The sequence below is a fragment of the Roseisalinus antarcticus genome, assembly GCF_900172355.1.
Classification (GTDB): domain Bacteria; phylum Pseudomonadota; class Alphaproteobacteria; order Rhodobacterales; family Rhodobacteraceae; genus Oceanicola; species Oceanicola antarcticus_A.
In genome coordinates this window covers 54,031-166,943 of sequence record NZ_FWFZ01000004.1, presented here as the reverse complement: position 1 = coordinate 166,943, position 112,913 = coordinate 54,031, and the positions used below count along the sequence as shown (strand labels likewise).

The 112,913-nt window shown below is 66.9% G+C and carries 109 protein-coding genes and 1 pseudogene (2 of these 110 only partly in view); 40 read left to right on the top strand and 70 right to left on the bottom strand.

What is annotated here, in order from left to right; translation table 11 throughout:
* The 8 genes from purU to ROA7023_RS05820 all read left to right on the top strand — a co-directional run.
* On the top strand, positions 1-813 hold the 3' portion of the coding sequence (gene purU, locus ROA7023_RS05855) for a formyltetrahydrofolate deformylase (protein WP_085878078.1). The gene continues 72 nt to the left of window position 1, outside the view; 813 of the gene's 885 nt are visible here — the last part of the coding sequence; the start codon falls outside the window, past its left edge; its stop codon occupies positions 811-813.
* Between the two features lie 207 nt (positions 814-1,020).
* The gene (locus ROA7023_RS05850; RefSeq protein WP_085878077.1) at positions 1,021-1,632 is read left to right on the top strand and encodes a ribonuclease D; all 612 of its coding nucleotides are present in this window, start codon (positions 1,021-1,023) and stop codon (positions 1,630-1,632) included.
* Entirely contained in the window at positions 1,629-2,600 is a 972-nt protein-coding gene (locus tag ROA7023_RS05845) for a KpsF/GutQ family sugar-phosphate isomerase (RefSeq protein WP_143535454.1), read from the top strand. Before ROA7023_RS05850 ends, ROA7023_RS05845 begins: the two co-directional genes overlap by 4 nt.
* A gap of 10 nt (positions 2,601-2,610) precedes the next feature.
* The gene (locus ROA7023_RS05840; RefSeq protein ID WP_085878076.1) at positions 2,611-3,216 is read left to right on the top strand and encodes a hypothetical protein; all 606 of its coding nucleotides are present in this window, start codon (positions 2,611-2,613) and stop codon (positions 3,214-3,216) included.
* Positions 3,213-3,689: an LptA/OstA family protein gene (locus tag ROA7023_RS05835; RefSeq protein WP_370739200.1), complete on the top strand. Its 477-nt coding sequence runs from the start codon at positions 3,213-3,215 to the stop codon at positions 3,687-3,689. The genes ROA7023_RS05840 and ROA7023_RS05835 overlap by 4 nt, the downstream gene beginning before the upstream one ends.
* Positions 3,689-4,441 carry an LPS export ABC transporter ATP-binding protein gene (gene lptB / locus ROA7023_RS05830; RefSeq protein ID WP_085878075.1) on the top strand — a complete coding sequence of 251 codons (753 nt, stop codon included), beginning with the start codon at positions 3,689-3,691 and terminating at the stop codon, positions 4,439-4,441. The genes ROA7023_RS05835 and lptB overlap by 1 nt, the downstream gene beginning before the upstream one ends.
* A gap of 233 nt (positions 4,442-4,674) precedes the next feature.
* Positions 4,675-5,253: a ribosome hibernation-promoting factor, HPF/YfiA family gene (gene hpf / locus ROA7023_RS05825; RefSeq protein ID WP_085878074.1), complete on the top strand. Its 579-nt coding sequence runs from the start codon at positions 4,675-4,677 to the stop codon at positions 5,251-5,253.
* A 44-nt stretch (positions 5,254-5,297) separates the two neighbouring features.
* Complete coding sequence (locus tag ROA7023_RS05820) at positions 5,298-5,762, top strand: PTS sugar transporter subunit IIA (RefSeq protein WP_085878073.1); 465 nt, start codon at positions 5,298-5,300, stop codon at positions 5,760-5,762.
* 6 nt (positions 5,763-5,768) lie between these two features.
* Here the strand turns inward: ROA7023_RS05820 and ROA7023_RS05815 are convergent, their stop codons facing one another.
* The 9 genes from ROA7023_RS05815 to cysQ all read right to left on the bottom strand — a co-directional run bounded on the left by ROA7023_RS05815 (position 5,769) and on the right by cysQ (position 16,043).
* A complete protein-coding gene (locus tag ROA7023_RS05815; protein ID WP_085878072.1) occupies positions 5,769-7,190 on the bottom strand; it encodes a sulfotransferase family 2 domain-containing protein in 1,422 nt (473 codons plus the stop codon).
* Between the two features lie 3 nt (positions 7,191-7,193).
* On the bottom strand, positions 7,194-8,894 hold the full coding sequence (locus tag ROA7023_RS05810) for a DUF5927 domain-containing protein (RefSeq protein ID WP_085878071.1): 1,701 nt from the start codon (positions 8,892-8,894) through the stop codon (positions 7,194-7,196).
* On the bottom strand, positions 8,891-9,901 hold the full coding sequence (locus tag ROA7023_RS05805) for a glycosyltransferase family 2 protein (protein WP_085878070.1): 1,011 nt from the start codon (positions 9,899-9,901) through the stop codon (positions 8,891-8,893). Before ROA7023_RS05805 ends, ROA7023_RS05810 begins: the two co-directional genes overlap by 4 nt.
* A gap of 48 nt (positions 9,902-9,949) precedes the next feature.
* Entirely contained in the window at positions 9,950-11,149 is a 1,200-nt protein-coding gene (locus ROA7023_RS05800; RefSeq protein WP_085878069.1) for a glycosyltransferase family 4 protein, read from the bottom strand.
* Complete coding sequence (gene galE, locus ROA7023_RS05795; protein ID WP_085878068.1) at positions 11,127-12,116, bottom strand: UDP-glucose 4-epimerase GalE; 990 nt, start codon at positions 12,114-12,116, stop codon at positions 11,127-11,129. The genes ROA7023_RS05800 and galE overlap by 23 nt, the downstream gene beginning before the upstream one ends.
* 38 nt (positions 12,117-12,154) lie before the next feature.
* Positions 12,155-13,048, bottom strand: a complete 894-nt coding sequence (galU, locus tag ROA7023_RS05790; protein WP_085878067.1) for a UTP--glucose-1-phosphate uridylyltransferase GalU — start codon at positions 13,046-13,048, stop codon at positions 12,155-12,157.
* Between the two features lie 134 nt (positions 13,049-13,182).
* On the bottom strand, positions 13,183-14,442 hold the full coding sequence (locus tag ROA7023_RS05785) for a glycosyltransferase family 2 protein (RefSeq protein WP_085878066.1): 1,260 nt from the start codon (positions 14,440-14,442) through the stop codon (positions 13,183-13,185).
* Positions 14,439-15,239: a 3-deoxy-manno-octulosonate cytidylyltransferase family protein gene (locus ROA7023_RS05780; RefSeq protein WP_085878065.1), complete on the bottom strand. Its 801-nt coding sequence runs from the start codon at positions 15,237-15,239 to the stop codon at positions 14,439-14,441. Before ROA7023_RS05780 ends, ROA7023_RS05785 begins: the two co-directional genes overlap by 4 nt.
* Positions 15,240-15,242: 3 nt before the next feature.
* The gene (gene cysQ / locus ROA7023_RS05775; protein WP_085878064.1) at positions 15,243-16,043 is read right to left on the bottom strand and encodes a 3'(2'),5'-bisphosphate nucleotidase CysQ; all 801 of its coding nucleotides are present in this window, start codon (positions 16,041-16,043) and stop codon (positions 15,243-15,245) included.
* 123 nt (positions 16,044-16,166) lie between these two features.
* On the opposite strand from cysQ, the gene ROA7023_RS05770 reads away from it, so the two are divergent.
* Together ROA7023_RS05770 and ROA7023_RS05765 are read left to right on the top strand one after the other, a co-directional pair.
* Positions 16,167-16,988, top strand: a complete 822-nt coding sequence (locus tag ROA7023_RS05770; protein WP_085878063.1) for an ABC transporter permease — start codon at positions 16,167-16,169, stop codon at positions 16,986-16,988.
* Positions 16,985-17,635: an SH3 domain-containing protein gene (locus ROA7023_RS05765; RefSeq protein ID WP_085878062.1), complete on the top strand. Its 651-nt coding sequence runs from the start codon at positions 16,985-16,987 to the stop codon at positions 17,633-17,635. Before ROA7023_RS05770 ends, ROA7023_RS05765 begins: the two co-directional genes overlap by 4 nt.
* A gap of 96 nt (positions 17,636-17,731) precedes the next feature.
* Here ROA7023_RS05765 and ROA7023_RS05760 read toward each other — a convergent pair whose 3' ends face one another.
* Positions 17,732-18,352, bottom strand: a complete 621-nt coding sequence (locus tag ROA7023_RS05760; RefSeq protein WP_268807977.1) for an alpha-ketoglutarate-dependent dioxygenase AlkB — start codon at positions 18,350-18,352, stop codon at positions 17,732-17,734.
* Between the two features lie 192 nt (positions 18,353-18,544).
* Here ROA7023_RS05760 and dnaK point away from each other — a divergent pair, with 192 nt between their 5' ends.
* The 3 genes from dnaK to radC all read left to right on the top strand — a co-directional run bounded on the left by dnaK (position 18,545) and on the right by radC (position 22,492).
* Entirely contained in the window at positions 18,545-20,461 is a 1,917-nt protein-coding gene (gene dnaK, locus ROA7023_RS05755; RefSeq protein WP_085878060.1) for a molecular chaperone DnaK, read from the top strand.
* Between the two features lie 76 nt (positions 20,462-20,537).
* Positions 20,538-21,692, top strand: coding sequence for a molecular chaperone DnaJ (gene dnaJ, locus ROA7023_RS05750; protein WP_085878059.1), 1,155 nt, complete (start codon positions 20,538-20,540; stop codon positions 21,690-21,692).
* Between the two features lie 44 nt (positions 21,693-21,736).
* On the top strand, positions 21,737-22,492 hold the full coding sequence (gene radC, locus ROA7023_RS05745; protein WP_085878058.1) for a RadC family protein: 756 nt from the start codon (positions 21,737-21,739) through the stop codon (positions 22,490-22,492).
* 8 nt (positions 22,493-22,500) lie between these two features.
* Here the strand turns inward: radC and ROA7023_RS05740 are convergent, their stop codons facing one another.
* The 3 genes from ROA7023_RS05740 to secA form a co-directional block, all read right to left on the bottom strand.
* Positions 22,501-23,997 (bottom strand): phosphate ABC transporter substrate-binding/OmpA family protein, encoded by a 1,497-nt coding sequence (locus tag ROA7023_RS05740; RefSeq protein ID WP_234992047.1) that lies wholly within the window; start codon positions 23,995-23,997, stop codon positions 22,501-22,503.
* 110 nt (positions 23,998-24,107) lie between these two features.
* A complete protein-coding gene (locus tag ROA7023_RS05735) occupies positions 24,108-25,238 on the bottom strand; it encodes a hypothetical protein (RefSeq protein ID WP_085878057.1) in 1,131 nt (376 codons plus the stop codon).
* 196 nt (positions 25,239-25,434) lie between these two features.
* Complete coding sequence (gene secA, locus ROA7023_RS05730; protein WP_085878056.1) at positions 25,435-28,146, bottom strand: preprotein translocase subunit SecA; 2,712 nt, start codon at positions 28,144-28,146, stop codon at positions 25,435-25,437.
* 185 nt (positions 28,147-28,331) lie between these two features.
* On the opposite strand from secA, the gene ROA7023_RS05725 reads away from it, so the two are divergent.
* The 3 genes from ROA7023_RS05725 to ROA7023_RS05715 are packed head-to-tail and all read left to right on the top strand — an operon-like array spanning position 28,332 to position 30,843.
* Positions 28,332-29,171: a peptidylprolyl isomerase gene (locus tag ROA7023_RS05725; protein ID WP_085878055.1), complete on the top strand. Its 840-nt coding sequence runs from the start codon at positions 28,332-28,334 to the stop codon at positions 29,169-29,171.
* Positions 29,172-29,176: 5 nt separating this feature from the next.
* Positions 29,177-30,394, top strand: a complete 1,218-nt coding sequence (gene argJ / locus ROA7023_RS05720) for a bifunctional glutamate N-acetyltransferase/amino-acid acetyltransferase ArgJ (RefSeq protein ID WP_085878054.1) — start codon at positions 29,177-29,179, stop codon at positions 30,392-30,394.
* 50 nt (positions 30,395-30,444) lie between these two features.
* On the top strand, positions 30,445-30,843 hold the full coding sequence (locus tag ROA7023_RS05715) for a (deoxy)nucleoside triphosphate pyrophosphohydrolase (protein ID WP_085878053.1): 399 nt from the start codon (positions 30,445-30,447) through the stop codon (positions 30,841-30,843).
* Positions 30,844-31,330: 487 nt separating this feature from the next.
* Here the strand turns inward: ROA7023_RS05715 and infB are convergent, their stop codons facing one another.
* The 6 genes from infB to pip form a co-directional block, all read right to left on the bottom strand.
* The gene (gene infB / locus ROA7023_RS05710) at positions 31,331-33,826 is read right to left on the bottom strand and encodes a translation initiation factor IF-2 (protein WP_085878052.1); all 2,496 of its coding nucleotides are present in this window, start codon (positions 33,824-33,826) and stop codon (positions 31,331-31,333) included.
* An 8-nt stretch (positions 33,827-33,834) separates the two neighbouring features.
* Positions 33,835-34,452 (bottom strand): RNA-binding protein, encoded by a 618-nt coding sequence (locus tag ROA7023_RS05705; protein WP_085878051.1) that lies wholly within the window; start codon positions 34,450-34,452, stop codon positions 33,835-33,837.
* Between the two features lie 26 nt (positions 34,453-34,478).
* Positions 34,479-36,092: a transcription termination factor NusA gene (gene nusA / locus ROA7023_RS05700; RefSeq protein WP_085878050.1), complete on the bottom strand. Its 1,614-nt coding sequence runs from the start codon at positions 36,090-36,092 to the stop codon at positions 34,479-34,481.
* A gap of 3 nt (positions 36,093-36,095) precedes the next feature.
* Positions 36,096-36,686, bottom strand: coding sequence for a ribosome maturation factor RimP (gene rimP / locus ROA7023_RS05695; RefSeq protein ID WP_085878049.1), 591 nt, complete (start codon positions 36,684-36,686; stop codon positions 36,096-36,098).
* Positions 36,687-36,854: 168 nt separating this feature from the next.
* A complete protein-coding gene (locus ROA7023_RS05690) occupies positions 36,855-37,736 on the bottom strand; it encodes an ABC transporter substrate-binding protein (protein WP_085878048.1) in 882 nt (293 codons plus the stop codon).
* The gene (gene pip, locus ROA7023_RS05685; RefSeq protein WP_085878047.1) at positions 37,733-38,722 is read right to left on the bottom strand and encodes a prolyl aminopeptidase; all 990 of its coding nucleotides are present in this window, start codon (positions 38,720-38,722) and stop codon (positions 37,733-37,735) included. The genes ROA7023_RS05690 and pip overlap by 4 nt, the downstream gene beginning before the upstream one ends.
* Positions 38,723-38,787: 65 nt before the next feature.
* Between pip and ubiG the strand changes: the two genes are divergently transcribed.
* The 3 genes from ubiG (at position 38,788) to ROA7023_RS05670 (ending at position 41,157) form a co-directional block, all read left to right on the top strand.
* Entirely contained in the window at positions 38,788-39,522 is a 735-nt protein-coding gene (gene ubiG / locus ROA7023_RS05680) for a bifunctional 2-polyprenyl-6-hydroxyphenol methylase/3-demethylubiquinol 3-O-methyltransferase UbiG (protein WP_085878161.1), read from the top strand.
* Between the two features lie 73 nt (positions 39,523-39,595).
* A protein-coding gene (locus tag ROA7023_RS05675) for an IS5 family transposase (RefSeq protein ID WP_143535453.1) occupies positions 39,596-40,353 on the top strand; the annotation gives its coding sequence in 2 pieces (ribosomal slippage) (positions 39,596-39,914 and positions 39,914-40,353; 759 coding nt in all).
* An 81-nt stretch (positions 40,354-40,434) separates the two neighbouring features.
* A complete protein-coding gene (locus ROA7023_RS05670) occupies positions 40,435-41,157 on the top strand; it encodes an FkbM family methyltransferase (RefSeq protein WP_085878046.1) in 723 nt (240 codons plus the stop codon).
* 12 nt (positions 41,158-41,169) lie between these two features.
* Here ROA7023_RS05670 and ROA7023_RS05665 read toward each other — a convergent pair whose 3' ends face one another.
* Genes ROA7023_RS05665 through ROA7023_RS05650 form a run of 4 tightly spaced genes read right to left on the bottom strand, consistent with a single transcriptional unit; the run spans position 41,170 to position 43,435 of the window.
* Complete coding sequence (locus tag ROA7023_RS05665) at positions 41,170-41,613, bottom strand: MarR family winged helix-turn-helix transcriptional regulator (protein WP_085878045.1); 444 nt, start codon at positions 41,611-41,613, stop codon at positions 41,170-41,172.
* Positions 41,610-42,440, bottom strand: coding sequence for a carbon-nitrogen hydrolase family protein (locus tag ROA7023_RS05660; RefSeq protein ID WP_085878044.1), 831 nt, complete (start codon positions 42,438-42,440; stop codon positions 41,610-41,612). Before ROA7023_RS05660 ends, ROA7023_RS05665 begins: the two co-directional genes overlap by 4 nt.
* A complete protein-coding gene (gene grxC, locus ROA7023_RS05655) occupies positions 42,437-42,694 on the bottom strand; it encodes a glutaredoxin 3 (protein ID WP_085878043.1) in 258 nt (85 codons plus the stop codon). The genes ROA7023_RS05660 and grxC overlap by 4 nt, the downstream gene beginning before the upstream one ends.
* A gap of 27 nt (positions 42,695-42,721) precedes the next feature.
* Positions 42,722-43,435, bottom strand: coding sequence for a ComF family protein (locus tag ROA7023_RS05650; RefSeq protein ID WP_085878042.1), 714 nt, complete (start codon positions 43,433-43,435; stop codon positions 42,722-42,724).
* A gap of 29 nt (positions 43,436-43,464) precedes the next feature.
* Here ROA7023_RS05650 and ROA7023_RS05645 point away from each other — a divergent pair, with 29 nt between their 5' ends.
* Both ROA7023_RS05645 and hemH read left to right on the top strand, forming a co-directional pair.
* On the top strand, positions 43,465-44,295 hold the full coding sequence (locus ROA7023_RS05645) for a methyltransferase domain-containing protein (RefSeq protein ID WP_085878041.1): 831 nt from the start codon (positions 43,465-43,467) through the stop codon (positions 44,293-44,295).
* A gap of 63 nt (positions 44,296-44,358) precedes the next feature.
* Positions 44,359-45,429: a ferrochelatase gene (gene hemH / locus ROA7023_RS05640; protein WP_085878160.1), complete on the top strand. Its 1,071-nt coding sequence runs from the start codon at positions 44,359-44,361 to the stop codon at positions 45,427-45,429.
* A gap of 16 nt (positions 45,430-45,445) precedes the next feature.
* On the opposite strand, the gene ROA7023_RS05635 is transcribed toward hemH, so the two are convergent.
* Together ROA7023_RS05635 and ROA7023_RS05630 are read right to left on the bottom strand one after the other, a co-directional pair.
* Complete coding sequence (locus ROA7023_RS05635) at positions 45,446-45,643, bottom strand: hypothetical protein (protein WP_085878040.1); 198 nt, start codon at positions 45,641-45,643, stop codon at positions 45,446-45,448.
* A 75-nt stretch (positions 45,644-45,718) separates the two neighbouring features.
* Positions 45,719-46,297 (bottom strand): L,D-transpeptidase, encoded by a 579-nt coding sequence (locus ROA7023_RS05630; RefSeq protein WP_143535452.1) that lies wholly within the window; start codon positions 46,295-46,297, stop codon positions 45,719-45,721.
* 161 nt (positions 46,298-46,458) lie between these two features.
* Between ROA7023_RS05630 and dalA the strand changes: the two genes are divergently transcribed.
* Positions 46,459-47,034, top strand: a complete 576-nt coding sequence (gene dalA / locus ROA7023_RS05625) for a divisome-associated lipoprotein DalA (RefSeq protein WP_085878038.1) — start codon at positions 46,459-46,461, stop codon at positions 47,032-47,034.
* A gap of 16 nt (positions 47,035-47,050) precedes the next feature.
* Here the strand turns inward: dalA and ROA7023_RS05620 are convergent, their stop codons facing one another.
* The 8 genes and pseudogenes from ROA7023_RS05620 to hslO all read right to left on the bottom strand — a co-directional run bounded on the left by ROA7023_RS05620 (position 47,051) and on the right by hslO (position 55,861).
* The gene (locus ROA7023_RS05620; protein WP_085878037.1) at positions 47,051-47,542 is read right to left on the bottom strand and encodes a L,D-transpeptidase family protein; all 492 of its coding nucleotides are present in this window, start codon (positions 47,540-47,542) and stop codon (positions 47,051-47,053) included.
* Positions 47,543-47,623: 81 nt separating this feature from the next.
* Entirely contained in the window at positions 47,624-48,829 is a 1,206-nt protein-coding gene (locus tag ROA7023_RS05615) for a class I SAM-dependent RNA methyltransferase (RefSeq protein ID WP_085878036.1), read from the bottom strand.
* Positions 48,829-50,682 (bottom strand): ABC transporter ATP-binding protein, encoded by a 1,854-nt coding sequence (locus ROA7023_RS05610; RefSeq protein ID WP_085878035.1) that lies wholly within the window; start codon positions 50,680-50,682, stop codon positions 48,829-48,831. The genes ROA7023_RS05615 and ROA7023_RS05610 overlap by 1 nt, the downstream gene beginning before the upstream one ends.
* Positions 50,679-52,531: pseudogene (locus ROA7023_RS05605) on the bottom strand (ABC transporter ATP-binding protein). The gene ROA7023_RS05610 and the pseudogene ROA7023_RS05605 overlap by 4 nt, the downstream one beginning before the upstream one ends.
* Before the next feature lie 42 nt (positions 52,532-52,573).
* Complete coding sequence (locus tag ROA7023_RS05600) at positions 52,574-53,149, bottom strand: LysE family translocator (protein WP_085878034.1); 576 nt, start codon at positions 53,147-53,149, stop codon at positions 52,574-52,576.
* Complete coding sequence (locus ROA7023_RS05595; RefSeq protein ID WP_085878033.1) at positions 53,146-54,297, bottom strand: CCA tRNA nucleotidyltransferase; 1,152 nt, start codon at positions 54,295-54,297, stop codon at positions 53,146-53,148. Before ROA7023_RS05595 ends, ROA7023_RS05600 begins: the two co-directional genes overlap by 4 nt.
* Positions 54,294-54,878 (bottom strand): CoA pyrophosphatase, encoded by a 585-nt coding sequence (locus tag ROA7023_RS05590; RefSeq protein WP_085878032.1) that lies wholly within the window; start codon positions 54,876-54,878, stop codon positions 54,294-54,296. The genes ROA7023_RS05595 and ROA7023_RS05590 overlap by 4 nt, the downstream gene beginning before the upstream one ends.
* Positions 54,875-55,861 (bottom strand): Hsp33 family molecular chaperone HslO, encoded by a 987-nt coding sequence (hslO, locus tag ROA7023_RS05585; protein WP_085878031.1) that lies wholly within the window; start codon positions 55,859-55,861, stop codon positions 54,875-54,877. The genes ROA7023_RS05590 and hslO overlap by 4 nt, the downstream gene beginning before the upstream one ends.
* Before the next feature lie 71 nt (positions 55,862-55,932).
* Here hslO and ROA7023_RS05580 point away from each other — a divergent pair, with 71 nt between their 5' ends.
* Positions 55,933-56,400, top strand: coding sequence for an NUDIX domain-containing protein (locus ROA7023_RS05580; protein WP_085878030.1), 468 nt, complete (start codon positions 55,933-55,935; stop codon positions 56,398-56,400).
* Here ROA7023_RS05580 and ROA7023_RS05575 read toward each other — a convergent pair.
* Positions 56,361-57,173, bottom strand: a complete 813-nt coding sequence (locus ROA7023_RS05575) for a hypothetical protein (RefSeq protein ID WP_143535451.1) — start codon at positions 57,171-57,173, stop codon at positions 56,361-56,363. The two genes, ROA7023_RS05580 and ROA7023_RS05575, sit on opposite strands and share 40 nt — an antisense overlap.
* 121 nt (positions 57,174-57,294) lie before the next feature.
* Between ROA7023_RS05575 and ROA7023_RS05570 the strand changes: the two genes are divergently transcribed.
* The gene (locus ROA7023_RS05570; protein ID WP_085878028.1) at positions 57,295-58,515 is read left to right on the top strand and encodes an argininosuccinate synthase; all 1,221 of its coding nucleotides are present in this window, start codon (positions 57,295-57,297) and stop codon (positions 58,513-58,515) included.
* A gap of 146 nt (positions 58,516-58,661) precedes the next feature.
* Here ROA7023_RS05570 and ROA7023_RS05565 read toward each other — a convergent pair whose 3' ends face one another.
* From ROA7023_RS05565 to ROA7023_RS05555, 3 genes are all read right to left on the bottom strand, one after another.
* A complete protein-coding gene (locus ROA7023_RS05565; RefSeq protein WP_085878159.1) occupies positions 58,662-59,078 on the bottom strand; it encodes a DUF7282 domain-containing protein in 417 nt (138 codons plus the stop codon).
* Positions 59,079-59,168: 90 nt separating this feature from the next.
* Positions 59,169-60,044, bottom strand: coding sequence for a hypothetical protein (locus ROA7023_RS05560; protein WP_085878027.1), 876 nt, complete (start codon positions 60,042-60,044; stop codon positions 59,169-59,171).
* Positions 60,041-60,748 carry a sulfotransferase-like domain-containing protein gene (locus ROA7023_RS05555; RefSeq protein WP_085878026.1) on the bottom strand — a complete coding sequence of 236 codons (708 nt, stop codon included), beginning with the start codon at positions 60,746-60,748 and terminating at the stop codon, positions 60,041-60,043. The genes ROA7023_RS05560 and ROA7023_RS05555 overlap by 4 nt, the downstream gene beginning before the upstream one ends.
* 150 nt (positions 60,749-60,898) lie before the next feature.
* Between ROA7023_RS05555 and msrA the strand changes: the two genes are divergently transcribed.
* Together msrA and ROA7023_RS05545 are read left to right on the top strand one after the other, a co-directional pair.
* Positions 60,899-61,567, top strand: coding sequence for a peptide-methionine (S)-S-oxide reductase MsrA (gene msrA, locus ROA7023_RS05550; protein ID WP_085878025.1), 669 nt, complete (start codon positions 60,899-60,901; stop codon positions 61,565-61,567).
* Positions 61,568-61,646: 79 nt separating this feature from the next.
* Positions 61,647-62,495, top strand: coding sequence for an EamA family transporter (locus ROA7023_RS05545; protein WP_085878024.1), 849 nt, complete (start codon positions 61,647-61,649; stop codon positions 62,493-62,495).
* Between the two features lie 69 nt (positions 62,496-62,564).
* Here the strand turns inward: ROA7023_RS05545 and ROA7023_RS05540 are convergent, their stop codons facing one another.
* The 15 genes from ROA7023_RS05540 to bchF form a co-directional block, all read right to left on the bottom strand.
* Positions 62,565-63,038, bottom strand: a complete 474-nt coding sequence (locus ROA7023_RS05540) for a c-type cytochrome (RefSeq protein WP_085878023.1) — start codon at positions 63,036-63,038, stop codon at positions 62,565-62,567.
* Between the two features lie 86 nt (positions 63,039-63,124).
* Positions 63,125-64,339, bottom strand: coding sequence for a 5-aminolevulinate synthase (gene hemA, locus ROA7023_RS05535; RefSeq protein WP_085878022.1), 1,215 nt, complete (start codon positions 64,337-64,339; stop codon positions 63,125-63,127).
* Between the two features lie 17 nt (positions 64,340-64,356).
* Positions 64,357-65,139, bottom strand: coding sequence for a putative photosynthetic complex assembly protein PuhE (gene puhE, locus ROA7023_RS05530; RefSeq protein WP_085878021.1), 783 nt, complete (start codon positions 65,137-65,139; stop codon positions 64,357-64,359).
* 106 nt (positions 65,140-65,245) lie between these two features.
* Positions 65,246-66,376, bottom strand: a complete 1,131-nt coding sequence (gene acsF, locus ROA7023_RS05525; protein ID WP_085878020.1) for a magnesium-protoporphyrin IX monomethyl ester (oxidative) cyclase — start codon at positions 66,374-66,376, stop codon at positions 65,246-65,248.
* The gene (locus ROA7023_RS05520; RefSeq protein WP_200812461.1) at positions 66,373-66,669 is read right to left on the bottom strand and encodes an O2-dependent cyclase accessory protein; all 297 of its coding nucleotides are present in this window, start codon (positions 66,667-66,669) and stop codon (positions 66,373-66,375) included. Before ROA7023_RS05520 ends, acsF begins: the two co-directional genes overlap by 4 nt.
* 58 nt (positions 66,670-66,727) lie before the next feature.
* Positions 66,728-67,204 carry a photosynthetic complex assembly protein PuhC gene (gene puhC, locus ROA7023_RS05515; RefSeq protein WP_085878018.1) on the bottom strand — a complete coding sequence of 159 codons (477 nt, stop codon included), beginning with the start codon at positions 67,202-67,204 and terminating at the stop codon, positions 66,728-66,730.
* A 5-nt stretch (positions 67,205-67,209) separates the two neighbouring features.
* Positions 67,210-67,836, bottom strand: coding sequence for a photosynthetic complex putative assembly protein PuhB (gene puhB, locus ROA7023_RS05510; RefSeq protein ID WP_085878017.1), 627 nt, complete (start codon positions 67,834-67,836; stop codon positions 67,210-67,212).
* A 90-nt stretch (positions 67,837-67,926) separates the two neighbouring features.
* Positions 67,927-68,706, bottom strand: a complete 780-nt coding sequence (gene puhA / locus ROA7023_RS05505) for a photosynthetic reaction center subunit H (protein ID WP_085878016.1) — start codon at positions 68,704-68,706, stop codon at positions 67,927-67,929.
* Positions 68,707-68,724: 18 nt separating this feature from the next.
* On the bottom strand, positions 68,725-70,158 hold the full coding sequence (locus tag ROA7023_RS05500; protein WP_085878158.1) for a PucC family protein: 1,434 nt from the start codon (positions 70,156-70,158) through the stop codon (positions 68,725-68,727).
* The gene (gene bchM / locus ROA7023_RS05495) at positions 70,158-70,838 is read right to left on the bottom strand and encodes a magnesium protoporphyrin IX methyltransferase (RefSeq protein ID WP_085878015.1); all 681 of its coding nucleotides are present in this window, start codon (positions 70,836-70,838) and stop codon (positions 70,158-70,160) included. Before bchM ends, ROA7023_RS05500 begins: the two co-directional genes overlap by 1 nt.
* On the bottom strand, positions 70,838-71,734 hold the full coding sequence (gene bchL / locus ROA7023_RS05490; protein WP_085878014.1) for a ferredoxin:protochlorophyllide reductase (ATP-dependent) iron-sulfur ATP-binding protein: 897 nt from the start codon (positions 71,732-71,734) through the stop codon (positions 70,838-70,840). Before bchL ends, bchM begins: the two co-directional genes overlap by 1 nt.
* An 88-nt stretch (positions 71,735-71,822) precedes the next feature.
* Entirely contained in the window at positions 71,823-75,365 is a 3,543-nt protein-coding gene (locus ROA7023_RS05485; protein WP_085878013.1) for a magnesium chelatase subunit H, read from the bottom strand.
* Entirely contained in the window at positions 75,355-76,905 is a 1,551-nt protein-coding gene (gene bchB, locus ROA7023_RS05480) for a ferredoxin:protochlorophyllide reductase (ATP-dependent) subunit B (protein ID WP_085878012.1), read from the bottom strand. The genes ROA7023_RS05485 and bchB overlap by 11 nt, the downstream gene beginning before the upstream one ends.
* Positions 76,906-76,966: 61 nt before the next feature.
* Entirely contained in the window at positions 76,967-78,250 is a 1,284-nt protein-coding gene (locus ROA7023_RS05475; RefSeq protein ID WP_085878011.1) for a ferredoxin:protochlorophyllide reductase (ATP-dependent) subunit N, read from the bottom strand.
* Complete coding sequence (gene bchF / locus ROA7023_RS05470; RefSeq protein WP_085878010.1) at positions 78,247-78,750, bottom strand: 2-vinyl bacteriochlorophyllide hydratase; 504 nt, start codon at positions 78,748-78,750, stop codon at positions 78,247-78,249. The genes ROA7023_RS05475 and bchF overlap by 4 nt, the downstream gene beginning before the upstream one ends.
* Positions 78,751-79,140: 390 nt before the next feature.
* Between bchF and ROA7023_RS05465 the strand changes: the two genes are divergently transcribed.
* The 7 genes from ROA7023_RS05465 to idi are packed head-to-tail and all read left to right on the top strand — an operon-like array spanning position 79,141 to position 86,214.
* The gene (locus ROA7023_RS05465) at positions 79,141-79,833 is read left to right on the top strand and encodes a cobalamin B12-binding domain-containing protein (protein ID WP_159458447.1); all 693 of its coding nucleotides are present in this window, start codon (positions 79,141-79,143) and stop codon (positions 79,831-79,833) included.
* Positions 79,834-79,844: 11 nt separating this feature from the next.
* Entirely contained in the window at positions 79,845-81,293 is a 1,449-nt protein-coding gene (gene ppsR / locus ROA7023_RS05460) for a transcriptional regulator PpsR (RefSeq protein WP_234992045.1), read from the top strand.
* Positions 81,294-81,332: 39 nt separating this feature from the next.
* Positions 81,333-82,256 carry a cation diffusion facilitator family transporter gene (locus tag ROA7023_RS05455; protein WP_085878008.1) on the top strand — a complete coding sequence of 308 codons (924 nt, stop codon included), beginning with the start codon at positions 81,333-81,335 and terminating at the stop codon, positions 82,254-82,256.
* Between the two features lie 56 nt (positions 82,257-82,312).
* Entirely contained in the window at positions 82,313-83,227 is a 915-nt protein-coding gene (gene chlG, locus ROA7023_RS05450; RefSeq protein ID WP_085878007.1) for a chlorophyll synthase ChlG, read from the top strand.
* Between the two features lies 1 nt (position 83,228).
* Positions 83,229-84,506 (top strand): BCD family MFS transporter, encoded by a 1,278-nt coding sequence (locus ROA7023_RS05445; protein ID WP_085878006.1) that lies wholly within the window; start codon positions 83,229-83,231, stop codon positions 84,504-84,506.
* Between the two features lie 2 nt (positions 84,507-84,508).
* Positions 84,509-85,687: a geranylgeranyl diphosphate reductase gene (locus ROA7023_RS05440; RefSeq protein WP_085878005.1), complete on the top strand. Its 1,179-nt coding sequence runs from the start codon at positions 84,509-84,511 to the stop codon at positions 85,685-85,687.
* Positions 85,684-86,214, top strand: coding sequence for an isopentenyl-diphosphate Delta-isomerase (gene idi / locus ROA7023_RS05435; protein WP_085878004.1), 531 nt, complete (start codon positions 85,684-85,686; stop codon positions 86,212-86,214). The genes ROA7023_RS05440 and idi overlap by 4 nt, the downstream gene beginning before the upstream one ends.
* Positions 86,215-86,351: 137 nt before the next feature.
* Here idi and dxs read toward each other — a convergent pair whose 3' ends face one another.
* The 13 genes from dxs to ROA7023_RS05370 all read right to left on the bottom strand — a co-directional run bounded on the left by dxs (position 86,352) and on the right by ROA7023_RS05370 (position 98,497).
* Positions 86,352-88,274, bottom strand: coding sequence for a 1-deoxy-D-xylulose-5-phosphate synthase (dxs, locus tag ROA7023_RS05430; protein WP_085878003.1), 1,923 nt, complete (start codon positions 88,272-88,274; stop codon positions 86,352-86,354).
* Between the two features lie 194 nt (positions 88,275-88,468).
* Entirely contained in the window at positions 88,469-88,699 is a 231-nt protein-coding gene (pufX, locus tag ROA7023_RS05425; protein ID WP_085878002.1) for an RC-LH1 core complex protein PufX, read from the bottom strand.
* 12 nt (positions 88,700-88,711) lie between these two features.
* Positions 88,712-89,638 carry a photosynthetic reaction center subunit M gene (pufM, locus tag ROA7023_RS05420; protein WP_085878001.1) on the bottom strand — a complete coding sequence of 309 codons (927 nt, stop codon included), beginning with the start codon at positions 89,636-89,638 and terminating at the stop codon, positions 88,712-88,714.
* The gene (gene pufL, locus ROA7023_RS05415) at positions 89,631-90,479 is read right to left on the bottom strand and encodes a photosynthetic reaction center subunit L (RefSeq protein ID WP_085878000.1); all 849 of its coding nucleotides are present in this window, start codon (positions 90,477-90,479) and stop codon (positions 89,631-89,633) included. The genes pufM and pufL overlap by 8 nt, the downstream gene beginning before the upstream one ends.
* Before the next feature lie 127 nt (positions 90,480-90,606).
* The gene (gene pufA / locus ROA7023_RS05410) at positions 90,607-90,777 is read right to left on the bottom strand and encodes a light-harvesting antenna LH1, alpha subunit (RefSeq protein ID WP_085877999.1); all 171 of its coding nucleotides are present in this window, start codon (positions 90,775-90,777) and stop codon (positions 90,607-90,609) included.
* A 17-nt stretch (positions 90,778-90,794) separates the two neighbouring features.
* Positions 90,795-90,950, bottom strand: a complete 156-nt coding sequence (gene pufB, locus ROA7023_RS05405; protein ID WP_085877998.1) for a light-harvesting antenna LH1, beta subunit — start codon at positions 90,948-90,950, stop codon at positions 90,795-90,797.
* Between the two features lie 149 nt (positions 90,951-91,099).
* Complete coding sequence (pufQ, locus tag ROA7023_RS05400; RefSeq protein WP_085877997.1) at positions 91,100-91,327, bottom strand: cytochrome PufQ; 228 nt, start codon at positions 91,325-91,327, stop codon at positions 91,100-91,102.
* The gene (gene bchZ, locus ROA7023_RS05395) at positions 91,324-92,793 is read right to left on the bottom strand and encodes a chlorophyllide a reductase subunit Z (protein ID WP_085877996.1); all 1,470 of its coding nucleotides are present in this window, start codon (positions 92,791-92,793) and stop codon (positions 91,324-91,326) included. The genes pufQ and bchZ overlap by 4 nt, the downstream gene beginning before the upstream one ends.
* Before the next feature lie 88 nt (positions 92,794-92,881).
* A complete protein-coding gene (gene bchY / locus ROA7023_RS05390; RefSeq protein WP_085877995.1) occupies positions 92,882-94,453 on the bottom strand; it encodes a chlorophyllide a reductase subunit Y in 1,572 nt (523 codons plus the stop codon).
* Complete coding sequence (locus ROA7023_RS05385) at positions 94,443-95,444, bottom strand: chlorophyllide a reductase iron protein subunit X (protein ID WP_085877994.1); 1,002 nt, start codon at positions 95,442-95,444, stop codon at positions 94,443-94,445. Before ROA7023_RS05385 ends, bchY begins: the two co-directional genes overlap by 11 nt.
* Positions 95,441-96,382, bottom strand: coding sequence for a chlorophyll synthesis pathway protein BchC (bchC, locus tag ROA7023_RS05380; protein WP_085877993.1), 942 nt, complete (start codon positions 96,380-96,382; stop codon positions 95,441-95,443). The genes ROA7023_RS05385 and bchC overlap by 4 nt, the downstream gene beginning before the upstream one ends.
* Positions 96,383-96,486: 104 nt before the next feature.
* Positions 96,487-97,494, bottom strand: a complete 1,008-nt coding sequence (locus ROA7023_RS05375; RefSeq protein WP_234992043.1) for a methyltransferase — start codon at positions 97,492-97,494, stop codon at positions 96,487-96,489.
* Positions 97,495-97,624: 130 nt separating this feature from the next.
* Complete coding sequence (locus ROA7023_RS05370) at positions 97,625-98,497, bottom strand: polyprenyl synthetase family protein (RefSeq protein WP_085877991.1); 873 nt, start codon at positions 98,495-98,497, stop codon at positions 97,625-97,627.
* A gap of 105 nt (positions 98,498-98,602) precedes the next feature.
* Between ROA7023_RS05370 and crtD the strand changes: the two genes are divergently transcribed.
* Both crtD and crtC read left to right on the top strand, forming a co-directional pair.
* Entirely contained in the window at positions 98,603-100,240 is a 1,638-nt protein-coding gene (gene crtD, locus ROA7023_RS05365) for a 1-hydroxycarotenoid 3,4-desaturase CrtD (protein ID WP_085877990.1), read from the top strand.
* The gene (crtC, locus tag ROA7023_RS05360; RefSeq protein ID WP_085878156.1) at positions 100,159-100,989 is read left to right on the top strand and encodes a carotenoid 1,2-hydratase; all 831 of its coding nucleotides are present in this window, start codon (positions 100,159-100,161) and stop codon (positions 100,987-100,989) included. Before crtD ends, crtC begins: the two co-directional genes overlap by 82 nt.
* A gap of 1 nt (position 100,990) precedes the next feature.
* On the opposite strand, the gene tspO is transcribed toward crtC, so the two are convergent.
* Genes tspO through ROA7023_RS05345 form a run of 3 tightly spaced genes read right to left on the bottom strand, consistent with a single transcriptional unit; the run spans position 100,991 to position 104,025 of the window.
* Positions 100,991-101,470, bottom strand: coding sequence for a tryptophan-rich sensory protein TspO (tspO, locus tag ROA7023_RS05355; RefSeq protein ID WP_085877989.1), 480 nt, complete (start codon positions 101,468-101,470; stop codon positions 100,991-100,993).
* Between the two features lie 9 nt (positions 101,471-101,479).
* Positions 101,480-102,499 (bottom strand): 15-cis-phytoene synthase, encoded by a 1,020-nt coding sequence (gene crtB, locus ROA7023_RS05350; protein ID WP_085877988.1) that lies wholly within the window; start codon positions 102,497-102,499, stop codon positions 101,480-101,482.
* Positions 102,496-104,025 carry a phytoene desaturase gene (locus ROA7023_RS05345; protein ID WP_085877987.1) on the bottom strand — a complete coding sequence of 510 codons (1,530 nt, stop codon included), beginning with the start codon at positions 104,023-104,025 and terminating at the stop codon, positions 102,496-102,498. The genes crtB and ROA7023_RS05345 overlap by 4 nt, the downstream gene beginning before the upstream one ends.
* Positions 104,026-104,125: 100 nt before the next feature.
* Here ROA7023_RS05345 and crtA point away from each other — a divergent pair, with 100 nt between their 5' ends.
* From crtA to bchO, 4 genes are read left to right on the top strand one after another with little or no spacing between them, the layout of a single operon-like run.
* Positions 104,126-104,833 (top strand): spheroidene monooxygenase, encoded by a 708-nt coding sequence (gene crtA / locus ROA7023_RS05340; RefSeq protein ID WP_085877986.1) that lies wholly within the window; start codon positions 104,126-104,128, stop codon positions 104,831-104,833.
* Complete coding sequence (bchI, locus tag ROA7023_RS05335; protein WP_085877985.1) at positions 104,830-105,834, top strand: magnesium chelatase ATPase subunit I; 1,005 nt, start codon at positions 104,830-104,832, stop codon at positions 105,832-105,834. Before crtA ends, bchI begins: the two co-directional genes overlap by 4 nt.
* Positions 105,827-107,500 (top strand): magnesium chelatase subunit D, encoded by a 1,674-nt coding sequence (locus ROA7023_RS05330; protein ID WP_234992042.1) that lies wholly within the window; start codon positions 105,827-105,829, stop codon positions 107,498-107,500. The genes bchI and ROA7023_RS05330 overlap by 8 nt, the downstream gene beginning before the upstream one ends.
* Positions 107,501-107,502: 2 nt before the next feature.
* Positions 107,503-108,342, top strand: a complete 840-nt coding sequence (gene bchO, locus ROA7023_RS05325; protein WP_085877984.1) for an alpha/beta fold hydrolase BchO — start codon at positions 107,503-107,505, stop codon at positions 108,340-108,342.
* Between the two features lie 15 nt (positions 108,343-108,357).
* On the opposite strand, the gene ROA7023_RS05320 is transcribed toward bchO, so the two are convergent.
* Together ROA7023_RS05320 and ROA7023_RS05315 are read right to left on the bottom strand one after the other, a co-directional pair.
* A complete protein-coding gene (locus ROA7023_RS05320) occupies positions 108,358-109,224 on the bottom strand; it encodes a ribokinase (protein ID WP_085877983.1) in 867 nt (288 codons plus the stop codon).
* A gap of 4 nt (positions 109,225-109,228) precedes the next feature.
* The gene (locus ROA7023_RS05315; RefSeq protein WP_085877982.1) at positions 109,229-111,484 is read right to left on the bottom strand and encodes an NADP-dependent malic enzyme; all 2,256 of its coding nucleotides are present in this window, start codon (positions 111,482-111,484) and stop codon (positions 109,229-109,231) included.
* Between the two features lie 118 nt (positions 111,485-111,602).
* Between ROA7023_RS05315 and mutS the strand changes: the two genes are divergently transcribed.
* Positions 111,603-112,913 carry the 5' portion of a DNA mismatch repair protein MutS gene (gene mutS / locus ROA7023_RS05310; RefSeq protein WP_085877981.1) on the top strand. The gene runs 1,335 nt beyond the window's last position, so only the first 1,311 of its 2,646 coding nucleotides appear in the window; its start codon is at positions 111,603-111,605; the stop codon falls past the right edge of the window.

Below are 112,913 nucleotides of genomic sequence, written 5' to 3'. Positions count from 1 at the left end.
GCCGAGTCCGGATGCAACATCACCGATTCCAACCAGTTCGACGACCAGCTCACCGGCAAGTTCTTTACCCGGATCACGTTCCGGTCCGAAACCGGCAGCACGCTCGAAGCCCTGCGCGAGGGCTTCGCCGCGATCGGCGCCGAGTTCGAGATGGACTGGGCGATCCACGACAGCGCCCAGCGGATGAAGGTCCTGCTGATGGTGTCGAGCTTCGGCCATTGCCTGAACGATCTGCTCTATCGCTGGCGGATCGGTGCGCTGCCGATCGACATCGTCGGGGTCGTGTCGAACCACCTGACCTACCAGAAGGTCGTCGTTAACCACGATATCCCCTTCTACCACATCAAGGTCACCAAGCAGAACAAGGCCGAGGCCGAGGCCCAGCTGATATCCGTGGTCGAGGAGACGGGCACGGAGCTGGTCGTTCTCGCCCGCTACATGCAGATCCTGTCGGACTCGCTCTGCCAGAAAATGTCGGGCCGGATCATCAACATACACCATTCGTTCCTGCCCAGCTTCAAGGGGGCCAACCCCTACAAGCAGGCGTTCGAGCGGGGGGTCAAGCTGATCGGCGCGACCTCGCACTACGTCACCGCGGACCTCGACGAGGGCCCGATCATCGAGCAGGACACCGTCCGCATCACCCATTCGCAATCGGCCGAGGACTACGTCTCGCTCGGCCGCGACGTCGAGGCCCAGGTCCTTGCGCGGGCGATCCATGCCCATATCCACCACCGGGTATTCATCAGCGGCAACAAGACCGTGGTCTTCCCCGCGAGCCCCGGCAGCTACGCCTCCGAGCGCATGGGCTAGGACGCCCGGCCCGCCGCGCAGGACGAGTGGCGGGGGTCGCTGGTGTCCGCGGGGCCAGCTGGCTCATCGGCGGCTTGCGCCGGCGCGGACGCGACGCGCCCGTTGCAACGCCGCCCGCCTTGCACTATCTCCGCGCAAATTCCGCCGACCGCTGGGCGGACGACCACGGGCCGGGCCACGACGCACCGGACGACCAGAGAGGCGCGGATGGCAAATCATCTCTATCAGAACGACCTGCCCGACGGGCTGGACCTCGGGCCGGTGGTCGCCATCGACTGCGAGACGATGGGCCTGAACCCTCACCGGGACAGGCTCTGCGTCGTCCAGATGTCGGGCGGCGACGGCAATGCCCACCTGGTCCAGGTGGCCATCGGCCAGACCGATGCGCCCAACCTCAAGGCGATGCTGGAGAACCCCGAGGTCCTCAAGCTGTTCCACTTCGGCCGGTTCGACATCGCCGCGCTGATGAAGACCTTCGGCGCCGTGGCGGCGCCGGTCTATTGCACCAAGATCGCCTCGAAGCTGGTGCGCACCTTCACCGACCGGCACGGGCTGAAATACCTGCTGCAGGAGCTTCTGCAGGTCGATGTCTCCAAGCACCAGCAGCAAAGCGACTGGGGGGCCGAGAGCCTGACCACCGCGCAACTGGATTACGCCGCCTCGGACGTGCTCTACCTGCACCGGCTCAAGACGAAGCTGGACGAGATGCTCGCGCGCGAGGGCCGGACCCTGATGGCGCAGGCCTGCTTCGACTTCCTGCCCATGCGTGCCCAGCTCGACATCGCGGGCTGGCCGGAACAGGACATCTTCTCGCATTGAGCGCCCGGGCTGACACGGTGCTCGCCACCGCGCGGCGCACGATTCGCACCGAGGCGGAGGCGCTGGCCATCCTCGGGGACTCCCTCGGGGAGAGCTTCGTCGCCGCGGTCGACCTGATCCTGGAGGCCCGGGGGCGCATCATCGTGTCGGGCATGGGCAAGTCCGGGCACATCGCCCGCAAGCTCGCCGCCACGTTCGCCTCGACCGGCACGCCCGCGCATTATGTCCACCCCGCCGAGGCGAGCCACGGCGACCTGGGGATGATGACCCGCGGTGACGTGGTCCTGGTGCTGTCCAACTCTGGCGAGACGCCGGAGCTGGCCGACATCATCGCCCATTCCCGCCGGTTCCGGATCCCGCTGATCGGCGTCGCCAGCCGGCCGGACAGCGCGCTGATGCGCCAGGCGGACGTGGGCATCGTCCTGCCCGAGGCGGCCGAGGCCTGCACGACCGGCGTCGTGCCGACCTCGTCGACCACGATGATGCTGGCCCTGGGGGACGCGCTGGCCGTCGTGTTGATGGACCATCGCCAGTTCACCGCAGAGATGTTCCGCGACTTTCACCCCGGCGGCAAGCTGGGGGCGCGGCTGACGAAAGTGGGCGACCTGATGCACCGCGACGCCAAGTTGCCGACCGGAAGCCTCGCCACCCCGATGAGTGAGGTCCTGCTCACGATCAGTCAGAAGGGCTTCGGCGTCCTTGGCGTTCTGGACGAGAGCCACCATCTGACAGGAATCATCACCGACGGCGATCTGCGCCGTCACATGGACGGGCTGCTGGAGCGCACCGCGGGCGACGTCATGACAGCCGCGCCACAGACCATCGGGCCCGATGCCCTGGCCGAAGAGGCGGTCGCCATCATGAACGAACGCAAGATCACCTGTCTTTTCGTCGTCGACCCCGAGGGGTCGGGCCAGGTCGCGGGTCTGATCCACATCCACGATTGCCTCCGCGCCGGCGTCGTCTGAGGCGCGCGGGATGGCCGACAAGCACTCCACCTACGTGGCCTGGGCCAAGGTCCTGCTGCCGCTCGGAGCGTTGACGCTGCTGTCCACGACGTTTCTGTTCGCCCGGGCGCCGCAGATCGGCGACACCAGCATTCCCTATGCCGACATAGAACAGCTGGCGCGGGAACAGCAGATCTCGGCGCCATCCTTCTCGGGCGTCGCCGATGACGGCTCGATCATCGAGATCCTCGCCGAAAGCGCCCGCCCCGAGGATGCCGCGGCCCGGATCATCACGGTCACCCGGATCCACGCCTCGCTGTCCTCGCCGGGCGGAATGCACGTGGATGTGCGCGCCGGAGAGGGCCGGATCGACCGCGCCGCCGGCACCGCGCGGCTGGGCGGGCTGGCGCGGATCGTGACTTCCGACGGCTACGAGATCGAGACCGCCGCCGTCTCCGCCGATCTGGACAGCGGCCGGATCGAGACCGAGGGCGCGCTGGAGGCACATGCCCCCTTCGGAGAGCTGGCCGCCGGCAAGCTGGTGATCGAGACGCCGGAGGGCGGGGGGCAGCGTCTCCTTTTCAACGAGGGTGTCCGGCTGGTATACGATCCGGCACAAGCAGAGGCTCTCCCGTGAAACATATCCTGATCGTCGTCCTTCTCGCCGCTGCCGGCATGGCCACGGCCCAGACCAACATCGACCTCGGCGGCCTCAGCACCGACCCCGGCGCCCCGGTCGAGATCACGGCCGACAGCCTGACCGTCGATCGCGACACCGGCTCGGCTGTCTTTGCCGGCGGCGTCCTGATCGGACAGGGCGACCTTCGGCTCGCCGCCGAGCGGGTCGAGGTGATCTATGACGGCGAAACCGGCGACATCGCGCGACTGACCGCTTCGGGCGGTGTCACGCTGGTCACCGCGACCGAACAGGCAGAGGCGGGGGCGGCGGAATACGATCTGACCGCGGGCCAGCTTGTGCTGACCGGCGACGTGCTGCTGACGCAAGGGGCCAGCGCCTTGTCGGCCGAGCGGATGGTGGTCAACGTCAACACCGGCGCGGCCCGGATGGACGGGCGGGTGCGCACCGTCTTTCGCCAGGACGGTCAGTGATGCCCGACCTCAAGGTCACCGAGGGCGGCGCGGGCCTGCATGTTGTCAGCCTGCGCAAGAGCTATCGCAAGCGCATGGTGATCCGGGACGTCAGCCTCGATCTGGGCCGAGGCGAGGTCGTGGCGCTTCTGGGGCCGAACGGCTCGGGCAAGACGACCTGTTTCTATGCCATCGCGGGCCTGGTCCAGCCCGAGGGCGGGCAGGTGATCCTCGACGGCATCGACGTGACCGCCCTGCCGATGTATCGGCGGGCCAAGCTGGGGATCGGCTATCTGCCGCAGGAGATGTCGATCTTTCGCGGTCTGTCGGTCGAGGACAACATCCTCGCCATCCTCGAGATCACCGTCTCCGACCGGACCAGCCGCCGCGAGCGGCTGGAGGAATTGCTGACCGAATTCTCGATCGAACACCTGCGCCGGGCGCCCGCCCTGGCCCTGTCGGGCGGCGAACGCCGCCGGTGTGAGATCGCGCGCTGCCTGGCGGCGGGGCCGAAATACGTGCTTCTGGACGAGCCCTTCGCCGGGGTCGACCCGATCTCGGTCGAGGACATCCGGATGCTGGTGGTGGAGCTCAAGATGCGCGGCATCGGCGTGCTGATCACCGATCACAACGTTCGGGAAACGCTCGAAATCGTGGACCGGGCCTATATCCTGCATGACGGCCGCGTGCTGATGAGCGGCACCGCTGACGAGGTCGTCGAGGACGAGAACGTGCGCCGGGTCTATCTGGGAGAAGGCTTCCGGGTGAACTGAACGGCGCGTTTAGGCGTTAAGTCTTTGGTCGTTGACAGAAGGCCATCGGCTGTCGCCAAATGGGAGGGATGACAGCGCATGTTCCCTCAGCCGGTGATGTGCGGGCCAGGTGCCCGGCCGGATCGAACAAGCCTCGGACCCACCGAAGGTTCCGCGCGTCGTCGCCCCCGGACCGCCGAGAAGACAGGACTGACCGGTCCGCTGCGCGGTCCATTTTCGATGAAGGAGTCACCATGCGTTACCAAATCAGCGGCAAGCAGATCGATATCGGCACAGCCTTGCAGGAGCACGTTGAAACAGAGTTGGGTGAGACCGTGGCCAAGTATGCTGGCCGCCCCACGGACGCGACGGTCATCTTCTCGAAGTCCGGCAGCGCCTATAATTGCGAGGCCGTGGTGCACTTGTCGACCGGCCTGACGGCACAGGCCAAGGGGCAGGCGCATGAGATTTATGCCGCTTTTGACAGCGCCTGCGAAAAGATGGACAAACAATTGCGCCGCTACAAGCGCAGGTTGAAGGACCATCACAAGGAACGCTCACAACCGGTTGAACTCTCGATCGCCCCTTCGTATATCCTCGCGTCTAATGAATCGGAGGATACGGAGCAGGAAAGCGATGTGAATTCCATGATCATCGCCGAGATGGAGATGAAGATTCCGTCCCTGTCCGTCGGAGACGCGGTGATGCAGATGGAAATTTCGGCCGCTTCCGTGCTTGTCTTCCGCAATGAAGGCCACAGTGGGATCAACGTCGTGTATCGCCGTGATGACGGCAATATCGGATGGATCGACCCGCGAAACGCAGGCACCTGACCTTGCCCCGCACGGCGGGGCAAGCGGACCGGAATGGAAATTCAATGCAGCTCGAAGACATACTGAGCCTCGACGGGATCAAACTCCTGTCGTCGTCCAGCAGCAAGAAGCGGCTGTTCCACGACCTGGGCGAGATGGCGTCGGCGACGCTTGGCCTTTCCTCTTCCGCGGTGATCGAGGCGTTGACCGAGCGTGAAAACCTCGGGCCGACGGGCGTGGGCGGCGGTGTCGCCCTGCCCCACGCGCGGCTCGAGGGGCTCGACCGGGTGCGCGGCCTGTTCCTGCGGCTGGACAAGCCGCTGGACTTCGAATCGGTCGACCGGCAGCCCGTGGATCTGGTCTTCGCGCTGCTCGCGCCCGAGAATGCCGGGGTCCAGCACCTCAAGGCGCTGGCCATCGTGTCGCGCACCCTGCGCGATCCCGGCACCTGCGCCAAGCTGCGCGCCAACGACGACCCGTCCACGCTCCACACGATCCTGACCGAAAGCAACGCGTCGCAGGCGGCCTGACCGGGCCTAGGCCCAGGTGCCGAACCCGAAGCCCATGTAGTCGCGCTGATAGATGTCGCGCACCAGCGATTCGATCTCGCCGTCATAGATCTGTTCCAGCCGGGCGCGGTTCGGGTCGGTCTCGCCGGGGACGGGTGCATCGGACCGCCCTATCTGGGCGGCCAGCTGCGACAGCCCCTCGGCCAGCTGATCTTCGCGCAACACCATGTCGGGCAGGGCGAAATTCGCCATCCCGCGCAGCACTTCGGTCTGCGAGGACCACCAGGCATCGACCCTGACCGAGGTCTGGCCCCCGAGGTTGGCCTTCACGAAGGCGAGGTAGGTGGTAAAGGCCGCGCGGTGCGCGGTCGCATCATACTCCGGGCCGGGATTCTGCCCCGGCACCTGCAGCTTGAACACCTGCCGCAGGGTCTTGCGGATATCCATGTAGGCGGTCGGGCCGGTGAAAAGGATCTTTTCGCAGAACGTGGCATGGGCGCGGGCCACCGGGTGGCGGATCACGGCAAAGGACCGGTGACCGTTGTTCTTGCGTTTCCACTGTCGCAGGCTCTTCTGGTTGAAGCCGTCGATCAGCTTGCCCTCGCCCACCCCGTCCAGTTCGGCCATCCACCCGCGCACCGCATCCGTCGGCCCGCCGAGCACGGGCATGAACAGGATCGGGCTGGCAGGCGCGGCGACATAGGTCGGGACCACCGCCCCGCGTCGCGGCTCGAAATTCGGGGTCCGGGTGAGGTTGAACCGGTCGAGATGGACCAGCGCCTGCTCCATCTGGTCGAAATTGGTGACCTTGGACGACATCGGCTCGGGGTTCTGCTTCTTGAGCTTCGTATCCAGCCCCTCCAGCCGGCCCGAAGCGCCAAGCCACCGGGCCAGCCCGTTCATCACGTCCAGATCCTGAAGATCCTCGTAAGCGACATAGAACGCCGTCTGACCCGAGCGTTGCAGGGCGTTCAGCAACCGGATCTGGAAGGCCTGCAACGCGGCGAGATGGGCCTCGAACTCTGCCGCGTCAAAGGCGACCTGGCCCGATTTGACGTGTTTCACGTTGGTCAGCTTCCACTGCCCGGTCTCCTGCGCGATCTTCCAGCTGACGTAGCTTTCGACCGGGTTGCGGGTCAGGATGATCTTGGCGCAGCGGGGGTCGGGCAGAACCAGGTCAAGCGCCCGTGGGTCATGATCGTTGAAAAAGCGAAAGCCGCCGAGGCCCTCGCTCTGGTCCTTGATCCGGGTCAGCAGGGCGGCGGGGTCGGCCTCGCGCTCTTCCAGGGTCATGTCCAGCAGCGTGTCGCGCTTGGGGTAGCCGATGAAATGCGGGTTGAACGCCTCTCCGTGACACTGGATGCCGGGGATCGCGTTCAGGTTGGCCTCCAGGAAGTTGGAGCCGGTCCGCATCTCGGCGAAAATCACGAAACTGTCGAATGACGTCATGGCTTACCTGATCATGTAGCGCTTGCGCCGGAGTGGCGTCGCGGCGGGACGGGGGGCGCCTTCGACCGGGAAATCCCCCATGAGATAGGGGTCCATCCCCTGGTTCTTGAGGTTCTGCAGGAACCGCCCGAAACCTGTCAGATCGACCATGCGCGGCATCTCGGTCAGCTTGCGGCCGGTGCTGCCGGGAAACTCGTCGATCACTGTCTGCAGGGCCTCGGCCGGCGCCTCGAGGAACTCGGCCATGGTCCAGATCCTGATCCGGGCCTTGGCATGGGGCGAGCGCAGGGCATCGAGATGCTCGCTCTCGATCTTCTGGAGCGCGGCGGCCTCGGCCCGCAGCAGGGCGAAATCCTCGTTGGCCAGGAACAACGGCACGGCCCAGGCCCCGGAAATGACGCTGATCTGCGCGTTGGGATCCTTGGCCAGGTCCCAGGTGATGATCTGGCTGTCCGCCGGGCCGAACTGAAAGCACTGCCGCTCGCCCCGGGTGTTCCAGATCAGGCTGGTCAGGAAGCGGCGCGCATTGTAGTCCCGGATCTTGACGCCGTCGGTCAGGGCCCCGGCAAACGTGGCCTGCCGGCCCTCGAATTCCGCGCCGTCCTTGGCGAAGAGATGGCCGTGCACCCGGGTGCCGGTCTCTCGGGCCAGCCAGTCCTCGAACCCTTCGTAGAGGTCGGCGAACCCCTCGAACACCGAATAGGGCGCCGAGGAAAAGCCGTTCTCCCAGCCTTCGTGCGGCAGCCGCGACTGCATGTAGAGCCCGGTGCGCCCCCGGGTCCGACGCTCCACCGCCTTGGCGAAGATCCGGTCGATCTTGCCGGGGTTGGGCTCCGCCCCCTTCATTGCCTGTTCGGACGGGTCGAGGAACGCCTCGTAGAGCCGGTCCGCATGGGGCCAGATCTTGCGCGCCACGAAGCAATCCGACCGCCGCAGAAGCTGCAGGTGGTCGTCGTAGAAGATGTGCGGCTTGCCCTGGAAATCGAATTTGGACAGCGTCAGAGAGCGGCTTTCGATCTGCGGCGAATAGAGCCGGGCGAGGGTCTGGAAATAGCTTTCGTCCGGGATCCAGACCCTGCGGAAATAGGCATCGTATTCGCGCCGCAGCGGATCCTTGAGGATCGCGGTCAGGGTGTTCCGCGTCAGGCACCACCATTGCGAGCCCATGTGCGGCACGACGCCTTCGGGGATGCGTCGCTTCAGCCGCAGCTTGCGCTGGATCTCCACATAGGTGTCGAACAGGAACCGCTGCCGTTTCCACGAGAAGGGAAAGCGCAGCACGAAGCGTTCCGCGTCCAGCCCTCCGACCGTCCAGGGCACGTCGGCGGTGGTCGCGCTTTCGATGAAATCGGTCTGCGGGCGCGCGTCGAGATAGCTGCGCAGCTCGCGCACGGGGCGCAGCGGCAGGCAGGAGCCGGACGCGAGGTAGACATGCCGCACCTCCGCGAACCGGTCGAGCATCAGCGAGGCCCCCGATTGCGAGGCCGCGACGATCCCCCAGGTCCCCCATTCGCAGCGGTGCCGCTTGCAGAACAGCACAGTGTCGAGGTCCTTCAGCGCAAGGACGAACCGGTCGTATGTCTCGCGCGGGACCTTCTTGTCGACATGGATCACCACGGGACAGCCGCCCTTGACCCAGTGCCGCGCCACCTGCTCGGCCCGGCCGAAGGCGTTGTGCACCAGAAGGAGGATTCCGACGGTCATGCCCAGTTGCCCTTGGACATCAGGCCCAGAATCTCCAACTGACGCCAGTTGATGTATTTCTCGGACCATTTGCACCAGAGGTCGGGGTTCTCCGTCACCCCCTCGGCATAGGCGAGGTATTCGCGGCTGGCGGCGTAGTGCTGACCGCGCCCGATCTCTTCGCGGGCCTTGTCGCCGAAGGTGCTGAGGAACTTGGTGTGCAGCAGGATGCCCGACGCCTTCTCACCGCCCCATTCATCGTAGACCTGGTTCAGGCCGCGCGGCAGCAGCGTGTGGGTCGAGCTGACATAGGCATATTGCCGGTCCCACTTGACCAGCGGGATCTTGTTGAGCGCGGGCGCGCGGGCCGGATCGTCGGCAAAGAAGGCGCGCATTCGCGGCCCGCCCTGGATCCAGAGGTTGCCGTACTTGTGGTTGCGGTAGATCGAGTAATTGCCCGCGTCGAACCAGCTCGCGATCTCCAGCGGGTCCTGGCCGCGGCTGTAGGGCACGTCGGCGATGCCACCCTTGGGATACATGTCCAGCAGCATGGCCGAGAACGACTTGATCGACGAGGCATCGAGCCAGTCCGTCAGCGCCCGGATCGGACGGGTGTCGCAGAACGGATAGACGAAAAGCTCGTCGGGATCGACGACCAGCGCCCAGTGCCCGTGGGCATATTTGAGCTGCAGCCAGTTCAGCCAGTCCACCCCGAACCGCGCCCGCTTGTAGGAGGCATTCGTCCCCCAGAGCGAGACATCGGGCTGCTCGGCCAGGTATTCGCGCCCGCCATCGTCGCTGCCGTTGTCGACCATCAGGAAATGATTGACGCCCATATCCCTGTAATACTTCAGGAAATACGGAAGCCGGATGATCTCGTTGCGGAAGGTCGAAAAGACCAGGATGTCGCTGCCGCGGATCGAGCCCGTACGCTGCACCACCGGCGTGAGATCGCGACGCTTGCGGAACGCCCGTATCCGCCAGCGCTTGCGCTGCAATCTCAGCCGGTATGATTGTACCGCGCCCACCCTCGATCCTTTTTCTGCCAGAGCTGCCGTCCCGCGACGGACCGGCTATCACGTCACGCTTGAGACGACCTTGAAATGATCGGCCCAATCGGGCGGCGTGAACCCGGGGGCCGGGGCGGGAAAGGGCTGCTCTGACAACTGCCTTATTGTCTTTTCCCATGCATAGCTGTCGCTCACGTCCACGTAAACGGGCACGTCACCCAGCACTTCGCGGCAGATGGCCAAATCGCCACAAACCACCGGCGTGCCCAGGGCCGCGGCTTCCGCCGGGGGCAGGCCGAAGCCTTCGGCCAGCGACGGAAAGAGCAGGGCCCGCGCATCGGCGACAAGCGCCGAGACCGCGCCGTCCGACAGGCCCGGACATTCGCGCACCCCGGGCACGCCGGCATCCAGCCGGGCAAAGACCGCACGGTTCTTCCAGCCCCGGCTGCCGCACAGCAAGAGGGGCGGGGGATCCTCGCCCAGCGCCTCCCATGTGTCCAGAAGCAGGCCGATGTTCTTGCGCGGCTCGATCGTGCCGAGCGCCACGAAATAGGGCCGCGCGGGCGGCAGGCCCTTGGGCAGCGCCGCGGGGTCGGGCGCGGCCGGCGCCACGCCCAGCGGCGCATGCGCAATCGGCGGGCCCTCGGGCAGATGGCGGCGGATGTCGGCGGCCACGGCGGCCGATGAGGTCAGGATCACATCCGCCTCTCCCGCCCTCGCCAATAGGCCCGCGAAACGGTCGACGCTGCCCTCGCGCTGCATCTGCGGCAGGTCGAGCGGGATGGTATCATGGATGAACACCGCGATCCGCGCCCCGGGAACGGTCCGCACGGCCGCCACGACCCGCGCGGTCAAGTTGGTGTGCCCCAGGTTCAGATAGGCCGTCCCCGGCGGCAAACGGTTGCCCAGCATCCGCGCCAGCCGCCCACGCCGCACCCGCGCGATCGACAGCCGCCGCAGCGCCGCCTCGGCCGCGCGTTGCGCCGGGGTCTTGCCCCGCGCGAGGCGCGAGAGCATGTCGGGCGGCGCCCAGTCCCCCGCGTCGAGCCTGCGCAGGAACCCCTCCGCCCCCGCCCGGTCCAGCAGCAGATAGCCCAGAGCCGTCCGGGCCAGAGCAAAGAGCGGCGTCGGCTGCCCGAGAAGTTCGACGAGATAGGCCCGTTCGACCCGGTCCACCCCGGTCAGGGTTCGCCCGGCCCGTGACGCCAGCCGCGTGATGTCGATCAGGCGGGCCGGCGGGCCCTCACGCCTTGTAGTGGGCGACATTGTTCTGATGCCAGCGCCAGGCATCGGCCACCATCGTCTCCATCGTCGAGCGATGGGGCGTCCAGCCCAGTTCGGCCTCGGCCCGGCCGCTGCCCGAGACAAGCTTGACCGCATCGCCCGCGCGCCGCGGCCCCTCGACCACCGGCACCTCGCGGTTGGTGACCTTGCCGGACTGCCGGATGACCTCGCGCACGCTGAAGCCGGAGCCCGTGCCGAGGCAGAACACTCGGCTCTCCTTGCCGTCCTGCAGCCACTTCACCCCCAGAACATGGGCATCCACCAGGTCCATCACGTGGACGTAGTCGCGGATGCAGGTGCCGTCCGGCGTGTCGTAATCGGTGCCGTAGATCGTCAGCGCATCGCGCTTGCCGTCGATGGCGTCCAGCATCAGCGGGATCAGGTGCGTCTCGGGCTGATGGAATTCACCGATCTCGCCGTCCGGATCGGCGCCAGCCACGTTGAAATAGCGGAAGATCACCGCGCGCAGTCCGTGGCTCGCCCCGAAGTTCTCCAGCATGTCCTCGATCGCCCGCTTGGTCGCGCCATAGGAATTGAGCGGCGCCTGCGGGGTGTCCTCGTCAAGCACCACGCCGTCCTGGTCACCGTATGTCGCGCAGGTCGAGGAGAAGACGAAATCGAGGCACCCGGCCGCGACCGCCGCCTCGACCAGGTTCAGGGTCGCGCCCACGTTTCCGCGCCAGTATTTGCCCGGGTTCGACATGCTCTCGCCCACGAGGGAGAGGGCTGCGAAATGCATGACCGCGACCGGCTGCCACTTGGCAAAGACCTCGTCCAGCCGGGCCCGGTCCAGCAGGTCGCCCTGCTCGAAGGGCCCGAACTTGACCGAGTCGCGCCACCCGGTTTCCAGGTTGTCGAAGGTGATCGGGGTAAAGCCGGCCTGCGCCAGGGCCTTGCAGGCATGCGAGCCGATATAGCCCGCACCACCTGTCACAAGAATATTCGCCAAGGTCGGTCCACCCGTCGTCTGTTCAGATCAAGCCGGTATCACTGCGCGGCGGAACGGCTCGCCGACAATTCATCGAGATAGCCCTGCAATTCGTCGCGCAGGTCGTCCCGCGCCAGCCCGAAGGCCACCGTCGCCTGCAGGAACCCGACCTTGGAGCCGCAGTCGAACCGCTGTCCCCGGAACCGGAAGCCGTAGACACCGCGCTCGCTCGCGATCTCCTTGGCGATGGCATCGGTCAGCTGGATCTCTCCGCCGGCGCCTTCCTCGACCTTGTTGAGGTTGCGCATGACCTGCGGCGACAGGATGTAGCGGCCGATCACGGCCAGGTTCGACGGCGCGTCGTCCGGGTCCGGCTTCTCGACCATCCCCTTGACCGACACCAGCGATCCCATGTCGTCCTTGCAATCGAGGATGCCGTAGGACGAGGTCCGCTCGTGCGGCACCTCCATCGCGGCGACCATGCTGCCGCCGGTTTCCTCGTAGGCTTCCATCATCTGCTGCAGGCAGGGTTTTTCGGCGGCGATGACATCGTCGGGCAGGATGACGGCAAAGGGCTCGTTCATCACCAGGCGGCGGGCGCACCAGACCGCGTGGCCAAGGCCGAGCGCCTGGTTCTGGCGGATATAGGCGATGCCGCCCGATTCCATGTTGGTCGACTTGAGGATCTCGAGAAGCTCGGTCTTGCCCTTCTTGCGCAGCGTGTGCTCCAGCTCGGGGGCGCGGTCGAAGTAATCCTCCAGCGCGGATTTCCCGCGCGAGGTGACAAAGATGAATTCCTTGATGCCGGCGGCCCGGGCTTCGTCGATGGCGTATTGGATGAGCGGCCGGTCAACCAGCGTCATGATCTCTTTCGGGACCGACTTTGTCGCCGGAAGAAACCTCGTGCCCATGCCCGCGACCGGAAAAATCGCCTTTGTTACACGCTTCGCCATGTTGTCGTCCTTTGACTCAAATCGAATTGTTGCAAGCCGGAAAGAAACATTCGTCACCCGTCGCTCTTGTCGTTCGGTTCGGTCGAATGATCACCTTGACAGTCTCTTCCGCGATATGTGAATGGCACAGATCCTCAGTGATTGTCCATGTCTGCGGCCGGTCGTCCACGCAAATGCCGCAAGCGCACAATTTCGTTTCGGATCCGCGCATGAAAGCGCCAGAATTGAACCAATCGTCCACCGCGCCGCGACCGACCGAAGAGCCCGCCACGCTGAATCCAGTAGCCCTCGTCGTCGAACCAGGCGCGATGATACCGCGCGGTCGGCGACAACAGGAACAGGGTCGTGTGCCAGCCGGCCTCGACCAGGCGCAGGGCCTCGGCGCGGCGGGCCCGCCCTTGCCAGATGCGGCCGGCGACCACCGCGTGACCCCGGCGGGGCACGTCCGGGCGATAGCGCAGGAAGGCGGGGGGCGCGGGCTCCAGCGGGGGAAGGGGCAACAGGTCGGCCCCGGACCCCTCGGCCCAGCCCGCATCGAACGTGGCCAGGATCCGGCCGACATCGCGGGGCTCTATCCGGCCGGCCACCATATGCTCCAGCAGGGACCTGTGCCGCAGCCGGCGCTCCTTGCGGCCGACCGAGGCGATGTCGTCGAGGCTGCTGTGGCGGCGCAGGAACATCGCAAGGCTCGCGCCGACGTCGTGCAGGCTGCGCGGCACCCGGTCGGGACGCCGCCGGTCGCTGGCGGCGGACTGGTGGTGCACCTGGGCATGCGGGACCGCCGCCGTCAGCGTGCCGAGGGCCGCCAGCCGCATGTCTAGGTCGGTCTCGTCCAGGTAGAACCGGAAGGCCGGATCGAACCCCGACACCCGCAAGAGCACCTCTCGTCGGAACGCCATGTTGGTGCCCTCGGTCTTGACCGCCCGCCCCGGCGCCGCCGTCACAAGCCGTGGCTCTCCGCCCTGCAGACTGACGGGGCGGCTGTCGGCATCCGGGCCCACGTCGCGCAGCCTGTGCTGCAGGCTGATCCCGTTGCGCCCGATGACATAGCCCGTGGCCGCGCCGACCTGGCGGTCCTCGAAGACCGGCGCGAGATGCGCCAGCCACAACGGCTCCGGCACCGCGTCGTCGTCGATGAAGGCGATCACCTCGCCCGCCGCCTGCGCGATGCCAAGGTTCCGCGCGACAGAGATGTTGGGCTCGTCGCAGGCGACCACCTTGATCCGGCCGAACAGCTCCGGCCGGGTGTCGATGCGCCGCCGGCCGGGTCGGTCTGCCACTGCAACGACCTCGAACGGATCATAGACCAGCTGGGTCAGCCCCCGCAGGCAGCGGATCAGCGCATCTGGCCGCCCGTTGCTGACCACGACCACGCTGACATTCGGGCGTGTCACGGCATGCCCGCCTCGGCCAGCATCGCCTCCAGACGCGGCACGTCCTCGGGGTTGTTCAGCTCCCAGAAGGGGCGGCCCCGGGCCTCGACCTCGACGCAGGTCAGGTGGACGCCGCGTTCGAGAAAGCGCAGCTGTTCCAGCCCTTCGAGCGTCTCCAGCGGCCCCGGCGTCCAGCGCGGATAGGCTGCCATGGCCGAGGGCCGGTAGGCATAGACGCCAACGTGGTGAAACACCGGCGTCGGCGCGGCGTCGGCATAGTCGGCCCCGGTGTAGGGAATGACCTCCTTGGAGAAATAGAGCCCGGCGCGGTCGATCCCGAACACCGCCGTCGTCCCGCCCACGCGCCCGGCCCGCCTGTCCTCGCGAAAACCGCGCAGGGCCCGGCCGTCGCACCGTAGCACCGGCGTCGCCACCTCGGCCACGGGGTGATCCGAAAGCTCGGCAATCAGCGCCTCGATGAACCATGGCGGGGTCAGCGGCGCGTCGCCCTGCAGGTTGACGACGATGTCATGCCCGCCCCCCAGCCGGTCAAACGCCTCGGCGCAGCGTTCGGTCCCGTTGCGGCAGGTCTCCGAGGTCATCACGACCTCGGCCCCGAAGGCCTCGGCCGCGTCGCGAATGCGGTCGTCATCGGTCGCCACGACCACCCGGTCGACCCCCTGCACCTGCATCGCGGCTTCCCACGAGCGGCGGATCAGGCTGCGCGCCTCCCCCGTAGCTCCCCGCAGGTCCACCAACGGCTTGCCCGGATAACGCTGGGACGCATAGCGCGCCGGAATGACGATCAGGGTGGGCAACGGTCAGGCGCCCTTCAAATCCACGCCGGGCGCGTAGGCGATGAAGAACGGGTTCGCAAAGCTCTCCTTGCCGTAGACGAGCGGCAGTTGCGGATTGTCGAACCTCACCACAAGCCCGCCCGCGCCGGCCAGCACGGCGTGTCCGGCGGCCGTGTCCCATTCCATCGTGCGGCCGAGCCGCGGATAGAGGTCGGCCTCGCCCGTGGCCACCAGGCAGAACTTCAGCGAAGAGCCGGCGGAGGTCATGTCGCGCACCTCGTACTGGCCGATGTAATCGTCGGTGGCCTGGTCGCGGTGCGACTTGGACGCGACCACCATCAACCCGCCGTTGTCGGGGCTAGAGACCGAGATCGGCTTGGTCTCTCCGACGGCCTGCTTGTCCAGGGCGCCGGTCTCCTCGACGGTCTGGCCGTCGGCCTGGGTGTAGAACAGCCGCCCCTTCGCCGGCGCATAGACCACGCCCCGGGTCGGCTGCCCTTCCTCGACCAGCGCGATGTTGACGGTAAAGTCGCCGCGCCGGTTGATGAATTCCTTGGTGCCGTCCAGCGGGTCGACGATCAGGAAGGTCTTGGCGCGGATGTCATGGCTCGCCGATTGCTCTTCGGTCACCAGCGCCACGTCCGGGAACGCCGCCCGCAATCCGGCCGAAATCAGCGCGTCGGCGGCCTCGTCGGCGACGGTTACGGGGCTGTTGTCGCTCTTGACCATCACCTCGAATTCGGGGCCGTCGTAGATCTCCATGATCTTGTCCCCGGCCTCGAGCGCGAGCCGCCGCATTTCCACCACAAGTTTCCCGTAGTCCATCGAGATGACTCCCCGGCGCCCTCACGGGCCTTTATTGAATTGAAATCTAACGTCCCTTATGGTGTCAGCCAGTGAAATGGGCAAGACAAAGACCATAAGCGGTCCGCAAGGCAGATAGAATTCATGTTCCAGACGCGACAGCCGCGATCACGCCTCTCGTCCGCGTTCGGAATGATGGAGCTGATCTATCATTCCATCGTGCGCGACATCCGCAAATCCAGCCGCCACGCGGTGCTGGGGCTGATCCAGAACATCATGCAGACGCTCATCCTGGTGATCGCCTTCTACTTCATGTTCGCGGTGCTGGGCCTGCGCGGGTCGGCCGTGCGCGGCGATTTCCTGCTCTACGTGATGTCGGGCATCTTCATGTTCATCTGCCACACCAAGTCCATGCAGGCGGTCATGAGCGCGGAAGGCCCCACCTCGGCGATGATGAAACACGCGCCGATGAACACCATCGTCGCCGTGGTCTCCGCCGCGTTGTCGACCCTTTATATCCAGGTGCTGTCGGTCATCGTGATCCTGTTCCTCTACCACGCGATCATGACCCCGATCGAAATCTACGATCCGCTGGGCGCCTTCGGAATGATCCTGCTGGCCTGGTTCACCGGCTGTTCGGTCGGCATGGTGTTTCTGGCGCTCAAGCCCTGGTTCCCCGGCTTCACCGCCATCGTGGCCCAGGTCTGGGCCCGGGCCAACATGATCGCCTCGGGCAAGATGTTCCTGGCCAACACGCTGCCGGGCTTCATGCTCGCCTGGTTCGACTGGAACCCGCTGTTCCACGTGATCGACCAGGCCCGCGGTTTCACCTTCATCAACTACAACCCGCATTTCTCGAACACGACCTACCCGCTGGTGGTCAGCCTGATCCTGCTCATGATCGGGATGATCGGCGAAAGCTATACCCGCAAACACGCCTCGATTTCCTGGGGAGCCGCAAGATGATCCGCCTTTTCGCCCTGTTCCTGATGCTGGTCCCGCTCGCCGCCCCGGCGCAGGGCCTGCCGCCGCTCCTGGATGTCGGGGGCAACGGGCTGCCCGCCCTGTTCGATGTGGCCGGTGTCGCGGCGGATGATACGCTCAATGTCCGGTCCGGCCCAGGCACCGACAGCCCCGTGATCGGAGAGCTGGCGCCCGACCGTCAGGGGGTGGAGATCGTGAGTACCGATGCCAGCGGCAACTGGGGCCTGATGAACCTGGAGGAGCGGGCCGGTTGGGTCTCGCTCGCCTACATGGCGCGACAGGCGGGGGATTGGTTCGCAAGCGCCTCGACCGTTGCGGGCTGCTTCGGCACCGAACCGTTCTGGGGCCTCACGGTCAGCCCCGGTTCCTGGTCGTTCGACATCTTCGGAGAGCCCCGCTTCGTCGCCGAACCCTCGCCCTTCACCGGCCCGGGCGCGGCGGGGTTCGATCGCGCCGCCAGCGCAGAGCTGTCGGGTGACGACGGCTTCGCCGCGCTGGTCATTTCGCCGGGCATCTGCTCGGATGGCATGTCCGATCAACTCTACGGGCTCGAAGCGCGGCTCATCACAACCCTGTCCGGCATGGGCACCCAACTCTGGAGCGGGTGCTGCACGGTGACATCGCGCTGATCCGCCCGGGGCGGGGCGCCAACGGCCCGGATCACGCCGCAGGCGTGGCCGGGCGAAACCTGTGCGCCGCAAGGCGCTCCATTTTCCTGAAGCCGCTCAACCATCGACCACGCGCAACGTGACGTTGATGCGGCCCCCGTCCGGCAGCAGCGTCGAGCTCCCCGGCACCACCCTGTCGACGCCGTGATACAACAGCCGCGCCGCTCCGCCCAGGACGGCCACGTCGCCGGACCGCAGCCAGACACTCTCGGTCTTGCCGCCTCGCGTCCGGTTGCCGACCCGGAACAGCGCCTCGTCCCCGAGCGAGATCGACACCACCGGAAAGTCGAAATTCGCTTCGTCCCGGTCCTGGTGCATCCCCATCTTCGCCCCGTCCCCGTAGAAATTCACAAGGCAGCATTCCGGCGCCCGCGCCACCACGCTCACCGCAGCCCAGACCGCCAGCACAGTGGGCGGAACCGGCGGCCAGGCAACCCCCGAGGGATGCCGCGTCTCGTAGCGATAGCCCGACCGGTCCGACACCCAGCCATAGCGCCCCGCCGAGGTCATCCGCACCCGCATCGGCTTGCCATAGGGTGTCATCGGCGAGAACAGCGGCGCCCGGCGCACCACCTCGCGCAGCTCTGCCACCATCCGCGCCTGCGCCTCGGGTGGCAGAAGCCCTTCGTAGATCGACACGCCGCGCAGGGTCAGCGTGGGCTCGGCGGTCCCGGTCAAATCCCGATCCTCCGACCTTGCATTTTTGTCACGTCTCCCGGGGCCGAAACCGTTGCAGCCCCATGACCCCCTCCCTATATAGCCCACTGAACGGCAGCAACGCAGTGTTCTGCCCCAATCCATACGGTCGCGGGTGCCGACATCGGGCCCGAGCCGTTCAAACCGCCTGAATTGAAGAGGGATTTGACAGACATGGCCAAAGTCATCGGCATCGATCTCGGGACCACGAACTCCTGCGTCGCGATCATGGACGGCTCCCAGCCCCGCGTGATCGAAAACTCCGAAGGCGCCCGGACGACCCCGTCCATCGTCGCCTTCACGGACAACGAACGTCTCGTCGGCCAGCCCGCCAAGCGGCAGGCCGTCACCAACCCGGAGAACACCATCTTCGGCGTCAAGCGCCTGATCGGCCGTCGGTTCGACGACAGCGATCTGGCGAAGGACAAGAAGAACATGCCCTTCACCACCATCGACGGCGGCAACGGCGACGCATGGGTCCAGGCCAAGGGCGACAAGTATTCCCCCTCCCAGATTTCCGCCTTCATCCTGCAGAAGATGAAGGAAACCGCCGAAAGCTACCTCGGCGAAGAGGTGACGCAGGCCGTCATCACCGTCCCCGCCTATTTCAACGACGCCCAGCGTCAGGCGACGAAGGACGCCGGCAAGATCGCCGGGCTCGAGGTCCTGCGCATCATCAACGAGCCGACGGCCGCCGCCCTGGCCTATGGTCTCGACAAGAAGGAAAGCCGCACGATCGCCGTCTATGACCTCGGCGGCGGCACCTTCGACGTGACCATCCTCGAGATCGACGATGGCCTGTTCGAGGTGAAGTCCACCAACGGCGACACCTTCCTCGGGGGTGAGGATTTCGACATGCGTGTCGTCAACTACCTCGCCGGCGAGTTCAAGAAAGAGCATGGCGTCGACCTGACCAAGGACAAGATGGCGCTCCAGCGCCTGAAGGAAGCCGCCGAGAAGGCCAAGATCGAGCTGTCGTCCTCCAGCCAGACCGAGATCAACCAGCCGTTCATCTCGATGGACAGTGCCACCGGCACGCCGCTGCACATGGTCATGAAGCTGACCCGCGCCAAGCTGGAAAGCCTCGTGTCCGACCTGATCAAGGGCTCGCTGAAGCCGTGCCAGGCGGCCCTCAAGGACGCCGGCCTCGCCACCGGCGACATCGACGAAATCGTGCTGGTCGGCGGCATGACCCGGATGCCCCGCGTGGTCGAGGAAGTGACCAAGTTCTTCGGCAAGGAGCCGCACAAGGGGGTGAACCCCGACGAGGTCGTCGCCATGGGCGCCGCGATCCAGGCCGGCGTTCTGCAAGGTGACGTCAAGGACGTCGTGCTGCTCGACGTGACCCCGCTGTCGCTCGGCATCGAGACGCTGGGCGGTGTCTTCACCCGCCTGATCGACCGGAACACGACGATCCCGACGAAGAAGAGCCAGATCTTCTCGACCGCCGAGGATCACCAGAACGCCGTGACGATCCGCGTCTTCCAGGGTGAACGTGAGATGGCGTCCGACAACAAGATGCTCGGCCAGTTCAACCTCGAGGACATCCCGCCGGCGCCGCGCGGCATGCCGCAGATCGAGGTGACGTTCGACATCGACGCCAACGGCATCGTGTCGGTCTCCGCCAAGGACAAGGGCACCGGCAAGGAGCAGAACATCACGATCCAGGCGTCGGGCGGCCTGTCCGACGACGAGATCGACCAGATGGTCAAGGATGCCGAAGCGAATGCCGAGGCCGACAAGGACCGCCGCTCGCTGGTCGAGGCCAAGAACCAGGCCGAAAGCCTCATCCACTCGACCGAGAAATCGCTGGAGGAGCATGGCGACAAGGTCGACCCGACCACCGTCGAGGCGATCGAACTGGCCATCGCCGCGCTCAAGGACGAGCTTGAGAGCGAGAATGCCGAGAAGATCAAGTCCGGCATCCAGAACGTGACCGAATCGGCCATGAAGCTGGGTGAGGCGATCTACAAGGCGAGCCAGAGCGCCGAAGACGGCGAAGCGGCCGCGTCCGATCGTGATGCCGACGCAGGCGCGGACGACATCGTCGATGCGGATTTCGAGGATCTCGATGACGACAAGCGTTCCTGAGAACGCGTGACGTGAAATCGACCGGCCCGACGCCTCGGGCCGGTCTTTCTCGTTCCCAAGGGGGGACCGACGACGAATGGCGAAACGCGATTATTACGATGTGCTGGGTGTCTCGAAGGGCGCAAGCGCCGACGAGCTGAAAAAAGCCTATCGTGGCAAGGCCAAGGAGCTTCACCCGGACCGCAATGCCGACAACCCGAATGCCGAGGCCCAGTTCAAGGAAGTGAACGAGGCCTACGAGGCTCTAAAGGATCCGAACAAGAAAGCCGCTTATGACCGTTATGGCCACGCCGCATTCGAGAACGGCGGCGGCGGACGTCCTGGCGGTGGCTTCGGCGGCGGTGCCGGGCAGGGCGATTTCGCCTCGGCCTTCTCCGACGTGTTCGACGACCTCTTCGGCGATTTCATGGGCGGCCGCCAGGGCGGCGGTGGTCGCAGGCGCGCGTCGCGCGGCAACGACCTGCGCTATAACCTGCGCATCACCCTCGAAGAGGCCTATGCCGGGCTGCAAACGACCATCACCGTGCCCACCGCCGTGGCCTGCGGCACCTGCAACGGCACCGGCGCCGAGGGCGGCGCCGAACCCGTGACCTGCCCGACCTGCTCGGGCATGGGCAAGGTGCGCGCGCAGCAGGGCTTCTTCACGGTCGAGCGGACCTGCCCGACCTGCAACGGCGCGGGCCAGACGATCAAGAACCCCTGCAACACCTGCCATGGCGCCGGCCGTGTCGAAAAGGAACGCGCCCTGTCGGTCAACGTCCCCGCGGGCGTCGAGACCGGCACCAGGATCCGGCTGGCCGGCGAGGGCGAGGCCGGGCTGCGCGGCGGCCCTGCAGGCGATCTCTATATTTTCATCGAGGTGCGCGACCACGAGCTGTTCCAGCGCGACGCGCAGCACCTGTTTTGCCGGGTGCCCGTCAGCATCAGCAAGGCCGCCCTGGGCGGTGACATCGAGGTGCCCACGATCGACGGCGGCCGCAGCCGGGTCAAGATCCCCGAGGGCAGCCAGACCGGGCGCCAGATGCGCCTGCGCGGCAAGGGCATGCCCACCCTGCGGGGCGGGGCCAGCGGCGACATGTTCATCGAATTGGCCGTCGAGACGCCGGTGAACCTCACCGCGCGGCAGAAAGAGATCCTGCGCGAATTCGACAAGCAGTCCGAGGGCAACAACCCGCAAAGCTCGACCTTCTTTTCCGCGGTCAAAAGCTTCTGGGACGGGATGAAGGGCTGATCCTGTTAACCTTGTGCTAACCTTGCCTGCGCCATGGTGCCGCCATGGCGCAGCGACATCTCTCCGAAGCCCCCCTTCCGCTTTTCGGCACCGCCCCTGACGAGGTCGGGACCCCGCCCGTGCGGCTGCCCTCCTACATTCGCGACCACCGCAAGCGCCTGCGCGAACGCTTCATGGAAGGCGGGGCCGCCGCCCTGCCCGACTACGAGATGCTGGAGCTTGTGCTGTTCCGCGCCATTCCACGCCAGGACGTGAAACCCCTGGCCCGGGCCCTTCTGGACAAGTTCGGCGATTTCAACACTGTCCTCTCTGCTCCCCCGCGCCAGCTTGACGAGGTCAAGGGCGTGGGCGAGGCGGTGATCTGCGAGCTCAAGATCGTCGAGGCCGCGGCGCATCGCCTCTCTCGTGCCCGCATCCTGCAACGGCAGGTGATCTCGTCCTGGGATGCGCTTCTGGATTATTGCCACACGGTCATGGCCCACCAGCAGACCGAGCATTTCCGCGTCCTCTACCTCGACCGCAAGAACACCCTGATCGCCGACGAAGAGCAGGGGCGCGGCACCGTCGATCACGTCCCGGTCTATCCGCGCGAGGTGGTGAAACGGGCGCTGGAATGCAACGCCTCGGCGATGATCCTGGTGCACAATCACCCCTCAGGCGATCCGACGCCCAGCCAGTCCGACATCGACATGACCGCCCAGATCGCCCACGCCGCCGAGGCGTTGGGCCTTGTGCTGCACGATCACCTGGTGATCGGCAAATCGCGCGAGCTGAGCTTTCGGGCCGAAGGATTGATCTGAGCGCGGGTCTAGCGGGCAGCGCCGGTCGCATCGACCCAAAGCTCTACCCGCCGATTGGTTTGCCGGCCCCATTCGGTATCGTCGCAACCCATGGGCAGCGCCTCGCCGAAAGCCGCCGTGCGGACCCGCACCCGGGGCGGCAATGACCCGCCAAGCGCGGCGACAAGCTCTCGCAGCACGGATTCAGCCCGGGCGCCCGACAGGGCCCGGTTAGCGGCCGCGACGCCGACGCCGTCGGAAAAGCCGGCCAGCAGCAATGTCTGGCCTTCATAGGTCCCGTCCCGGATCGCCCGGGCCAGCTGATAGACGTTCGACCGCGACTGCGCATCCAGCCGGGTAGAGCCGACCTCGAACCGGAAGGTGGTCGACAGCCGGTCGCGCCGCCCCAGCACCCGGACCATCTGCTGCAGATCGGCCAGCGTGATTTCGGGACCCGCGACCTCGATGGCGCCGGCGAACCGCTGGCCCTGGGCGGCCACGGGGATCGGCTCTGCGCCCAGGTCGACAAAGCCCGCGCGGCGCACGATGAACTGGGCGCGCTCGGTCCGAAGCCAGCCCAGGAACTCGGCCGCGACAGGCGGCAGACGCCGGATGGGCAGGTAGAGGAACAGGGGCATGGTCAGCGGGTAGTCTTCGGTCTTCAGCGTCTCGAGCGTCGCGGCGCTCGACCGGCCGCAGGCCCCGGCCATCGCGAGCGGCCGCGCATCGCCATAGGCGCGGTAGGGCACGATCCCCAGCGCACCAGGGTCCGCGGACACCGCCGCCGCCAGAGCCGCGGCATCCACGTGATGGATCACCCGATCCGACAGCGACGCGCCGCCAACCGCCACCACCCGGTCGACGAAGCCCTGGGCGTGACCTTCGGTTTCGTCAACCAGGTGCAGGGTCATCTCTCGGTCGGGCCCGCCGATCTCGGACCAATTGTCGATCTCGCCGGCATAGGCGCGGGACAGCACGTCGATGTCGATGTCCTGACGGTCCTGCGCGGCCGAGACGATCGGCACCAGGCCGTCGAGCGCGATGATCCGGCTGCGCTCTGCCAGGGCCAGATCGCCGAGGCCCGCCGCGAGCCCCGCCTCCCGTTCCGCCGGGCGCAGTTCGCGCACCGACAGGGCCACATCGGCGGCGTCCGACAGCAGGTCGGCGAAGCCCTCATCCGTGGTCGTCAGCCGAAAGCTGAAGCGATGCAGGTCCTGCCCTGTCGCCCGGTCGCTGATGACGTAGGAGAACAGGATCGCGCTGTCCTCCTCCCGCCGGGCGGCATAGCCTTCGGCGAAGGCGAAACCCTCGATCAGCGCGGGCATCAGCACCTCGCCCATCCGGGCCGCGCCGGAGAGGCGCAGATCGGGCACATGGGTCGCGGGATCGGGGCAGGCCGCGCCATCGCAGGTCACGGCGGCGTAGTCGAGCGTCACCTCGCCTGCATCGGTCCGCAGCCGCAGGTAGAGCCCATCGAACCCGAGCACGTCCCCGCGCAGGGTCAGCCCGCCTTCGCGGGCGGTCACGGTCACCTCCTGTGCCGCCAAGCCATTGGCAAGCAAACAAAAGACAAGTGCGGCGAGAAACCTCGCCGCACGCTTGCCGTGTCGATGTATGGGTCGACCTGATCCGAGCGTCATCGTGCCGCGAGTGTCAGGTCCTCGAGCATGTTTTTCAACACCAGAAAGTCACCGACGGCCGAACATTCCGGCATCGCCATGGTCAGGTCCAGCGCATGTGCCGGAGAACCGGGCGAGATCTGGATCGACTGCGCGGAAACATCGCGCTCGCAGGTTTCGTCGGTGATCTCGGCCTCGACCGACAGGACCACGTCGCCGGACGTCCGGTTGACCGCCGAGGGGAACGTATAGACCTCCGCCCGCAGCGGCGCGACACCCTGGCCGTCGCCGAGGCTGGTCAGGAACCCGCCCTCGCCGGCGATGGCCATGGAGGGGGTGCGCGCGGAGGCGGCCCAGACATGGCCCTCGCTGCCGTAGTCGGCGCCGAACTCCAGCGCATGGATCTGCAACCCGCTGTCGCCCTGCCATTGCAGCACGGCGCGGTCGTAATTCGCGATCGCGGGCACCTCGGCAGTCGCCACGGCGCCGTCTCCGCCATCGAAGGAAGCGATGAAGACCGCGCGTTCGGCCAGCGCGGGCACGACCACACGGGCGGAGCCGGTCGCGTCCGTCACAAGCGTGAAGATCATGCCCTGGTGGTGGATCGTCGCCTGCGCGTCCGGCAGGCAGACCGCATCGAGCCGCAGGGTCACCAGCGCCGCCTGGCCCACCTCGGCCGACAGGCTCGTTTCGCAGGCCGGAGCCGCGGGCGCGGCGGGGGCGGCCACCGTGATGGCATCGGCCCCGTCGCCTGCGTCCTCGGCGGTGTCGGCCGAAGGCTGCGCGGGGGCGGCTGTCATCGCGACAGCGGCCGAGGTCGCCGGCGGGCCCTGGAACGCGATCGGGCCGAGGCTCGCCATGGAGACTGCCGCCTGGGTCAGCTCTTCGGGCGGCTCGGGCATTGTCGGTTCCGCCTCGGCGACCGGCACGGTGACATCGACGTCAGGATCCGCGATGGGGGCCGCGCCTATGGTCGGCGCCGCGACCTGCGCAAGACCCGCGGTTCCGCCGGGCGGCGCCAGCGGCGAGAGGGCCGCCGAGGCGAGCGGCTGATCGAAGGCGTCGCCCTCGACCAACGGAACCTCGGCGCCGTAGCGATCCGCCAGGGCGTCGCCGTTCTGCATGACAAAGCCGATAGACAGGGCCACCCCGAAGGTTCCGCCAGCTATCGCCAACTTCCGAATCCGAGACATGAGTGTTTCCCCTTCCCAACCAGGATTTGGAAACAATCAACCGCCCCAAGGTGTCCTGAGCGGGACCGCACCGCGGAAAAACGGCGTCGGAAATGCGGCGGAACATTGCAGGCCGCTGCCCGGCCCCATGGCCGGGCCCCACGTCAGCGGGTCAGGCGAGCCGCCCGTGGCAATGCTTGAACTTCTTGCCCGACCCGCAGGGGCAGGGGTCGTTGCGCCCCGGGTTGCCCCAGGTGGTCGGGTCGTCCTCGACGAAACCGGGGGCAGCGCCGTCAGGGGCGGCATCGGCGCCGGCGCCGACCGGCACGGGCGTCGGTTGTTTCGCGGCCTGCTGTAGTGACTTCTGCTGCGCCAGCAGGCGATCCATCATCTCTTTTTGCTCCTGCTCCGTCATCGGGCGGATCTGCGAGAGCTTCTGCGTCACCTCGGTGCGCAGACTGTCGAGCAGGCTCTCGAACAGCTGGAACGACTCGGTCTTGTACTCGTTGAGCGGATCGCGCTGGGCATAGCCCCGGAAGCCCACGACCGAGCGCAGGTGTTCGAGCGTCAGAAGATGCTCGCGCCACTTGGTGTCGATGGTCTGCAGCAGAATCTGCTTTTCGACATTGCGCATGGTCTCTTCGCCGAAGGACGCGGCCTTCTCGGCCATGAACTTGTCGCTCTCCTCCTCCAGCCATTCGCGCATGACCTCGTCGTCGACGCCATCCTCGTCGGCCTTGGCCATCACCGGCACATCGACCCCAAGATGCTGGATCACATCGGCATAAAGCGCCTCTGTCTCCCATTGGTCGGCGTAGGAGCGGGGCGGCATGTGCTCGGTCACAAGATCCTCGATCACCTGGTGGCGCATGTCCTGGGCGATCTCGCTCAGATCCTTGGCCTCCATGATCTCGCGGCGCTGTCCGAAGATCACCTTGCGCTGGTCGTTCATCACGTCGTCGAACTTCAGCAACTGCTTGCGGACGTCGAAGTTGCGCCCCTCGACCTTGGCCTGGGCGCGTTCCAGCGACTTGTTCACCCAGGGGTGGACGATCGCCTCGCCCTCTTTCATGCCCAGCGACGACAGCACCTTGTCGAGCCGCTCGGACCCGAAGATGCGCATCAGGTCATCCTCGAGCGACAGGAAGAACGACGATCGGCCCGGGTCGCCCTGCCGGCCGGAGCGGCCACGGAGTTGGTTGTCGATCCGGCGGCTTTCGTGCCGTTCCGTGGCCAGAACGAACAGACCGCCCGCCTCGAGCACCTTCTTCTTGTCGGCGGCGTGCTCGGATTCGATCTGCTTGCGGATCGCTTCGGGGTCGGCATCGGGATCGGCGGCAAGCGCCTCCATCACCTTGAGGTCGACATTGCCGCCCAGCTGGATGTCGGTGCCGCGGCCGGCCATGTTGGTCGCGATGGTCACGGCGCCGGGCTTGCCCGCGTCGGCGACGATCTGCGCTTCTTTCTCGTGTTGGCGCGCGTTCAGGACGTTGTGCGGGATCTCGGCCTTCTTCAGCAGCGCGGACAGGAACTCCGACTTCTCGATCGAGGTCGTGCCCACCAGGATCGGCTGGCCCTTGGCGTGGGCCTCCCGAATCTCGGAAACGATGCCGTCGAACTTCTCTTGGCCGGTGCGATAGACCTTGTCGTCCTCGTCGACCCGCGCGATCGGCCGGTTCGTCGGCACCTCGACCACGCCCAGCCCGTAGATCGACATGAATTCCTCGGCCTCGGTCAGCGCGGTGCCGGTCATGCCCGACAGCTTGTCATAGAGGCGGAAGTAGTTCTGGAACGTCACCGAGGCGAGCGTCACGTTCTCGGGCTGGATCTCGCAATCTTCCTTGGCCTCGATGGCCTGGTGCAGACCGTCGGACAGCCGTCGACCCGACATCATCCGCCCGGTGAACTCGTCGATCAGCACGACCTGGCCGTCGCGGACGATGTAATCCTTGTCCTTCTGGAACAGCTTGTGCGCCCGCAGGCCCTGGTTGACGTGGTGGACCAGCGACGTGCTCTCGGGGTCATAGAGCGTCTGCCCCTCGGGCAGCAGGCCGGCGGCGGTCAGGCGGCGCTCGAGGAACTCGTTGCCTTCATCGGTATAGGTGACGTTGCGGGTCTTCTCGTCCAGCTCGTAGTGATCGGGGGTCAGCTCGGGGATGACCGCGTCGATCGCCTTGTAGAGGGTGCTGCGGTCCTGCGCCGGGCCCGAGATGATGAGCGGGGTCCGCGCCTCGTCGATCAGGATCGAGTCGACCTCGTCCACGATCGCGAAGTTGTGCCCGCGCTGGGACATCTGGTTCAGCTCGGACTTCATGTTGTCGCGCAGGTAGTCGAAGCCCAGCTCGTTGTTCGTCGCATAGGTGATGTCGGCCTTGTAAGCCGTGCGCTTTTCATCGTCGGGCTGCTGCGGGACGACCACGCCGGTGGTCAGGCCGAGCGCTCCGTAGACCTTGCTCATCCACTCCGCGTCGCGGCGGGCGAGGTAGTCGTTGACGGTGACGATATGCACGCCCTTGCCGGTCAGTGCGTTGAGATAGGCGGGGAAGGTTGCGACAAGGGTCTTGCCCTCGCCCGTCTTCATCTCGGAGATATTGCCCTGGTGCATGAAGATGCCGCCCATGAGCTGCACGTCGAAGGCCCGCAGGCCAAGCGCCCGGCGCGCCGCCTCGCGGCAGTTGGCAAAGGCCTCGGGCAACAGGTCGTCGAGGCTCTCGCCGCCCATCGCCCGCTTGGCGAGGCTTTCGGTCCGGTTCTTGATATCCTCGTCGCTGAGCTTCTCGAACTCGGGCTCCAGCGCGTTGATCTTCTCGACCAGAGGGCGCGTTGCCTTGATCTTGCGGTCGTTCGATGTACCGAACACTTTCTTCGCAATACGTCCGAGCATTTTCTCTCCCGCGCCGCTGCTGGCGCCCAGGTGTCATTCTCGTGAGAGGAGGTTGGTTGCCCATTTCGGACGCGGCCCATAGAAGACTGGCCAAGAACCGGCCCCCTCGGAGCCTTTTGGCGATGTAAGCGGGCCTCAACTCACTGTCAACGCCGCGCCCTGTCGCGGCAGATCAAGGACGCTTCATGACCCGTCTTCGCATGTTCCTCGCGGCCACCACAATGGCGCTCGTTGCCCCCATGGCGCAGGCCCAGTCCGCCAGCGACGTGGTCGCCACCGTGAACGGCACCGACATCACCCTGGGCGAGATGATCATCGCGCGCGGCCGGCTGCCGGCACAGTATCAGCAGCTGCCCCCGGCGGTGCTGTTCGACGGGCTGGTCGAGCAGATGATCCAGCAGCAATTGCTCTCGGACGACCTGCTGGAGGTGCCGGACCGCATCGGCATCGCCCTGAAGAACGAAGAGCGCTCGCTGCGCGCCGGCGAGACCATCACCCAGCTGACCGAGAACTCGGTCACCGAAGAGGCGCTGCAGGCCGCCTACGAGGCCCGGTTCGCCGACACCGACCCGGTGACCGAGTACGACGCCTCCCACATCCTGGTCGACACCGAGGAAGAGGCGGCCGAGCTTGTCGAGGCGGCCCGCGCCGAGGGGGCCGATTTCGCCGCCCTCGCCGAGGAGCATTCCACCGGTCCCTCCGGCCCCTCGGGCGGAGAGCTGGGGTGGTTCGGCCCCGGCATGATGGTCGAGCCGTTCCAGGAGGCTGTCGAAGGTATGTCCGCCGGCGACGTGGCCGGCCCGGTCGAGACGCAATTCGGCTGGCACGTCATCAAGCTCAACGAGACCCGGATCGCCGAGGCGCCGCCGCTCGACTCCCTGCGCCAGGAGCTGACCGCCGAGCTGCAGCAGCAGGCGATCGAACAGCGGCTGATGGATCTCGAAGAAGCCGCCGAGATCGCCCGGCCCGAATCCGGCGCCTTCGACCCCTCGGTCCTGTCGAACCTCGACCTGATCGCCGACTGACGCCGATGGCAAAGGTCTCGCCCCTCGCGCCCGCCAGCTTTCCCGCGCTCCCCGTGATCGAGGGGGTGCGGTTCGCCTCCGCCGCGGCGGGTGTCCGCTATCCGGGGCGGGTCGATGTCATGCTGGCGGAGCTGGCCGCCGATTCGGTGATCGCCGGGGTCTTCACGACCTCGGCGACCCGCTCGGCGCCGGTGCTGGATTGCCAGGCGAAACTGGCTGGGCCCGCCTCCGGGCCTGCCGCAATCCTGGTGAATTCGGGCAATTCCAACGCCTTCACCGGGCGCAACGGCGAAGAGGCGGTGGATGCGCTGGTCGGGCAAGTGGCCGAAACGCTCGGCTGTTCGCCCTCGCGGGTGTTTACCGCGTCGACCGGCGTGATCGGAGAGCCCCTGCCCCACGCCCGCATCTCGGCCAAGCTCGAAGAGCTGAAGGCGGGCCTGGACCCTGCCGGGATCGGGAGCGCGGCGCGCGCGATCATGACGACCGACACGTTCGCCAAGGGATCGGCCGCCGAGATCGAGGTCGGCGGCGGGACCGTGCGCATCGCCGGTATCGCCAAGGGCTCGGGCATGATCGCGCCCGACATGGCGACGATGCTGGTCTACATCTTCACCGACGCGCTGATCGGACAGCCGGCCCTGCAGGCGCTGGTCAAGGCGCAATCCGACCTGACCTTCAACTGCATCACCGTGGACAGCGACACCTCGACCTCGGATTCGCTGATCATGGCGGCGACGGGCGCCTCTGGCATCGACGTGACCGACAGCGTGACCTTTAACGACGCGCTGCATGGGGTGATGCTGGATCTCGCGCACCAGGTTGTGCGCGACGGCGAGGGGGCGACGAAATTCGTCGAGGTCAGCGTGCACGGGGCGCGCACGAACGGGGACGCGCGCCGGGTGGCGAGCGCCATCGCGAACTCGCCCCTGGTCAAGACCGCCATCGCCGGAGAAGATCCGAACTGGGGCCGCATCGTCATGGCGGTCGGCAAATCGGGCGCGGAGGCGGACCGCGACCGGCTGACGATCCGGTTCGGCGACATCACCGTGGCCGAGAACGGCTGGGTCGCGCCCGGCTACTCCGAGAAGGCCGGGGCAGATTACATGAAGCGGCAGGAGCTGTTGATCGAGGTCGACCTCGGGCTGGCGGGCGGCATGGCCACCATGTGGACCTGCGACCTGACTCACGGCTACATCCAGATCAATGCGGACTACCGCTCGTAGGGTGGGTCAATGACCCACCCTACCTGCCGCCCGCTCACCGGAAGACGTCCATGAAGATCATCCTCGTCTCTGCAGTGGCCCTGATAGATGTCGACGGGCGGGTCCTTCTGGCGCAGCGCCCCGAGGGCAAGTCCATGGCCGGTCTCTGGGAGTTTCCCGGCGGCAAGGTTGAGCCCGGGGAGTCTCCGGAGGCCGCCCTGATCCGTGAGTTGCACGAGGAGCTGGGCATAGGCACCTGGAAAAGCTGCCTTGCGCCGCTGACCTTCGCCTCGCACGGCTATGACGACTTTCACCTGCTGATGCCACTCTTCGCCTGCCGCCGGTGGGAGGGCACGCCACAGTCGCGCGAGAACCAGGCGCTGAAATGGGTTCGGGCGGGAGATCTGCGGAAATATCCGATGCCCCCGGCCGACATTCCACTGATTCCCATCCTGCGCGACTGGCTCTGATCCGGCCGACCCTCGGGCCTGATCGCACGCGATATACGCCGTCATTTCCTATGGGAGCGATGCAACATTAATTCGTTGCCGAAATTATTGGCCGTTTTTCTTGCGGATTGTTTAACCTTTATGTCCTAATATGAACCAGTAGAGCTTTTTGGGGGAGGCAAGATAGATGCTGCGAACGATCGTGATTGGTACTTGTGTTTCGATCCAAGGTGTCCTCGAACAAACACTGGCGAATGGGATGCTGGTGGTTCGTGTCGGGGACAAGACCTATACTGGTCGCGCGGTATCCGCTGCCGCGAGGGCATGACGCCTCGCAATCCGCAATCATGGCGTCCTTTGGGGCGCTGTCCGTTTCCGATCTGACGTCGGCCCACAGGACGCCAGGCTCGCCGTCTCGATCAGACATGCAACATCGGCCCGAACCTGGCCACCAAAAAAGGCGCCCGTCGGGGCGCCTTTTTCCGTTTCATCCCGCGTTTTGGCCAGTTCAGAGCGAGCGCTCGACCTCTTCGCGGGTAAAGATCTCGATGACATCGCCGGGGCGCACGTCCTCGTAGTTTTCGAAAGCCATCCCGCATTCCTGCCCGGACTGGACCTCGGCCACTTCGTCCTTGAACCGCTTGAGCGTCTTGAGCGTGCCCTCGTGGATCACGACGTTGTCGCGCAGCAGACGCACACCGGCGGAGCGGCGCGCCACCCCTTCGGTCACGAGACACCCGGCGACCTTGCCGACGTTGGAGACCTTGAAGACCTCCTTGATCTGGGCATAGCCGATGAAGTTCTCGCGCACCTCGGCAGACAACAGACCCGAGGCCGCTGCCTTCACGTCGTCCACGAGGTCGTAGATCACGCTGTAATACCGGATCTCGACGCCCTTCTGGTTGGCCGTGTTCCGCGCACTGGCATTGGCCCGCACGTTGAACCCCATGATCGGCGCCCCGGAGGCCTCTGCCAGACCGACGTCGGTCTCGGTGATGGCGCCGACACCGTAGTGAAGCACGCGCACGCGGACCTCGTCGTTACCGATCTTCTCCATCGCCTGGACGATGGCCTCGGCAGAGCCTTGCACGTCGGCCTTCACCAGGATCGGAAGCTCGGCCACGTTCTCGTCGGCCTTCGCCTTCTGCATCAGCTGTTCGAGCGTCGTCGCAGCCCCGGCGGCGGCGCGCTTCTCCTTGGCGGCGCTCTCGCGATATTCCGCGATCTCGCGGGCCTGCGCCTCGGTGTCGACCACGTTCAGGACGTCACCCGCCTCTGGCGTGCCGTTGAGGCCAAGAACCTCCACGGGCACCGACGGGCCGGCTTCCTTGACGCGTTCGCCCTTGTCGTTGACCAGCGCCCGGACCTTGCCCCACTGCTCGCCGACGACGAAGATGTCGCCCTGCTTCAGCGTGCCGTTCTGAATCAGAACGGTGGCAACCGGACCGCGGCCCACGTCAAGCTGCGCCTCGATCACCGCACCTTGGGCGGCCCGGGTCGGGTTCGCCTTCAGTTCGAGGATCTCGGCCTGCAGCGCGATCGCATCGAGCAGCTGGTCGAGACCCTGACCCGTATGGGCCGAAACCTCGACATCCTGGACGTCGCCCGAAAGCTCCTCCACGATGACTTCGTGCTGAAGCAGATCGGTCCGCACCTTCTGTGCGTTCGCGGCCGGCTTGTCGATCTTGTTGATCGCCACGATCATCGGCACCTTCGCCGCTTTCGCGTGGTTGATGGCCTCGATCGTCTGCGGCATGACCGCATCATCCGCCGCCACCACCAGCACGACGATATCCGTCACCTGCGCCCCGCGGGACCGCATGGACGTGAAGGCCGCGTGACCTGGCGTGTCGAGGAAGCTGAGCACCGAGCCGTTGTTTGTCGTCACCTGGTAGGCGCCGATGTGCTGGGTGATGCCGCCAGCCTCGCCGTGCACGACACGGGCGTTGCGGATCGCATCCAGGATCGAGGTCTTGCCGTGGTCGACGTGGCCCATGATCGTGATGACGGGCGGACGCGACACGAGGTCCTCGGGCTTGTCGTCGACCGCGTCGATCACCTGCTCGACATCCGAATCGGATACGCGCACGACCTTGTGGCCGAATTCCTCGATGATCAGCTCGGCGGTATCGGCGTCAATCGTCTGGGTCTGGGTCGCCATGATGCCCGCTTGCATCAGCGCCTTGACCACGTCGGCCACGCGCTCTGCCATACGGTTGGCGAGTTCGGACACCACGATGGCCTCGGGCAGCTGCACGTCGCGCACGACCTTTTCGCGCTCGACCGGGCCGCCCATCGCCTTCTGACGCGCCCGCTCCTGCTTGCGCTTCATCGCGGCCATGGATTTCTGACGACCGCCTTCGCCGCCGCGCAGCGCCTGGTTGAGCGTCAGCTTGCCGGAGCGGCGGCCATCGTCGCGGGCCGCCTTGCCGCGCGGGCGATCGTCACGCTCGCGCTCGGGCTTCTTGCTGCCGCCGGGCCGGGCACCGGTGCCGCCCACGGGCTCTGTCGCGCCAGGGGGCGTGGTCGCGGCGGGCTGCTCGGGCGCGGCTTTCGCAGCTTCCTCGGCGGCCTTGGCTTCCTGAGCTTCGCGCTGCTTGCGCTCTTCCTCGTCGGCCTTGGCCTTGGCGCGCTCTTCGCGTTCCCGCTCTTCGCGCTCCTTCGCCTCGATCTCTTCGCGGCGGCGGGCGCGATCGTCCTCGCGGGCCTTCTCCTCGGCCTCGCGCTTGGCCTGGTCGTCGGCCTCGCGTGCCTTGGCCATGGCCAGCGCCTTCATCCGGCGCTCCATCTCTGCCTCGGAAATCCCCGCAGGACGCTTGGAGGGGTCACCGCCAACCTGGGACCCGCCTGCCTTGCCGGCAGCCCCGGGCTTCGGGACAACGACCCGCTTGCGTTTGGTTTCCACCACGACGTTCTTGGTCCGGCCATGGCTGAAGCTCTGCTTCACGTTCCCCGGCCGGGAACCGCGCAGACCAAGTGGTTTCTTGCCGTCGGTATCGCTCATCAAATTGTCTAGTCCTTCCGGGCAACCCCCTGGTCGCCTGTGTTTTCGCGCAAACCCTTAAGTCTCGCGGCTTCCTCTACAACACGGTCGCTGAGTCCACCAGTGGCGAGCGCGCCATGTATCACACTTTCCCGTCCGAACGCCATCCCCAGCTCCGACGAGGTGAGGCAATCGAAGTATCGCGCCCCTGTCGGAGTCCAGAGTTTGGCCTTGCCCCTGACGGAGCCGTCGCTGGCCTGGAACAGCACCCGAACGGGTTTGTCCGCAAGCCAGCCCTTCACCTTCTCGAACCCGGCCACGGCCCGCCCCGATTTTCGGGCAAGCGCCGTGAGGTCGATGACCCGGCGCACGAGCTGGCGCTCGATCTCGTCGACCATGCCGTCGGGCACCTGGACCTTGGCCTTCGCCGCCCGCGAGAATTGCGCGGAGGTCGCCTTGCTCAGGATCTCCCGATTCGAGGTGACCCACATGCCCCTTCCCGGAAGCTTTTCCAGAATGTCCGGGACGATCCCGTTATCTGGGGTCGCCACGAAACGGATCAACCCCTGGCGGGGTTGAACCTCTCCCGAGACGATACACCGCCGCTCGGCGATGTCCCGGTCCTTTGTGCGTCCACCGCGTGTCATCACGAACCCCCGGCCGGGGCCTGCCCTCAGGCCTCGGCCTCCTCTTCGACCGCGGCCTCTTCGTCCAAATCGGGCAGCAGGTCGTCCGGATCGACCCAGCCCAGCAGGACCCGCGCGGTCATCACCATGTCCTGGGCTTCCTCGAGGCTCACCTCGAAGGGCTCCAGCAGACCTTCGTCCTTCTTGCGCTCGCCGTTTTCGGTGGTCCAGCCGCCGGCCAGCTCCCAGTCGGCACAGGTCGCGAAATCCTCCAGCGTCTTGATGCCGTCGGTCGCCAGCGCCAGCACCATGACCGGCGTCAGCCCCTCGAAGTTCACCAGGCTGTCCTCGACCCCAAGCTCGCGGGCCTTGGCCAGCGCCTGCTTGTTCTGCTCGTCGAGGTAATCCCGGGCCCGCGCCTGAAGCTCGGAGGCGGTGCCGTCGTCGACCCCGTCGATCACCAGCAGCTCGTCGGCCTCGACATAGGCCACCTCCTCGAGGTTGGTGAAGCCTTCGGAGACCAGCAACTGGGCAAAGAACTCGTCCAGGTCCAGCGTGTCCATGAACAGCTTGGTGCGCTCTTCGAACTCGGCCTGACGGCGCTTGGATTCCTCTTCCTCGGTCATGATGTCGATGTCGAGCCCGGTCAGCTGCGACGCCAGCCGGACGTTCTGGCCGCGCCGGCCGATGGCCAGCGACAATTGCTCTTCCGGCACCACCACTTCGATCCGCTCGGCGTCCTCGTCGAGAACGACCTTGGAGACCTCGGCCGGCTGCAGCGCGTTCACCAGGAAGGTCGGCATGTCCTCGTTCCACGGGATGATGTCGATCTTCTCGCCCTGAAGCTCGTTCAAAACGGCCTGCACCCGGCTGCCCCGCATGCCGACGCAGGCGCCGACCGGGTCGATCGAGTTGTCGTAGGAGATTACGGCGATCTTCGCCCGGCTGCCCGGGTCACGGGCCACGGCCTTGATCTCGATGATGCCCTCATAGATTTCGGGCACCTCCATCTTGAACAGCTCGGCCATGAATTCCGGCGCCGTGCGCGACAGGAAAACCTGGGGGCCGCGCTGCTCGCGACGCACGTCCTTGACGTAGACCCGGATCCGGTCGTTCGGGCGATAGCTCTCGCGGCCGATCTTCTCGTTTCGACGCAGCACGCCCTCGCCCGGGTTCAGGTCGACGATGACGTTGCCGTATTCCTCGCGCTTGACCATGACGTTGAGGATGGTGCCGACGCGGTCCTTGAACTCCTCGAACTGCTTGTCGCGCTCGGCTTCGCGAACCTTCTGCAGAATCACCTGCTTGGCGGACTGGGCGGCGATCCGCCCCATCTCCACCGGCGGGATCTCCTCGACCAGCGTGTCGCCCACGGCCGGGGTCTCCATGTACTGCTTGGCCTGCTCGACGGTGAACTCGGCCTGGTAATTCTCCAGCTCCTCGTCCTCGACCACGGTGCGGACGCGGGTAAAGGTCGCGCGGCCGGTCTTGCGGTCGATGGACACGCGAATGTCCATTTCGGCGCCGTAGCGCGACTTGGCGGCGCGGGCGAGGCTCTCTTCCATCGCCTCGACGACAAGGCCGGGGTCGATCTGTTTCTCGCGCGCGACGGCCTCGGCGGTCTGCAACAATTCCAGCTGGTTTGCCGATGTAATCGCCATGGCTCAGGTCTCCTCTTCAGAACCGTCAAGCACGGTCTGCACTTCGTCAAATTGTGTCTCGTCGATCTGGCCCGCATCCTTGCGGCCCCGCAGCACGTCCCGGATCAGCTCGTCCGTGAGGACAAGCTTGGCATCCGACAGCCACTCGAACTCCAGCCCGATGGTGACGGGTGCGCCGGCCTCCTCGATCTCGATCAGGATCTCGCTGCCCTCGGTCCCCTCAAGCACCCCCTTGAAGCGCTTGCGCCCGTCGATCAGCTCGGTGGTCTCGATCTTGGCGACATGATCCTTCCAGCGGTCGAAATCCTTCAGCCGGGTCAGCGGCCTGTCGATCCCGGGCGACGAAACCTCAAGCGTGTAGGCATCCAGGATCGGGTCCTCGACATCCATCACCGCCGAAACGGCGGTCGAGACCTGGGCGCATTCGTCCACCTCGATCTGACCGTCGGGGCGCTGCACCATGATCTGCAGGATCGGCGCCTGCCCGCCCATCAGGCGCACACGCACGAGCTCGAACCCCATGTCCTCGATGACGGGCTGGATGATCTCGGCGATTCTGCGGTCCATCGCCGACTTGGCGAGAAGGTCCGACATAAGGGGTCTCCAGACACAAAAAAACGGGCCAGCGGCCCGTTACGGTTTCCGGTGGGGCGTCAGGTTTGGACCCTGACACACCGCTGTTGGAAGGCACATAGGCCCCGGCCCGGAAAATAGCAAGCCCGCCCTTCATCTTGGCCGGAAAACTCCCGCCGGAGGCACATCTCAGGCCGCCCACCACCGTTCGAGGAAACGCGCATCGTCCATCGGCCCTGGGCCGAGGACCGCCGGCAGGCCGACCCGGTCGGACACCGCCTGCACCCAGCCATCCACCTCGTCGACCCGGTGACCGCCGCCCGCCCGCAGCATTCCGACCGCATGAAGCCCCAGGCCCGCGGCCGCATCGACCCGCCCGGACCGCAGCGCCGCCAGCCGCACCTCGGCCGGATCCAGCGCCAGAACCTCGACCCGCTCGAACCACCCCGCACGGCCGTCTTTCCAGTGCTCCGCCACCCGGCGGCCGGTGAAGGATCGCCCCGGCTCGAATCCGGCAACCCGGTAGAGCCCGGTTCCGACCGGCCCCGGCACACCGCCGCGCGGCACGATCAGGCGCGGATCCGACAGGCGGTAGGGCAGATCCGGATCCGCCTCCGTCAGGACCAGGCGCAGCCGCAACCGGTCCAGCGCCGAAATCTCTGCGACCCCCGACAGCGGCCCGTCCGTGCCAAGCCGCCGGCTGTAGGTCTCGACCACATCCGCCGCGACAAGCGGCCCTCCGTCATGGAACCGGACACCGTCGCGCAGGGCGATCTCCCAGATCCGGGCGCCCTCGGTCGGCTCCCATTCCACGGCAAGCTCCCCGCGCAGGGTGCCGTCGGCGGCGACCTCGGTCAGCGTGTCGAAAACGGCGCCCGCGCCAACCGCCCGCATGAACAGCCCGTCATGCGACGCCCCGTCCCAGCCATCCGCCAGGGATGCCCCTCCAAGCCCGGCCCGCAGCGCCCCGCCGCGCACGCCCGAGGCACGCACCGGCACACCCGACGCGGCAAAGACCGCCGCCGCCAGACCCGACGCCAGCAGCGCCCGCCGGTTCGCGATCCCGCTCATACCAGGCCCATCCGGTCTCGCCGCGCGGCGAACATGTCCATGACCCGCACCAGCTCGGCCGAGATCCCGGGCTCTGACAGCGCATGACCCGCCTTGCCGATCATCTTCAGCTGCGAGGCCGGCCAGCCCTCGGACAGGGTCCAGGCCGAATAGGGCGGGCAGATCATGTCGTACCGCCCCTGAACGATCACGCCGGGAATCTGCGCGATGCGGTCCAGCCGGTCCAGGATCCGCTTGTCGCCAAGGAACCCGCCATGGGTGAAATAATGGTTCTCCAGCCGTGCGAAGGCGCGGGCGTAATCGGCGGGCGATTCGCCCCCGGCGCCCTCGTTGTGGATCGAGGCCAGCGCGTTCTCCCAGCTGGCCCAGGCCCGCGCGAATCGCGTCTCCTGCATCACGTCGCCGGAGAACAGCCGCCGGTGATAGGCCGCGATCAGATCGTCGCGCTCGTCGGCGGGAACCATGCCGGAAAACCTCTCCCACAGCTCGGGAAAGAACTTGCCCGCGCCGCCGCCATAGAACCAGTCAAGCTCCGGCTGGGTCATCAGGAACACGCCGCGCAACGCCAGCGCCATCGTTCGCTCGGGGTGTTCCTGCGCATAGACCAGCGCCAGGGTCGCCCCCCAAGAGCCGCCGAAAACGATCCAGCGCGAGATCCCCAGCACCTCGCGAATCCGCTCGATATCGGCCACCAGGTGCCAGGTGGTGTTGCTCTCGACGCTGGCATGGGGCCGCGACCGGCCACAGCCCCGCTGGTCGAACAGCACCACGCGATAGACCTCGGGGTCGAAATAGCGCCGCATCGCCGGCGAACAGCCGCCGCCCGGCCCGCCATGCAGCACGATCACCGGAATCCCCTCGGGGTTCCCGCATTGCTCCACGTAGATCCGGTGCGAATCGCCCACGTCCAGCATCCGCTGGTCGAACGGGTCGATCGGCGGGTAGAGATGCGTGGGCGCGCGTTTTTGACCAGAGACCTTGTCCATGCCCGTCCTATATAGGGGCGTAATCCGGGGTTCACCCCAAAACAGATGACATGACAGAGGTCGCCATGCAAACCACCGTCGATGACGCAGAAATCGCAAAGTTCGAAGCGATGGCCGCCGAGTGGTGGGACACCGAGGGCAAGTTCAAGCCGCTCCACATGCTCAACCCCTGCCGGCTGGATTACATCACCCGCCAGATCGCAGCGGAATTCGGCCGCGATCTGACCACGGCAGAGCCGTTCAAGGGCCTGCGCCTGCTTGATATCGGCTGCGGCGGAGGGCTGCTGTGCGAGCCCATGGCCCGCCTCGGCGCCACCGTCGTCGGCGCCGACGCCGCGCCGCGCAACATCCCCGTCGCCCAGATCCATGCCGAGCAATCCGGCCTGACCATCGACTATCGCCACACCACCGCCGAGGCGATGGCCGAAGCCGGAGCGCAATTCGACGTCGTGCTGAACATGGAGGTGGTCGAGCATGTGGCCGACCCCCTCGCCTACCTGACGGCCTGCCGCCAGCTTCTGCGGTCGGGCGGGCTGCACATCTGCTCGACCATCAACCGCAACCCGAAGAGCTTCGCGATGGCCATCGTCGGCGCCGAATACGTCATGCGCTGGCTGCCCAAGGGCACGCACGAATTCGCCAAGTTCATCACCCCGGCGGAGCTGTTTTCGCTGCTGGAGCAGGCCGGCCTCGACCCGGTCGACAAGAAGGGCTTTCAGTTCAACCCGATCACCTGGTCCTGGCGGATCTCGGACCGGGACCTGACCGTCAACTACGTCACCGCGGCCCTGAAACCCTAGGCTCAGGACCCATTAAACGGGTTGAGGCTGCGCGGTCTGCGTGATTCATCGTCCCCGAACCAAAGGGGGCATGATGAGCGATCTGTATTGGCTGAGCGAGGCTCAGATGGCGCGGCTGAGGCCCTATTTTCCGAAGAGCCATGGCGTGCCACGCGTTGATGGCCGGCGTGTCCTGAGCGGCATTATATTCATCAATCGCAACGGTTTGCGCTGGCGTGACGCGCCGCGGGAGTATGGGCCGCACAAGACCCTCTACAACCGATGGAAAAGGTGGAGCGATATGGGCGTGTTCGCCAGGATCATGACGGGCCTGGCGGCAGAAGCACCGGACAACAAGACGATCTCTATCGACGCGACCTACCTCAAAGCACACCGCACGGCTTCAAGCCTGGGGTCAAAAAAGGGGGGCGTGGACGTCTGATTGGGCGGACCAAGGGCGGCATGAACACCAAGCTGCATGCCGTCACCGATACGATTGGGCGGCCAATCCGGTTCTTCATGACGGCCGGTCAGGTCAGCGACTACACTGGGGCGAGAGCGTTGTTGAGCAGTCTTCCGGCCGCGGACTGGCTGTTGGGGGACCGGGGATATGACGCGGACTGGTTCCGCGAAGCCCTTGCCGACAAGGAGATAACGCCATGCATTCCGGGTCGAAAGTCACGCGACAAGCCTGTCAAATACGACAAGCGTCGCTATAGGAAACGCAACCGGATCGAGATCATGTTCGGACGCTTGAAAGACTGGAGGCGCGTCGCCACGCGCTATGACCGAAGTCCCAAGGTCTTCCTCTCGGCCATTGCTCTCGCCGCAACCGTGATCTTTTGGCTATGAGTCCTGAGCCTAGCGGCGGCCCTTGATGCCCTTGCCGATCTACGGCACCGTCACGCCCGCCGATGCCAAGGACAGGACCCGATGCCCGAAACCGACCTCAAGGACAGGTTCCGCTACTGGTCGGCCTGGCTTGGCAAATCCCTGCCCGGCAAGATCGGCGAGGACGCCGGCACGGAATATTTCCGCATCCGGCGCCTGCAGGAAGGCTCCGACCGGGCCGGTCGCGCATTCAAGGCCTGCGTCAAACGGCTGGGGCCGCAGCATACTGTGATCGACCTCGGCGCGAACATGGGCCGGTTCACGCGGATGCTGTCCAGAACCGGCGCAAGGGTTCATGCCTTCGAACCCGATCCCTGGACCTTTGATGAGCTCAAGTCCCGCGTCCCCGACCATGACAACGTGACCTTTCATCAGGCCGCCGCGGGCGCCGCCGACGGCGAGGCGACCTTTCGCCGCGATCCGGGCTTTCTCAAGAACCGGCAGGGACGGTCCGCGGGCAACGGCCTTTATGATTCGGTTCTCTGGGACGACGGAGACTCCGAGTCGTTCTCGGTGCGCGTCGTCGATTTCGCGGGTTTCATCGAAGGGCTTGGGGGCGACATCGAACTGGTCAAGATGGATATCGAGGGCGCCGAAGTCGACGTTCTCGACCGGCTGATCGAGACCGGGATGCTGGCGCGGATCCGGCACCTCTTCGTCGAGACCCGCGAATGGCAGATCCCGGCGGTGCGTCCGGGCCTTACCCGGCTGCGCAAGCGGCTCGCCCGGGTCGAAAGGCCAGAGATTCACCTGGACTGGCAGTGACCCGGGGCCTCGTCAGGCGTCGTTGAGCAGTTTCAGCCGAAGCTCCCGCAGGACCGGCAGCGCTGCGCGGACCCTGTCTGCGCCCACCTTGTCGACCACGTCCGAGATCAGCGGCGTGACCGCGTCGAGCGCGGCATTCCGCGCGAGCAACCCCGCGGGAGAGATCGACACGAGCTTGCGCCGCGCGTCGTCCCAGTCGGGGCGCACATGGACCCAGCCCGCCCATTCGAGCTTGCCCAGCGTGTTCGACATCGCCCCGCGCGTCAGGTGAAAGCTTTTGGCAAGCTGCGCGGGCGTCCGCTCTATCCCGGTATGGGCAAGGTGGTTGAGAACAAAGAACTGGCTCAGTTCCATGCCCTTGGGCAGGACCTTGGCGACACTCGTGCGGGCAAGCTGCTCGACGGTGATGATCTCGGAGAACAGGGACACCGCAAGGCTGTCGGAGGCGCTTCTCACGGGCCCGAAACCTCGCGATCATGGCTGAGCGAGGGCACGCGGGCACGGGCATCGGCCACGGCCTGCGGGTCGATCTGCAGATAGCCGATGCCCGGCGCCTCTCCCATGTCCAACATGACCTCTCCCCAGGGTCCCACTGCCATCGCGTGACCGTAGGTGCGCCTCGGCTTGCCCTCAACCGATTCATGCAGCCCGGTCTGCGCGGCGGCCAGCACATAGGCCCCGTTCTCGATCGCCCGGGCCCGCAGCAGCGGCTCCCAATGGGCGGCGCCGGTGACGGGCGAGAACGCGGACGGAACCAGCAGGATATCGGCCCCGGCCTGCGCAAGCCTCCGGTATTGTTCCGGAAAACGAAGGTCATAGCAGATGCTCAGCCCGATGGTGCCAAAGGGCGTGGGCACCAGCTCCAGCCGGTCGCCGGGACGGTAGCCCGCGCTTTCGCGATAGCTCTCGGTCTCGGATACGGTGACGTCGAACATGTGGATCTTGTCGTAGCGGGCGGCGATCCCACCGTCCGGACCGATCAGGAACGACCGATTGGCAAAGCGCCCGTCCGGGTCGTCGGTCCTGACCGCGATCGAGCCCAGCGACATCCAGGCGCCGGCCCGCGCCGCCTCCTCGCGCATCATGGCAAGGATCGGGTCCTCGGCCTCGGGGCGCAGAACCTTGCGTTGCCGGACCCTGCTCTGGCTGACGCAATTCGTGACCTCGGGTGTCAGGACAAGGCCCGCGCCCGCGCTCACGGCCTCGCGAAGCATCGTCCGGACGGTGCCGAGGTTGTCCTGCGGATCGTCCGAGCTCGTCAGTTGCAGCAGGGCCGCCTTCACGCCGACAGCAGGGCGTCGAGCTTGCCGGCGCGATCCAGCGCGTAGAGTTCGTCGCAGCCGCCCACGTGCAGGTCGCCGATGAAGATCTGCGGCACCGTGCGTCCGCCCTTGGCGCGCTGGGTCATCTCGGCCCGGCGGGCGGGATCGCGGGCGATGTCGATCTCGGCAAAGCTGACATCCTTTTGGGCCAGCAGTCGTTTTGCGGCATGGCAAAAGCCGCAGGTCTGGGTGGTGTAGATCTCGACAGGTTTCATGCGGGCTCCTTTCGGTTCCCCCATGATCTAGGTGTCTTTTGTCGCGCGGGCCAGTGTCAGCACCCGCACAGAACCCGCGCCCGCTGCGCACGCCGCCTCTGCCGCAGCACCCAGCGTCGCGCCCGAGGTCATCACATCGTCGATCAAGAGCACCGGCTGCCCGTCCAGCCTGCCGCGCCCGCGCGGCACGATGGCCTCTGTCAGCGTGGCGAAGCGTTCTTTCGAGGTCTTGCCGCCAAGGGACGCGGTGCGCACCCGCCTGGTCAGAAGATCGGGAATCACCTTGCGCCCGGTCTCCTTGCCGATGGCATGTGCCAGGAGCGCCGACTGGTTGTAGCGCCGCCCCAGCAGGCGGGTCCAATGCAGCGGGACCGGCACCAGCACGGTGTCGTCCTCCAGCAGCGGGCCGGCCACCCCCGCCATCCAGCGCCCCGCGGGCCCGGCAAGGTCGGTCCGGTCCCCGTGTTTCAGCGCGAGCACAAGCTGGCGGGCCTTTCCCTTGTATTCCAGCGCGGTGCGGCCCTGTTCCCAGGGCGGCGGCGCGGCGATGCAATCGTCGCAAAGGATGCGGCCGCCGTCCTCCTCCTCCCCCGGCAGGGGGGCGCCGCACTGGTCGCAGCAGGTTCCGGTCACGAAGGGCGTCTCTGCCCAGCAGCCCCCGCACAGGGCGAAGTCGGTCGCCGTGCGTTCGTCGCACAGCAGGCACTGGGACGGGTACAGAACCCGGAGCGCACTTTCCATTTCCGGACCATCCTCCTAGATGATCCCGTATGAACACACTGCCTCCGCTGACAGACAGACAGGCCCTGACACGCAACAGGGTGCGCGCCGCGGCCGCCCCGGCCCTCTTTCTGCACGAGGCCTTGGTCAGCGAAGTTCAAGATAGACTCGCCGAGGTTAACAGAGAGTTTACCGCGCCGGCCGTCGTGACCGGCTGGCCGGAGGTCTGGCGCGGGAATTTGCCGCAGGCCCGGATCGTGCCCGATGCCGAGACGCTCGACCTGGCGGTGCAGGGCCATGACCTGGCGATCCACGCCCTGGCGCTGCACTGGGCGGACGATCCCATTGGCCAGCTGGTGCAATGCCGCCGGGCGCTGCGGCCAGACGGGCTGCTGATCGCGGCCCTCTTCGGCGGCCAGACCCTCAACGAGCTGCGTAGCTGCCTCGCCCAGGCCGAGGCCGCGGCGACGGGCGGCCTCTCGCCCCGGGTCCTGCCGATGGGCGAGATCCGCGACCTTGGGGGCCTTCTGCACAGGGCCGGGCTCGCCCTTCCGGTGGCCGATTCGCTGCCCCTGACCGTCCGCTACGAGACGCCGCTGCACCTGATGCGCGACCTGCGGGCGATGGGCGAGCAGAACGCGCTTTACGCCCGGTTGCGGCATCCTTCACGGCGCACGGTGCTGCTCGAGGCCATGCGGCTCTATGCCGAGCGCCACACAGGCGCGGACGGCCGCATCACCGCGACCTTCGAGATCGTGACGCTGACGGGCTGGGCCCCGGACGACAGCCAGCCGGTTCCGCTGCGCCCGGGCTCTGCCACGCACAGTCTGGCCAAGGCGCTGGGCACCTCGGAAACGAGGCTTCCCCCGCGCGACGATTGACCCTAGGGTCTGATGCCTTATGTGCGTAGTGATCCAGACGACATGACAGACGAGGGCAGGCTGATGTTTGACGCGAAATCGGATGGCGCCGCCGTGGCAGAGCGCCCGCACCACGCCCCTGCCGATCATCCGGCGGTCAAGCCTGCGCGGGTCGGTGTCCTGCTGGCCAACCTCGGCACCCCGGACGCAACCGACTACTGGTCGATGCGCCGCTACTTGAACGAGTTCCTGTCGGACCGGCGCGTGATCGATTATTCGCCCTGGATCTGGCAACCGCTGCTGCAGCTGATCATCCTGTCGAAACGCCCCTTCAGCTCGGGCGAGGCCTATCGGTCGATCTGGAACACCGAGGCCGACGAAAGCCCGTTGATGACCATCACCAAGGATCAGACCAACGCCATCGCCGCCACCCTCAAGGCGCGTTACGGCGACGACGTCCGCGTCGATTTCTGCATGCGCTACGGCAACCCCTCGACCGAGAGCAAGGTCCGCGAGATGGTCGAGGCCGGGTGCCGCAAGATCCTGTTCTTTCCGCTTTATCCCCATTACGCCGGCGCCACCTCGGCGACCGCCAACGATCAGTTCTTTCGCGCCCTGATGAAGGAGAAGTGGCAGCCGGTCGCCCGCGTCGTGCCGCCCTATTACGACGAGCCCGCCTATATCGACGCGCTCGCCCAGTCGATCGAGCGGGCCTATGCGGCCAAGGAAAACCGGCCCGACATCCTGGTCTGTTCCTACCATGGCGTGCCGAAACGCTATCTGGAGGAGGGCGACCCCTACCATTGCCAGTGCCAGAAGACGACGCGCCTGCTGATGGAGCGGCTGGGCTGGGACAAGACCGAGATCAAGACGACGTTCCAGTCGCGCTTCGGACCCGAGGAATGGCTTCAGCCCTACACGGTCGAAGAGGTCGCGCGTCTCGCAGAGGCCGGAAAGAAGCGCATCGCGGTCTGTGCGCCCGCCTTTTCGGCCGATTGCATCGAGACGCTGGAAGAGATCAACGAAGAGATCCGCGAGAGCTTCGAAGAGGCGGGCGGCGAGGAATTCACCTACATTCCCTGCCTCAACGACGACACCGCGCATATCGAGGCGCTGAGCGGCGTCATCGGCGAGAACCTGAAGGGCTGGCTCTGACCCTGCCCGTCGGACGCTAGTTGCTGGTGTCGATCGCCGCGGCAATGATCCCGATTACCACGAGAGTGACCAGCGTGCTGGTCGGAAACGACCCGCCCATGGTCTGACGCTCGATGCTTTCCGTCGGGGCGGGCGCCGCGGTGTCCGGGCCGTCCGCGAGGCCGGCGGTTGCGGTGGTCGCGACGATACAGGCGGCAAGGATCAGGCGTTTCATGTGGTTCTCCGGACATGCAGGTGGCCCCCCGACGCACCGAGGGGCCCTTGGGCCGACCATCGCCCGGGGCGAGCCTCAGATCAAGAGCACGCGAGTCCCGACCTGAGTCAGGCTGAACAGCTCGGCGATATGCTCGTTGTAGAGACCGATACAGCCGTTGGAGCTGCGGCGGCCGATCTTGCGCGTGTCGTGGGTGCCGTGGATCCGGTAATACTGCCACGAAAGATAGAGCGCGTGGCTGCCCAGCGGATTGTCGGGACCGGGGCCGACATATTCGGGCCATTCCGGGTTCCGCTCCCGCATCGACGGGGTGGGCCGCCATTCCGGCCCCTCGACCTTGCGCACGACCTCGGTGTTGCCGCGGCGGGTCAGGTCCTCGGTCAGCGGGACGGATGTCGGGTAGAGCTTGTAGATGCTCTGGTCCGACGACCAGAAGTGCAGTGCGCGGCTGCGAATATCCACCAGGATCGCGCCACCCTCGGTGCTGTCGAAATAGGGGCGCCAGTCCAGCGACCGGAACGACGAGATGTTGCGCGGGGTCTGGGTGGAGATATCGCCCTCGATCTCTGTCGAGTTTTCCTGGGCCAACACGCCGGTTCCGACGGCGGCGGCGGACGTGGCGAGGAACCCGCGGCGGGTAAGGGATTGAGACATCATTGGCCTCCATGACTGCTCGAATGGCGCTGTGATATGGCGCGGGCGCCGCAGTCGCAAATCAAACCGGCGTCACTGCGGCAGCTTCACGCCGATGTGGGTTTGAAACGCCACTGCGGAAAGCGTAAGCGGGTCCAAACAAGAGCTGAGGGGCTTTGAAGATGCGGTTCGGTGCGTTTCTGGGACTCGCGTTTCTGACGCTGACCGCTTGTGGCGGATCGGGCAATCAGGTCGCGATCGGGCCTGATGGGCTGCCGCTGCCGCAGATCTACCGAATCGCGCCCGAGGACGCCGCCGAGATCCAGATCCGGATGCTCGACAGCGTCAATTCCCTGCGGCAGGCGGCCGCGCTGCCGCCGGTGGCCTACGATTCCCAGCTCAACGCCTCGGCCGCGACCCATGCCCGCGACATGGCGGTGCAGAACCGGCCCTGGCATTTCGGCTCGGACGGGTCTTCGCCGTTGGACCGGGCGCGGCGCGTGGGCTTTTCCGGCATGATCCTGGGCGAGAACATCTCGGAAAGCTACGAGACCGAGCTCGAGACCCTGGGCGCGTGGATGCAGCAGCCCGACACCCGCGAGGTCATCCTGGACCCCCGCGCCCGGCTGATCGGCTTTTCCTGGTACCAGGAGCCGGCGGGCAAGCTGTGGTGGGTGATGGACATTGGCACGACGGCGGGCGGCGCACCTGCGTCAGCCCCGGCCCCGGCAGCGCCGAGCATGGTCGCGCGCCAGTAGCCCTTGCGGGCGGTTCTCAGGGATAGATCGCGATCGGCGTGCCGTCGCGGACCATCGCATAGATCTGCTCGATCTCGCGGTTCGTCACGGCGATGCAGCCGGCGGTCCAGTCGTCGCGGCGGGCAAAGAGTTTCGGTGTGCCGTGGATGAATATCTCGCCGCCCGGATCGAGGCCAAGCTCCTCGGCGCGGGCGATATCCTCGGCATCGGGATACGAGATGCCGATGGACAGGTGGTAATCGCTGTTGGGGTTGCGCCGGTCGATCGTGTAATAGCCTTCGGGCGTGCGGCCGTCCCCCTCGAAGATCTTGTGGCCAGCCGGGGCGAAGCCAAGCTCAAAGTTATAGGCCTCTAGCACCTCGTCGTTATGCATCAGGAACAACGCGCGCTGTTCCTTGTAGAGGATGACCTGCGTGACGGCAGGGCCGTTGTAGGTCCGGAACTTGGTCGAACACGAAGCAAGTCCCATCAGGACCACAAACAGGATCAGGATCCTTCCGCCGCGCATGTGTCTGCCTCTCGCATTGGCGTTGACGCCGTTTCGCGTCTCATACACCACTTTTCGGACCCGTCATAGCTGGGCGGGACGTCACAGACGCGTGAAGGCGGCCACCAGCTCGATATGCGGGGACCAGCGGAACTGATCGACCAGCGTCACCGGCCCCATGGCGAAGCCGGCCAGGTGCAGCAGACGCGCATCGGCGGCGAAACTTGCCGGCTGGCAGGACACCATCGCCACGCGAGGCAGCTTCGAGCTCGCGATCTCGGCCACCTGTGCCCGGGCGCCCTTGCGCGGCGGGTCGACGACGGCGGCATCGAACCGGGCCAGATCCTCGGCCAGCAGCGGCTCTCGGAACAGGTCGCGGGTCTCGGTGGTCACCTTCTTGAGCCCCTTGGCATGGCGCCAGCCATGATCCAGCGCCCTCAGCATCGGGGCGCCGTATTCCACCGCGTGCACCTCCGCCCGCTCGGCCAGCGGCAGGGTGAAGGTGCCGCACCCGGCGAAAAGGTCGACGATGCGCTTGGCATCCCCCACAGCCGCGCGGACACCGGCGACGAGCGCGGCCTCCCCCTCGGCCGTGGCCTGCAGAAAGGCGCCGGGCGGCGGCGCGACGTCGGCCCGCCCCAGACGCTGCACCGGGGGCATCCGGGTGACGATGGGCTCGTCCTCCCAGGTCAGCCGGGCCAGCCCATGGGTGGCGGCAAAGCCCGACAGCGCAAGCCGCAGCGGGGCGGTCAGTTCCTTGCCACCCTCGATCAGGACATCGGCGCCATTGGCGGTCATGGTGACGGTGTAACCGACCTCGCCCTTGCGCGACCCGATCTGCCGGGTCAGCCCCTCCAGCGCGGGGACAAGAGCCGCGATCCCCGGTACCACCACCTGGCAATCCGGCACCGCCACCACGGTATGGGTGCGCCTTTGGTGAAACCCGACGAGGGCACCCTTCTTGGTGCGCCGGCCCGAGAGCTTTGCCCGTCGCCGCGTGCCCGGCGGCGAGGTGGCGACCTCGGCGACCTCGCCCTCGATCCCGTTGGCACGCAGTGTCTCCAGCACCCGCTGCGCCTTCCAGTCGGCGACGAAGCCGTTCGAGGCGTGCTGCATCGCGCAGCCGCCGCAAATGCCGTAGTGCCCACAGGGCGCGGCGACATGGGCCGGATTGTTCCGGGTCACCCGCCCGTCGTGATCCACCAGGTCCCCGGGCAGGGCGAAGGGCGCGGGCTCTCCCGCCTCGGTCCGGCCCAGACCGTCGGACCCGAGATCCACCACGCGAGCGGCACCGTCCAGAACGCTCATCACTCGGCCGCCTCGCGCGTGAAACCCCCAGACTGCCGGTTCCAGTACCGGGCATAGAGCCCGCGCCTGGACAGCAACTCGTCATGGGTGCCCTCTTCGACGATGCGCCCCTGGTCGAGCACGACGATCCGGTCCATGTCGGAAATCGTGGACAGGCGGTGCGCGATGGCGATGACGGTCTTGCCCTCCATCGCCCGCTCCAGCGCGGACTGGATCGCGGCCTCGACCTCGCTGTCGAGCGCGGATGTCGCCTCGTCCAGCACGAGAATTGGCGCGTCCTTGATCATCGCGCGGGCCAGCGCGATGCGCTGCCGCTGCCCGCCCGAAAGCTTGACGCCACGCTCGCCCAGGAACGCCTCATAGCCCTTGCGGCCCTTGTGGTCGGTCAGGTCCTGGATGAACGCATGCGCCTCGGCCTTCTCGGCGGCGGCGATCAGGTCGTCCTCGGTGGCGTCGGGCTGGCCGTAGATGATGTTGTCCCGCGCCGTCCGGTTGAACATCGCGGTTTCCTGCGTGACCATCCCGATGGCGCGGCGCAGGCTTTCCTGGGTGACCAGGCCGATGTTCTGCCCGTCGATCCGCACCTCGCCCTCTTCGGGATCGTAAAGCCGCAGCAGCAGCGCCAAAAGGGTGGACTTTCCGGCCCCCGAGGCGCCGACGATGCCCAGCTTTTCGCCCGGCTTGATCGTCAGGCTGATGTCGTCGACCCCCCCCACATCGCGGCCATAGCCAAAGCTCACACGGTCGAAGACGATCTCTCCGGTCGTGACCTCCAGCGACCCGGCATCCGGCGCGTCGACCAGCGTGTGCGGCGGGGTGAGGGTGTGCATGCCGTCCTCGACCTCGCCGATATGGCCGTAGATCGCCAGCAGCGTGAAGCTGATCCAGCCGGTCATCTGCGACAGGCGGATCGCCACCGCGCCGATCGCGGCGATGTCGCCGGGCGACACGCCCATGGTCGGGCCCAGCGCGATGCCGGTGCCGACCAGCGCCAGCGGCAGTATCCCCGCGAGAAACGTCAGCCCGATCCGGAACAGCGAGGACACGCTGCCGAAATTGGTCGCCGTCTCCTGGAACCGCTCCATCGCGCCGAGGGCGGCGCTGTCCTCATGCTCGGCCCGCGCGAACAGCTTGACCGTCTTGATGTTGGTGATCGTGTCCACAACCTGCCCGGTGACCATGGCCCGCGCGGCGGCCCGCGCCTCGGACCGCTCGCGGATGACCGGCAGGAAGAAATAGAGAAAGACCCCGTAGCTCGCGAACCAGACCGCGAGGATCGGCAGCAGCCACAGGTTCACCGCGCCAATCAGGATCGCGGCCCCGATGACCGAGGCGATGCCGAAGAGGATGGCGTTCACCGTCTCGACCACGGTTTCGGTCAGGGACCGGGCCACCTGCATCTGCTTCTGTGCCAACCGCCCGGCGAAATCGTTGTCAAAGAAGGTGACCGCATGGCCCAGCGTCCAGCGGTTCAGCCGCGACAGGATCAGCGTGAACACCGAGGGCGAGATCACCACCGCCTGGAAGGTCGCCGAGGCGCCGAAGAACAGCGGCCGCAGGATCAGCAGCGTCACCGCCGACAGCACCACCAGCCAGGCGTAGCTATCCCAGAACGCCGCGAACCCGCCGCCCGCCGCATCGACCGCCTGGCCCAGCAGCCACATGGTCAGCACTTCGGACGCGCCGGTGAAGGCCGAGATCAGCGTGGCCAGCAACAGCACCGGCCAGGAGCCCTTCAGGCACCAGCCGATGAACGGATAGAGCGTCCGCGGCGGCGGGCCGTCCGCCGGCTGCACGCTCGTGATCAGGCCCGCGGCCCAGTCGATCCAGCGACCATAGGTTTCCGAGATCATTCGGCGGCCTCCGTGTCGTCATCCCCAAGGAACCCGCCCGACTGGCGCGCCCAGAGTCGAGCATATAGCCCGTCCCGCGCCAAAAGCGCATCATGCGGCCCGTCTTCGATCACCCGGCCCGCCTCCATCACCACGATGCGGTCCATTTGCGCGATGGTCGACAGGCGGTGCGCGATGGCGATCACGGTCTTGCCCTGCATCATGCGGTAGAGCGTCTGCTGGATCGCGGCCTCGATCTCGCTGTCGAGCGCCGACGTCGCCTCGTCCAGCACCAGGATCGGGGCGTCCTTGAGCATCACGCGGGCCAGCGCGATCCGCTGCCGCTGCCCGCCGCTGAGCTTCACGCCACGCTCGCCCACCAGCGCGTCATAGCCCCGGCGCCCGCCGCTGTCCTCCAGGTCGAGGACGAAGTCTCATGGGCCTCCGCTTGCCGGGCGGCCTGTTCGACCCGGGCCTCGGTGGCATCGGGGTCGCCGTAGAGGATGTTCTCGCGCACCGAGCGGTGCAGCAGGGCGCTGTCCTGTTGCACCATGCCGATCGCGCGGCGCAGGGATTCCTGCCGGACCTGCGCGATGTCCTGCCCGTCGATGCGGATGACGCCGGTTTCGGCGTCGTAGAACCGCAGCAACAGCTTCACCAGCGTCGATTTCCCCGCCCCCGAGGGCCCCACGAGGCCGACCTTCTCGCCCGGCGCGACACTCAGCGTCACCCGGTCGAGGCCGCCCGCCGCCTTGCCATAATGGTGCGACAGGCCGTCAATCTCGATCCGGCCCTCGGTCACCTCCAGCGCGGGTGCGTCGGGCGCGTCGACCAGCGTCACCGGCTGGCTGATCGTCTGCATCCCTTCCGAGACGACGCCAAGCTGCTGAAAGAGGTTGGTCACCGCCCACATGATCCAGCCGGTCATCGCGTTCATCCGCAGCGTCAGCGCGGTGGCCGCGACCACGATCCCGACGCTCGCCTGCCCGTTGAAATAAAGCGCCATGGCCCAGCCAACGACGCCCACGATCAGCAGGCCGTTCTGCGCCGTCAGCACGCCACCCATGATGGAATAGACCCGCATTTCCCGCGCATAGGTCTGCCGCACGCCCTCGATCGCCTGCTTGCCATAGGCGATCTCGCGGTCATGATGCGCGAACATCTTGACCGAGTGGATGTTGGTGTAGCCATCCACGATCCGCCCGTTCAGCTCGGACCGCGCCGCGCTGGAGGCCCTGGACGCCGGCCCCACCCGCCGGACCGTCCAGACCATCAGCGCGGCATAGAGCGCGAACCAGGCGAACAGCGGCACCAGCAGCCGCACATCGGCCCCCGCCAGCAGGATCGCCGCGCCCAGCGCGTAGGCAAACGAATAGGCGACCGCGTCGAAGACCTGGAACACCACCTCGTTGCTGGCCGACGGCGTCTGCATGATCCGGTTGGCGATTCGCCCGGCGAAGTCGTTCTCGAACCAGCCGACGGACTGGCGCATGACATGCCGATGGGTGCGCCAGCGGATCAGCGTTGCCCAGGACGGCCCGATCCCGTTGTTCAGCAGGGCCACGTCCAGGAATTGCAGGATCGGCCGGACAACCAGGATGAACGCCGCGACGCCCAGGAACTCGGGCCAGTGCGCCTGCCAGATCTCGGCCGGGGCGCCCTCGGACAGCATGTCCGTCAGGTGGCCCAGGTACCAGATCAGCCAGATCTCGATCCCCGCCACGACGATGGCCATGAAGGCGGTCGCCGCGAACGCCTTGCGAAACGGGCCGGCGAACGACCACAAGAACGGCCAAAGCCGCGTCGGGGGGGCGTCGGTCTCCTGGTATTCGATATAGGGATCGACGAGGCCTTCGAAGAATCGAAACATGGCTGCCTCTCGGGATGCCACGGGCATATAGACCAGATGGGCCTAGAGGAAAACCAGCACAGAGAAGGCCGCCAGCGCACAGGCCATTATGCGCATGAAGATCCGCCAGCGCAGCGGGTCGGTCAGCAGATAGGCCAGAAGCGCCCCGGCGGAGGTCCAGAACAGGCAGACGCCCAGGTTCAGGGTCGAAAAGGTCACGCCCAGCATGGCCGCCTGCGCCGCCGGGCCCCGCTCCGCGACAAAGGCCGTCGCGGCCAAGGCCACCGCCCAGACCTTGGGGTTCACCCATTGGAACAGGACCGCCTGAACGAAGGTAAAGGGCCGCTCCGCCTGCCGCCTGCGGGCCAGGTCCGAGCACCAGAGCGCCCAGGCCATCCACAGGATCCATCCGCTCGCCGCGATCTTGAGCGCGAGCGCCAGCCCCGGGTGCGCCAGCAGCAGGGCGCCCACGCCCGCCCCCGTCACCCCGGCGGTGATCCCCACGCCCAGCGCCACGCCCAGGATATGCGGCACCGTCCGGCGAAAGCCGAAGCGCGCCCCCGAGGCCGTCAGCAGGATCACGTTCGGGCCGGGCGAGAACAGGCCGAGAAAGACGAACCCGGTCAGCGAGCCGATCATGACAGAAGCTGGTCGCGGGTCAGGACGAAGCCGCTGTCGATCCAGCGCCGCTCGGCCGCCTTGAGCGCGGCGCCAAGCGCCTTTCCGGAATGGGTCGCCTGAAGGTCCGTCGGCTTGATCGGCAGGGTCTGCACCGCCCCATGACGGGCACTTTCCGCCGACACAGGGTCTATTTCCGCGCCGACACAGGCCCCTCGCAAGGCAAGCACGTCCAACGCCTCGTCCGCGCCAAGACGATAGCCAAGCTCTCCGGCTCCGGCCGCGTCGCCCATCGCCTCGGAGAGCCGCGCCAGCCGTTTTTCATCCGCCCGGGACAGGCGCAGCCCCGCCTTGGCTCCCTCGCCGCCGAGCGCGGCGAGGCGCCGGATCGGATCGGGGCGCAGGCCGGCCGCGCCCTCGGCATGGACCAGAACGGTCAGTGCACCGGACGCGGCACCCGGCAAGACGCGCAGCAGGACGCCCGAGATCTCCATCGCGGCGACAGAGGGCGCGGGATCGGGCGCGGCGAGCAGTTTGAGCATTTCGTGACCGATACGCTCACGCGATAGGCCGTCGATCCCGTCCGCCAATTCGGCGCAGGCGGCGAGGCCATCGGGATCGAGCCCCCCGTCCGCATCGCCGTACCAGGCATGAAACCGGAAAAACCGCAGGATCCGCAGGTAATCCTCGCGGATGCGATCCTCGGCCGACCCGATGAACCGAACGTGACGCGCGGCAAGGTCGGGCAGGCCGCCAAGCGGGTCGACCACGGCGCCATCGGGCCCGGCATAGAGCGCGTTCATGGTGAAATCGCGCCGGGCCGCGTCCTCCTCCATGGTGTCGGCAAAGGCGACCACGGCGTGCCGTCCATCCGTCTCGACATCGCGGCGAAAGGTCGTGATCTCGAACGGCGCACCCTCGGCGATCACGGTGACCGTGCCGTGGTCGATGCCTGTGGGCACGGCCCGAAGACCGGCGGCCTCGGCCAGCGCCATGACGCGATCGGGCCACGCGTCGGTCGAGATGTCGAGGTCGGCCACCGGTGCGCCGATCAGCGCGTTGCGCACGCAACCGCCGACGAACCAGGCCTGGTGCCCGGCCCCGGTGAGCATCGCGCAGACCGCCTGCGCCGCCGCGCTCTCCAGCCAATCGGCCGCCAGCCGGGTCATGCCATCCGCCCCGCCAACCCGCGCAGGATGCGGGCGGTCGCGCCCCAGATGTAATAGGGGCCATAGGGCACGGCGTAATAGTGCCGCATCCGCCCCTGCCAGCGGCGCCCCTCGATGCGGAACCGAGCCGGATCAGTGACGAAATACAGCGGCACCTCGAAGATCTCGGCCACCTCGCCGACCTCGGCCCGGGGCTCGAAGGATCCGTGGATCAGGCCGATGAACGGGGTCACGTCGAAGCTGGTCACCGTCTCGTGCGGCGGCAGGGCCCCGAGGATCTCGACCTGACCGCGGGGCAGCCCGACCTCTTCCTCGGATTCGCGCAGGGCGGCGTCGGCGAGGGTGGCGTCGCCGGGCTCTTTCTTGCCCCCCGGCAAGGCGATCTGGCCAGGGTGGTGCTTGAGCCGCGAGGACCGCTTTGTCAGCACCACGCGGCCCTCTTCGGTGACGGCCAGCAGAACGGCCGCCGGGCGCAGCACGCGGCCCGGCGGCAGGCGAACATCGGGGTTCAGGTCGTAGTCGGTCGACCCCTCCCCCGTCCGCGCGATCGCCGCCGACAGCCTGTCGCGCAGGGCGCTCACGGTGACTTGGTCGCCTCGAACCCGAGCGTTTCGGGTTCGAACTCGTAATGCGCCCCACAGAACTGGCAATCCGCCGTCACGATCCCCTCGTCGGTCGTCATGTGGCCGATGTCCTTGGCCGAATAGATCGACAGGCTCTCGCGCACCTTGTCGGCCGAGCAGGAACAACCGAAATGCACCGGCTGCGCGTCGAACACCCGCGGGCCTTCCTCGTGGAACAGGCGCACCAACAGGTCGGTCGGCTGAATCGACGGGCCGATCAGCTCCAGCGCGTCGACGGTGTCGAGCAGGATGTTGGCGCGGGTCCAATCCTCTTCCTTGTCGTCGTCGAGGATGTCCGACGCCTCCAGCAGGCCACCGTCGCCCGACCCGCCGCCCGTCGCGAAGGGCGAGGCCTCGGGCATCACCTGCAGCATCACGCCGCCCGCGCGCCAGGTCTCGTCGACGCCGGGAGAGGAGGAGCGGCCATAGGACAGGGCGAACCGGGTCGGGATCTGCTCGGACTGCGCGAAATAGGTCTCGGCACAGGACGCAAGCGAATCGCCGGCGATAGGCGTGATCCCCTGGTAGGGCGTGGTGCCCTGGCCCTGGTCGATCAGGATCGCGAAATAGCCCTTGCCGATCTGGGTGAAGGGCTCCGCGCCCCGCTCCAGCCGGTCGGCGTCGTAGCTGGCATAGGCGCGGATCCGCCCGGGCTCACCCTCGGCGGTCGGGGCGTAGTAGTCGGTGGCGATCAGCCTGGCGGGCCCGTCGCCACGCACCTGCAGCGACAGTTTCCAGCGCAGCTTGACCGTCTGGCCGATCATTGCGGTCAGCAGGGACATTTCCGCCACCAGCGCCTCGATCTCGGGCGGGTAGTCGTGTTGCGACAGCACCTCTTCCAACGCACCATCGAGCCGGGCGACGCGGCCGCGGATGTCGGATCGGTCGAGCTGGAACGGCAGCACCGTGTCGTCCCAGGCAATCTGAGAGCCAAGGGTCATGGTCTTTCCCATCTTGTCGGGGGTTTGCTTATCGCGTCCATATAGGGGCGGCAACAAAAGGTGAAACCCCCATGATCCGACGCTACGGCGAACCCCACAGGTCAGATATTCGCTACACGCATCGGCCGGGAGCCTATGCGATCCTGCCCCGCGACGGCAAATTGCTGATGACCTACCAGGCGGAGCCCCACGACGAATATCAATGCCCCGGCGGCGGGATCGACCCCGGCGAGGGCCCCGTGCGCGCATTGCACCGCGAGGTCTGGGAGGAAACCGGATGGAGCATCGCGCGGCCCCGGCGCATCGGCGCCTACCGCCGGTTCGCCTATATGCCCGATTACGACATGTGGGCCGAGAAGGTCGCCCATCTCTATGTGGCGCACCCCGTGCGCCGGCTGTCGGCCCCGCCCGAAGAGGGGCACGCGGCGGTCTGGCTCGCCCCCGACGAGGCGATCGCCCTGGTGGCAAATGACGGCGAACGCGCCGCGCTCAAACGGCTTTATTCGGCGAGGGGCCGCTTTTCGACGACGTTTCCGTAAAGGGTGGTCAGGACGCTCATCCCGACCATGAGGGTGAACCAGTTGACGATCTGCGCCAGCAACAGCGCCACCAGCGAGGCGCCGAAAGGCAGGGTGATCAGGCCGAGGACGAAGTTCAGCAGGATCAGCAGGAAGGCGACCCCCCAGATCGTGCCGGACATGGGCTTGGTGGCCTGCCAGCTCTCCGAGACCGTCATCTGGCGTCCCACGGCCACGGCGGGCAGGATCAGCGACCAGCGCAGCCAGACGTAGCCGAAGATCAGCCCCAGCACCAAGGAGAAGGCCAGCGCCCCGAACTGGCCAAGAATCGCCAGCATCGGCCCCAGCGCCAGAGACAGCAGCAGAATGATCGGGATGAACACCAGGATGATCAGGATCGCGAGCCACAGCGACTTGCGTATGTAGGCCCAGATCGGGCGGTCGGCGATGGCCGGCAGGCTGCCGGGGTATTCCTCCAGCAGGATGAACCGGTGCCAGGTGACCGACACCCAGGAAAAGATGACCAGCGACCAGACCGCCGAAATCAGCGCGAGCAGGGCGAACTGCGGATAGCCCTGGGGCATCTGGCCCATGCCCGACGGATCCATCGCGCCCGGGTCCATCATCCCGAAATCCGGCGGCGCGAACAGCAGCATCGGGTTCACGTTCAGCACCGCCGCGATCGCCACCACGGCGACCACGCCGATCATGATCGGCCCCAGAGACGCCCGGAGCGCATCGGCAAGGTTGTTCAGCACCATCAGGATGGCATGTCGCATGATATTGACGGACATCCCGTCCTCCTCGGCTGATCCGATGCAAACCGTGACCGTGCCGCCCATCGCGGTCAACCCGCCAGCTTGCCCCTACCGCAAAATCCCGCTACCTCGCCCTCGTCCAATTGACGGAGTTCCCATGCCCGCGCCCAAGAAAGTTGTCCTCGCCTATTCAGGCGGCCTCGACACCTCGATCATCCTCAAGTGGCTGCAAACCGAATACGGCTGCGAGGTGGTGACCTTCACCGCCGACCTGGGCCAGGGCGAGGAGCTGGAACCGGCCCGCAAGAAGGCCGAGATGATGGGCGCCTCCGACATCTACATCGAGGATGTGCGCGAGGAATTCGTGCGCGATTTCGTGTTCCCGATGTTCCGGGCCAATGCGCTCTATGAAGGGCTCTACCTGCTGGGGACCTCCATCGCCCGGCCGCTCATTTCCAAGCGGCTGGTGGAGATCGCCGCCGAGACCGGCGCCGATGCCGTCGCCCACGGTGCGACCGGCAAGGGCAACGACCAGGTCCGGTTCGAACTGGCCGCCTATGCGCTCAACCCCGAGATCAAGGTGATCGCGCCGTGGCGGGAATGGGACCTCAGCTCGCGCACCAAGTTGCTGGAGTTCGCCGAAGCGCACCAGATCCCCATCGCCAAGGACAAGCGCGGCGAGGCGCCGTTTTCGGTCGATGCGAACCTTCTGCACACCTCGTCCGAGGGCAAGGTGCTGGAAAACCCCGGCGAAGAGGCGCCCGATTACGTGCTTCAGCGCACCGTCCGCGTCGAGGATGCGCCCGATACGCCCGAAATGGTCGAGATCGGCTTCGAGCGGGGCGACGCCGTGTCGATCAATGGCGAGGCCCTCTCGCCCGCCACGCTGCTCACCCGGCTGAACGAGTTGGGCGGCAAGCACGGCATCGGCGTCCTGGATCTGGTGGAAAACCGCTTCGTCGGCATGAAGTCCCGCGGCATCTACGAGACCCCCGGCGGCGCGATCCTGCTGGAGGCGCATAGGGGCATCGAGCAAATCACCCTCGACAGCGGCTCGGGCCACCTCAAGGACTGGCTGATGCCGCGGTATGCAGAGCTGATCTACAACGGCTTCTGGTTCTCGCCCGAGCGCGAGATGCTGCAAGCCGCCATCGACAAGAGCCAGGAGCATGTGACTGGCACGGTCCGGGTCAAGCTCTACAAGGGCTCCGCCCGCACGGTTGCGCGCTGGTCCGACCATTCGCTCTATTCCGAGGCCCACGTGACATTCGAGGACGACCTCGGCGCCTACGACCAGAAGGACGCGGCCGGCTTCATCCAGCTCAACGCCCTGCGTCTGAAACTGCTGGCGGGCCGGAACCGCAAGTTCAAGGACTGAGGTCCGGCGCCCCCGCGCGGGACAGGGGCGCCCCCCAGGGGTGCGATGTCATGGAAATGGCGTGCGTTTCGGGAGGGAAACGCACGCCATGACAGGGGCGGAGGCGCCGGGTCGGATGGCCCGGCGCCTCGATGGTCGGAAGACCGTTACTCGGCCGTCACGACGGTCATCACGAGGTCGCCGTCGACCCGGATCGGGCCGTCTTCGGTGGCGCCCAGCGTGTATTCGAAGACGCCGGTCGACATGCCGCCGTCCTCGCCGTGCACCATCAGCATCAGCATGTCGCCCGGGGCGACCTCTTCCTGCAGGATCGCGGTGACATCGCTGTTCTCGCCCATTTTCAGCGGCGCGTAGCCGACCACGGGGCCGGGGGCCATCTCGGCATCGGTGCGGTGCACCACGAGCCAGCCGTTGGCCGGGGCCATGATGCTCATGGCGCTGACCGTGCCGCCCGAGACGTCCTGGTCGGCGGCCTCGACGGCGGGGGCCATCTCATGGGCGGCGCCGAAAACGACGGTGGTGGATGCGGCAAAAATCATGGTGGTGAGGATCGTGCGAAACATTCTGGTCTCCATATTGGCAACACCTCCCGTTGATCGGGAATGCCTCAGACACGGAGCCCCGGTGGAAAGAGTTTCACCACCTGCGATTTTTTATTCGTCGGTCCCGGCCCAGACCAGCGCCACTGCCGGCGCCAGCCCCAGATCGCCGAGCGTCTGGTTGACCAGCGGCCCCAGGGTATCGCGCGAGGTAAAGACACCCCCCAGGCCATAGGGGTCCCGATCCATTTTCAAGGCGATCCGCGCAGTCCCGCCGGTTTGCCGGACCGCAAGCAGATGCACGTCCTTGGGCAGAACGCCCTGCAAGCGCTTCAGACGGTCCACGACGGGCTCGGGCTCAAGACCATCGGGTTGTGCGATGCACCGGTCCTGCCCGGCCATATCGAACACATGGCTTGTGATCGGCCCCCCGCCGAGGACCTCCGCCTTGATCGGCGGTGACTTTCCGACCGCCAACAGAAAATCCCCGTCGGGCGAGGCCGGAACCATCACGACGATCCCGCGAAAGAGCGGGGCAAGACGTTTGTCGCTCCCGGTTCTGACCTCGGTGAAGCTCGCGATCTCCATGGAGGTAAGCGGGATGCCCTCGTAGGTGCCGACCAGCCCGTCCTGCGGCGTGTAGACGGCACCAATCGGCGCCGGACAATCGTCAAGAAGGGGGCACTCCAGCGTCGGGTGACGCGTATAGCGAAGGTCGGGCGCGACCATGGGAAGCATATGAGGCAGCAGGCGCTCTGCCGCGCTGTCAGCGCCGGCGAGGTGCCGCCAATAAAGGAAAAAACCCGCGCCGAAAGCGCCGACGATTGCCGTGCTCCAGGCAAACGGATTCTCGTCCCCGAGAAGCGCAAATGCGGGAACGGCAAAGGCAGCCTGGATCGCGGCCGCGCCGATCAGTGCAATCAGCCGCTGGGGCCACCGGGCCGACTGGACGCGGGAAATGGCGTCGGCGAGGGTTTCGGGCGCGGTCATTGCGGTCTGATCCTCCGGTCGTAGAGCTGTTCGTAGACCGGCATCGCGCCATCGGCCAGTCGCGCGGCGTCGCCGTCAAGCTGCGGCAGCGGCCCCTCGGGCCCGGCAAAGCCGGTGCTGTCGTGGATCGCGCCGTACCAATGCGCGGCCCAGACCCCATCCGAAGCATGCCCGCCCCGGGGCCAGACGAGCATGGACGGATCGAACGGCAGGCCGATGGCGGCGCAGAGCGCGGCGAGCATCGCCGGCGGGTCGCGCCGGATCTCGGCGCTGTCGATCACCAAACCGCCGACCCGGTCGAAGATCTCGGCCTGCTGTCGAAACCCGATGTCATCGGCGGTGATGCCGTCACGCTTTGCCCCGTAGCTGGCCACCACCCGCGCCGGATGCCGCAGCAGGTGGACATGGACGCAACCCGTCGCCCAGCCCAGCGGATAGGCCGGCAGCATGTGAAGCGCCATGAGCTTGAGGTAGAGATGCGGCCTGCCCCCCGGGATCGGCCCGGAACAGAGCGCGGCAACGCGCTCCGGGTCGGCCTCGTGCCCTGCGACGATCTCCTCCCGCATCGGGTCCGGCCGACCGGTGTCGCGCAGGAACGGCGCATAGAACGGCTCGTCCATCACGGCGCAATCGGTGCGGGCACCAAAGGCATACATCATCGCGGTCGACAGGTTTCGCGGCCCCGACCAACAGGCAATCCGCATGGCCACTTCCTTGCTGCAAATGCGAAAATCCGGCGCAGGTTAGTCAGGCCCCGCAAATGTTCCAAGAGGTAAAGAGGCCGTGAGGTCACGTCCCGGTGAGTTGTCGGATCCGTGTCTGTAGCAGAGCGTTGTATAACAGGAGGATCCGAAATGCTGAATTTGAACACGTGGCTCAAGACCGTTCTGCTTGTCGCGGCGATCACCGTCGGGGCGATGCTGAACGCCGGCAAGGCCAATGCACAATCGGGCGAGACCCTGATTGTCGCGGGCGGCTGTTTCTGGTGCGTCGAGGCCGATTTCGAGAAGGTGACCGGCGTCGGCGACGTCGTCTCGGGCTTCACCGGCGGAACGGTTGCCAATCCGTCCTATCGCGAGGTGACACAGGGCGGCACCGGCCACTACGAGGCCGTGTCCATCCCCTTCGATCCTTCCATGGTCAGCCGCCGCCAGTTGCTGGACCTGTTCTTCCGCTCGATCGATCCGACCGACGGGGGCGGGCAGTTCTGCGACCGTGGTCCCAGCTACCGCACCGCGATCTTCGTCGCCAACAGCCAGGAACGCCAGATCGCCGAGGCCGCGAAGGCCGCCGCGCAATCCGAGCTCGGCCGGCCGATCGTCACCCCGATCCTCCAGGCCCAGCCGTTCTATCCTGCCGAAAGCTACCATCAGGATTACTACAAGCAGCAGGAGATCATCCTGACCCGCGCCGGCCCCCGCACGAAGGCCAGCGCCTATCGGTTCTACCGCAGCTCCTGCGGGCGGGACGACAGGATCCGCAACCTTTGGGGCAGCGACGCGCCTTTCCTGCCAAGCTCCTGACGCGCCGCCACACGGTCCGGGCAATTGAACTTGACCGGATCGCCGCCTATTCTGAGCGCCCAGACAGGCGCATCCTACCATGTCCACCGGCGTTTTCCTGGCCGTGCTCGGCGCGGCCTTTCTTCATGCGAGCTGGAATGCCCTGATCAAGGGCGGCCGCGACAAGACGCTGGGCATGGGTGCGCTGGTGCTTGGCCACGCGCCCTTCGCGCTGGCGATCCTGTTGGTCGTTCCGCTGCCCGACCCGGCCAGCCTGCCCCATATCGCAGCCGGGCTCGTGCTGCATGTGGGCTATCAGCTGTGTCTGCTGGAATCCTACAAGATCGGCGACCTGACTCAGGTCTATCCCATCGCCCGCGGCACGGCGCCCCTGCTGGTGGCGCTTGTCTCGGTGACCCTGCTGGGCGTGCACCTCGCCCCGCTGGAGCTGCTCGCGATCACGGTGATCGCGGCCGGAATCCTCAGCCTCGCCCTGGTGCGCCGGGCCGACGGACAGCGCAACCGCGCCGCGGCGCTGCTTGCGATCACGACCGGTGGGTTCATCGCCGGCTATTCTCTTGTCGACGGGCTGGGGGCGCGGGCGGCCGGGACGGCGCTGGGTTACTACGCCTGGCTTTCGGTCGGGAACGCGATCCTGACCGCCGGCTACCTCGCCTGGCGGGCACCCGGCACGTTGCGCCGGATTCCGACAGACGGGCGACGCGTCTTTCTGCTTGGTGGAGGGGCGTCCTACATTGCCTATGCCACCGTGATCTGGGCCTTTACCCAGGCCCCGATCGCGCTGGTCACCGCCCTGCGCGAGACGAGCATCGTTTTTGCCCTGCTGCTTGGCACCCTGTTCCTGCGGGAACGACTGGACCTCGGCAAGGTGCTGGCCACGACCCTCACCCTGCTCGGCGCGGTCCTCATGCGGCTGGGCCGCCTCTGACCCGGTCCCCGAACGCAAACAGCCCGGCCATCGCGGGCCGGGCTGTCTGATCAAACCGAACCTGTCAGATCAGCTGTCGGTCGCTTCCGCGTCCATCTCGGGCGGCGCGAGCGAGTGCAGATAGGCCCACACATTATGCGCGTCTTCTTCGCTGCGCAGCTGGAACGCCATCTTGCCGCGGGCACGGCGATCGTCGAGCACCTCACGGAGCCAGCCGGTCGGGTCCTGAACGTAGCCGGTGAACATCTCTTCGTTCCAGCTGTTCCCCATTTCGCCCAGTTCAGCCAGGCTGTCGGAATAGCGGAACCCTTCGATCGAGGCGATATCGCGCCCGACGACGCCATAGAGGTTCGGGCCGGTCTGAGCGTTGCGGCCGGCAAGCACTTCGCCGTCCGCATTTTCGACAACGTGGCAAGCCACGCAGTTGCGGGCAAACACTTCTTCGCCGGCTGCGGCGTCTCCGGTCGGTGCCATCGAATGGCTCTCCGCGAACACGGGCGCGGCCAGCAGGCCAAGCACGGCGGCAAGGGTCAGATGTTTCATGATCTTCCTTCCTTTGGATATTGTCGTAACGACTCCCCAGTCCGTGTAGAAACTAGACCTTGGAGCGGGGACGTAAAGCCCTGTTTTCAAGCGACTGCATGCGCGATTGCGCATTGCTTCCACAGGTGGGACAGCGCTGCGACAAGGTGGTCGATCTCGGCATCGGTATGCAGCGGAGACGGGGTGAAGCGCAGTCGCTCGGTTCCCTTGGGCACGGTCGGATAGTTGATCGGCTGCACATAGATGCCCCATTCGGCCATCAGGTAATCGGCCAGCATCCGGGTCTTGACCGGATCCTTGATCATCACCGGGACGATGTGGCTCTCGTTGCGCATGTGCGGGATGCCGGCGCGGTCAAGCTCGGCCCGCAGCCGGGCCACCTGCGCCTGGTGGCGCGTCCGCTCTTCGGTGCTGACCTTGAGATGCGCGATCGAGGTGCGCGCCGCGGCGGCCACGGCGGGCGGCAGCGCGGTGGTGAAGATGAAGCCACTGGCGAAGGAGCGGATGAAATCGCACAGCGCATGGCTGCCGGTGATATAGCCGCCCACGACGCCGTAGGCCTTGCCCAGCGTCCCCTCGATCAGGGTGATGCGGTCGGCCACGCCGTCCCGCTCGCTGATGCCGCCGCCGCGCGGGCCGTAGAGGCCCACCGCATGGACCTCGTCGAGATAGGTCATGGCGCCGTATTTCTCGGCCACCTCGACGATCTCGCGAATGGGGGCCACGTCCCCGTCCATCGAATAGACGGATTCGAAGGCGACGATCTTGGGCGCATTGGCGGGACAGGCGGCCAGCTTGGCCTCCAGGTCGGCGACGTCGTTGTGCTTCCAGATGACCTTGTTGGCGCGGGAATGGCGGATGCCTTCGATCATGCTGGCATGGTTGCCGGAATCGCTGAGGATGATGCAATCCTTCAGGCGGCTGCCCAGGGTCGAGAGCGCGGCCCAGTTCGACACGTAGCCCGAGGTGAACAGCAGCGCGGCCTCCTTGCGGTGCAGATCCGCAAGCTCACGTTCCAGCAGCAGGTGATCGTGGTTCGTCCCCGAGATGTTACGCGTGCCGCCGGCGCCGGTGCCGGTGCGGGTCACGGCCTCGCACATGGCCTCGATCACCTTGGGGTGCTGGCCCATGCCGAGGTAATCATTCGAACACCAGACGGTGACGTCCCGGATACCGTCCTCACCGTGATTGGCGGCCTTCGGAAACTTGCCGCACTTGCGCTCGAGCTCGGCGAAATAGCGGTAATTGCCTTCGGCCTTGAGCGCGTCGAGCTGGTTGGTGAAAAGGGCATCGAAGTCCATGGGTCGTCCTCTCGTCTTCAATCTTTTGTTGGGCGCGGAGCAGGCAGCATCCAGCGCCAGAGTCGGGCATCGGGCAGCGGCAGCACCATGAACCAGTGTTCAAGCAGCGCGAGGCCCGAGATGGCGGTCAGCAGGGCGAATTCGACGGTGCGGCCCGGCGTCTCCGCCGAAATCAGCCGCTCGGCAAAACATGCCGTGGCGAAGCTCAGAAGCGTCACGGCGATCGGGAAGGCCGCGGTGACGGGCCCCCGGCGCAGGTGGCTCTTGAGATGGTCGAGGGTCGAGGGCACAAATTCTAGGTTGATGCGCGGCACACCGAAGAACAGGTTCAACTTGGCCGAAATCCGCGCCACGAACAGGATCGCATAGGTCCAGAGCCCGGTATGGTTGGGCGCCCCGGCGGTGATCAGCACGACAAGGCCCAGCCCCGCAAGCAGCAGGATCTCGTGATGCGCCACGGTGCCCCATCCGGCAGAGAACCGGTCCGCCAGGGACAGACCCGGGCGGCAAGGCCTGGGCTCGGGGCCGGTGATGACCCCGGACAGGAACGACAGCTCGATCCAGCCCCAGATCGCCAAGGCCCCCAGGAAAGCCACATAGACCGCACTCACCGAGGTATCCTCGGCGGTGACGATCAGCGCCGCGGCCCCGAGGGCCAGAACCGGCACCGCCAGCAGCAGCGTCATCGCATGCGCATCCCGCCCCGTCCGATCGGCACGACGCACGACCAGCAGGATAAGCCCGGTGAAAAACCACCAGGCGAACAAGGCGACAAGGGCTGCGATCCAGGGCGAGGTCATTTGGCATTCTTCTGGTTAGAAATATCCCGGGGGGAGTCGGCCCCGGCGGGGCCGACGGGGGGCTGGCCCCCCGCGCAAGAATATTCGCGAATATTCTTGGTCGCGCTCAATAGGCCGGCTCCATCCTCGAAGACACCGGGACCTCGTTCTTGATCGCCGGGATCGTGAGCAGGGAGACGAAAGCAAGACCCGCCCGGGCCGAACCCGCAAGCTGCTTCAGCTTGCCGCCGATCCCACCCTGGCGCTTGGCCCTTGCGATAATCCTGTTCGCCGCATCCAGCCGGTCGAGACCACGGCGCCAGCGCGGATGGTCGATGTCAAGCATCAGCGGGAACACCTGGCACGAGATGTCGGAGGTCTTGCGGAACACCTCCTGCCCGTACCAGGCCGGATCGACGCCAAGCGCCTCATGGAAGGCCGGGCGCTGGTGGTCCCGCACCCACATGGTCGAGAACACCGCCGTCAGGAAGAACTTGATCCACAGCTTGTTGGTGAAGCTCTCGGTCAGCTTCGGATCCGTCCGCATCAGCAGCGCGAAGGCCTCGCCGTGGCTGAACTCGTCGTTGCACCACTCGCGGAACCACTTGAAGATCGGGTGGAACCGCTTCTCCGGATGCGCCTCCAGGTGGCGGTAGATCGTGATGTAGCGGGCATAGCCGATCTTTTCGCTGAGATAGGTTGCGTAATAAATGAACTTGGGCCGGAAGTAGGTGTACTTCTTGGCCTGGGTCAGGAACCCTAGGTTCACCGCGATCCCCGCCTCGCGCAGCGCATCGTTGATAAAGCCCGCATGCCGCGCCTCGTCCCGCGCCATCAGCTGAAACAGTGTCGTGATGTCGGAATTCGACCCGCGCCGCTTCATCTCCTTGTAGAGCACGCAGCCCGAGAATTCGGCGGTGCAGGACGACACCAGGAAGTCGATCAACTCACCGCGCAGCTTGGGGTCCATCCCCTCCCAGTCGATGTGATCCCAGTCTTCGTTCTTCTTGAAATGGCCCTTGTTCGGGTCGGCCTTCATCTGCGCGATCAGCGCGTCCCACTCGCCCCGCACCGGGGTGACGTCGATCGAATCCATCTCGTCGAAATCGGTGGTGTAGAACCGCGGCGTCAGCAGGGTGTTCTGCATCGCCAGCTCTGTCGCGGCCTTGCTGTCCACCGGACCCGAGAAGTTGTCGGCGGCGAGGCCGGCCTCGACGGTGGTGGCATCGGCGGAATGGGTCTCTGCCTGGACGTTCATGACAGGGCCTCCTCGGAGAACGAGAACTCGCAGAGTTCCATGAATTCGAAATCGCCCGTCGCGCGGGTCCACATCTGTTCGAGCTTCGACGCGCGGATGATGACCGCGGTGCGCTTCTCCTCGATCATCTCGCCGAAGGCGGCCATGATCTCGGGGCCCTGCACCTTGACCGTATCGCCGGGATGAACCACCGCGCCGTTGTCAAAGCGCACATGCGCCGAAAGCTCCTCGAAGCGGTGCGATATGGTCACCGTGCACGGCGCCGTTTCGCGTTCCCTCGTAAATAGTCCCATGATTTGTTCCCTTTTCGGTCGTGGCACCCGGCTGGCTAAGCCGGGCGCGGTCGCTTGGTCAGTTCAGAAGGTTCTCGAAGGCGGCCACGTTGTCGGCACCGTATCCGATCAACTCGACGACGAAGTCCGTCGACGGGTCGAGCAGCGCCACATGGCCGTTTTCGCGCCGCACGATCTGGATCGGCGGGTTGCCCGACACTTCGTGCACCACCCGGCGGCGGTCCATGATCTTGCCGATCACGCCGATGAACCCGGCTTTCTCGTCGCCGGAGCGGGCCAGGACGCTGCCGTCCTCGGCCAGCACCGCAAAATTGCCGGTCCGGTCACCGTCGAGGGTCACGGTCCGCGCCGTCACGATCGGCGCCTCGATGAGGACGCCGACGTTCGGGCGGCCGGAAAGCTGCTCGAAGGTCACCAGCGCAAGGGCGCAGCACATCAGGCCGAACATCGCGAAGACCAGCGCACGGGGCACCATCTCGCGGTCCTGATGCTTCATCTCGTTGCGCAGGGAGTTGAGTTCCTTGACGTCGTACATGGCGCTTACTCCGCTGCGATCGGGGCGCCGGTTGCGCGCTTGGATCTGGGTTGGCTGACGCGGGCCTGGGCCGCCTCGGCAAAGATCTCGGCCACTTTCGCGGCGTCGGGAATGCAGCGCAAGGCGGGCTGGGTGCGGAAATACCATGGCCGCACATGGGGCCAGGTCATCAGGTAGCTGATCCGGTCGTCGCCGATCGTCTCGAACGCGACGGTGCCGACACCGTTCTTGCGGATCACGCAGGTGGCGTTGCCGATCTTCACGTAGGGCACGTTCAGCGTCATCTCGAGCGCCGCGCCGATCCGCAGTGTCACCCGCTTGTTGGTCAGCGTGTAGACGGTCGAACGCGCCTGGATATAGGCGAGGCCGTAGATGATCCCGGTGGCGATGGCCGCGATCATCAGGAAGGGGATCGCGTGGGTCAGCGCCTCGGGGAAGGGCACGAGCGTGCTGCTCGCCCCGACGCGCCAGACGATGATGACGGCGAAATAGGCAAAGATCCAATCCAGCGCATAGGCCTCGCGGGCCAGGCGCCAGGCGTTGGGTGCGCCCTGCCAGAGAATATGTTCATCGGCCGGCAGCGCGGCAGGCAATCCGCGGATCGGCTCGAAGTTGAAATCGTCGTGGTGCACGGGCTTTCCCCCTATGGTCGGTGACCGCCGCTGGCGAGGCAGGGCCGGATGTTGGCCCGGCCCCGTCCATCGGGGCCGGACAGGTCTTGGTCAGAGCTGCGGCGCAAGCCGCTTGGGATCGGCGTAAAGCGTGCCGCCCGCGTAGTAGGCCGTGATCTTGTCCTCTTCGAGAAGCGTAATCTCGTCGGCGGATTTGGTGGTCGGGATGCCGGCGAAGTTCGCGCCGTAGAGCGAACGCACCGCGACCCGGTCGGACTTGATCCGGCACATGGTCATCGGGATCAGCCGGGTCTGGCCGGAGCCTTCCGGGTTCAGGTCCATTACCAGATAGCGGACCATCTGCTCGGGGACGTCGACCATCATGTCGGTCACGCGGCCCACGACCTCCTTGTCGCCCGCGACGACGGCGAGGCCGCGCGGATCGCGCCCGGCCGAGACCGAGAAATCGGCAAGGCCCGACAGCGGCTTGATCTTGGCATGGCCATGGGCGTCGAGCTCGGGCGCGTCGCGGCGCGGGGCCCAGGCGGCGGGGCCGACACCGTCGACCATCGGGTCGCCGGTCGGCACATAGGGCGAGCCGTCGGAGACCGAGCTGCGGGCCAGGGCCAGGTCGCCGCGGTCATGGGTTGCCTCGTTGGCGGCCGACGGCACGGTGACCGGGTCGCGGCCGTCGCGCAGCTCGAATGTCTTGGGCGTCGGCAGGGACCAGCCCGAGATGCCGGTGTCCTTGCCGTCGTCGTCGACCAGCGGATAGCCTTCGCGCATGTTCTCGCGCTGAATGTAGATGATGAGACCGGCGAAGAAGATCCAGAACATCCAGATTGCGATGCTCGCCAGATCGACGTTGCCCCAGAATGTCACTCCAACCATGGGTCGTTCCTTTCGTGATCAGGTGGGGAAATCGGCCAGCTGCAGCTTGACCGGTTCCCGTGTTTCGATGGCCCGCGTGCGCACGAGCGGACCAAGGGCTATGAGTGTGAAGAAGATGAGGTAGATCTCGGTGTGATAGACCACCGAATATCCCGTAGCGGGCGTGGCGAGCGCCTCTCCGAGCACGCCGGTTCCTGCGGCGTGGTTCACGAGGTCACGCACGGTGCCCCCGATGAATATGCTGAGCCCTGCGGCGGTCGCTTGCGCGGCCCCCCAGGCGCCCAGGGCAAGGCCCCGCCCTGCGGCGGTGCCCGTTGGCATGGTCATGGCCGCCGTCAGCGTGGCCACGGAAAACAGGCCGAAGCCCAGGCCGATCAGACTGGCGCCGGCAAAGAACACCGGGATCGAACCCAGCGGATCGGCAAAGATGACGCAGGTAAAGGCGACAAGGCCAACCAGCAGCCCCCGCGCGGCCATCCGGTGCGGATCCATCCCGTTCGCCAGCCACTTGCCGGCAAAGCCGAAGCCGATCAGCGCACCGACCGACCACATCGCGGTCAGCAGCGTGGTCGAGGACACCGACAGGCCGAGGATCTCGCCGCCGTAGGGCTCCAGCAGGACGTCCTGCATGTTGAAGGCCATGGTGCCCATGAAGACGACGACCAGCAGCCGCCCGGCATCGCCGCCGGACATGTAATCGGCCCAGGCCTCGCGGAACAGCGGGCGCGGGGCCTCGCGCTCTTCGCGCTTCATCGGGCGCACCCGCTCCTGCTTCCACAGGGCGGTGACGTTCAGCAGCATGGTGACGACGGCCGTGCCCTGCACCACCTGAACCAGGCGCAGCGCCGAGAAGTCCCGCAGCAGCCAGCCCACGATCAGCGAGGCCAGCGCCATGCCGACCAGAAAGGCGACATAGAGCAGCGCCACGACCTTTGGCCGCGTCTCGTCGGTGGCACGGTCGGCGGCCAGCGCCAGACCGGCGGTCTGGGTCATGTGCATCCCCAGCCCGGTCAGCAGAAACGCAAGCCCGGCCCCCACATAGCCCGCCCAATCGACATCCAGCGCACGGTCGCCGGACAACACCAGCAGCGCCATCGGCATGATCGCGAGCCCGCCGAACTGATAGAGCGTCCCGAACCACAGGTAGGGGATCCGCTTCCATCCGATGGCCGAGCGGTGATTGTCGGACCGGAACCCGAGAAGCGCCCGGAACGGCGCGACCAGAACCGGAATGGCGATCATCAGCGCGACGATCATCGCCGGGACGCTCAGCTCGACGATCATCACCCGGTTGAGGGTGCCCAACAGCATGACGGAGGCCATGCCGACGCTGATCTGGAACAGCGACAGCCGCAGAAGCTGGCTCAGCGGCAGATCGTCCGAGGCCGCGTCCGAAAAGGGCAGGTACTTGATCGTCAGCCGCTGCACGGCCGCGCGGGGGAGGGGAATCATCATTTGCGGGCCTCGTGGACAAACGCAGTCGAGATGTAGAAACCGCTGGTGATCCGCTCCGCCTCGCGCAGATGGCCGGGGACACGCGCCCCCTTCAGGCCCGCGGCGACCCGGGCGGCGCTTTGCGGCACCATCACAGGCGAGCGGTCGGAGCGGGGAAACAGCTTGCCGACGCGCCACATCGCCATCAGCAGCGGCGTGCGCGGCGCGAGGGTAAAGACCATGCGATCCGTGACCCGCGGCCGCAGCGCCCCCAGCAGCGCGGAAAGCTCCGGAACGGAGTAATAAATCAGGCTGTCCATGGCGATCACATGGTCGAACCGCCCCAGCGCCGGATCCGAAAGGTCCCCGGCCCGGAAATCGACATCCAGGTGCCGGGGCGTCCGGTCCCGCGCGATCTCCACCAGCTTCGGCGAAATGTCGACGGCCGTGACCTGAGCGCCGCGCCGGGCCAGATCCTGCGCCAGCGCCCCGGTCCCGCAGCCGGCATCCAGCACCCGGGCCCCGGTGAGGTCCTCGGGCAGCTGGTCCAGCAGGACCTGCCGCATCCGATCGCGGCCGGCCCGCACGGTCGCCCGGATTCCCGACACCGGCGCGTCCGAGGTCAGACGCTCCCAGGTGCGGGTCGCGGTGCGGTCGAAGTAATCCTCGACGCGGGCCAGGGTGGTGGCGTGACGCATCAGTCGAATCCCAGCAGCTCGAAGATTTCACGGTCGGGCAGCGGCGCGGGGGCCAGCCCCTCGGTCCCGTCATAGAGCGTCTTGGCCAGGCGCATGTATTCGGCGCGGCAACGGACGACATCCTCGTCGTCATCCATCTCGAACAGGGTCTTCTTTTTAAGACGGCTGCGGCGGATGGCATCCACGTCCGGCATATGCGCGATCCGATTGAAACCGACGACATCGCAATAGCGGTCGACCTCGTCCGTGTCCTTCGACCGGTTCGCGATGCAGCCGGCAAGCCGGACCTTGTAATTGGCCGACTTCGCCTGGACGGCGGCAATGATTCGGTTCATCGCGTAGATGCTGTCGAAATCGTTGGCGGTCACGATCACCGCCCGATCCGCATGCTGCAAGGGCGCGGCAAACCCGCCGCAGACCACATCGCCCAGCACGTCAAAGATCACCACATCGGTGTCTTCCAGCAGATGATGCTGCTTCAGAAGCTTCACCGTCTGGCCGACGACATAGCCGCCACAGCCGGTTCCGGCAGGCGGGCCCCCGGCCTCGACACACATCACGCCGTTATAGCCGACGGTGACGAAATCTTCGGGCCGCAACTCCTCTGGGTGGAAATCCACCTCCTTGAGGATGTCGATGACCGTGGGCTGCAGATGCCCGGTCAGCGTGAAGGTCGAATCGTGCTTCGGATCGCAGCCGATCTGCAACACGCGGTGACCAAGCTTGGAAAACGCCGCCGACAGGTTCGACGACGTGGTCGACTTGCCGATCCCGCCTTTGCCGTAAACCGAAAAGACCTTGGCCCCCTCGATCCGCGCGTCGGCATCCTGGTGAACCTGGACGGAGCCTTCGCCGTCCTGGCCCCGGAGTGCCGGTATCTCGTCGCGTGGGCTCATGGATGAGTCCTTCCTTCTTCTGGTTTCAAATATCCCGGGGTCCGGGGCAGCGCCCCGGTCCGAGAGATGATGTCCTTGCACGTCCGGATCATTCTGCGGCGATCCCTTCCATGCGATCTTCAAGCGCGTCCGCTGCATCCTGCAACGCGGCCAGCGTGTCGGCATCCGGCTGCCAGTAATCGCGGTCAGAGGCCTCCAGCAGCCGCCCCGCCATCCGGGCGCTGGCCTTGGGGTTCAGCGCCGCCAGACGGTCGCGCATCTCGGGGTCCAGCATGAATGTCTCGGACAGGCGCTGATACACCCAGGGCTCGACCTCGCCGGTCGTCGCCGACCAGCCCATGGTGTTGGTGACATGCGCCTCAAGCTGGCGCACGCCCTCGTGGCCATGCTTCAGCAGGCCCTCGTAGAACTTCGGGTTCAGGCTGCGCGACCGTGTCTCCAGCGCGACCTGCGCCTGCAAGGTCCGCACCTTGGCGGCACCGCGCGTCTGGTCACCGATGTAAACCGGTGCAGACACACCGCCCTTGGCCCGCTTCACCGCCCGGGCGATCCCGCCCAGCGTGTCGAAGTAGTGATCGACGGTGGTCACGCCCAGTTCGACCGATTCGAGGTTCTGGTAGGCCAGGTCCACCTTGCCCAGCACTGCCTTCAGCAACTCCGGCTGTGCTGCGGGCTTGCCGTCGCGGCCATAGGCGAAACACTTCCGCGCCTGATAGGCGTCGGCCAGCTCGTCCTCGTCGCCGAAGGCCGAACTGTCGACCAGCGCGTTGACGTTCGACCCGTAGGTGCCCTCGGCGTTCGAGAACACCCGAAGCGCGGCGGTCTCCAGGTCGCAGCCCGTGCTTGCGGCGTGGGCCAGCGCGTTGGCGCGGACAAAGTTGCTCTCTTCCGGCTCGTCGGCCATGACCGCTTTCCACGCGGCCTCGGCCAGCAGCCGGGTCTGCAGCGGCAGCAGATCGCGAAAGATCCCCGACAGGGTCATCACCACGTCGATCCGCGGGCGGCCAAGTTCGGACAACGGAATCAGGTCGGCCCCCGCAAGACGCCCGAAATTGTCGAACCGCGGCCGCGCCCCGAGCAGCGCAAGCGCCTGCCCGATCGGGGCCCCGTCCGACTTGATGTTGTCCGACCCCCACAGCACCAGCGCGACAGTGCGCGGCAGCGTGGCATGGGTCTCGATCAGCAGATCCGCCTGTTTCGCGCCCTCGGACACGGCAAAGGCGGTGGGCATCCGGAACGGGTCGAAAGCATGGATGTTGCGGCCCGTGGGCAGGATGTCCGGGCTGCGGATCAGGTCGCCGCCGGGCACCGGTGCGATATACCGCGCCGACAGCGCCCGCATCAGCCCCGGCAATTCGCTCTGCACCAGCAATTGCGCACGGGTCCGCTCCCGCGCCTCCGCGCTTTCGTGCGGCATCAGGTCCAGCAGGTCGGACAGCGCCTGAGGCTCCATCGGACGCCCGACGATGTGCAACCCGTCGGGGATCAGCGAGCCTTCGGTTTCCAGCACGACCTTCCACAGCGCGTCCGGGTCGGTCTCGGTCAGGTCCACGGCAAGGGCCTGGTCACGGATCAGGGCGGCAAGCTCGGGGTCGCGGTCCGCGCTTCCGCGCCAGCGCGACAGGCTGTCCTTGAGATCGGCCAACCCCTTGTAGACACCGGCGGCGGCCAGCGGCGGAGTCAGATGGGTCACCGTCACAGCGCCCGACCGACGCTTGGCCAGCGTCGCCTCGGATGGGTTGTTGGCGGCATAGAGATAGACGTTCGGCACCTCGCCGATCAGCCGGTCGGGCCAGTCGCGAGCGCCGAGCCCGGCCTGCTTGCCCGGCATGAACTCCAGCGCACCATGCATGCCGAAGTGCAGGATGGCGTCCACGTTCAGCGTGTTGCGCAGCCACAGGTAGAAGGTGGTGAAGGCATGGGTCGGCGCGAAGCCGCGCTCGAACAGCAGGCGCATCGGGTCGCCCTCATAGCCGAAGGCGGGCTGCACCCCGACGAAGACCTTGCCGAAATGGCGCCCCAGCACGAAGACGCCGCGGCCGTCGGACTGGACCCGCCCGGGCGCCGGTCCCCAGACCGCCTCGATCTCTTTCAGCGGGGGCGTGGTACGCACGATGGTGTCGGCATCCACGTGGGCGGCGACGTTCGCCTCCTGCCCGTATTGGGTGGCATTGCCGCCCAACACCATCTCGCGCAGGGCGTCCACGGTTTCGGGCAGCTCGACCTCATAGCCCTCGGCGGCCATGTGGTGCAGCGTGTTGAACAGGCTCTCGAAGACCGAGAGATAGGCCGCGGTGCCGGTGGCGCCGGCGTTGGGCGGAAAGCCGAAGAGGACGATGGCGACCTGCTTGTCCGCGTTGCGCTTGGCATGCAGGTCGGCCAGGCGGCGCGCCTTCTCGGCCAGGCTCTCGATCCGCTCGGGACAGGGCGCCATGGCCTTGGCCTCCAGCCCCGACCGGCACATCCGCGAACAGCCGGTGCAGCCGGCCTCGCCGTGGCGGCCGCCGAAGACCGTGGGATTGATCGCGCCGTCGATCTCGGGCAGCGCCACCAGCATCGTTGTCTCGATGGGGCCGAGGCCCTGGGCGCTGTCGGCCCATTGGCCCAGGGTCTGGAACTCCAGCGGCTGCGCGGAAACGTAGGGCACGTCGAGCGCGGTCAGCGTCTCGACCGCGGCGGGGCTGTCGTTGTAGGCGGGACCGCCCACAAGGCTGAACCCGCTGAGCGAGACCAGCACGTCGATCTTGTCCTGGAAATACGCCTCGATCGCGGGCCGGCCATCGAGGCCGCCGGCGAAGGCCGGCAGAACCCGCATGCCCCGCGCCTCGAACTCGCGGATGACGGCATCGTAATGGGCGCAATCGGAGGCGAGGATATAGGACCGCATCACCAGCATCCCGACCGTGCGCGTGGCGCCGGGCGGGCCCTTGATGTCGGCGGCGTCTGTGGTGATCTTGCTGCCGGGAAGGTCGGGATGATACAGGCCGACCTCCGGGTAATCGACGGGGGCCTTGGCCGCGCGGCCGACAAAATCGGTGCGCTCGGCGTAGCGGCCCACGAGAAAGCGCAGCATCTCGGCGATGTTGTCGTCGGATCCGCCCAGCCAGTATTGCATCGACAGGAACCAGGCGCGCATGTCCTGCGCCTTGCCGGGGATCAGCTTGAGGATCTTGGGCAGACGGCGCAGGGTCTTCATCTGCTTGGCGCCGGAATTGCCGCCGGGCTTGGCCGAACCGCGCAGCTTTTTCAGCAGGGCCATGGTGCCCGAGGCGGGCTTGGCCATGTCCAGGTCGCCCATCTTCGTCAGCTTGACGATTCGCGGGTCCGCGATGACGCCGACGAAGGCATCAAGCCGCTCACGCCGGGCTTCCATCGCGGGCAGGATCGCCGAGACATGTTCGTCGAGGAACAGCAGGTTCGCGACGATCATGTCGGCCCGGGCTACCGCGTCGCGGGCGGCGATCAGCTTGTCGGGCTGCTCGGCCCATTCGGCGGCGGCAAAGATCTCGACGTCGAGCCCGGGGAAATCGGGCGCGAGGCGCAGGGCCGCCCGCTGCGCCGGTCCGGCGGCGTGCGAATCCAGCGTCACGACGACGACACGGTAGGTCCTGGGCATCACCTCATCGCGCATAATGGGCCTTTGCCTCGTAGAGCGTGTCGACGCTGATTTCCTGAACGCCCTTCTGGGCGGCGAAGCTCTCTGTGTTCCGCTTGGCTTTGCCGCGGACGAAGAACGGGATCTTCTTGAGCTCCTTTTCCGCGGCGGGCAGCCAGACGACCTCGACCGTGCTTTCGCGCTGGGCGGTGTCGGCCTCCTGCGCGGCGGGCTCGGCGGGGGTTTCGGGCGCGGCGGGGCGCCGGGCATGGCCACCGTGGTGCGAGGCGCCGGCATCGTCGTGAAACTCGAAATCCTCGCGGAACATGGCCAGAAGGTGCTCTTCGAGCCCCATGACCAGCGGGTGAACCAGCGTGTCGAACAGGACGTTGGCGCCCTCGAACCCCATGACCGGCGAATAGCGGGCCGGGAAATCCTGGACATGGACCGGCGAGGAAATGACCGCGCAGGGGATACCGAGGCGCTTGCCGATATGCCGCTCCATCTGGGTGCCGAGGATCATTTCGGGGGCCAGACGTTCGATAGTCTGTTCGACCTCGAGGTAATCGTCCGAGATCAGCGCCTCGACGCCGTAATCCTTGGCCATCGCCCGCATGGGACGCGCGAATTCGCGGTTGTAGCAGCCCATGCCGGCGACCTCGAAGCCCATCTCGTCGCGGGCGACGCGGGCCATGGCCATGACGTGGGTGGCGTCCCCGAACAGGAAGACGCGCTTGCCGGTGAGGTAGGTGCTGTCGACCGAGGAGGACCACCAGGGCATCCGCAGGGCCGAAGTGTCGGGCTGCGTGGTGAGGCCGGTGATCTTTTGCACCTCGGCGATGAAATCGCGGGTGGCGCCGACGCCGATCGGGATCGCCCTGGTGTAGGGCTGGCCGTGGTCGCGTTCGAGGTAGCGAGCGGCGGTCTCTCCGGTTTCGGGGTAGAGCAGAACGTTGAAATGGGCAGCCGGCATCCGGGCGATGTCCGCGGGCGTCGCGCCCAGCGGGGCGCAGACGTTGACCTCGATCCCGAGGTCGGCCAGCAGGCCGGTGATCTCGCGGATGTCGTCGCGATGGCGGAAGCCGAGCGCGGTACCGCCGAGGATGTTGGCGGTGATGCGCGGCGTCCTGTCCTGCGGGGCGGAGAGCGCCTTGACCACCTGGTAGAAGGTCTCGTCCGCGCCGAAGCATTCCTTGCGCTGGTAGGAGGGCAGCTCCAGCGGGATCACGGGAATGCCGAGATCCATGGTCTCGGCCATGCCGCCGGGATCGTCCTGGATCAGTTCGGCGGTGCAGGAGGCGCCGACGATGATTGCCTGGGGGTTGAAGCGGGCGACCGCATCCGTGCAGGCGGTCTTGAAGAGACCGGCCGTATCGGCGCCGAGGTCGCGGGCCTGGAACGTGGTGTAGCTGACCGGCGGGCGGTGGTTGCGCCGCTCGATCATGGTGAAGAGCAGGTCGGCATAGGTGTCGCCCTGGGGGGCGTGCAGCACGTAATGCAGGCCGGTCATGGCGGTGGCCACGCGCATGGCGCCCACGTGGGGCGGACCCTCGTATGTCCAGACCGAGAGTTTCATGGTTGCGTCCCGGGGCGCTGCCCCGGACCCCGGAGTTTTTCGGCCAAGATGAAGGAGCGGATCATTCGGCGGCCTCCAGTCTGAGGGCGGCCTTCCGGCGCATCGGTCTGGCGAAGAGCGCGGCGAGGTCGCCGGCCTGTTCGTAGAAATGGACCGGGGTGAAGACGAGCTCGATCGCCCATTTCGTGGTCAGCCCTTCGGCCTCCAGAGGATTGGCGAGGCCGAGGCCGCAGATCGTGAGATCCGGACGGTCGGCGCGGGCGCGGTCGAGTTGCTTGTCGACATCCTGGCCTTCGGCGATTCGGGGGCCATTGGGCAGCAGATCGAGCTCGGGGCCCATGATCGCCTCGTGGATATAGGGCGAGCCGACCTCCACAGCCGTCATGCCGCATTCGCGGGTCAGGAAGCGGGCGAGCGGAATTTCCAGCTGGCTGTCGGGGAAGAAGAAGACCGACTTGCCCGAGAGCGTTTCGGTGGCCGCCGCGACGGCCTTGCGGGCGCGGGCGCGGGGGGCCTCGGTGACCGCGTCGAAGACCTCGCGGCTGACGCCGAATTCCTCGGCGATGGCAGCGAGCCAGGCGGTCGTGCCCTCTTCGCCGAAGGGGAAGGGCGCGGGCAGGTGGCGGGCGCCTCGGCGGCCCAGCGCGGCGTGGGTTTCGGCCAGGAACGGCTGCGCGAGGGCGTAGACCGTGTTCGGGCCGATTGCCGTCTCGTCGCCGATCTTGCGGGACGGCAGCAGGCCGATCGGGCCGACGCCCATCGCCTCGAGCATCCCGACCATCTGGTCTTCGACCACGTCCGGCAGCGCGCCCACAACCAGCAACTCGCGGGCGTCGGTTTGGGGCAGGACAGGGACCATGGAGGCGAGGCAGGCGTCCTCGCCCTCGGTGAAGGTCGTCTCGATGCCCGAGCCGGAGTAGTTCAACACCCGCACGCGGGGCGCGAATCGCTGGCTGAGCCGTTCGGAGGCGCGGGCCAGATCCAGCTTGATGACCTCGGACGGGCAGGAGCCCACGAGGAACAGCTGGCGGATGTCCGGGCGGCGGGCGAGCAGGCGCTCGACCTCGCGGTCGAGCTCGGCATTGGCGTCGGCCATGCCGGCGAGATCCTGCTCTTCGAGGATCGCGGTGCCGAATCGGGGCTCGGCGAAGATCATCACCCCGGCCGCGGATTGCAGAAGATGGGCGCAGGTGCGCGAGCCGACCACCAGGAAGAAGGCGTCCTGCATCTTGCGGTGAAGCCAGACGATTCCCGTCAGGCCGCAGAAGACCTCGCGTTGACCGCGCTCCTTGAGGACGGGGGTGGACCGGCAACCGCCGGCGGAAGGTGTCGGGGAGTGGGTCATGCCGCGCCCTCTGCGTCGAGCCGCGCACGGCGTAGTTTCAGGAGGAACTGGGCGGCGTTGAGCACATAGAGCGCATAGGCGACCAGCGCGACCGCCATCAGCGTCTGCGGCCCCATGGCCCCGGTCAGCAGCCCGTATAGATAGGCGGTGTGGATGGCGATCACCGCGAAGGAGACCATGTCCTCCCAGAAGAACGCCGGCGCCAGAAGGTATTGACCGAACACGACCTTCTCCCAGATCGCGCCGGTCACCATGATCGTGTAGAGCACCAGCGTCTTGACCAGGATCGAGGCCGTCGCCGCGCCGTAGCCCGCGCCCGTCGTCATGTAGCGCAGCACGAGCACCAGCGAGACGAGGAACACCAGGAACTGCACCGGCGCGAGGATGCCCTGCACCAGCGTCCACACTGTCGCATCGCGACGCGCACGTTCCTCCGCCGTATAAAGGGCCCGGGACGGGACACCTCCGGCGGTGGAAGCGGCGGTGGTGGCGAGGGTCATGTAAGGATCTCCTGACAGGTCTTGCTGTCAACAATAGGTCTGAGAATCGGCAGGTGTCAACTTTTCCTTACAGCTTGACATCGACTTTTGTCTTTACAGCCATTTTCACCAAAAGCCGCCGCGGCCCTTGTAAACCGGACTCAATCGGGGTTGGCGCCCGGGGCAAGATGGCCAGATGTCAATTTGCTTTGACATTGAGGTGGCTTTTTCTGACAATGCCCCAACCGATGTGTTGCAGCCTTGGTCCAATCAGGGATCCGCCGCTGTGGCCGCGAAAGGCTCGCCATGTCAAAGCTCCTTCAGACGAATGCACGTCAAGACGCCTCCGGCGCCCGAACGGCTGACCCGGTGCGCGACTCGGGCCTGACGGTCATGACGTCGAGGACAGCGATGCCGATCGACGACCTCGACCAGGGCTATGTCGTCCGCCTGGACGCCGCGGCGCGGAGCACCGATTCGAGCGCCTGCGCGATCCTTGCCAGAGAGATGATCCGCAACGGCATCACCCGCGAGGAGATCGCGGATCATTACGTGCCCGCCCTGGCCCGCTGGATGGGCGAGTGCTGGGTTGCGGACGAGATGAGCTTTGCCGAGGTCTCCATCGGGGTCGCGCGGCTTCAGACCCTGTTGCGCGAGGTCGGGCCGGACTGGCGGGCCGATGTCATTGACACGGACGGCGAGACCTCGGTCCTTGTGGTTGTGCCGGATGCCGAACAGCACACCTTGGGGGCGGTCGCCCTCGCCGGTCAGCTGCGGCGGCTGGGCCTGTCGGTGAAATTATGGCTTGGCTATCGCGCCGAAGAAGCGCACAGAGTTGTGGCAGAAGCACGCTACGATGCGGTTTTCCTGTCCCTCGCACATCACGGAACCCTTGAATCCGTCCGCGACATCATAACATTGATCAAGAAAGCTGCTGTCAACCAGCCGCCTATCGTGGTTGGGGGAGCCATCGTCGGACCCCCGATCGACATTAGGACAGCAACTGGAGCAGATCACGTGACAAACGACGTCAACGAGGCGCTGAGACTTTGCCGACTGTCAGTAAGATCCGGCCAGACCGCGCCACGCGAAATGAGGAGCTGAATGATGTTTCGATGCCCCTCACCGGTCGGCCTCTGGTGACATCCCGGGGCAGCAAATATTGGAACTCTGGAGCGATCCCGCTGATCGCTCCCGAGATTCTTGGCGATATCATCAGCGAGATCGCGGATATGGGAATCGTCATTACCGAGGACGCTCAGGTTTTGTCGGTGATGGTCAGCCCGAACAGCGCATCGTTCCGGCGTCTTGAGGATCTTGAAGGCAAGGACCTGCGCAGCGGGCTGACCGCCGAGAGCGCCGAGAAGTTCGACGCCCGGCTTGCCGCCTTCCTAGAGCGGGACCGCGAGGTTCGCGCGATCGAGCTGAACCACGCCGATGGCAGGTCGCAATACGAATTCCCCATTCGCTATACCCTGCACCGAATCGGCCCCGATGGCGCGATCCTCATGCTGGGCCGCGATCTGCGGCCGATCGCCGAGATGCAGCAGCAGCTGGTCAAGGCGCAGTTGGCGCTGGAGAAGGACTTCGAGACCCAGCGCGCCTACGACACCCGCTTCCGCGTGCTGATGGAGGCGACGCGCGAGGCGTTCATGTTCGTCTCGGTCAGCAACGGCCGCATCTTCGAGGCCAACACCGGGGCCGCGACCCTGATGTCCTGCCGGCGCGACGAGATGACGGAGACCCTGCTCGATTCGGTCTGCCGGCCGCGCGGCAAGGGCGATCTGGTCGGGACACTGAAGTCCGAGGCGCAATCCGAAGCCCCCAGCGCGGTCGAGGTCGAATCCGCGAAGGACGGCACCGTCCTGCGGCTGTTCCCGACGATATTCCGCGCCGCCGGCGACCGGACCCTGCTGTTGCGGGTGGAGCCGATGACGGACACCCGCGGCACCCAGGATACGCTGACCCTCAACCTGGTCAGCCTGTTCCAGAACGGGCCGGACGCCATCGTCTTTACCGATGCCGAGGGCAATGTCCTGTCCGCCAACGAGGGCTTCCTGGATCTGATCGACGCGGCCCATGATGTCAGCGTCAAGGGCAAGTCCATTGCCGATTTCCTGCAAAGGGGCTCGGTCGACCTGCGGGTCCTGACCGAGAACGCGTCTCGCGCCGGGCGGATGCGGATGTATTCCACCAAGATCGTGGGCGAGTACATCTCTCCGCGCGTGGTGGAGATTTCGACGACCGCCCTTCATGCCGGCGAAGACACCGTCTTTGCCATGGTCATGCGCGACACCAGCCGTGTCGAGACCGGGCGTCCGGACGCCACCCCGATCACCGACGAAGGTGTGCGCTCGGTGATCGAGCTTGTCGGGTCCGCCACCCTGAAGGAGATCGTGTCCGAGACCACCAACGTGGTGGAGCGGATGTGCATCGAGACCGCCGTCGAGTTGACGATGAACAACCGTGTGGCCGCGGCCGAGATGCTGGGCCTGTCGCGTCAGTCCCTTTATGTAAAATTGCGGAAATACGGGCTGATCAACAAATCGGAACTGAACGACTGATCTGTTGAGTCCCCGTCCCAGACTTGCCATGTCCTGATCATGCCGCACGATCATCACCACCATCACCACCATCACCACCATGTCCCCGAGGGCGACGGCCGACTTCTGGCCGCGGTCGCCGTCAACATGTTGCTGACCGTCGCACAGGTCATCGGCGGCGTTCTGGCCGGTTCGCTCGCCCTGATCGCCGACGCGCTGCACAACCTGTCGGACGCGCTGTCGCTGGTGATCGCGCTGGTCGCCCGCAAGATCGCCCGCAAGCCGGCCGATTCCCAGATGACCTTCGGCTATGCCCGGGCCGAGACTGTGGCCGCGTTGGTCAATTACACCTCGCTGATCGTCCTGGCGCTTTACCTGGCCTACGAGGCTGTCGCCGGGCTGATCGCGCCCGACCCGATCGCGGGCTGGATCATGGTGATCGTCGCGGGCATCGCCCTGGCCGTCGACCTCGCCACGGCCGCGCTGACCTTTTCCATGTCCAAGGGAAGCCAGAACATCCGCGCCGCCTTCCTGCACAATGTCGCCGACGCGCTGGGCTCGGTCGCGGTCATCTTCGCCGGCACGCTGATCCTGGTCTTCGGGTGGACCTGGGTCGACCCGGCCGTCACGCTGCTTATCGCAGGCTATATCCTTTGGATGTCGCTGTCCGAGATCGGCGGCGTGATCCGCATCCTCATGCTCGGCAGCCCCACCGACGTCGAGACCGGCGTCGTCATCCGTGAGATCGCCGGGGTCGAGGGCGTGCACGATGTTCACCACGCCCACCTGTGGCAGATGTCCGAGAACAGCTCCGCGCTGGAGGCACATGTGGTTCTGGACAGTGGCCGCTGGGGCGAGGCCGACGCGATCAAGGACCGGATCAAATCCACCCTGCGCGACCGGTTCGGCATCAATCACTCCACGCTGGAGCTGGAATGCGCCCGTCACGCCTGCGTCGGGGCACAAAAGGTCGGTCACGCCTGACTGTCAGGCTCAGTTTACACTTGCCGACTCCCAAAGCGTAAGGGTAACTTGACAGTATGTCAGTGCTGTTAGAAATCCCCGACCAGTCCCCGCGCCGTTGGCCCGAGCCAAGGGCCGCCCTGCGCCTTATCAAGCCGATCACATGGTTTCCGCCGATGTGGGCCTATCTTTGCGGCGCGGTGTCCTCGGGCGTCTCGCCCTCGGGACAGTGGATCCTGGTGATCCTGGGCGTGATCCTCGCCGGGCCGATCGTCTGCGGCATGAGCCAGGCGGCGAACGACTGGTGCGACCGTGAGGTCGACGCCATCAACGAGCCCGATCGCCCGATCCCCTCGGGCCGCATCCCCGGCCGCTGGGGCCTGTGGATCGCGCTGGCGATGACCGGGCTGTCGCTGCTGGTCGGCTCCTTCCTCGGGCCCTGGGGTTTCGCCGCCACCATCGCGGGCGTCGCCGCCGCCTGGGCCTATTCGCAGGAACCCGTCCGGCTGAAGCGCTCCGGCTGGTGGGGGCCGGGCCTTGTCGGCCTGTCCTACGAGACCCTGCCCTGGATCACCGGCGCCGCGGTGCTGGCCGCGGGCCAGCCCTCGACCGAGATCCTGCTGATCGCCTTGCTTTACGGGATCGGTGCCCACGGCATCATGACCCTCAACGATTTCAAGGCGCTGGAAGGCGACCAGCAGATGGGTGTCCGCTCCTTGCCGGTCACGCTCGGGCCGGAACGGGCGGCCCAGGTGGCCTGCCTGATGATGGCCGCGCCGCAGTTGATCGTCGCTGCCCTGCTGGCCGAATGGGGCCGTCCCTGGCACGCGCTGGCCATCATGGTGATGCTGGGCGCACAATTCGCCGCCATGCGCGTGATGCTGCGCGACCCCAAGGCCAAGGCGCCCTGGTACAACGGCACCGGCGTCATGCTCTACATTTCCGGGATGATGGTCGCGGCCTTCGCCCTGCGCGGGCTGGGAGGCCTTTGAGATGACCCTGTCATGGTTTCAGATCGTGCGGCTCGGCCTTGTCCAGATGTGCCTGGGCGCGATCGTCGTTCTGACCACGTCCACCCTGAACCGCTTGATGGTGGTGGAGCTGTCGCTCGCCGCGATCCTGCCGGGCGCCCTTGTGGCCTTGCATTACGGCGTGCAGCTGACGCGGCCCCATTGGGGCTATGCCTCCGACCGGGGCGGGGCGCGCACGCGGTTCATGATCGGCGGCATGGCGGTGCTGGGCCTCGGCGCGTTCCTCGCGGCGCTCGCGGTCCTGCTGTTCCCGGCCAGCTTTGCCGGCGCCATGGCGCTGTCGGTGCTGGCCTATGTGATGATCGGCTTCGGCGTGGGCGCCTCGGGCACCTCGCTGCTGGCGCTGCTGGCCACCGCGACCGCCGAGCGGCGCCGCGCCGCCGCGGCCACCATCACCTGGCTGATGATGATCCTCGGCATCGCCCTGACGGCGGGTGTCGTGGGCGCCATGCTCGACCCCTACACCCCCGCCCTGCTGATGAAGATCGTGGGCATCGTGACCCTCGGTGCGACCCTGCTGACGATCCTCGCGGTCTGGGGGATCGAGGCCAGCGTGGTGCAGGAACGCCAGCCCGAGACCGCCCCCTTCCGCGAAGGGCTGGCCCAGGTTTGGGCAGAGCCGCGGGCGCGGAACTTCACCCTGTTCGTCTTCCTGTCGATGACCGCCTATTTCATGCAGGAGCTGATTCTGGAGCCCTATGCCGGCCTCGTCTTCAGCTTCACCCCCGGCCAGTCCACCCAGCTATCGGGCGCCCAGAACGGCGGCGTCTTCCTCGGGATGCTGGCGGTCGGCATTGCGGCCACCGGTCTGCGGATCGGGCAGCTTCGGCACTGGGTCATCGCCGGGTGCCTCGGCTCTGCCCTGTCGCTGGGCGCGATCAGCGCCGTGGGCCCGAGCGCGCTGCCCGGCCTGCTGGTGCCGGCCGTGGTGTCGCTCGGTCTTTTCAACGGGATGTTCGCCGTCGCCGCCATCGGTTCGATGATGGCCATGGCCGGCGAGGGCCGCGCCCAGCGCGAAGGCACTCGCATGGGCCTTTGGGGCGCCGCGCAGGCCATCGCCGCGGGCTTCGGTGGGCTGACCGGGGCCGCCGCCGTGGATGCCCTGCGCTTCGGCCTGCCGGATGCGCAGGCCTTCGGCGTCGTCTTCCTGTGCGAGGCCGCCCTCTTTGTCGCCGCCGCCATCATGGCGGCCAAGATCATGGACCGGGGCAGGACCCCGGCGCTGGTTCCAGGAGAATGACCATGTATGACGTGATAGTCGTGGGCGGAGGCCCGTCGGGGGCCACGGCCGCAGAAGACCTGGTGCGGTCGGGCCATACGGTCGCCCTTCTCGACCGGTCCGGGCGGATCAAGCCCTGCGGCGGCGCCATCCCACCGCGCCTGATCGCGGACTTCCTGATCCCCGACAGCCAGATCGTGGCGAAGATCACGACCGCGCGAATGATCTCTCCGACGGGGCGCAAGGTCGACATCCCGATCGAGAACGGCTTCGTCGGCATGGTCGATCGCGAGCATTTCGACGAGTTCCTGCGCAACCGGGCCGCCGAGGCCGGCGCCACGCGCGTCACCGGCACCTATCTACGGATCGAGCGGGACAGCGACGGCACCCATGTGGTCTATCGCGAAAAGGCCTCGGGCGCGGAAAAGCGCCTGACCGCGCGGATGGTCATCGGCGCCGACGGCGCCCGCAGCAACGTGGCGCGGGACGAGATCAAGGGCGGGGCCAAGATCCCCTACGTGATCGCCTACCACGAGATCATCGAATCGCCGGGCCCGCGCGGCGAATACGACCCCGCGCGGTGCGACGTGGTCTATGACGGGCGGATCTCGCCCGATTTCTACGGCTGGGTGTTTCCGCACGGAAAATCCGCCAGCATCGGTATGGGCAGCCTGCTCAAGGAGGTCGACCTGAAGAAGGCGACCGCCGCCCTGCGCGAGGCCTCGGGGCTCGCCGATTGCAAGACGATCCGCCGGGAAGGGGCGCCGATCCCGCTGGAGCCGCTGAAGCGTTGGGACAACGGGCGCGACGTGGTGCTCGCCGGGGATGCGGCGGGTGTCGTGGCCCCGTCATCGGGGGAAGGGATCTACTACGCCATGGTCGGGGGCCGCGTCGCGGCGACGGCGGCGGCCGCCAAGCTGAAGACCGGGCGGATCAAGGACCTGCAACTGGCGCGGAAACTGTTCCTGCGCGAGCATGGCCAGGTGTTCCGGGTCCTGGGCGCGATGCAACGGGCCTATTACCGCAGCGACGAGCGGCGGGAGCGGTTTGTCTCGCTCTGCCACGACGTGGATGTTCAAAGGCTGACCTTCGAGGCCTATATGAACAAGAAGCTGGTTAAGGCGAGACCCTTGGCGCATGTGAAAATCGGATTCAAGAACGTGGCGCACCTGACCGGGCTGGTCAGCAAGGACCGGGTGTGACCACTACGATCCCGGCCTGGGTGAACGGCACGCTGACCCCGGTCGACAAGCTGGAGGTTCACCAGCGGGGGCTGAAGCACAAGGCGGTCAGCGTCTTCGTCGTCTCCGGCGGCAAGGTGCTGATCCAGCAGCGGGCCCTGGGCAAGTATCACACGCCGGGCAAGTGGGCGAACACCTGCTGCACTCATCCCGGCTGGGGCGAAAGCCCGGCCACCTGCGCCGTGCGCAGGCTCGACGAGGAGCTGGGGATCACCGGGCTTGCGCCGGCGTTCCGCGAGCAGGTGGAGTATCGCGCCGATGTCGGCGGCGGGCTGATCGAGCACGAGGTCGTGGACATCTTCGTCGCGGTCGCGCACGACGGGCTGTCGGTGACACCGAACCCCGAAGAAGTCATGGCCGTGAAGTGGGTCGATTTCTACGATCTCTCGGCGGCTGTCCGGCGACGGCCGGAGGGGTATACCCCCTGGCTGCAGATCTACCTCGAGGAGCATACCGACAGCATTTTCGGTGATCTGATGCGGGTCTGATCGGCGCCATCAAGGTCTGGTTTGAGACGGGGTGCCCCTGGCGCCCCGTTTCGCGTTTTGCGACCGGGGGATGCCTCCGGCGGGAGTTTTTCGGCCAAGATGAAGGAGCGGACCGGGGGAGGCCCCGGCCCTTGTCGTCATTCGGCGGGGATGCCGATGCCGCCCACCTCGACCCCGGCGGCCTGGAGGGCGGTGGCGGCGATGTCGATGAAGGTCAGGCCGGCCTCGGCATACATCGCGTCTGGCGCGGCGTGGTCGATGAAGCGGTCGGGCAGCGTCATCGTGCGGATCGCGCAGCGGCCGTCGAGCTGTCCGGAATTGGCCAGATGGTGCAGGACCATCGCGCCGAAGCCGCCTTCGGAGCCCTGTTCGACCGTGATGACGGCCCGGTGGCCGCGCATCAGGCGGCGGATCAGGGACGTGTCGAGCGGCTTGGCAAAGCGGGCGTCGGCCAGCGTCACCGAGAGGCCCTGCGCCTCGATCCGGGCGGTGGCCTTGCGGCATTCGCCCAGGTGTGCGCCGAAGCACAGGATCGCGATGTCGGCGCCTTCCTGAAGGACACGGCCCTTGCCGATCTCGAGCACCTCGCCACGGTCCGGCAGGGGCACGCCTTCGCCCTCGCCACGCGGATAGCGGAAGGCGATGGGCCCGGAATCGTGCGCGGCGGCGGTGGCGACCATGTGGCGAAGCTCGGCCTCGTCGGACGCGGCCATGACGGTCATGTTCGGCAGGGCGGAGAGAAAGCCGATGTCGAAGGCGCCCGCATGGGTGGCCCCGTCGGCGCCGACCAGGCCGGCGCGGTCGATGGCGAAGCGCACGGGCAGGTTCTGCAGGGCAACATCGTGGACCACCTGGTCGTAGCCGCGTTGCAGGAAGGTCGAGTAGATCGCCGCGAAGGGGCGCAATCCGCTGGCCGCCATCCCGGCGGCGAAGGTCACGCCGTGCTGTTCCGCGATGCCCACGTCGAAGACCCGGCTGGGGAAGCGTTTGCCCAGGATGTCGACGCCGGTGCCCTCGGGCATGGCCGCCGTCACCGCGACGATGCGGGGATCGCGCGACGCGAGATCGGCCAGCGTCTCGCCGAAGACCTTGGTGTAGCTGGGGGCGTTGGGGCGGCTCTTGGCCTGTTCCCCGGTCGAGACCTCGAACTTGCCCACGCCGTGATAGCGGTGGGCGGAGGATTCGGCGGGCGCGTAGCCCTTGCCCTTGACGGTGCAGACATGGATCAGCACCGGCCCGGTGGCCCGGGCGCGGGCGGCGCGCAGGACCGGCAGAAGCTGGGACATGTCGTGACCGTCGACCGGACCGACGTAGGAGAAGCCGAGCTCTTCGAACAGCGTGCCCTGGCCGCCCGGCAGGCCGGTCACCAGCTGGCGGGCGCGGCGGGCGTGGTCGCGGATCGGGCCCGGGAGGGCGGCCTCGAAGCCTTCGGCCATCTTCTGGGCCATGCCCAGCGGCGAGGCATAGAGCGACGAGAGGTACGAGGACATCGCCCCGGTGGGCGGCGCGATCGACATCTCGTTGTCGTTGAGGATCACGAACATCCGGCGCTTTTCATGGCCCGCGTTGTTGAGCGCCTCGTAGGCCATGCCGGCGCTGATGGAGCCGTCGCCGATCACCGCGATCGCGTCGCCGGTATCCATGCCCAGCTCTCGCCCCATGGTGAAGCCCAGCGCGGCGGAGATCGAGGTGGAGGAATGGGCGGCGCCGAACGGGTCATAGGCGCTTTCGCTGCGTTTGGTGAAGCCCGAGAGCCCGCCCTCCTGGCGCAGGGTGCGGATGCGGTCGCGGCGCTCGGTCAGCACCTTGTGGGGATAGCATTGGTGGCCGACGTCCCAGATCAGCTTGTCATGGGGCGTGTCGAACACCGCATGCAGCGCGACCGTCAGTTCGACCACGCCGAGCGAAGAGCCGAGGTGACCGCCGGTCTCGGACACGGCCGAGATGACCTCGGACCGGACGTCGCGCGCCAGATCGGCAAGCGCGGCGTCGGACAGGCGGCGTAGATCGGCCGGGCTGTTGACGAGGTCGAGGGTCGGGGTGTGGGGCCGGTCAGTCATGGCATCCTCCCTTTGAATGAAAAAGCGCCGCAAGGGTTTGCCCCCTTGCGGCGCCAGTTTCCTGTAGCCAACAGGAAGGGAACTGGAGCCCCCCGTGGGAAAGACGGGAAACCCCGTAGTGACGAACCACTGCCGGGGCGGCGGTCCGACGGCGAAGGGCGCGAGCGAAGTTTCCCCCGCGCCCTGTCCCGGTGTCAGGCGAACGGCACGTCCTCGATGACGAGGAATGACGTCGGCGTGGGATCTGGCGTGAACCGGCTGTCTTCGGGCAATTGCCGCCCGATGAAGGCGATCACGGCGATCACGAGCCAGATGGCAAGGACGAAAGCCAGGGCATAGCCCGCACCCTTGAGCATCAGGTAGGTCACGTTGGCCGAGAGTTGGCCTTTGCGACCGAGTTCGAGCATGTCGTCGTTGTTGGACATCGTTTCTCTCCCTTACTGCGGTGCGTAGCCGTGGACCTGGGCCCAGACGTACCAGTTGTCGACAACCGTGCCGGTGAGCAGGATCCCGATGCCGCCCGTGAGCGTGGTCAGGACCGCGAACCACCAGGCCCAGCGGTGGATGCCTTCCATCGTGGCGTTGAAGCCCATGGTCCACCTCCAGAAGAGCGCGGCGCGCTCGGAGGCGGTTCCACGGTCCACGATCTGTTCGATCTCGCGCTCGCCGCCGAAGCGGCTGACGGCGAGGATCGTCGCCCCGTGCATCGCGAACAGGAGGGCCGACCCGTAGAGGAAGGCGATCGAGAGCGCGTGGAACGGATTGTAGAACAGGTTGCCGTAGGTGATGGAGAACAGGTTGGTCCAGTCGAGGTGGCTGAAGATGCCGTAGGGAACCGCTTCGGACCAGCTGCCCATGAGGATCGGGCGGAACAGCCCGAGCACCATGACCAGCCAGATGGCCGAGGCGAAAGCCCATGCGACGTGCTTGCCCATCTTCAGGTCCGCGGCCCGCTGGTAGGTTCGCACCCACCAGGTGACGATCGCGATCAGGAAGAAGAACGAAGCGATCAGCCAGCCCAGCCCCTCCCCCAGCGGCGGGATGCCGAGCCCGTATTCCGCCGGCGGCGGATCAAGCGAGAACCAGAACAGGTCGCGCATGAACACGCCGGGGTGGAAGCCGGCCTGGGACCAGTACGACAAGCCGATGATGAAGAACCACATCGTGCCGGTCGCGAGGCTGATGACACCCCAGGGGCCGAGGTAGATCGGGCCGAGCTGGGCGTTGCCGAAGAGGCCGAAGAGGCGTGAGATGCCAGGCTTGCCGTAGCGTCCGGCGTTCAGGTCCATCCCGGTGTCGTCGACCCCCATTTCTGGGGGTCCAGCGACCTGAACCTGGGTGAAGATGTTCTGATACTCAGCCATTGACGCCTCCTTCGAGATTTACCCACCAGGGCAGATCGACGTACCAGTACCACCAGTCGACCCAGAGCCCGAACCAGACGGTCCCGGAGATCACGATGCAGATCGCGCTCCAGAGGCCGGCGTTCAGCGCCAGGAAGAGACCGAGGCGGTGGATGCCGAGAGGCCCGATGGAATAGCCGATCAGATCGCGGAAGTAGGTATCCTCGTGATCGGGGGTCTTGATCTTCTCGCCCTTCTCCGGGTTCACGGCCGACAGGACCAGGGACCCATGGAGCGCGAGCGCAAAGCACGTCGTGAAGAAGAACGTGATCGCGATCATGTGGGCGGGATTGTAGTGGAAGTTGCCGTAGGCGTAGCCAACGTTGTTCACCCAGTCGAGGTGGCTGAAGATACCATAGGGGAAACCGTGTCCCCAGGCGCCCAGCAACACCGGCCGGATGACGACAAGCGTCACATAGGCGAGGATCGCGACACCGAAGGCGAACGGGACATGGTAACCGATCCCGAGCTTCCGGCAGATTTCCACCTCGCGCATCATCCAACTGACGAAGGCGCCGATGGCGCAGATCGTGACGATCTGCCAGATCCCGCCTTCGGCCAGCGGGGCAGCCCCCAGCCCGACATCGAGCGAGGGCGGGTCGATAGAGATCAGCCAGGGGTTCCACACCCCTTCCATGGCTGCTCCGTAGAATATCAGGGCAGTGCCGAGGGCAGCGAAAAAGAATGTCGTCACTCCGAAGAAGCCCACATAGAAGGGGCCAACCCAGAAGTCGAACAGATCTCCGCCGACCAACGTCCCACCCTGGACGCGGTACTTTCTTTCGAAGCTGAGCTGAGCCATCTTCAAACTCCTTGCAGGGCACGGGCAGCCTTGCGAAGGGCCGACGGGTGCCGCGGATCTTGGTTCGGGTTGCCGTGGGCAGAGGCGAAGACCTCCGCCCACGGGCTATGATGCCAAACGGCCGAAGTTACTCGGCTGCGGCCATCTCGGGCGAGAACGCCAGAGTGAGCCAGTTCGTTTGGGGATTGCTGAGCAGCACGAGGTGAATCATCACCGCCAGCAAAAAGAGGAACACGCCCTGAGCCACGAAAACGCGGCGGGGATCCCAGATCATCCAGATCTTGTAGAACTGTGACATTTTTCAGTTCCTCTCTCTTACCACGAGAACCAGGGCAGTTTGATGTACGTCAGGATATGAGCGATGACGGCGACGATCGCAAAGATCGAAAACCCGCTCATATACACCGAGTGCAGCTCCTGCGCCTGCTCGTCAGTCAGACCTGTGAAGGACAGGTCAGTATTGTCAGCCATGGTATTTCCTCCGGAAATAAGTACTGACACCGCGCGACCCCCGCGGCCGGGTTACGACAGGGGCTCATCCCCTGCCCTGGTTCCGCCACCCCTGAGGGATGGCAGATCTTGATCGGGACGCCGCGCAGGCTATCCCGAGCAAACTGGTGTCACGCGCTGAAGATGTGCGGCGTGATGATCCGTGCCTGCGACCAGGCCCGCTTGATCGGGCCCTTCTCGGGCAGGTGTCCGTGGCGCAGCGCCGTCAATGCCCAGGTCAGCAGGGCAAGCGGCAGCGTGGCCAGAAAGATCACGGCGAAATAGGCGTAATATTCGCGGCGGGGCGCGTTGGTGCTCCGCTGTCGGACGACCGGTGCGTCGGTTGTGAAGTCCGTCATCTTGAGGAGCCTCCCTTGCTCGTTTCGAGTGCTTGGACGGTCTGAAGGACCACCCTCTCCGCGCCCTGGTCGAGGGCGGCCTGCTCGGCAGCGTCCCTCAATGTCTTGGCGGCGGAAATACGTGTCAGGATCGGATGGCTGGATACGATCTCGTCCAGCTTCGCCTGCGCATCGGCATCCCAGGGGAAATCGCGGCGCAGGGGGGTGAGCGTGGCGTCGCCCCCCGCATCCATGACAGAGCCCAGGGGCAGGATGTGGAACAGCGCATCGAACAGCCCGTTGCACACTTCCTGCAGAACATACGTCGCCCCGGCATAGCCCATGAACGGCGTGCCCGTGTGCCGCCGGATGGCGGCGCCCGGAAAGCTCGCCGGGATGAACGCGGGCGCGGGTCCGTGCCCGGCCTTGAGTTCGGCGAGATACATCTTCTCGTTGATCGAGCCCATGACGATCAGCGGGCGCTTTTCGCCCATCAGGGCGCGCACTTCCTCGTTGTTCGTCTTGGCGCCGCGACAGCGCGCGACGGCAAAGGCACAGGGGAACCCGAGGTCGTTCTCAAGGTAGTTCCGGATGCCCCGGGCATAGGTCTCGTTGGCGACGATGGCGAAGGACGCCGTCGCATAGAAATCCTGGGTGACAGAGCGCCAGAGATCCCAGACCGGCTTCAGCGTCGAATGCTTCTCGCGCTCGATGAAGGGCTCGGGGTCGAGGCCCGTCAGCTCACCCAGCTTGCGCAGGAACTTCGTGGTGCTGTCGAGGCCGAACGGCGCCTGCAGGTAGGGCTTGCCCAGAACCTCGCAGAGACCCCGGCCGAATTCGCGATACATGCTGATGTTCACATCCGCATTCACCAGGTTGCGCATCTCGGCCAGATGGGCGCCCAGCGGCATGACCATGTTGACCTCGGCGCCGATCCCCTCGACCAGGCGACGGATCTCGGCCAGGTCGGACGGCATGTTGAACGTGCCATACATCGGACCGAGGATGTTGACGCGGGGCGCCGCGCCCTCGTCGCGCTTCTTCTCGGGCGGCATCCGGCCCTTGGTCATGCCGAACTCGGTAAAGATCCAGGTCATCGCGCGATCCGCGCTCTCCCACTGGTCCTCATCGATGGTCCGCGGCAGGAACCTCTGGATGTTCGTGCCCATGGGCGTCACGCCGCCACCGATCATCTCGGCGATAGAGCCTGTGACGACCACCGCGGGCAGCGCCGGATCGAGCGTGTTCCACGCCCGCTTCATCGCCCCTTCGGTCCCGTCCCGGCCCAGCTCGTCCTCGCCCAGCCCGGTCACCACGATGGGCAATTCGTGCGGCGGAAGGCCGTCGGTGTAATGCAGCACGGATGTGACCGGCAGGTTCTCGCAGCCCACGGGGCCGTCGATCACCACCTGCAATCCCTTGACGGCACAGAATGCATAGATCGCGCCCCAGTATCCGCCCGCGCGGTCGTGGTCCTGAACTAGCATGGGAAAACCCTCCCCAGCTTCATCTTGGCCGGAAAACTCCGGGGTCCGGGGCAGCGCCCCGGGCGGCTCAACATGGCGGAACCCACGATCATATCATCTGCTCCGCAGCCTTGGCGCGCGCCTGCTTGTCCAGCTTCTTCTGGTGCTGGGCCCGGAAATCGGGGCGCAGGTTCGGCGACCCTTCCCAGACACCGGCGGTATCGCCATGGCCCACGCCGTCGAAGAACGCCTTCATGCTGTCCATCCGGGCCTTGCCCGCGATGGCAGCGTTGACGACCTCCGCCAGGGACCCTGCCCCGGCCGGCCCCATCAGCGGCCGCGCCGAAATCAGGTTGGTGAAATACAGCCCCGGAAGCGCCATCTCCTTGGCCTTCTGCACCACCGGCGTCGTGCCGATCGCCAGGTCGGGCCGGAAATTCTCCATCGCCGCGAGGTCATCCTCCAGCGAGGCGCGATACTTCACCGTCACGCCCTTCGCGGCGAGCCATTCGGCATCGGCCGCGGACCAGGGCGTCTTTGGGCAGGCGGTGCCCACGTAAGGCACATCCGCGCCGCTCTCGATCAGCAGCCGTGCGACCAGCAATTCAGAGCCCTCGTAGCCCGACAGCGTGATCCGCCCGTTGATCGGCTTGGCGGCAAGTGCGGCCTTGATCGCGGGCAGGAACGCATTCTGCGCGGCGCCGACGACATCGGCGGATAGCCCGAAGGCCTCGCCGATCGCGGCCAGCCAGTCGGCCGTGCCGTCATGGCCCACCGGGGCGGACCCGATGATCGGCCGGCCCGCCGTCTGAAATTCCCTCACAGAGGCGGTATAGAACGGATGGATCGCAGCCACCGCCCCGCAATCGAGCGCGGCATAAAGCTCGCGCCACTCGCGGGTCGGAACAACCGGACCGGCGGCAAGGCCCAGCGGGGCCAGCATCGCGCCGATCATCATCGGATCCGCCGGAAACATCTCGCCCAGCAGGGTCACGGTCGGGCGGTCGTCGGTCTTCGAGACAGGGCGCGGCACCGGGCCGGCCATCGCCTCTTCGCGGGCATATTTCAGCATCGCTCCGGCGAGCACGTCCTTCGCCTCGGCATGGGTCGGAATGCCGAACCCCGGCACGTCGATGCCGATGATCCGCACCCCGTTGATCTCGTCGGGCAACAGCCGCAGCGGCACGCCCGAGGCCGTCGGCACGCAGAGGTTCGTCACCACCACCGCGTCATAGCGGTCGGGATCGGCCAGGTCGTGCACCGCCTCGCGGATGTCCTCGAACAGCTTGCCGGTCACCAGCGTCTCGGAATTGAACGGCACGTAGCCGACCGACCGGCGCGCCCCGTAGAAATGCGACACGAAGGTCAGCCCGTAGACGCAACAGGCAGAGCCGGACAGCACCGTCGCCACCCGCTTCATCCGCAGACCCACGCGGAGCGATCCGAACGCCGGGCACATGGATTGCGGCTTGTCATGCGGGCCCGTTGGGTAATCCGCGCGCAGCTTGGCCATCAGGTCGGGCGCGGCCATGTCGGCGGCCTTTTCCATCTCGGACCCGGAATGACAGCCAAGACCGTCCTCAGGCGCGACGGGAGCGGCGGCCTCGGCCGGCGCCTCGCTGCGGATCACGGCGACCTCGCCGCTGTCGTCATAGCCGACTTCGAACCCTTCACGCGTCATCGTAGATGACCTCGAGCGAAACCTTGGCCTCGGCATTGGAGCCGCGCATGTCCTCGTCGGTGGCGGGCACCAGGGTATAGCCCGCCCCGGTCTCGGACCCGTCGAACAGCGCCAGAAGCTCGTCCTGTTTCAGCGCGGTGGGCCGCTGCGGCGCAGCCTCGCCCACGTTCATCCCCAGCTCGGCAAAGAGCGCCCCCCAGGGCGAGGCCCCGGTGCCGACGATCTGGTAGTTCGCCGATTTCTTGCGCAAATCGTCGTCCTGCGGGATCGAGGCGAGGATCGGGATGCCGACCGCCTCGGCAAAGGCCTGTGCCTCGCCCGAATGGTCGTCCTTGTTCACTACCAGGCCCGCGACCCCGACATTGCCGCCCAGCTTGCGGAAATATTCCACCGCCGAGCAGACGTTGTTGGCGACGTAGAGCGACTGCAGGTCGTTGGACGCGACCAAGATCACCTTCTGCGCCATGTCCCGTGCGATCGGCAGGCCGAACCCGCCGCAGACCACGTCGCCCAGGAAATCGAGCAGGACGTAGTCGAAGTCCCAGTCGTGAAAGCCCAGCTTCTCCAGCAACTCGAAGCCGTGGATGATGCCACGCCCGCCGCAACCGCGGCCAACCTCCGGCCCGCCCAGCTCCATGGCAAAGACACCGCCCCTCTTGAAGCAGACATCGCCGATCTTCACCTCTTCGCCCGCAAGCTTCTTCTTGCTCGAGGTCTCGATGATCGTCGGGCACGCCTTGCCGCCGAACAGCAGGGAGGTCGTATCGGATTTCGGGTCGCAGCCGATCAGCAGCACGCGCTTGCCCTGCTCGGCCATCATGTGGCTGAGGTTGGCCAGCGTGAACGACTTGCCGATGCCGCCCTTGCCGTAGATCGCGATGATCTGGGTCTTCGACGTGGGCTCGCCCTGCGGGACCTCCAGAGAGGCCTCGTTCGCCTCGTCCTTGAGCCGCGCGTCGTAGTCCTTCAGGTTGGGGACTTCGTCTTTCATGCTGCACCTTTCCAATCGAGTATCATTTTGAGACAGCCCGCATCCGAGAAGGCCGTGCGATACGCATCGGCGGCATCTTCGGGCCGGCTGTGGTGTGTGATGAGACCGCCCAGCGACAGTGCGCCGCTTTCGACCAGGGCCCGCGTCGCGGTCAGGTCGTCGGGGGTCCATTCGGCGGCGATCCGCAGCCGCGCCTCCTTCATGAAGGCGGGCGGGAATGCAAAGGACAGTGGCTCGGAATAGAACCCGGCCAGCACGACCTCGCCACCCCGGGCAATGCGCCCGATCCAATCGTTGAGCAGATCGCCCCGCCCGGAAGCGTCGTAGATCGCGGCATAGTCGCGGCGCGAATCGTCGTCGGGGCTGATCACGTCATACCCCACGGCCCCGGTCATCCGGTCGGGGTTCACTTCCCACACCGTGGGCGCGGGCGCCCCGGCGGCAATCGTCAGGCGGGCCAGCAGGCGCCCGAGGACACCGTGACCGATGATCAGCTCCGGAACCGCCCTGTCAGGGCCGGCCATGGCATGGCGCGCTGTCGCGGCCAGGGCAAGCAACGCGCCTTCGGCCTGCAGCCCGGCGTCGATTCGCACCGCCCGGGTCGCCTTGCTGACCAGCGTCCCGGCCGCGCCGCCGAACAGGCCATGGGCCCCTTCAAAGCAATTCGCACCCGGAACGAAGACGCGCTGGCCGACACGAAAGCCGGTATCGGCCCCGGCCTCGACGACTTCGCCGGCGGCCTCGTACCCCGGAACAAGCGGATAACCCATGCCCGGAAACGGCGGCATCTTCCCGGACCAGAAGAGTTTTTCAGTCCCGGTCGAGATTCCCGAATGGCTGATCTCGACCACGATGTCCGAAGCTTCGGGCGATACGAGATCCAGCTGTCCCAGGCCAAGCGTTTCGGGCGCTTCGAGAATGACGGCGCTTGTGTGCATGACGTGGTTCCCCCCTGTCCCGTTCGGCCCGTTCGGACCCTTGCTGTTCGGTGTCAGTTTAAGCTGACAGTCTTATATGTCAATGTGTCGCAACACATCTGGTGTCAACTTTTCCTGACACCGGTGACGACGCTGGTGACAAAAGGCCGCCGGCTCCGTCCCTTGCCGTCGGTCTGAAACCCCGCCTCGCGCATCAGCGCGCCGATCTCTCGGGCGCGGCGCACCCGACCGGTGCGCATGGCCATACAATACAGGGCGAAATAGGCGTCTCCGGCGCGGGACCCGGACATCGGTTCGCTCACGATCAGCCGCCCGCCGGCCGGCAGCGCGGCATGGGCGGCGGCCAGCAGGGCCCGCACGGTCGTGTCGTCATGGTCATAGAGGACACGCACCAGAGAAATCGTATCGGCCCCGCACGGCAGCGGATCGTCACGGAACGAGCCGGACCGAATCTCCGCCCGGGGTCCGAGCCGAGTCGCCGCTTCGGGCGCCACGGCCGGAAGATCGAACAAGGTGAGTCGCAGCGCCGGGTGGCGCGCGGCCACCGCCGCCAGAAAGGCCCCTGTCCCGCCGCCCACATCCATCAGGTGACGCGCATTCGACAGGTTGGCCAGCGCCAGCGTGTCCTCCGCCACCAGCAACTGGCTGTCCGCCATCAACCGGGAATAGGCCGCGGCCTGCCCGGGATCCGACGCCGCGCCGGCACCGAAGACATAGGGCCAGAACCCGGCCAGCTCCGTCTCCACCTCGTCACGGAAGAACGCCGCGGGGTCCGACAGATCGCGATACAGGATCCGGTGATGGGCGATCATGCCCGGCAATCCGGGCACCGCTGCCAACGCCGCGCCCCGCGCCGTCAGGCGCACCCGGCCAAACCGCTCCGACAACAGACCCAGAGCCGCGCCGGCCCGGACCAGCACCGCCATCCGCACCTCGGGAACCGACGTCTCCGCGGCAAGCGCCGCCAGCGGAACGGGGCCGCGCTCCAACCGCGCAAACACGCCGAGGTCGACCAGCCCCATCAAGATCTGCGCGTGGCAGAACCCGGCGACCAGGTCGAACATCGCCTCACCCTCGCGCCGCACAAGCCGGCGCACCAGTGGTATCCGCATGGCAAGGCTCTGAAACCGCCGCGACCCGGCCAGTCTCTGAAGCCAGCCAGCCCCTTCATTGCCTTCGGAATATCCCGGGGGAGTCGCCCATGGGGCGACGGGGGCAGCGCCCCCGCCTACGTCTGTTCTGTCACTCACCGGGCACCATCTCCCGCACGGCCTCGGGCAGGATCCTGCCTGCATAGGCACGAACCATCCCGGCCAGTTCCGCCTCCCCGGGGCAGGACGGAATAGACGCGATGGCCCCCGCGAGGATGTCGTCCAGCCGCCGAACGGCCCCGTCGAGACCAAGTTCGGCGACTGCGCTGGGCCTGCCGTGCAAGTCATCCTGACCCACCGGCTTGCCCAGATCCTCGGCAGTGCAGATCGCGTCGCGCAGATCGTCGGCGACCTGAAAGGCCTCGCCGATCCGGTCGCCAAGTTCTTCCCAGGGCTCGGGATCCTGGCCCGCCGCGATCGCACCCATCTGCGTCGCCGCCATGAACAGCCCCCCCGTCTTGGCCCGGTGATAGGCCCGCAGGTCGATCTCGGCCTCGCTCTCCCAGCCCTGCCCCGCGCAGATGCCGCCCGGCATCCCGGTGCGCCGGGCCAGATGACGGGTCAGTGCCACGGCCCGGTCTGGCGCATCGGCGGCGGCCGCCGCGATCACCTCGAAGGCGAGCACGATCAGGCTGTCGCCGGCCAGCACGGCAAGCGGTTGCGAAAAGGCCTTGTGCAAGGCCGGTTTGCCCCGGCGCATCTCGGCATCGTCGAAACAGGGTAGGTCGTCATGCACGAGGCTCGCGCAATGGATCAGCTCCAGAGCGGCGGCCGCGGCATCCGACACGGCGGGCCGGTCGTCGCCGCAAGCCTGCGCGACCGACAACAGGATCGTCGGCCGAATCCGCGCCCCGCCGGGCTGCACCGCATAGTCGAGCGCGGCCGACAGCCGAGCCGGCCCCCCAGCCCGCCCGACGGCCACAGCCTGCCCTATTGCCGTCTCGATCCGGGTGGATAATGCCATGGAAGTCCCCTCATCGTCGCTCTGTAAACTCAGAACGACATGCAATGTGTCAATCAGACTGGACATATTGCGCCGTCGAGTCAACAATTCCGAAACGGAGGACGCATGACAGCGGTCAAAAAGAAGGTGGTGATCATCGGCGCCGGGATCGGCGGGCTGTCGGCTGCGCTCCGGCTGGCGCACCGGGGCCACGACGTCACCCTTCTGGAGGCCGCGGCCGGCCCGGGCGGCAAGATGCGCACCCTGCCCTCGGTCGCGGGGCCGGTCGATGCCGGCCCGACCGTCTTGACCCTGCGCCCGGTGTTCGAGGCCCTCTTCACCGAGGTGGGCAGCGCCCTGGCCGATCACGTGACCCTCGACCGGCTCGACCTGCTGGCGCGGCACTTCTGGGACGACGGCACCACGCTCGACCTCTTCTGCGACGAGGCCCGCAACGAGGCCGCCGTGGGCGAGGTCTTCGGCTCCACGGCGGCGGCGGAATTCGCGGCCTTCTCGGCCCGGGCGCGGCGCCTGTTCGCGGCCTTCGACGCCCCGATGATGCAGGCGGCGGACCCGGCGCAGACCGCGCTGGTGGCACAGGTCCTGCGGCAGCCCCGGCTGATCGCGGACATGGCGCCGCTGCGCAGCCTCGCCTCGCACCTGCGCACCCGGTTTTCAGAGCCGAAACTGGCCCAACTCTTCGCCCGCTACGCCACCTATGTCGGCGGCACGCCGGCGCGGACCCCGGCCCTGCTCTCGCTGATCTGGGAAGCCGAGGCCCAGGGGGTCTGGGCAGTGCGCGGTGGCATGGCGGCCCTTGCCCGCGCGATCGAGGCGCTCGCCCGCCAGAAAGGCGCGGTCTTTCACTACGACACCCGTGCCACGCGGATCGTCCGGCAATCGGGCCGCGCCGTCGCGGTGGAGACAGAAGACGCCCGCCACACCGCCGACGCGATCCTGTTCAACGGCGATCCCCGGGCGCTGGCCACCGGTCTGCTCGGCCCTGCGGCGGCCAATGCCGTCGGCACCGGGGGGATCGAGCCGCGCTCCCTCTCCGCCCATGTCTATGCCTTCGCCGCCGAATTTCGCGGCCCCGAGATGGCCTATCACAACGTGTTCTTCGGCCATGACCCGATTGCCGAGTTCGCGGCGCTCGAAAAGGGCGACGTGCCGGACGACGCGACGCTCTATATCTGTGCGCAGGATCGCCTGCGCGGGCCGGTGCAGGGCCCCGAGCGGGTCGAGATCATTCGCAACGCACCCCCCCTCTCGGACCGGCCCGACAGCGCGGAAAAGGAAAAAGCCCTATGTCAGACACTGATTTTCGACCGGCTCGATACTTTCGGCCTGCGTCCGGATCCGCGGCCCATGCCAGAGGCGCTGACGATCCCGCGGGAGTTCGACGCGCTCTTTCCGGCCAGCCAAGGATCCCTCTACGGCCGATCCCCGCAGGGTCTGACGGCGGGTCTGAAACGGCCCAGGGCGCGGACGCCGCTTCCGGGCCTCTACCTGTGCGGGGGCGGGGCGCACCCGGGGGCGGGGGTGCCGATGGCGGCGCTCTCCGGCAAGCACGCGGCCGAGGCGATCAGGACAGACCTTGGTTCCACCTTGACGTCCCCGGCGACGGATATGCCTGGTGGTATGTCGACGGACTCTCGGACGACGGACAGCGCGCTGTCTCCATCATCGGGTTCATCGGATCGGTATTCTCGCCCTGGTACGCCTGGTCCGGACGGCGCGACCCCGCGAACCACGTCTGCCTGAACGTCGTCACCTACGGCCCTGGCGGACGCTTTGCGATGACCGAACGCGGACGCGCCGCGCTGCACACGACCCCTGACCGGCTGGAGATCGGGCCCTCGGCCATGAGCTGGACCGGCGACAAGCTGGTGATCGACGTCGACGAATGGGGCGGCCTGCCCAATGTCGGACGGCTGCGCGGCCAGATCGTGGTGGAGCCCGAGGCGCTGACCTCGGTCGAGCTGCCGCTGACCGAGGACGGCGCCCATGTCTGGCGGCCCTTCGCCCCGGTCTCGCGCATCAAGGTCGATCTGGAGGGGCGCGGCCAGCAATGGAGCGGCCACGGCTATTTCGATTCGAACTTCGGCACCCGCGCGCTGGAGGCGGATTTCAGCTATTGGACCTGGGGACGCTTTCCGGCGAAGGACGGCGCGACCTGTGTCTACGACGCCGACCGACGCGATGGCACCCGGCTGGGCGCGGCGTTCCGCTTCGGCGCGGACGGCTCGGCCGCCACCATAGAGGCGCCGCCGCGCGTGCGGTTCCGCCGTTCGCTCTGGGCCGTGCGGCGCGAGACGCGGGCGGATGCGGGCTTCACGCCGAAACAGGCTCTGAACATGCTGGATGCGCCGTTCTATTCCCGCTCGGCGGTCACGACGCGACTGTTTGGCGAAGAGGTTACCGGGGTCCACGAGGCGCTGGATCTGAACCGCTTCCGGTCGCCACTGCTAAAGCCGATGCTGGCGGTGCGGGTCCCGCGCCGGCGCAAGTAGGCTAAAGCTTGGCCGGTTCCAGCGGTGCCTGGTCGGGGTTCAGCCGCCACATGGCAACGTTGAGCCCCGCGGCGATCGTCACCCAGACAAGGTAGGGCGCGAGGGCCAGGCCCGCGATCCAGTCAAGCTGCCAATGGGTGATCGTGGTGCCCGCGACCGCCAGCCAGAGCGCGGCCATGATCGGCAACGATCCCTTGAGCCGCCGCAGCCCGAAGAACACAGGCGTCCAGACCGCGTTCAGCGCGATCTGCACGGCCCAGAAGGCGACGGCGTATTCGCTGCCCTCCATCGGGGCGACGCGGGCGGCTGCGAAGGCCATCAGGAAGTATAGCGATGTCCAGACCACGGGAAACGCCCAGTTCGGCGGCACCCAGGAGGGTTTGCGCAGGGCAGTATACCACGGGTCCGTCGGAAACAGGGCTCCGGTCACGCCAGCACTGAAGCAGGCGGCGAGAAACAAGAAGAAGAGAACCCAATCCATCGGCTTTACTTAGGCGCCGATGCTCCGAGTTCCAGAGGCATCGTGAGAATTAAGATCCGCGATCACCGAAAGCAACGCGGCCGCGCGGTGCGGGACACGGTCCGCGCGGCGCGTGGCCTCGACCAGAAAGGCGGTCTCTGCCAGGGGCGGCGCATGAAGAACGGCCTGTTTCGGCAGCACGGAGGAGGTGACGCTGCGGACACCGGCGCGCCCCATGAGCCAGGCTTTCTGCAAGGTGCCGGTGTGGGCCCGGTGCGAGACGGAATCGCAGCCGGCGCGGCGCACCTCGGTGCCGATCGCACCATAGATCAGCCGGGCGGACCAGATCCCCGTCCGCGCGTCCAGCGGCAGCGCGGCGATCCCGGGCTCCGACCGGATATAGAGGCGCCGCGCCTCGGACAGCAGGCGCGAGACCATGCGGCGCACCTCGTCCAGGGGCAAAGGCTCGCGCAGGAAGCATTCGGGGTCGAGCCGCGCCTCGGCGAACCAGTCGGTCGGCAGGTAGAGCCGCCCGGCGCGGGCATCCTCGCCCACGTCGCGGGCGATGTTCGTCAGCTGCATCGCCACGCCAAGGTCGCAGGCGCGGGCCAGCGCATCGGCGTCGCGCACCCGCATCAACACGCACATCATCGCCCCCACGGCCGAGGCGACCCGAGCGGAATAGTCCCTGACCTGGCTCAACGTGGCATAGCGGTCGCCGCGCGCGTCCCAGGCCAGACCCTCCAGAAGGGCGTCGGGCAGGGCGCGGGGCATCTCGAAATCCTCGACGATCGCGGCAAAGGCCCGGTCCGCGGGAGCGTTGCGGGGACGGCCGGCATAGGCGAGGTCCAGACGCTCGTGCAGGCTGAGCACGGCGCCGACCTTCTCGCTGCCCTCGTCGACCAGATCGTCCGCCAGCCGGCAGAAGGCGTATAGCGCGAGCGCCGGGTCGCGGACCCGCGCGGGCAGAACCCGCGAGGCGGCGTAGAACGACAGGGACCCGGTCCGGATCGCGTTGCGGCAGTGCTCAAGGTCTGTTTCAGCGATCATTCGGCTGCCATCCTGTTGTCTTTGGTAGCGATTGGCGGGACCATCCCGGCCAGAACCTCGGCCGAGGCGATGACGCCCGGCAGGCCGGCGCCCGGATGGGTGCCCGCGCCGGCGAGGAACAGGCCCTTGGCCTCTTCGCTGACATTGTGGGGGCGGAACCAGGCGGATTGCAGGATCCGCGGCTCGATCGAGAATCCGCAGCCGTGAGGAGAAAGATAGCGGCTCTCGAAATCCGACGGGGTGAGGATGTGACTCGCGGTGAGGTGCTGCTCGAACCCCGGCATGTGCTGGTCCAGGACGCGGGCGACCTGCTGGCGATAGGTCTCGTGCATCTCGTCCCAGTTCACGGCATTGTCCCAGCCCAGATGCGGCACCGGCGACAGGGCGTAGAACGTGTCACCCCCTTCGGGCGCCGCCCCCGGTTCGGTGACCGTGGGGCGATGCAGATAAAGGCTCATGTCCTGCGAAAGCTTGCCGCGCAGGAAGATGTCGGACAGCAGCCCCTCGTAGCGCGGGCCGTTGATGATGGTGTGGTGGCCGACGTCCAGCCATTTGTCGCGCGTGCCTTCGGTGCCGAAATACCAGACGAACAGGCCCATGGACCAGCGGCTGCGGTCCAGCTTGCGATCGGTCCAGCGCCGTTTCGCATGGTTGCGCAGCAGGCGGGAATAGGTGTGCCCGGCGTCGGCATTGCTGACGACAAGCGGCGCCGCCAGTGTCTCGCCATCGGCAAGGCGGACCCCCTTGGCGTGGCTCTGTTCCACCAGGATCTCGTCGACTTCGACCCCAAGGTGCACGCGGCCGCCCTGCCCTTCGATCACGCGGACCATGGCATCGGCAATCGCCTGGACCCCGCCGATGGCGTAATGCACGCCGAACTCTTTTTCGAGGTGGCTGACCAGCGCATAGATCGAGGTCACGTGCATCGGGTCGCCGCCGATGAACAGCGGATGAAAGCTGAGCGCCATGCGCAGGCGTTCGTCCTTCACGCAGGACCGCGCGTGCGCGAGGATCGACCTGTCGGCCCGCAGCCGCGCGAAGGCGGGCAGGACCTTCACGGTCTCGATCAGCTTGTGCATCGAAATGCGGCCCAGACGCTCGAACCCGACTTCATAGCGGTCTTTCGAGCCCTTGAGGAACTTCTTGTAGCCCTTCACATCGCCCGGCGACAGCCGTGCCACCTCTGCCAGCATCCGGTCGGTATCGCCACAGGCGGTAAAGCGGGATCCGTCCGGCCAGCGGATTTCGTAGAACGGATCGAGCGGGCGCAGGTCCACGTCCTTGTGGAAATCCCGTCCGCAGGCCCGCCACAGATCCTCCAGCAGCTCGGGGAATGTCACGATGGTCGGGCCAAGGTCGAAACGATGCCCGTCCCTGGTGATGGAGGAGCCGCGCCCGCCGGCGCGATCGAGCTTGTCCAGAACGGTCACCTGGTAGCCCTTGGCGCCGAGGCGCATGGCCGAAGCCAGGCCGCCAAGACCGGCGCCAATCACGATGGCATCTGAATCGGGGAAATGTGTCAACATGGGTGGACAGTAGGCCCGAAGTGTCAACCTGACAATACTCCCTTTGCAAGGCGCGGCCATTCTGTCAGAATTAGTTGACACATTGCGCGAGTCCCCATCCATGCAGCCCTGCGTGACCCTCAGCCTGTTTCGATTTGACCGGATCCGCGACCGGGCGTGGGTGTTCACCCAGATGGGCCTGGCGCGGCGGGCCATGGCGCGGACACCGGGTATCGGCTTCTGGAAGCTGGTCGGCTCGGGCGTGGGCGAAGGCTTCACGCCGCTGCCCAACACCGCCGTCTGGGGCATCCTCGCCACTTGGCCGGACCGCGAGACCGCCGAGGAACAGACCCGCGACGCGCCGGTCTTTGCCCGCTGGCGGGCGCGCGCCTCCGAGGACTGGACGGCGTATCTTTCGACCATGTCGGTGCGCGGCCACTGGTCCGGCGTGACCCCCTTTGCCGAGGCCAGCCCCACCGGCACCGGCCCCATCGCCGCGCTGACCCGGGCGACGATTCGGCCGCGCACCGCGCTGCGTTTCTGGGCGCGGACCCCGGGGATCAGCAAGGTGATCGGCGCCGACCCCGAGGTCATGTTCAAGATCGGCGTGGGCGAGGTCCCCTGGTTCCAGCAGGTCACCTTCTCGATCTGGCCCGACGCCGAGGCGATGGCCCGCTTTGCCCGCCGCGGACCCCATGCCGACGCGATCCGCGCCGTGCGCGACGGCAACTGGTTTCGCGAAGAATTATACGCCCGGTTCCGGGTCGTCGGCGATGCCGGCACCTGGGGCGGGGTCTCTCCCCTCACGGAAAAGAAGGAGGCCGCATGAAAGCGCCTTTCCCCTTCTCGGCCATCGTTGGCCAGGACGACATGAAACTGTCCCTGATCCTGACGGCGATCGACCCGTCCATCGGCGGCGTCCTGGTCTTCGGCGATCGCGGCACCGGCAAATCCACTGCCGTGCGTGCGCTCGCCGCCCTGCTGCCGCCGATCCTGCGGGTCGAGGGCTGCCCGGTGAACGCCGAGCGGCCGGAGGACGTGCCCGATTGGGCCGTGTTAGAGACGAAAACCGTCAGCGAAGCCCCCACGCCGGTGGTCGATTTGCCACTCGGGGTGACCGAAGACCGGGTGACCGGCGCGTTGGATATCGAGGCGGCCCTGACCCGGGGTGAAAAGGCGTTTCAGCCCGGTCTGCTGGCCAAGGCGAACCGAGGCTATCTCTATATCGACGAGGTCAACCTGCTGGAGGATCACATCGTCGACCTGCTGCTTGACGTGGCCCAGTCCGGCGAGAACGTCGTGGAGCGCGAGGGCCTCTCGATCCGCCACGCCGCGCGGTTCGTTCTGGTCGGCTCGGGCAACCCCGAAGAAGGCGAACTGCGGCCGCAGCTTCTGGACCGGTTCGGCCTGTCGGTCGAAGTCGGCTCTCCGCCCGATATCGAAAGCCGGGTCGAAGTGCTCAAGCGGCGCGACGCCTATGACCGGGACCATGCCGCCTTCATGCTGCGATGGCAGGCCGAGGACGCCGCGATCCGCGAGCGTATTCTGACCGGACGCAAGGCGCTGAAGAAGCTGGACACGCCCGACGAGACCCTGACCGATGTGGCGACGCTCTGCGTGGCGCTCGGGGCCGACGGGCTGCGCGGTGAGTTGACGTTGCTGAAGGCCGCGCGGGCCTATGCCGCCTGGCGCGACGATACCGCGCTGACCCGGAAACACGTGCGCGACGTGGCCGCCATGGCGCTGCGCCACAGGCTGCGGCGCGATCCGCTGGACGAGGCCGGAAGCGGCACCCGGGTGGAGCGCGTCGTGGAAGAAGTCTTTGCCTGATTTCGCCTCGCCCCTGTTCCACGCGGCCCTGGCGCTGGACCTGGTCGCCATCGACCCGGGGCTGGGCGGACTTGTCCTGCGGGCGCGCTCGGGCTTCGTGCGGGACGCCGTCGTCGGGCGCCTGTCGCGCCTGCCCCTGCCCCTCACCCGGCTGCATCCGCAGGTCAGCGACGAGGCGCTTTATGGCGGGCTCGACCTGGCCGCGACCCTCGCCGCGGGCACGATCGTGCAGGAACAGGGTCTGTTGACGACCCCCTCGACACTGCTTCTGAGCATGGCCGAACGCTGCCCCCCCGGCCTCGCCGCACGGCTGGCCGGCTGCATGGACCGTGAGGCGGGACACATGCTGATCGCGCTCGACGAAGGGGCGGAGCCGGACGAGGCCTGCTCTCCCACCCTCGCCGACCGCGTGGCCTTTCGCGTGGACCTGGAGGGCGCGACCCTTGCCGAGACCCGCGCCCCGCTGGACGCCCCCGACCTGGCCGAGGCGCGGGCCCGGCTGGCGCAGACCATGGTCACGCTGGACCTGCATCGGCAGACCGCCGAACTTGCCGTCGCCTTCGGTGTCGACGGTCTGCGCGCGCCGATGTTCGCGATCCGCGCCGCCCGTGCCCATGCGGCCCTGCGCGACGCGCCCCTGGCCGCCGCCGATGTCGAGGTCGCCTGCGCGATGGTCCTGGCACACCGCGCCACCCGCATCCCCGAGCGGGACGAGGACACCGAGACCGAAAGCCCCGAGCCGCCCCCGCCCGACGACGGCGACGGCGCCGAAGAGACGCCGGACCAGGACTCGCTCGAGATCCCGCAGGAGCTTCTGCTGGAGGCTGTTTCGGCTCTGTTACCGCCTGATCTGCTCGACCAGCTTCAGGCAAGGGCCCTGCGCGGGGCCAGGGGATCGGGCGCCGGCGCGGTCCAGAAGGGCAACCGGCGCGGCCGGCCCCTGCCCTCGCGCCCCGGCCGGCCGGGCAACGGCGCCCGGGTCGACCTGGTCGGCACCCTGCGCACCGCCGCCCCCTGGCAGCGGATGCGGGCCGAGACCGCCGCGGTGCGCGACGGGCTGCACATCCGCGCCTCCGACATCCGGCTGAAACGCTACGAGGACCGCTCCGACCGGGTGCTGATCTTTGCCGTCGATGCGTCGGGCTCCGCCGCGCTCGCCCGGCTGGCCGAGGCGAAGGGGGCGATCGAGCTGCTGCTGGGCGAGGCCTATGCGCGGCGGGACTATGTCTCTCTCATCGCCTTTCGCGGCACCGCGTCCGAGGTCCTGTTGCCGCCCACCCGCTCTCTGGTCCAGACCAAGCGCCGGCTGGCGGAACTGCCGGGCGGCGGCGGCACCCCGCTTGCCGCGGGCCTGCAAACCGCCATGGCCGAAGCCGAGGCCGCCCGCCGCCGGGGCATGTCGCCGACGATCTGCGTGCTGACGGACGGGCGGGCGAATATCGCGCTGGACGGCTCTGCCGACCGCAAGCAGGCCGCCGCCGATGCCGAGAAGATCGCCCGGATCGCGCGGGCTTCGAGGATCGAGGGGCTGGTTCTGGATTGCGGAAACCGGCCGGAACGGAGCCTTGCGACGCTCGCCGACGTGATGGGTGCGCGGTATCTGGCGCTGCCCCGCGCCAATGCCGAAAGGCTCTCTGCCGCCGTCTCTGCCGCGCTTGGCGACTGACCATGCGCTGGCCGCAGGATGCGGAGACCTGGCCGCTGACCCGGTATTCGCGGCAAGTGCTGTGCCGCCCCCACCGCTGGCATGTGCAGGAGGCCGGCTCCGGTGGTACCATCCTGCTTGTTCATGGCGCCGGCGGGGCGACACAAAGCTGGCGCGGCGTCTTTCCCTTGTTGATGCAGACGCACAGGGTCGTGGCCATCGACCTTCCGGGCCAGGGGCTGTCCGCGCTGGGTGCCCGGCAACGCTGCGGGCTGGACGCGATGGCCGAGGATCTCTCGGCGCTCCTCGTGGCCGAGGATCTGCGGCCGGACGTGATCGTCGGCCATTCCGCCGGGGCGGCGATCGCCCTGCGCATGGCCCTGTCGACACCCGTGCCGGTGATCGGGATCAACCCGGCGCTGATGAACTTCGACGGGGTCGCGGGTTGGCTTTTCCCGATCATGGCCAAGGTCCTCGCGCTCAACCCGCTGTCCGCGTCGATCTTCACCGCGACCTCGTCCCGGCGGACGGTCAAGCGCCTTTTGGCCGGAACAGGGTCGATTCTCGACCCCGAGGGCGAGGCCCTCTACCATCGGCTGACCACCGACAGGGCCCATGTGGACGCGACCCTGACGATGATGTCGCAATGGTCGCTCGACGGGCTTCTGGCGCGGCTCGGGCGTATCACGTCCCCGGTCCGGTTCCTCGTGGGGCAGAACGACAGGGCGGTGCTGCCCGCCTCGGTCCGCAAGGCCGCCAGTCGGTTGCCGGATTGCGAGATCACGGAATGGGAGGGGCTGGGTCACCTCATGCACGAGGAAGCGCCAGAGCGCGTTGCCGACTGGATCCGCGCTCAGGTCTAGCGCGGTTGCGCCGGGTCAGGGTCGAAAGGCCTGCACTTCTGCAAGATCCGGGATCACGTCCGACGTGCCGTGCCGGGTGACCATGAGGGCGGCGGCCCGGGTCGCCAGACCGATCGCCTGGGCCATCGGCATGCCCCGGTCAAGCCCGGCCAGCACGTAGCCGGTGAAGGTGTCGCCCGCCCCGGTCGTATCCACCGGCGTCACCGGGATCGCGTCGAAATGGTGGGTGTCCTGCGCGGTAACCCAGTCGCACCCTTTCGACCCGAGCGTCACGATGACATGTTCTACCGGCAGTTCGGCCGGCCCCTGCCCGGTTGCCGACCGCAATTGCTCTGCCTCGACCGCGTTCAGGACAAGTAGGTCGGTCATTGGCAGCATGGCCCGGGCCGCGGCCGCCTCGAACGGCGCGGCGGCATAGGCCACCCGCAGGCCGAGGTCGCGCGCGATGCGGGCCGATTCCTCCTGCAGGTTGGTCTCGTTCTGGGTGACGAACCAGTCGCCCGTCCGCGCCTCGGACAGGGCAAGCTGCACCATGTCCAGCGGCACCTCCGCATTCGCCCCGGGCCAGAGCGTGATCGCGTTCTCGCCCTGGCTGTCGACGGTAATGATCGCGTGACCCGTGCCGTGGGCGACCTTGCCGATGAACCGCGTGTCGACACCGTATTCCGCAAGCTTCAGCAGGATCCAGCCGCCGTCCTCGCCAACGGCCCCGATGTGTTTGACCTGTGCCCCGGCGCGGGCCAGCGCGACGGACATGTTCGTGCCTTTTCCGCCGAGATAGTGCCGCTTGTCTGTCGCCGCGAGCGTCTCTCCCGCCGCCGGGATATGGGGCACGGAATAGACGATGTCCTCGTTGATGGACCCAAGGTTCCAGACAGCCATGGCGTCAGTCCAGGTTGCAGGCCGCGATCACGGCCATGTTGAGGATATCGTTCACCGTCGACACGGTCGAGCAGATCTGGATCGGCTTGTGCACACCGGCCAGGATCGGGCCGATGACCGTCGCGCCGCCCATCTCCTGCATCAGCTTGACCGAGATCGAGGCCGAGTGCCGCGCCGGCACCACCAGCACGTTCGCCGGCCCGGTCAGCCGCGAGAACGGATAGGCCTCGGCCGAGCGCGGGTTCAGCGCCACATCCACGGCCATCTCGCCCTCGTATTCGAAATCCACCCCGCGCGCGTCGAGCACCTTCGGCGCCCGGTGCATCTTTTCGGCCCGCTCCGAGACCGGATAGCCGAATGTCGAGAAGCTGACGAAGGCCACGCGCGGCTCCAGCCCCAGGGCGCGGGCCACCGAGGCGCCGCGCTCGGCGATGTCGGCCAGGTCGTTCTCGTCCGGCCATTCATGCACCAAAGTGTCGGCGATCAGCACGATCCGCCCCCGCGCGATCACGGCCGAGACGCCGACCGCCCCGTCATGGGGCCCGGCGTCGAATACGTGGTTGATCGATTCGAGGACATGGGCGGACTTGCGCGTCGCCCCCGTCACCATCCCGTCCACATGGCCATGGGCCAGCATCAGGGCCGAAAACACATGCCGATCCCGGGCGGCAAGGCGGTGGACGTCCTGCTGGTCGTGACCCTTGCGCTGCAGCCGGTGATAGAGAAACGCCTTGTAGGTCTCCAGGTATTCGGTGTTGGCGGCGTTCACCACGACAAGCTCGCGCACGGCATCGGCCAGCCCCTCGGCCTCTAGCTTGGCCTTCACATCCGCCTCGCGGCCGACGACCAACGCCCGACCGAAGCCGTTGCGCTGATAGGCGACGGCGGCGCGCAAAACGCGCGGATCGTCCCCCTCGGAGAACAGGATCGTCGCCTGCGCCGCGCGGGCCCGGTCGTTGATGCCCCGCAGAATGCTGGCGGTCGGGTCCATCCGGCCTTTCAGCGCGGTCTCGTAGGCCTCCATGTCGATGATCGGACGGCGCGCCACCCCGGTCTTCATCCCGGCCTTGGCGACGGCGGGCGGGATCCGGTGGATCAGCCGCGGGTCGAACGGCGTCGGGATGATGTAATCGCGCCCGAAGGTCAGCTTGCGACCATAGGCGACGGCCACCTCGTCGGGCACCTCCTCGCGTGCCAGCTCGGCGAGGGCGGCGGCGCAGGCGAGCTTCATCTCGTCGTTGATCGCCCGGGCGTGGATGTCGAGCGCCCCGCGGAAGAGATAGGGAAAGCCCAGCACGTTGTTGACCTGGTTGGGATAATCCGACCGGCCGGTGGCGACGATGGCATCGACGCGCACGGCATGGGCCTCTTCCGGCGTGATCTCGGGGTCGGGGTTGGCCATGGCGAAAATGACCGGGTTGTCGGCCATGCTTTCGACCATCGCGGGCGTGACCGCGCCCCGGACCGAGACCCCGAGGAAGACATCCGCGCCGTCCATCGCCTCTTCGAGGCTGCGCAGGTCGGTGGCGACGGCATGGGCCGATTTCCACTGATTCATGCCCTCGGTGCGGCCCTGGTAGATCACGCCCTTGGTGTCGCAGACGATGCAATTGTCGTGCCGCGCCCCCATGGATTTCAGCAATTCGATACAGGCGATCCCCGCCGCCCCCGCACCGTTCAGCACGATGCGCACGTCCTCGATCTTCTTGCCCGAGAGGTGCAGCGCGTTCATCAGCCCGGCCGCACAGATCACGGCGGTGCCGTGCTGGTCGTCGTGGAAGACGGGGATATCCATCTCTTCCTTCAGACGCTGCTCGATGATGAAACATTCGGGCGCCTTGATATCCTCGAGGTTGATGCCCCCGAAGGTCGGCCCCATCAGCTTGACCGCCTCGCAGAAGGCGTGCGGGTCCTCGGTCGCCAGCTCGATGTCGATGGAGTTCACGTCGGCGAACCGTTTGAACAGGACGGACTTGCCCTCCATCACCGGCTTTGACGCGAGGGCGCCGATGTTGCCGAGCCCCAGCACCGCCGTGCCGTTGGAGATCACGGCCACCAGGTTGCCCTTGTTGGTGTAATCGTAGGCCAGCTCGGGGGTCTCGTGGATATCCTCGCAGGGCACCGCCACGCCGGGGGAATAGGCCAGCGACAGGTCGCGCTGGGTCATCATCGGAACGGTGGCCTGCACCTCCCATTTGCCGGGGGTCGGTTCTCGGTGAAAAATCAGCGCGTCTTCGCGCGTGATGCGGGCCTTGGCCATTGATGTCCTCCCTGTCGCCTCCCCCCGATAGCGGTCGCGGGGGGCGGGGGCAACGATTGAGGGGTTTTCCCCGATCAGGCCCGCCGGTATCGTCCGCGGCCAGACCCCGGGGGACACGATGAACACCAGCGCACCAGCCGCCACGCCGATGATGGTGCAATACCTGGAGATCAAGGCGCAGAACGCCGATGCGTTGCTGTTCTACCGGATGGGCGATTTCTACGAGATGTTCTTTGACGACGCCGTCGCCGCGTCCGAGGCGCTGGACATCGCCCTGACCAAGCGCGGCAAGCATCTGGGCGAGGACATCGCCATGTGCGGCGTGCCGGTCCATGCGGCCGAGGGCTATCTGCTGACGCTGATCCGCAAGGGCTTTCGCGTCGCCATCGCGGAACAGATGGAGGACCCGGCCGAAGCGAAGAAGCGCGGCTCCAAATCGGTGGTGAAACGCGACGTTGTGCGGCTTGTGACACCGGGCACGTTGACCGAGGAATCGTTGCTGGACGCGCGGCGCCACAACTTCCTTGCCGCCTATGCGCAGGTGCGGGACGCCGGGGCGCTGGCCTGGGTCGACATCTCGACCGGGGTTCTCCAGGTGACGCCCTGTTCGCGGACGCGGCTGGGGCCGGAGCTTGCGCGGCTGGGCGCGAAAGAGGTTCTGCTGCCCGACGCGCTGGAGGCGGATCTGGGCGGGTTGGTCTCTGATATCGGCGCCTCGGTGACGGCGCTGGGCGGGGCGGCCTTCGATTCGACCGCCGGTGAACGGCGGCTGTGCGATGTGTTCCGCGTCGGATCTCTCGACGGGTTCGGCAGCTTCGGTCGCGCCGAGATCTCCGCGCTTTCGGGCCTGGTCGAATACCTGGAGATCACCCAGCGGGGCAAGCTGCCGTTGTTGCGCCCGCCGGTGCGCGAGGCGGAACGCGCCGCGATGCAGATCGACGCCGCCACGCGGCGGTCGCTGGAACTGACGCAGGCCATGGCCGGGGGCCGGGCCGGATCGTTGCTTGGTGCGATCGACCGGACCGTCACCTCGGGCGGGGCGCGGCTGTTGGAGCGGCGGGTGGCCGCCCCGTCCTGTCAGCTGGACTTGATCCGGTTGCGACAGGACGCCGTCTCTTTCTCGGTGGAACAGTCTCGATTGGCCGACGATCTGCGCAGCGACCTGCGCAGCGTGCCGGACCTCGACCGCGCCCTGTCGCGGCTGGCGCTGGAGCGGGGCGGGCCGCGCGACATGGCCGGGGTGCGCAACGCGATCGCCCAGGCCGCCATTATTGCCGGACGGATGGCACCGGCGGATCTGCCAGCTCTTCTGGCCGACAGCGCCCGGGATCTTGTGGGGCACGATGCCTTGCTCGATCTGCTCGACGCCGCCCTCGTGGCCGAGCCGCCGCTGCTCGCGCGGGACGGCGGCTTTGTCGCGCCGGGATAT

Coding starts and splice junctions, on each gene's coding strand:
- ROA7023_RS05850 (WP_085878077.1), top strand. CDS start 1,021: ATGGCAAATCATCTCTATCAGAACGACCTGCCCGACGGGCTGGACCTC.
- ROA7023_RS05840 (WP_085878076.1), top strand. CDS start 2,611: ATGGCCGACAAGCACTCCACCTACGTGGCCTGGGCCAAGGTCCTGCTG.
- lptB (WP_085878075.1), top strand. CDS start 3,689: ATGCCCGACCTCAAGGTCACCGAGGGCGGCGCGGGCCTGCATGTTGTC.
- hpf (WP_085878074.1), top strand. CDS start 4,675: ATGCGTTACCAAATCAGCGGCAAGCAGATCGATATCGGCACAGCCTTG.
- ROA7023_RS05820 (WP_085878073.1), top strand. CDS start 5,298: ATGCAGCTCGAAGACATACTGAGCCTCGACGGGATCAAACTCCTGTCG.
- ROA7023_RS05815 (WP_085878072.1), bottom strand. CDS start 7,190: ATGACGTCATTCGACAGTTTCGTGATTTTCGCCGAGATGCGGACCGGC.
- ROA7023_RS05810 (WP_085878071.1), bottom strand. CDS start 8,894: ATGACCGTCGGAATCCTCCTTCTGGTGCACAACGCCTTCGGCCGGGCC.
- ROA7023_RS05800 (WP_085878069.1), bottom strand. CDS start 11,149: ATGTCGCCCACTACAAGGCGTGAGGGCCCGCCGGCCCGCCTGATCGAC.
- galU (WP_085878067.1), bottom strand. CDS start 13,048: ATGGCGAAGCGTGTAACAAAGGCGATTTTTCCGGTCGCGGGCATGGGC.
- cysQ (WP_085878064.1), bottom strand. CDS start 16,043: ATGGACTACGGGAAACTTGTGGTGGAAATGCGGCGGCTCGCGCTCGAG.
- ROA7023_RS05770 (WP_085878063.1), top strand. CDS start 16,167: ATGTTCCAGACGCGACAGCCGCGATCACGCCTCTCGTCCGCGTTCGGA.
- ROA7023_RS05765 (WP_085878062.1), top strand. CDS start 16,985: ATGATCCGCCTTTTCGCCCTGTTCCTGATGCTGGTCCCGCTCGCCGCC.
- dnaK (WP_085878060.1), top strand. CDS start 18,545: ATGGCCAAAGTCATCGGCATCGATCTCGGGACCACGAACTCCTGCGTC.
- dnaJ (WP_085878059.1), top strand. CDS start 20,538: ATGGCGAAACGCGATTATTACGATGTGCTGGGTGTCTCGAAGGGCGCA.
- radC (WP_085878058.1), top strand. CDS start 21,737: ATGGCGCAGCGACATCTCTCCGAAGCCCCCCTTCCGCTTTTCGGCACC.
- secA (WP_085878056.1), bottom strand. CDS start 28,146: ATGCTCGGACGTATTGCGAAGAAAGTGTTCGGTACATCGAACGACCGC.
- ROA7023_RS05725 (WP_085878055.1), top strand. CDS start 28,332: ATGACCCGTCTTCGCATGTTCCTCGCGGCCACCACAATGGCGCTCGTT.
- argJ (WP_085878054.1), top strand. CDS start 29,177: ATGGCAAAGGTCTCGCCCCTCGCGCCCGCCAGCTTTCCCGCGCTCCCC.
- ROA7023_RS05715 (WP_085878053.1), top strand. CDS start 30,445: ATGAAGATCATCCTCGTCTCTGCAGTGGCCCTGATAGATGTCGACGGG.
- infB (WP_085878052.1), bottom strand. CDS start 33,826: ATGAGCGATACCGACGGCAAGAAACCACTTGGTCTGCGCGGTTCCCGG.
- ROA7023_RS05705 (WP_085878051.1), bottom strand. CDS start 34,452: ATGACACGCGGTGGACGCACAAAGGACCGGGACATCGCCGAGCGGCGG.
- nusA (WP_085878050.1), bottom strand. CDS start 36,092: ATGGCGATTACATCGGCAAACCAGCTGGAATTGTTGCAGACCGCCGAG.
- rimP (WP_085878049.1), bottom strand. CDS start 36,686: ATGTCGGACCTTCTCGCCAAGTCGGCGATGGACCGCAGAATCGCCGAG.
- ROA7023_RS05690 (WP_085878048.1), bottom strand. CDS start 37,736: ATGAGCGGGATCGCGAACCGGCGGGCGCTGCTGGCGTCGGGTCTGGCG.
- pip (WP_085878047.1), bottom strand. CDS start 38,722: ATGGACAAGGTCTCTGGTCAAAAACGCGCGCCCACGCATCTCTACCCG.
- ubiG (WP_085878161.1), top strand. CDS start 38,788: ATGCAAACCACCGTCGATGACGCAGAAATCGCAAAGTTCGAAGCGATG.
- ROA7023_RS05670 (WP_085878046.1), top strand. CDS start 40,435: ATGCCCGAAACCGACCTCAAGGACAGGTTCCGCTACTGGTCGGCCTGG.
- grxC (WP_085878043.1), bottom strand. CDS start 42,694: ATGAAACCTGTCGAGATCTACACCACCCAGACCTGCGGCTTTTGCCAT.
- ROA7023_RS05650 (WP_085878042.1), bottom strand. CDS start 43,435: ATGGAAAGTGCGCTCCGGGTTCTGTACCCGTCCCAGTGCCTGCTGTGC.
- ROA7023_RS05645 (WP_085878041.1), top strand. CDS start 43,465: ATGAACACACTGCCTCCGCTGACAGACAGACAGGCCCTGACACGCAAC.
- hemH (WP_085878160.1), top strand. CDS start 44,359: ATGTTTGACGCGAAATCGGATGGCGCCGCCGTGGCAGAGCGCCCGCAC.
- ROA7023_RS05635 (WP_085878040.1), bottom strand. CDS start 45,643: ATGAAACGCCTGATCCTTGCCGCCTGTATCGTCGCGACCACCGCAACC.
- ROA7023_RS05630 (WP_143535452.1), bottom strand. CDS start 46,297: ATGTCTCAATCCCTTACCCGCCGCGGGTTCCTCGCCACGTCCGCCGCC.
- dalA (WP_085878038.1), top strand. CDS start 46,459: ATGCGGTTCGGTGCGTTTCTGGGACTCGCGTTTCTGACGCTGACCGCT.
- ROA7023_RS05620 (WP_085878037.1), bottom strand. CDS start 47,542: ATGCGCGGCGGAAGGATCCTGATCCTGTTTGTGGTCCTGATGGGACTT.
- ROA7023_RS05615 (WP_085878036.1), bottom strand. CDS start 48,829: ATGAGCGTTCTGGACGGTGCCGCTCGCGTGGTGGATCTCGGGTCCGAC.
- ROA7023_RS05610 (WP_085878035.1), bottom strand. CDS start 50,682: ATGATCTCGGAAACCTATGGTCGCTGGATCGACTGGGCCGCGGGCCTG.
- ROA7023_RS05600 (WP_085878034.1), bottom strand. CDS start 53,149: ATGATCGGCTCGCTGACCGGGTTCGTCTTTCTCGGCCTGTTCTCGCCC.
- ROA7023_RS05595 (WP_085878033.1), bottom strand. CDS start 54,297: ATGACCCGGCTGGCGGCCGATTGGCTGGAGAGCGCGGCGGCGCAGGCG.
- hslO (WP_085878031.1), bottom strand. CDS start 55,861: ATGACCCTTGGCTCTCAGATTGCCTGGGACGACACGGTGCTGCCGTTC.
- ROA7023_RS05580 (WP_085878030.1), top strand. CDS start 55,933: ATGATCCGACGCTACGGCGAACCCCACAGGTCAGATATTCGCTACACG.
- ROA7023_RS05575 (WP_143535451.1), bottom strand. CDS start 57,173: ATGTCCGTCAATATCATGCGACATGCCATCCTGATGGTGCTGAACAAC.
- ROA7023_RS05570 (WP_085878028.1), top strand. CDS start 57,295: ATGCCCGCGCCCAAGAAAGTTGTCCTCGCCTATTCAGGCGGCCTCGAC.
- ROA7023_RS05565 (WP_085878159.1), bottom strand. CDS start 59,078: ATGTTTCGCACGATCCTCACCACCATGATTTTTGCCGCATCCACCACC.
- ROA7023_RS05560 (WP_085878027.1), bottom strand. CDS start 60,044: ATGACCGCGCCCGAAACCCTCGCCGACGCCATTTCCCGCGTCCAGTCG.
- ROA7023_RS05555 (WP_085878026.1), bottom strand. CDS start 60,748: ATGCGGATTGCCTGTTGGTCGGGGCCGCGAAACCTGTCGACCGCGATG.
- msrA (WP_085878025.1), top strand. CDS start 60,899: ATGCTGAATTTGAACACGTGGCTCAAGACCGTTCTGCTTGTCGCGGCG.
- ROA7023_RS05545 (WP_085878024.1), top strand. CDS start 61,647: ATGTCCACCGGCGTTTTCCTGGCCGTGCTCGGCGCGGCCTTTCTTCAT.
- ROA7023_RS05540 (WP_085878023.1), bottom strand. CDS start 63,038: ATGAAACATCTGACCCTTGCCGCCGTGCTTGGCCTGCTGGCCGCGCCC.
- hemA (WP_085878022.1), bottom strand. CDS start 64,339: ATGGACTTCGATGCCCTTTTCACCAACCAGCTCGACGCGCTCAAGGCC.
- puhE (WP_085878021.1), bottom strand. CDS start 65,139: ATGACCTCGCCCTGGATCGCAGCCCTTGTCGCCTTGTTCGCCTGGTGG.
- acsF (WP_085878020.1), bottom strand. CDS start 66,376: ATGAACGTCCAGGCAGAGACCCATTCCGCCGATGCCACCACCGTCGAG.
- ROA7023_RS05520 (WP_200812461.1), bottom strand. CDS start 66,669: ATGGGACTATTTACGAGGGAACGCGAAACGGCGCCGTGCACGGTGACC.
- puhC (WP_085878018.1), bottom strand. CDS start 67,204: ATGTACGACGTCAAGGAACTCAACTCCCTGCGCAACGAGATGAAGCAT.
- puhA (WP_085878016.1), bottom strand. CDS start 68,706: ATGGTTGGAGTGACATTCTGGGGCAACGTCGATCTGGCGAGCATCGCA.
- ROA7023_RS05500 (WP_085878158.1), bottom strand. CDS start 70,158: ATGATTCCCCTCCCCCGCGCGGCCGTGCAGCGGCTGACGATCAAGTAC.
- bchM (WP_085878015.1), bottom strand. CDS start 70,838: ATGCGTCACGCCACCACCCTGGCCCGCGTCGAGGATTACTTCGACCGC.
- bchL (WP_085878014.1), bottom strand. CDS start 71,734: ATGAGCCCACGCGACGAGATACCGGCACTCCGGGGCCAGGACGGCGAA.
- ROA7023_RS05485 (WP_085878013.1), bottom strand. CDS start 75,365: ATGCGCGATGAGGTGATGCCCAGGACCTACCGTGTCGTCGTCGTGACG.
- bchB (WP_085878012.1), bottom strand. CDS start 76,905: ATGAAACTCTCGGTCTGGACATACGAGGGTCCGCCCCACGTGGGCGCC.
- ROA7023_RS05475 (WP_085878011.1), bottom strand. CDS start 78,250: ATGACCCACTCCCCGACACCTTCCGCCGGCGGTTGCCGGTCCACCCCC.
- bchF (WP_085878010.1), bottom strand. CDS start 78,750: ATGACCCTCGCCACCACCGCCGCTTCCACCGCCGGAGGTGTCCCGTCC.
- ROA7023_RS05465 (WP_159458447.1), top strand. CDS start 79,141: ATGCCGATCGACGACCTCGACCAGGGCTATGTCGTCCGCCTGGACGCC.
- ppsR (WP_234992045.1), top strand. CDS start 79,845: ATGCCCCTCACCGGTCGGCCTCTGGTGACATCCCGGGGCAGCAAATAT.
- ROA7023_RS05455 (WP_085878008.1), top strand. CDS start 81,333: ATGCCGCACGATCATCACCACCATCACCACCATCACCACCATGTCCCC.
- chlG (WP_085878007.1), top strand. CDS start 82,313: ATGTCAGTGCTGTTAGAAATCCCCGACCAGTCCCCGCGCCGTTGGCCC.
- ROA7023_RS05445 (WP_085878006.1), top strand. CDS start 83,229: ATGACCCTGTCATGGTTTCAGATCGTGCGGCTCGGCCTTGTCCAGATG.
- ROA7023_RS05440 (WP_085878005.1), top strand. CDS start 84,509: ATGTATGACGTGATAGTCGTGGGCGGAGGCCCGTCGGGGGCCACGGCC.
- dxs (WP_085878003.1), bottom strand. CDS start 88,274: ATGACTGACCGGCCCCACACCCCGACCCTCGACCTCGTCAACAGCCCG.
- pufX (WP_085878002.1), bottom strand. CDS start 88,699: ATGTCCAACAACGACGACATGCTCGAACTCGGTCGCAAAGGCCAACTC.
- pufM (WP_085878001.1), bottom strand. CDS start 89,638: ATGGCTGAGTATCAGAACATCTTCACCCAGGTTCAGGTCGCTGGACCC.
- pufL (WP_085878000.1), bottom strand. CDS start 90,479: ATGGCTCAGCTCAGCTTCGAAAGAAAGTACCGCGTCCAGGGTGGGACG.
- pufA (WP_085877999.1), bottom strand. CDS start 90,777: ATGTCACAGTTCTACAAGATCTGGATGATCTGGGATCCCCGCCGCGTT.
- pufB (WP_085877998.1), bottom strand. CDS start 90,950: ATGGCTGACAATACTGACCTGTCCTTCACAGGTCTGACTGACGAGCAG.
- pufQ (WP_085877997.1), bottom strand. CDS start 91,327: ATGACGGACTTCACAACCGACGCACCGGTCGTCCGACAGCGGAGCACC.
- bchZ (WP_085877996.1), bottom strand. CDS start 92,793: ATGCTAGTTCAGGACCACGACCGCGCGGGCGGATACTGGGGCGCGATC.
- bchY (WP_085877995.1), bottom strand. CDS start 94,453: ATGACGCGTGAAGGGTTCGAAGTCGGCTATGACGACAGCGGCGAGGTC.
- ROA7023_RS05385 (WP_085877994.1), bottom strand. CDS start 95,444: ATGAAAGACGAAGTCCCCAACCTGAAGGACTACGACGCGCGGCTCAAG.
- bchC (WP_085877993.1), bottom strand. CDS start 96,382: ATGCACACAAGCGCCGTCATTCTCGAAGCGCCCGAAACGCTTGGCCTG.
- ROA7023_RS05375 (WP_234992043.1), bottom strand. CDS start 97,494: ATGCGGATACCACTGGTGCGCCGGCTTGTGCGGCGCGAGGGTGAGGCG.
- ROA7023_RS05370 (WP_085877991.1), bottom strand. CDS start 98,497: ATGGCATTATCCACCCGGATCGAGACGGCAATAGGGCAGGCTGTGGCC.
- crtD (WP_085877990.1), top strand. CDS start 98,603: ATGACAGCGGTCAAAAAGAAGGTGGTGATCATCGGCGCCGGGATCGGC.
- tspO (WP_085877989.1), bottom strand. CDS start 101,470: ATGGATTGGGTTCTCTTCTTCTTGTTTCTCGCCGCCTGCTTCAGTGCT.
- crtB (WP_085877988.1), bottom strand. CDS start 102,499: ATGATCGCTGAAACAGACCTTGAGCACTGCCGCAACGCGATCCGGACC.
- ROA7023_RS05345 (WP_085877987.1), bottom strand. CDS start 104,025: ATGTTGACACATTTCCCCGATTCAGATGCCATCGTGATTGGCGCCGGT.
- crtA (WP_085877986.1), top strand. CDS start 104,126: ATGCAGCCCTGCGTGACCCTCAGCCTGTTTCGATTTGACCGGATCCGC.
- bchI (WP_085877985.1), top strand. CDS start 104,830: ATGAAAGCGCCTTTCCCCTTCTCGGCCATCGTTGGCCAGGACGACATG.
- bchO (WP_085877984.1), top strand. CDS start 107,503: ATGCGCTGGCCGCAGGATGCGGAGACCTGGCCGCTGACCCGGTATTCG.
- ROA7023_RS05320 (WP_085877983.1), bottom strand. CDS start 109,224: ATGGCTGTCTGGAACCTTGGGTCCATCAACGAGGACATCGTCTATTCC.
- ROA7023_RS05315 (WP_085877982.1), bottom strand. CDS start 111,484: ATGGCCAAGGCCCGCATCACGCGCGAAGACGCGCTGATTTTTCACCGA.